The sequence below is a fragment of the Acinetobacter sp. 24-47-62 genome (assembly GCF_056779765.1).
The window spans coordinates 1-110,118 of the sequence record NZ_JBWYIN010000014.1; the positions used below are offsets into that span (position 1 = coordinate 1).

Consider the following 110,118-nt stretch of genomic DNA (forward strand, 5'->3'; position numbering starts at 1 on the left):
TTCTTCATAATCTCTTAATGATCTTCTTAATGCTTCGTCAGCATCAAGCTAGGTCGGCTATATTACCCTTTCTTTTCAGAAAGTCAACTAGCAATGTTAATTTATTTTCTAACTCATTCTCAAAACTTAGACCTAACCTGTTTAGCTAAATCCTTGTTTTTCAACAAGCTTCAATCAACATCACCGCCGATGGATGTGCATTCTACAGCATTCCTCCCCCAATGCAACCATGTTTTTTAAATATTTAAAAAAAATATGATTAACTGGATATTTATCGTTCAATTTACGTGATTTTTATGCTTTTGGAGCTATTTTTTAAGCGTGCATGGCACAATACTTGCAAAATTATCCATTAATTTTTCATCTTTATTAATTTCTTGCCACTTTAAACTACGGCAATCTATATATTCACAATACCCAGATTGTCCTTCTTCTTGAATTCCATCAATCTGCACCTCATAACTAAAACTACCTACATAACCTGCGGCAAGACCGAATTTAAAATCTCCACGACTTTCACCTTTCACGATTATTTTTCTTTTTTTATTTTCAAATGACCATTCAAATACGCGCGCTAAATACATCTCATGTCCATTAGGGGTTTTTACTTTTGGGTATACACGATGGACTTTGAAATAAACATCATCAAACATTTCAGATGTCTGAGCTTTTAAATCTCTTAAATACATCCTTGATTGCACAATTTGATTTAAACCATTGCGTATATGAGCAAGAAGTAACTGCCTTTGGTCGATTAAGTTAATTATCTGATAGGTAAAAAAATGAAGCGGTAGATAAGGAATATTGATCGCTCTGGCAAATTCAAATGATCCTAACTGGTCAATTTTATATGTTTGTTCTTTATAGGTTACTGTTCCTTTGCATTGACACACTAATGACCAGTGATCAAATAAACCTAATTTTAGTTTGGTAAAGTGCGAAATAATTGGTTGAGTTTGAATACTCAGATCAACGGAAAGTTCATTGTCCTTTCTTATTAATTTGAAGTTTGGGATTGAGCCTTCTAGTTGCTCTCTTTGTCCAAATACAAATTTATTCTCTTTAATCTCGCAATCATTGATGATTGAATAACCATGAAAATGTCCAACCATATGTGGACTAATGCTCGTAATGAGTGAAACAGTATCCAAGGCTTTTGTTTTAATTGCATAATCATTACGCAGCATTGGAACATTCGGCTGTCCGATAATGGTTAAAAAATTAAAATAATGAAGTGGAGATGGTAATCCTGGAATCATCAATCCTTGATGGATAATTTTATAGATTCCTCGTGGACCGTGATAATCCAACCGAAGAGGAAAAGGAGCCTGATTCAGCTGTTTTGAATCGTCCGCTAAACTCATCAACAACTGCATATCAAACTCCTTTTTTATTTATCTTGTTTTTTCTCGAGCCAAAAATGTAGTGACGAAACCTGAAAGTGCATAAATAATCGAAAGCACTAAAATACCAACAGGAATATTGTACGTAATCGCAGCAAAGATAAACACAACAATAGGCAAGACTGCAAACGGCACACGTTTACGATCTACGGTTTTAAACGAATAGTATTTAATATTCGAAATCATCAGCAAGCCAACTGCAATAATAATGACTGCATTTATCGTCTGAATCATTGGATCAGATAGGAAAAAAATTTCAGGGAAATCACGCCCCACCCAAACCAAAGAAATGATCATTACTGCGGCTAGAGGACTAGCTACACCAATAAAATAGCGTTTATCAACCACACCTATTTGCACATTAAAACGTGCCAATCGGAATGCAGCACAAGCAGTATAGACAAAACATGCAGCCAAACCGATTCGACCTAGATCATGGAGGCTCCAGCTATACATCAAAATTGCAGGCGCAACACCAAATGCCAACATATCTGATAATGAATCAAACTGCTCACCAAAAGGGCTTTGCGCTCCAATTGCTCGTGCGACCCGACCATCTAAACCATCAAATAAAGCAGCGATAAAAATGGCATAAATGGCTTGTGTGAATTCGCCATTCATACTTGCAATAATTGAGTAAAACCCTGACAACAATGCCGCAGTAGTAATCAGATTTGGCCACAGATAAATCCCACGACGCTTAACCTTTTGCCCTTCTTGTGTATGTTCCTCTTCTTCAACTTCGAAAGTAATACCATCAAAGCCCGGAACATTTCTTGGAGAAGATTCAGTTTCAGGTTTATTTATATTTGTCATTGTCATTCGTCCTAACTGTAGCCTTATCTCTCAATATTCTTATTCGCCGACCAACCAACGAACGGCAGCATGACCACCATTTTCACTCATTCTTAAGTGCGGGAAAAGCCATTGCAATGCTTCATCTGCATCTTCAGAAAACTTCCAAGGTGGATTAATCACCAATAAACCACAACCGTTTAATCCTACAGGTGTATCGTCTGGCCATACACATACTTCACAAACCAATTGACGGCGAATACCAGTCTTAATCATTTTTTTCTCAAAACGATCAATCATTGCGCGGTCTTTAATTGGGTACCAAATTGCAAATATGCCTGTAGGCCATTTCTTATATGCCGTAGCGATGAGTTCAACTAACTGCGGAAAATCCTTTCGCTCCACCTCATATGGTGGATCAATCATGACCAATCCACGTTTTTCTTTAGGAGGAATCACACCGAGCAAACCTTCATAAGCATCACGCTCATGCAAACCTGCACGACGATCACGCACATTCATGTAAAGTTGCTGAAATACATCTCGTTGCATCTCAAAAATTGTTGCTTTATCTGTTTCGCGCATTCCTTCCAAAGCGAACCATGGCGAACCCGGATAAGCGCCTTTTCCGGCACCTGCACGCATATCTTCTACAACTTTAAGATATTGCTTAACACCTTCAGGGGCATTACGCTTAATTGAGTCATCGAGTTTAACTAAACGGTGAATACCATTTAAAAACTCTCCCGACTTCTGTGCTGCAGACGTTGATAAATCGTATTTACCTGCACCACCATGTGTATCAATGTAACGATACGGCTTATCTTTTTGATTAAGACGTGACAAAATCTGAAGCAACAATACATGCTTCATGACATCGGCAAAGTTTCCAGCATGGAAATGGTGACGGTAATTCATGTTTCAATTATTCCTAAGATCAACAATCATTTTAACATGAAAAAGTGTTTCATTCAGAATCGATTATTACTCTAAAATAGCTGACCTTTTTTTATACAGTAAATAGCGAGATAAATATGGAAGCAGTTGTCATCCCAGGGGATTGGAATGTTGATCAAATCCTTGATGATTTAGATCAACATGGCTTCAGTATCATCGATCATGCATACCCACCAAGCTATTTAAAAAACGTTGTAAATGAATGCCAAATCCATCTTGATGATTTTCGAAATGCAGCAATTCAAAATGGCATTGTCAGCACAATCCGCAGCGATCACATTTTGTGGTTAGATCCAAAACTATCAATTTCCCATCAACACATAAAAACCTTAGATTTACTCTCTCAGGAATTAAATCGTGCATTTTATTTAGGCATTCAAGAAGTCGAAGCCCACTTCGCTTGTTATAATCCTGGTGATTTCTATGCTTTACATCGAGACAACCCTCAAGGCAAAAATGGTCGTGTGATGTCGACAGTTTTTTATCTGCATGAGGAATGGCATCAGCATTGGGGTGGTCAACTAAAGCTACAAGATAAGAATAATCAGTGGCATATTATTGAACCCAAACCTAATCGCATCGCTCTATTTCAAAGCGATTTATTACATGAAGTTCTTGTTGCACACCACCAACGTCTTTCGATTACAGCTTGGTTAAGGACCGCACGAACTTTAATTTAGCGCTTTATTTTTTCGAAGTTGCCTCCATATAGGTTTTAAACCTGATGAGGACTCATCCATGCAATCAAATACCAAGCTAATTATTCAACGCATTGGTGAAACAGACCAACTTTACTTACAAAAAAATACGCCTGAGCTTGCCTTTGAACGTGCCGAATTGCGTTTAGAGCTGGTCAGTATGAGTAAGCTTCGTCAGGAACAAATTCATTTTCTTCAAGAAGCGATTGTTCTTCTTGAACAAGGTCGAGTAGATTTCGAAGAAATGCCAATGCGTTTGTATATTAATCTTACCCTGATGTTAGCTAGAGCCTACATGATGTATTTTGAGATTACTCAAGATGAAAAATTTGCGATCATCACTCAGCAAATTTTAAAATCATTAACATCGACCAATCATAGTGATGTTTATTTTAATCTGGCTTATGCTTGCGCTTCTCGTAAAGAGTCAGCACTTACACGCCATTGGCTAAATAAATATTTTAAAACTATTGATCATGATTTAGAGGTGATAAGAACTCACCCTGCTTTCAAACAATTTCATGACCAAGAGTGGTTTATCCAGTTAACCAAACCTAAGATGCATTAAAAAAAGCCCCATGAAAGGGGCTTTTTTAGGCCATTTTTAATTTATATGCATCCATATGTAACTGTTGATTAAGTTCATCTATCCATATTGCCCAATCATCATCTTGTACTAAATGACTAATTAAGAAGTCGCGCTGACCTTTATTCCAAAATGGTGCATCATGTAAATTTTGTTGAGCGGAAAGCTGATGTGTACGGATATAGAGTTCAATTGCCGCTGGACTATTTGCCAACCCCAATTGAGAAAACAATAACGCTAAGGAAGGTTTATGTTCCATCAAGAGACTCCCCTTATCAGATTTTAATAAAATTATTATTTAAATAACTTATAAGAAATCCATGAAAAAACCCAGCTTTTGGTCTGGGTTTATTGTTTCAATTTGTGATTATATTTTCATCACTTTGTATCGTTTGTGAGCTGCTCACTCAATTGGTCAATGACAATGGCCCATTCATTATCTTTTTTCCAATGACTAATAATAAAATCGCGTTGCGATGGGTTCCAAAAATCAGCTTCATGCATCGGCGTATTGGGATCAAGCCGATGTGTTTGTATAAATTGATCAATCCCTTCAGGTGAGCTATCTAAGCCCAATTGCTCAAAAAGTAATTCTTGATTTACTTCCATATCCAACATGGATTGCTCCTTGAATTTTCATGATTTTGTTCAAGATAACATGTCAATACACAGTTCTATGTAGAAGGATTTCTTAAGCATTGTTAAGTTTTGTGCATTAAAAAAGCACTCCATTCGGAGTGCTTTTTTAATTTAGTTGAAAACTAAATTATTTAACCATGTCAGCAATCGCTGCACGTTCTTCTTCTAACTCATTAAGCGTGAAGTTGATACGCTCACGGCTGAATTCGTCAATTTCAAGACCTTGAACGATTTTGTACTCGCCATTTTCACAAGTTACAGGGAAACCGAACATTACGCCTTCAGGGATACCGTAAGAACCATCAGAAGGAATACCCATAGTTACCCATTCGCCGTTTGTGCCAAGAGCCCAATCGCGCATATGGTCGATTGCAGCGTTTGCAGCAGAAGCAGCAGAAGAAAGACCACGCGCTTCGATGATCGCAGCACCACGCTTACCAACAGTTGGAAGGAATACGTCTTTATTCCATGCAGCATCGTTGATTTTGTCTTTTAAGCTTTCGCCGTTTACGTTAGCAAAACGGTAGTCAGCATACATTGTTGGAGAGTGGTTACCCCAAACTGTCATGTTTTTGATGTCAGAAACTGCAACACCTGCTTTTTGAGCAAGTTGAGTTAACGCACGGTTGTGGTCAAGACGTAACATTGCTGTGAAGTTTTTCGCTGGAAGATCTGGAGCAGATTTCATTGCGATATAAGCATTCGTGTTAGCAGGGTTACCTACAACAAGAACTTTAACGTCACGGCTAGCAACTTCGTTAAGCGCTTGACCTTGACCGATGAAGATTTCACCGTTGACTTTAAGAAGGTCAGCACGTTCCATACCAGGACCACGTGGACGTGAACCAACAAGAAGCGCGTAGTCAGCATCTTTGAATGCAACTTTAGGATCATCAGTACCGATCATGCCAGCCAACAATGGGAAAGCACAGTCGTCAAGTTCCATCATCACGCCTTTAAGCGCTTGTTGAGCTTTCTCAACAGGAATTTCTAATAATTGAAGAATAACTGGTTGGTCTTTACCCAACATTTCACCGCTAGCGATACGGAATAAAAGGCTGTAACCAATTTGACCAGCAGCGCCAGTAACGGCAACGCGAACAGGTTGCTTCATGTAATTATCTCCAGTTGAGAGGATAGTCAATGCGATTAAATAGCTGTTCTATCTAATCTTAATAATCATAAACGGCGAAGATTGTACTCCAATACTTTGACAGATGCATTGAAAAGAGAATGAATTTCAACAAAAGTCTGATAGGAAATATAAATTAACTTCGCGGAAATAAATTAGTAGGCGCCCTCTATGTCAAATGTATTTGGGCAGGTCGAGACAATATCAGACGCACATGACTTGAATTGACCATTCGTGCGATAACAGATTTCAACCCCCGTTAACACCGGGCGACCATTTAAACTTTGGCATTGAAATTCAATACCTTGGCTGGGTAATTTTGGGTTAAGTTTGATGAATTGCGATCGTAATGTCGCGATAGAGACTGTTTTACGATCCACTCCTGTTAAGTAATCAGGAACTTTTAATTGGTCTGCATGATTAATAATGGTACGAAAATACTGACTGGCATTCATTGGAACGCAACCACCATAGTTGGCCCACAGCCTAATTCTAGCCTGCTCATCAGGCATCACCCTAGCAACAACCTTCTTCTGTAGCGGTGCCAAGGTGGCAGATGAACTCGTTTGGCAATCATGACGACTGGTTTCTGGGATAAGACCCTTTATCGTCAGTGAATATCCTTCTAGGCATTTACGGTGTTTCGCTTTTGTTCGATCTAATGCACAAATGGCAGGTGTCATCTGTACTTGAAGCACATATCCTTGTAAACCTTTCCCTGATGCCATCACATCTGCTGAACACAACAAAGCCCCTACGCTCAAACTACTGAGGAGGTAAGTGTGTTGACGACTAAACAGCAGTTTTGTGTGATTCATCAAAGCTCACAAAAATAGTTGAAATGCTATTGCGTATTTCTTACTGGAATAGGCGGCATACGACTTTCGATCGCTTGCGGCCCCTGTCCAAGCAAAACACCATAATGAGCAGCATTGGTCATAACTTTCTTCACATAGTCACGTGTTTCATGAAGTGGTATTGACTCTGTGTATTGATCCGCCGCAATGCTTTTAAACTCTGGTTGCCAACGACGTGCTCTAGTCAGCCCTGCATTATAGCCAGCCGTAGCTAGAACTGGACTGTTACTCAGCATACCTTGAATCATTGACAGGTAATATGTCCCATAACGAATATTGGTATTCGGATCTGATAATGCAGCAGGATTATACGTTTCACCCATTTTTCGTGCCACATCTTTTGCTGTAGCAGGCATAATTTGCATCAATCCACCAGCACCTACATGTGAACGGGCCGTGGTTACAAAGCGACTTTCTTGACGCATTAAACCATAAGCCCACGAAGGATCAATCCCTGCATTTTTACTATGCGTCACCACTAGATTTTGATGTGGTGTCGCATAACGATATGCATAGTTATGACGTTTAAGTGTTCGTTCCGCCGCATAAATAGCACGGTCATACCACCCCATTTCTGTGGCACGTTTTGCCGCAGCCAGTAATAGACCATCATCTTGCTTAAGATAAGCTTGGCGGACAGCCCAATTCCATTCACGATTTGTGTAAGTTGCTGAAGCATTGATATTGCGTAATGCAAAAGCACGTCTAAAGTGAATATCTTGATCTAAACGTTGAATATCCTGTGCGCTTGGTTGAGCACGATCATGTGCTTCATTATAACGAATACCTAAATGGTCTTTTGCCAACAGATTGTGATAATCATCGCCAGCGGCAGCTAATCGTTGATAAATACTTTTTGCAGCTTGCTTGGAAGTTTGGTCTTTACGATTTTCATATGCTCTCGCCATCCAATATTGCCAGCGATCTTCTTGTTTTTGCGTAACGGTCATACTATCTATGGCTCGCAACACACTTTCCCACTCACCAAAACGAATCGCTTGACGCGCGTAAATTTCAGCCTCTTCTGGTGTAAAAGGCACGCCATAACTATAATCAAAGTTCTTCAGCACTTCAGGATTAAAATTATTTTTCATCACTGTCGTGCCTCCAATATACGCCACCGTGCGGTACATATACTTTTGAACATCTGCAGGAACACCTTGCACGACACGAGGAAGATTTTGAAGCGCCGTGTTCAAGTCAGCATCTGCAGCACGACCTAAAGCAAACACCAAATAAGCATAATCTACTGTTGTTCCTTTGGTCGCAGACCATAAATAATTCAAAGGATCTGCCAGAATTTGATTTAATTGTGCTAATGACAAGTTTAAACCCAGAGTTTGTGCTGTTGCGATCGCTTGACCAGACTGTCCCGCTCTAAGTTGCGCATACAGGCGCTGTTGACGATCTGTGGTGGTGAGTAAGGGACTACTTAGCATTAAGCGACCTAAACCATTACACGATTCTGGCTGCGATTCTGTTGTAAACCAGACATCTTTGTATTCAGCGTATACCAATGTATCGCCATTTTTTGCTCTTACTTGCGCAACCGCACAGCTTTCAGCTTGATCAGGATTGGTGACATAAGGTAAAACAAGTTGAGCTGTCTTGAAATCTGCTTGTTTTACCTTTTCTTCGACATAATCAGCAGCTAATTTTTCAGCCATTGCAGATTGAGGATAGCGCTGTGCAAAGCTGATAATATTCGTTGCGGGTTGGAAGCCTAAATTATTATTCAACATCCAATATTCTGGATAATATCCAAGCGCATCATTTTGCATTGCAGAACGATAATATTCGAGCTGAGCTGTATTACCCGAGTTCGCAAATTTAATCGCCTCATTAAATTGCTCTTCAGCCGCATGAGCAACGGGCAAACAACCTAGTGTTATCAGCCCCATTAAATATTGTTTTAACTGTTTTTGCATCACTGCTTTTTTTAACACGCTTCTCTTCTCAACTTTAACTCGTCGCTACATTTGGACATGCTTTTTTGCATGATCAACTCTTTTGCAGCGCTTGGCAATTTTAAAATGTATTTTAAATACTCTAATGATCAAGTACTGTTCTGTTATGTAAAGCGCTGATTAACCACTATTATTTTAAAGTATTTTTACTGTAAATCCATAAACTTGATCTGATTTATATATTTGTTCAACCCGTAGTACAAATACTGTAAAATAGCTCGCTTTTATCGAGTGTGGGATTCCCCCATACTTCACCGGAACATATTTATCCCTTTTTATAGGATAGGAGCCTTCATGACGGTTCAAACCTTCATTCCGAATAGTGCCCCAGCTGCCTCAGAAAACACTGTTACCCAGCCACAGCACACCCCAGCCATCGATGGTGCAGTCAAAAAACTGTATATCGAAACGCAAGGGTGTCAGATGAATGAGTATGACAGTCATCGTATGGCCGACTTGCTAGGTGATTCACACGGTTATGTATTAACGACAGACCCTGCTGATGCAGATATTCTTTTAATGAATACCTGTTCAATTCGTGAAAAAGCGCAAGAAAAAGTATTTTCAGAATTAGGTCGCTGGCGCAAGCTGAAAGAAAAAAATCCTGATTTGGTGATTGGTGTAGGTGGATGTGTTGCATCTCAAGAAGGTGACAATATCCAAAAACGTGCACCTTATGTCGACATGGTATTTGGTCCACAAACACTTCACCGTTTGCCACAAATGCTTGATCAACATACGGATCAAATTGAAAAGCCGAAAAAAGAGAAAATCAAACTGGTAGACATCTCATTTCCAGATATCGAAAAGTTCGACTTCTTACCTGAACCTCGCGTTGAAGGTTATAAGGCGTTCGTATCGATTATGGAAGGCTGTTCAAAATACTGTTCATTCTGCGTGGTGCCATACACTCGTGGTGAGGAAGTATCTCGTCCCCTAGATGATGTACTTGCTGAAATTGCTGGTCTTGCTGAAAAAGGTGTACGTGAGGTTTCTTTACTCGGTCAAAACGTAAATGGTTACCGCGGAGAAACATTCGAAGGTGAAATCTGTACATTTGCTGATCTTCTTCGTCTAGTGGCGGAAATTCCAGGCATTGGTCGTATTCGTTATACAACATCTCATCCATTAGAATTCAATGATGACCTTATCCAATGCTATCGTGACCTACCACAGATGGTTTCTCACCTTCATTTACCAGTTCAAAGTGGTTCAAATGATGTATTGAAGGCGATGAAGCGTAACCACACGATTGACGTTTATATCGATAAGATTGCTAAATTACGCCAGGTACGCCCTGATATGCATTTGTCTTCAGACTTTATTATTGGCTTCCCTGGTGAAACTGATGCTAACTTTGAAGAGACATATCAATTTATTCAAGACTTAGATTTTGATCATTCTTATAGTTTCATCTACTCGAAACGTCCTGGTACACCAGCATCAGAGCTGGAAGATTTAACACCTGAAGATGTTAAAAAAGAGCGCTTGGCTAAAGTTCAACAATGGATTAAGCAGTCAAGTATCCAAAAAACTGATGCTATGCTTGGTACTGTCCAACGTGTGCTCATTGAGAGCGTTTCAAAGCACGATCCAAACTTATTGGTAGGAACCGCAGACAATACACGTTTAGTAACATTTATTGGTGATGCCTCTTGGCTTGGACGCTTTGCAGAGATTGAGATTACAGAGATTAAAACCTTGAATTTAGTTTACGGTGAACTCTTGAATCTTGAACCTGACGTGGCGTAATGTAGAGGTATAGATTAATAGACTCTAAAGGAAATCTCTTGACTGCAGCGATTCGACGTACAGTGGCTTTTCCCGGTGTTTCAATGGACCGTTTACAAACCATGCTTGGCGCGTACAACGGTCATATGAAACAAATTGAACAACGTTTAGATGTAAAAATCAGTCAGCGTGGTGATAGTTTTTTTATTGACGGTGGAATTGATGAAGTCGAGAGAGTTGAAAGCTTACTTCAGCGCTTATACGCCGAAGCTGAAGTTTCTCAACAAATCAGCTCTGATTTGATTCATTTAATGATTCAAGGCAGCCAGACTGATCATGAATTACAATTGGATCCTAATCAAGAACACACAGGACTTGACGAGGTCTGGCTCCAAACTCGCAAGGGCCGTATTAATCCGCGGGGGGCCAACCAAAAACGCTATGTACAACGTATTCTTCAAAGTGATATTTCTTTCGGGATTGGTCCAGCGGGTACAGGTAAGACGTATTTGGCTGTAGCTGCTGCCGTTGATATGCTTGAACGCAATGAAATTCAACGTATTCTTTTAGTTCGCCCTGCTGTGGAAGCTGGTGAAAAACTTGGCTTCTTGCCAGGTGACTTATCACAGAAAATTGATCCTTATTTACGCCCACTCTATGATGCCCTGTATGAAATGCTTGGCTTTGAAAAAGTGGCAAAATTAATTGAGCGTCAAATTATTGAAGTAGCGCCACTTGCATATATGCGTGGTCGTACACTCAATCACTCCTTTGTCATTTTAGATGAAGCTCAAAATACAACGCCAGAACAGATGAAAATGTTCTTAACTCGTCTTGGTTTTGGTTCGCGTGCAGTCATTACAGGTGACATTACCCAAGTAGATTTACCACGTGGACAACAGTCTGGTTTGGCACATTCATTACGTGTGCTTGAAAAGATTAAAGAAATCCATATCACACGTTTTCACTCACGTGATGTTGTAAGACATCAGCTTGTACAAAAAATTGTAGAAGCATACGAAGGTTGGGACAGTGAACAACATCGTTTAACCGCTGAAGCACGTGCGGAACGTAAAGCGCGTCAAGAAGCACTCATATCAGAAAATGATTCTGCTGCTGATGCTCAGCATCAAGATGCAGAGTAATTTAAATCTAATCACGCTCAAGGCAAGATTTTGAAACTCAGTCTCTCATTACAACAATCGTTTGAAGCATCAAGCTTGGTGCTCAAACGTGCGTATGTTAAAAAAATTATTGAAACCACACTTCGTCATATTGATACACAAAGCGATTGTGAAATTGGTATAGCTTGCGTAGATGTCGAAGAAAGTCACAAACTTAACCTTGAATATCGTGGTAAAGATAAGCCAACCAATGTTTTATCTTTTCCAAGCGACTTACCAGATGAAATGGCTGAAATTCTAGACAGTTTCCCTATCGGAGATCTGGTGATTTGTATTCCCGTTGTGCTTCGTGAAGCAGAAGAACAATCTAAAGCACCATTAACACATTTCACTCATATGTTGGTTCACGGTACTTTACATCTGATGGGCTATGATCATGAAACTTCTGAACAAGATGCTGAGGAAATGGAAGCTATTGAGATTGAGATTTTACAAAAACTAGGTTTTGAAAATCCTTACCTGCTTTTGGATGACGAATAACATTCCTCAATGACTTCGGTCTATGCTTCCCGTTATTCGGGAAGCAAATTAAAATAATAAATGAGTATTCAAAAATGAACTTCGTTGTCATCTTCAAAGCTAAAATAAAAAATATTGATGATGAATATGTAATATTGGCTAGCCAAATGCGGCATAAAGCGATGCATGATTATCATTGTACAAAGTTTGAAAGCTATCAAGAGAAAGATAATGATGTCAGTCTTTCTTATTGGAGTCGGTTAGAAGATATTCAAGCTTGGCGTCAGGACACTGAGCATCTTTATGCGCAACAAAAAGGTCGCCTATCATGGTATGACACGTATTCGATTGAGGTCTGTCAGATTCAGCGCGCTTATCAATCTGAATAAATCGAGTTGATCTTTATATTGATGACATATTTTAGACAAATGAGTTAAATATTGAGCAAGTTCTTCAGATAAAATAAGATAAAGTCATGCGAAACCAATAGATTAAACTTAAATAACGCCTGACCATCAAAACCATAATAAACGTCTTTGTAAACATTACATCGCAATTGGATAAGCTGTTATCCTTCGGCAGTAATCACCTACAAGATATATACTAGCTGACATCTCACAAGATTTAGAGGTAATGGAACTTCACTTATGCCAACGATTATTTCAAATATCGCGAACAAATTTCGTAAAGTCTATCAAAAGGCTGAAGGGTTTATTGAAGAAGAACGTGAATTTCCTGTCTCTCAAGTTTTTTTAAATGCGACTTTCAAGCGCTTTGTGACCGACAATGTCAGCATCCTTGAAGACTTACATGCAGATTTACATGATGATTGGCTTCGACTCTATGCCACTTTGAATGTGAAAGGGCTTTATACCATTCTCTCTGTAGATTTAAAGCTGATTCAAATGGAATTGAATAAAGATGTACAACTGATTGTATTTGAACAAATTAGTGAAACCGAAGTCATTGAAGCAAAATTTCAAACCTTTTGGATGAAAATTGCATTCCGCTCTGCCCTATTTTTCTATCAAAAAATTCTTCGTAAAGATCCACTTGGCATGATTTTAGAGCGGTTTAATGTCATTAAAGTCAAAGACGATCTCTTACATCTCGATTTAAATCAGTGGCTCGGAAAAAATCGCTCGATCATTGAAACATTGGGCAAAGTACACGTCAACCATGCAGAACTTCGTGAAACAGAATTGGTGGTGATTGGTAATGTAAATTTGATGGCTTTATTCAGCAAAATGAATACTGATCGATTCAAATCGAAATCTGATGAAGTGGAAAGTGATCACATTACACCAATTAAACAAAAGGACGACTAGAGCGCAGCGTTTTGATGTCGTCATAAAGCTTAAGCTACAGAAAAATACATTTTCACTGTGATTATTGATTATTTCTCCTTATTTATCAGAGATAATAAAACTTCAAGTGATCCTTCGATACGAAGGTAAAGGAAAATATTTATGGCATTTAAATCGTTTAAAACTTTGAGTGTGATTGCAAGTGTAGGTACAGCCGTGCTTTTCACAGGCTATTCAAGTCAAGCGCTTGCCATGACGCCCTTCCAAGCCTCTTATCAGTTTGCATACAATGGTAAAAACTTGGGGTCAGCAACACGAACCTTGAAAAAATCAGGTAACACATGGAATTACGTTTTTGCAGCTAAAGCAGGTGGTATTGCTTCAGCGACTGAAACCAGTAACTTCACATTCAACAATAATCAGATTCAATCATCCAATTTCAGTCGCACCAGTAAAATTTTGGTTCATAACAATACAATGAGCATTAAATTTAATCCAAGTGCCAAAACCATTAACACCACCAAAGATAAAGAGCAACGTTCATTTGCTTGGAAATCTGGTGTACTGGATGAGTTAAATGCAGAATTGCAAATTCGTGAAGACTTAAAAAATAACGGTTTAAAATCGCAATATTGGATTGCAGATGCTAAAGAAGTTGAATCACGTCGTTTCGTCAAACAAGGCACTGAAAAAGTAGAAACCAAGTACGGTACGTTTGATACCATCAAAGTAGTGATGAAGCATGATAAACCAGGTCGTGAAACGATTTTTTGGCTGTCTCCGAAATTGGACTATTTACCAGTGAAAGTCACACACCAAGATAAGAAATCTTCATACGGGCTCTTACTGACAGGGTATAACGGTCCACAAAATTAAGGCATTTTTTACTTGCTTTTTTGCAGATGCTTTTTAAAATACGTCTTTGCTTAAAAAGGCACCTGCCCTAGAGGATTCTCCCGTGTACGCACTAGAACAGAAAATCTTAAACGAAGGTATCGTTCTATCTGATCAGGTTTTAAAAGTTGATTCTTTTCTAAACCACCAAATCGACCCAGTGATGATGCAACAAATTGGTCAAGAATTTGCTCGTCTATTCAAAGATGCAGGCATCACCAAAATCATCACAATTGAAGCTTCAGGTATCGCACCTGCTGTGATGGCTGGCTTGGAACTTGGTGTACCGGTAATTTTTGCACGTAAGTATCAATCTTTAACTTTAAAAGATGATTTATATCGTTCAAAAGTATTCTCTTTTACAAAGCAAGTAGAAAGCACAATTGCTATTTCTAAGAAGCACATTGCAGCAACAGATAAGGTTCTTGTGATCGATGACTTTCTTGCGAATGGACAAGCAGCTTTAGGTTTAGCTGATTTGATTCACCAAGCTGAAGCTGAGGTTGTCGGGATTGGTATCGTGATTGAAAAGTCGTTCCAACCTGGCCGTGATCTTTTACTTGAAAAAGGTTACCGAGTTGAGTCACTTGCTCGTGTTGAATCACTTGCAAATGGGACAGTGACTTTTGTTCAAGAATAATTTTGAACATTAAAAAAAGCGCCTAACGGCGCTTTTTTTATTTTAATGTGGCAGGATCTAGTTGAATGCCCAATTTTGTACCACCAAAATGCTTTTGAATATAATCCTCAACGTAAGGCTGATGGTAAAGATTTGAAAGTTTTTGAAATTTTGGATCATTCAATCGGTCTTTACGCACTGCAAGTATATTGACATTTTCTAAAGCTTTATCAGTGACCTCTTCTTTAAATATCGCATTTGTTATTACATTTAGTCCACTTTCCAGAGCAATAGTATTTCCAATTGCGGCTAAATCCACCTCAGACAAGACACGTGGGAGTTGTGCACCTTTGACCAATTTAAATTGGAGTGATTTCGGATTTGACTGGATACTTTCAAGAGTTCCAGAAATCGTATTAAAATCTGGCTTAAGTTGAATCAACTGAGCACGTTCTAATAGTCTTAATGCACGTGCTGTATTCGCTACATCATTAGGAATTGCTATCACGGCTCGATCAGGCAAAGTAGTTAGTGACTTGTGGTTCTGAGAATATAAGCCCATAGGCTCTAAATAAGTCGTCGCCAAGACAGCAAGCTTATGATGATTCAAGTCATTAAATTCTTTGAAATACGCCCAAGATTGAAATGCATTTACATCAATTTCACCATCGAGCAAAGCTTGATTCAAAGCCACACCGTCATTAATTTCTTTCACCTCAATGTCAACATTTGCTGTTTTCGCCTGATCAGAATCCGCGATATATCTCCAAATATCAACATCCGATCCATGTGATCCGATCACGATTGTTTGTTGTGTTTGCTTTGTTTTTTGAGGTTCAGGTTGAGCACTACATGCACTGATAATGAGAATTGCAAAAATAATAAATAAAAATTGGGCGTATTTTGACTTCATGATTTACTCGATATTGTTGTTGATTGTTTGAGTTGTTTAAATTGTGCTGGATAATATTTTTCTGTAACGTCTAGATGAGATCTAAGTCGTCCTTTGATACAGTTTTCTCCTACATTTCTCAGTAAAGGATTCAGCGGATCTGTCTCTGGTCCTTGTGCAAGCGCTTTTAAATTATCTGCAAGATTTAAAAGTGGAATTTCACCAGCAAATAAATTTGGAGAAAGAAAATAAGCAACCGAATACCGATCTGCATTCGTTGGAGATATGACTCGATGTTGATTTGCAATCAAATAACCATTCGTAGCAAGCTCTAAAACCTCACCGATATTGACGACAAATGCGTGTTCAACAAATGGTACTTCAATCCATTTGCCTTGACTTAAGACCTGAAGTTCTCCGATCTGGTCTTGTAAAAGTAAAGTTAAAATATTGGAGTCTTTATGAGGGCCTACACCCTGATGATTCATTTGATCAATTGGAGGATAATGAATCAGCTTGAGTAGTTCATGTGGACTACCTGTAATCAATTGATCAAGTGCTGTGGCCTGCTGCCCCAATGAAAGCAACAAGGCTTTTAATAATTTAATTGCAACTTGTCTGAGATCTCGTTGCCATGCGGTGACTACGCGTTGAAACTCAGGCCAATTCGAAGGCCACTGATTTGGTCCCTGTAAACGTCTCCATGTCGGTCCAGTTTCAGGTTCTAATGCTGCCAGTTCAAAACCAATGTCTATTTGTTCTCTAAAATCAGGGTGCAGACGTGTAACTTCGGCATTTACTCGACTATACCCTCGAAAATGCGGGGAATGAATCATAGCGATTTCATCTTTTTGTTCTTGTGGCAGCGAAAAAAACTGCCGAGTAATACGCTGAATCTCTGAAATTTTTTCAGTTGGAATGCCATGACCCGTCAAATAAAAAAACCAATATCCTTGGCGATATGTGCAAGTCGTTGCAGAAAATCTGCTTGAGTTGATGATTGATCAAATTGACTTAAATTCAGAATAGGAAATGCGTTTAAGCTTTGTTTTAATGGTTGAGTCATGATGCACTCATCTTTCTAATACTTCATTGTATTAATGACTGAAAGATGAATGCTTTTGAAATCATTTAAATTGGATACTTATGCGTCTATAAAAATATGATTCACGTTCAATCACTTAGTCTTGCCCAGTCCACACATGATCTTTTAAAGACACGGCATTCGGAATGAGTTTAAGTTGATAAAACAAATCTGCAATTTTTTGTTGCGCCGTGACTGTATCTGTATCGACCAGTTTGGCATAAGCAGGAATATTTCTTTTTTCTAAAACCAGTTTGGTAATATTTTCGTCCAAGCTTGTACTTTGCGCCAAAATTTTTGCGGCTTGATCTGGGTGTTGATTGATCCAATCATCTACTTGATTTAATGTTTGCACAAATTTTTGGGCTTCAACCGCATGTTGTTTTAAAAATTTTGGTGAAGACAAATAGAAGCTATATGCCAATGGCAAAGCTTTTGAATCAATAAGAACACGTGTATCACCTTTAAGCGAAGCAGCACTTGCATAAGGATCCCAAATCGCCCAAGCATCGAGTGATTTTTTATCAATAGCAGCTCGTGCATCTGCAGGCGTTAACCAGACGGGTTGAATATCAGACCAACTCAATTGAGCTTGATCTAATATTTGTGAGAGAAAGTAATGCGCACTTGAACCTTGTGTAACACCAATACGCTTACCTTTTAGATCCTTTAAGCTTTGAATCGTGCTGTCTTTGGGTAACAGCAAGCTGTGTGCATTTTTAGATCCATTTTCATACGCTAAATATTGAATTGGTTTACCTGCAGAAAGTGCGAAAATTACAGGTGTATCTCCTGTATACCCCACATCTATAGCACAGACATTTAATGCTTCTAGTGTTTGAGGACCTGCCGGGAATTCTTTCCATTGAATTTTCACACCAGGAAATGCCTGCTCAAAAGTTTTATTTTGTTTTGCAACGATGAATTTAAGCGCCGCTTTTTGATAGCCAATATTCAAGGTTGTTAATTTTTCATTTGATTCATCTTGCCCCTTAAGATCAGTAGGCTTTTCTTTTGAGCATGCAATGAGGCTAAAACTCAATGTCACAATAGTACTTAGTACAAATAATTTTTTCATTGTCTTGGTAATTTTTTGATTGGAATAAAAAAATAAGCCAAACTTCGAAAAAAATTAAATCACTATTTGCGCTTAGTTATTCAGTTCAAGATCTAAGCCATCCTGCTCATAAAATACGGTTTTATCCTTAAAAATTAAATTAATCTATTTTGAAATCAATTTTTTATTTTATCTGGCATTACAGTTTTTCTACATTCGGCCATGTTGCAACTTTAAGTGCAATGCTAGAATCTTTGAAATAAATGGATGTATAGATTAGAGCAATCCTAAATGACTGAAAACTTAGAAATACACTGTCCAAAATGCGGTTCAACTGATATTGAAAAACGCAACCATGAACAATTACTGCAAAAAACAGGTGGTGTTCTTCTTTCCGCAGCGGGTACGACTGCGGGTACTGTGGGTGGTGCTGCATCAGGTGCTTCTATTGGTGCTTCCATTGGTGCTGTTGCGGGCCCTTTAGGTGTAATCATGGGTGGCACAATAGGCACTTTTGTTGGTGCAATCAGTGTGGGTGTGACTGGTGGCTTTTTAGGTCATCGTTTTGGAAAAAAAGCGGGTGAAATCGTCGATAAGAATGTTTTCCTCGATTACCAATGCAAAAAGTGCAAACACCGGTTTGAACAAAAACATATTTCAAAATAAAAGTGAGCGAGAAGCTCACTTTTTTATGCCTGATAAAATAATCTTTAAAATTATTTCTTTAACATTTGCAACGCCACTTCACCTAATCGTTTCCCTTGCTCGATACATAGTGATTTTTCATCTTGGCTTAGAGATTGATCGTGTCTAGGACCACTGACATGTGTAGCACCATAAGGTGTCCCACCTGATTTTGTATTTGATAAAGCTGGATTGGCATTGGTTAAACCCAAAATCAGCATTCCATGATGAAACAAAGGTGGCAACATGGTCAGTAATGTACTTTCCTGCCCGCCGTGCATAGACCCCGATGAACCAAACACACAAGCAGGTTTATTATGCAATGCACCATTGAGCCATAAGCTCGTTGTTTGGTCCCAAAAATATTTCATTTCTGATGCCATATTGCCAAATCGAGTTGGTGATCCTAATGCAAGTCCCGAACAATGTTGAAGATCATCCAAAGTCGCATAAATATCGCCCTCCTCTGGAATACTCGGTGCTGCTTCGGTCACCACTGTTGCCAACTGTGGGACTGTTCTAATTTTCGCAAGCATTCCAGTAGATTCAATTCCTTGAGCAATTAAATGTGCCATTTCCTTGGTTGAACCATATTTGCTGTAATACAGAACCAGAACATATGCTTGCATAAAAAGATCATCCAATGAAAAAAGAAAACTATACGGTATTTTTTTTAAAATTTGGTTAAGCTGTGCAACGAACGTACAGAATTTTAACTAAAAAATACTCGAGACTCATTATTTATGGCGGAAATCTTAAAAAAGTTACCTTTCTACAATAAAACATGGTTTCAGTTTATTTTGTTTGTACTACGACGCTTTGAAGCTAACAATTGTCGTGAGCAAGCAGGCTCTTTAACTTACACCACACTTTTCGCTGTCGTGCCGATGTTGACCGTATTCTTGGTTATCATTTCATCGATTAAAGCATTAGAACCTGCTCGGCAACAATTACAACAATTGATCTACAGTAATTTTCTGCCTAAAACCAGTATCGCGTTTGACAAAGCATTGAATGCATTTACTGACAATTCGAGCAACTTAACCATTATTGGTGTGCTGTTTTTATTCTTTACCACAGTAATGATGCTCACTAGCATTGAGACAGCATTCAATCGTATTTGGCGTGTGACAGAAACGCGTAATGGCATTATTGGTTTTATGCGCTATTGGACCATCATTTCACTGGGACCAATCCTGCTGGGTTCGGCTTTTGTGATTTCATCGACTTTAGCGTCTATGAACATCCTAAGCAATAATTTTGCAGGTTATGAATTGAATGGCACGTTTATTTTATGGGTCATCTCATTTGCACTCACCGCATTTGGTTTTTTCGCCTTGTATTGGACGATTCCAAACCGCTCTGTTCCAATAAAAGCAGCCATGATTGCTGCGATTTTTAGTGCTGTTACCTTCGAGTTACTGAAAAATTTATTCGGCTTCGTGATGACTAACTTTACCAGTTATCAGTTGGTTTACGGTGCTTTTGCAGCAGTTCCAATTTTCCTGTTGTGGATTTATCTCTCTTGGAACATCGTACTGCTTGGTGTTGAGATAAGTTATGCCCTCACAGCATTTCATACAGGTAAGACCGAAACGCGCCATCCAATTCTCATGCTTCTAGATATGCTTGAGTTATTCTATAAAAAACAAAAACAAGGTAAAACCGTAACCGATCTGGAGGCACTTGATATTTTAGGACGCGGTGAAATTGGCCGCTGGCCTAAATATGTCAATCTATTGGAACAGCAGAATATTATTAAACGTACAGATAATAATGAATATGTTTTGGTTAGAAATTTAGATCATCTTGATTTTTGGTCATTTTATAAATCATTGCCTTATACGCTACCTGATAAAAATGATATCGGACAAATCCATGAAGATGACGTATGGATGAACCGTATTGGCCCTGCACTGATTGAAGCTGATGATTATCTTGCTGCGAAGCTCTCCGTTCCGCTATCGACCATACTTGAAGAAAAGTAAGCTCTTGCAATAAGAAAAGACCTCTATAGGTCTTTTCTTATTTCGTAGACGGATTATATGGACGTGTAGATTGCCAACAAATAAGTGCGCCTAAGGTCACTAAGACACAACCGATCCAAAAGCTCATTAGAGGTTGCACATCTAGAATCAGCATCGACATCAGACTTGAAAAAATGGGCATAAAATACGTTGCCAAAATTAAAATTTTGAGATGTCCATATTGCATGCTTTGGTTCCAATTGCTATAAGCCAAGCCAATTAAGCTGCCAATGACTACAACCATCAGCCATGTCATCAAATTCAGCTCAACAAAGGGTTCTCGCATCACAAAATGTACAGCCCACAACCCAACTGCAGTCATTAGAAAAAGAAACGGAACAGCATTATGACCTTCTGCATATTTCTTGGTAAATATACTGTACAAAGGCCATAGCACGGCGCCAATAAAAGCAAATGAGTACGCGAATGGATTTTCAAGCACAGCCACCAATATGCGTTTCGGCTCGAGAATATTTGGATTAACAACCATCATTAACCCAAGAATGGCACATGCAAAGCCAGCAATCACCCAAATATTCGCGCTCAATTGCCGTGCAAGAATCGAAAATACAATCAGCAAAGGAGGCCAAAGATAATTAATCATTGCAATGATTAATACCTGTTCTCGATGCGTTGAAAGTGCAATCGAAATTAAAAACAGGATCTCATAGCCCACAAAAAGAGCACCACAGCCCCATAAGTATTTTTTAGGCATGAGTGAAAGCTTGGGAAAACCATTTTTCCATAACATGAACAATGCACTAAAACTATAGATCAGTGCCACCGCCTGTACCGGGCTTAATGATTCAGTTACAAGTTTCACCACCGCAACCAACGAGGCCCAAATTAAAATCGAGCTTAATCCCAGCCATGTATACTGATTCAATGGAATGCTCCAATTCTTGCGCTGATTCGATCAAAATAAATTCTCAAATAGCGGTGCAAAGATACAATCATAATCCCTGCAAGAACCATACAAGAACCGACCAAGAAACTCGTTTCGATCTCCTCATCTAACAGCCATACACCAAACAACATGCCGAACATGGGGGTCAAAAATGAAAACACACCTAAGCCATTTGCTAAATAAGTTCGTAACAACCAAAACCATAGCAGCAAACTTAAAAAAGACATTACCACCGCATGAAATGTTAAGCTCAGAAACGTCAGTTGTGACCAGCGCACATCTGCTTGTCCAGTCCAAAAAGCTAAGGGTAATAAAAAAATAAAGCCCCCAAGCAATTGATAAAATAATGTTTGAGTAGGCGGTGCCTCTGAAAGCGTTGAAAATTTTAAAGAAATCGTAGTCAATGCCCACATCATCCCCGCCATTAGAGCAAGAAAATCTCCCCATAAAATAAGGCTGAGTTGGCTCTGAGCTTGATCACGCACTAAAAAAGTATAAGCGATGCCAAGAAATGCGAAACAAATACCAAACCACTGCAGATTATTCAATTTTTCAGCTTTGACTTTCCAATGTAAGCCTAAAGCCACAAAAATAGGCGCGGTATAGAGCAGAACAACAGTGTGCGCAGCACTGGTGTACCTGAGTGCCTCAGCAACCAAATAAAATTCTGCAGAAAATAAAAAGGCTAACCAAATTCCAGGAACAACATAACGGTAATTGAACAGTTGTTGCACTCGTTGTCGATACAATAATGGAACGACAAGCAAGGTTGCCAAACCACAGCGCAATGCGATTTGCATCAGAGGACTAATATCAGTAGCTGCAAGTTTCAAGACAATTTGCTGTAAACCCCAGACTAAACACAATACGATCATTAAGCTTGACGCCTGAAGGTCAAGACCTCTTCGCTCACCCATGAGTGGCACTCTTCACACAAACAAGTCGTCACTATACTGCTGACTGAATTAGAATATATAATTCAAAATAGACAACAAATACATTTATTCAGGCAATTTAATATGCCAAAACGCCATCCACATGAATCATTCGTTCAGTTAGATAATTATGATCATATCCAAGAGAATCTTTGGCTAACATTCCGTAATGATCCAGCCCATTCGGAATATCCTAAACACGGTCATGCATGGGGCGAATTTATCTATGCATTTGATGGTGTAATGGAAGTTCATATTGATCAAAATCAATATTTAACACCTCCGCCCTACGGAATTTGGCTACCACCGCATCTGCATCACAGCAGTATTAATCTCACAGCTGTTTCTCATGCCACCTTATACGTGCATGAAAGCCTGTGTGATGCACTGCCCAAACAATCAGGTATTTTACTAAGCTCCCCCTTAGTGACGGCGCTACTCAATGAACTCAGAAAAACTTATTTCAAATATGATCAACCCGAATATCAACGACTCTTAATGGTTTTGCTGGATCAATTAAAAAGTTCACCACTGCTCAAAAGCTACTTACCCCATTCTGATCATCCTGCATTACAAACGATATTTACCTACATGCATGAGCATCTCAGTGATCAGCGTCCACTGAGAGATTATGCTCAAATGGTGAATATGAGTGAGCGCACTTTATCGCGCCTATGTGAAGCTGAAATTTCGATGTCGCTCAATGAATGGCGTCAACGCTTTAAAATTACACGAGCATTAAGCTTATTGTCTGAAAATAAAACCGTTGAACATATTGCTCTAGATTTGGGCTATGCCAACGCCTCAGCCTTTATCAATATGTTTAAACGCTGGATGCACATCACGCCCCAACAGTTTCGTAAAAACATCAATTCAGACAATCTCTAACCATAAAAAAAGGATGAACCATCATCCTTTTTAATTGAGCTTGATGCATCATTAATGCACTTGCGTAGTCCACACAAAATCTTGTTTTAAGCCAGTCAAAGTCATTTTGAGCTGATCACCCGATTCTAATGGTCCCACACCTGCAGGCGTACCCGTCATGACAACATCACCAGACATTAAGCTAAAGTTTTGACTGATTTCTGCCAAAAGCGCTCCTAATTTAAAAATCAGTAACCCCGTATCACCATGTTGCCTAAGTTGATCATTAATTTCGAGCTTAAACTGGACTTGATCTAATGCTGGGACCTGATCAAGCGAAATCCAACCTGCCAAAATACAAGATCCATCAAATGCTTTCGCACGTTCCCAAGGTTGTCCTTTCTTTTTAAGCTGATCTTGTTGATCTCTTAAAGTCAAATCCAAACCAAGGGTGACTGCACCTACTGCTGCTAATGCCTCTTGAGGATCCGTAACGTTTTTGAGCGGTCGATCTATTCGCAATGAAAGTTCACATTCATGATGACACTGTCCCAATGCACGATTCCAATCAATCCCTTCTGCTAAGGACACCAAGCTACTCGGCGGCTTGATAAATAAGACAGGTTGATCAGGAATCGCATTACCTAATTCTTGAGCATGCGCAGCATAACTGCGACCGACACATACAATTTTTGATGGAACTGCACTCATGAAAATCTCTCTTATTTATAGTTTGAGTAATGAACTCATCAAAACTTAACGTTTTTGGAATGTATTTTCAAACAGTGTTCTGTCTACATCAGACTCAAATGCACGTTTTGGAATAATGACCACTGTATGATTTTTGAGTTCAAGCATATAGGTCAATTTACCCACTACAAATTTTTGTACTTCACTGTAGGCAAATGCTTGTTTAGGACGACCACTTGAAAAAAGCTCGGCAGAGTTTTGAAACAAATCAATACCTTGTTCAGTCTTACCAAATTGATATTTTTCAAACTGACGCTTGAACATCATAGGTAAGAACCAGTAACGCATAACGATTTGTAAAAAGATAAAGAACGTGCCTAAAGCCATGTAATAGCGCCCTACTCCCTCTAATCCAAGATAAAGCCCCCAAATCACGATCGCAATACTGACAAGTGGCGTTAAAAAACGCGTAAATTGTTTTTTGCCAAAAGTAGCTAATGCAAAACCATCCTGAGACTCTTGTAAATTTAAGAAGTAACGGACAGATAAAACTGGTTGAGTATCAGACATAGGGGATTCAACAATCGATTTTCTTAAGCAAAGATATTACACCACTTTACCTGAAATCGAATTGTCGTTTTAATGAATACTGTTGATTACATCATCGCACTATTGATGAAAGCATCACACGATTTACAATGACACAAAATAAAAAGTCTAAATTCATAGTTCAGGATGAAAATGAAATACTTTAACTATCGAGCATTGTGCTTAAGCCTTATTTTTATACCCAGCTTGTCGTACAGCGCGATTATTGAATGGAAAGAAAATATACCCAGTGCGTTAAAACCATTTCAAAATAATAGTACCGAACTCGCCAGCATCGCCAAAGATCAGATTCTCATCTATGCGCACACAAATACCCAAACATCTATTCCGACACGCAAAAAACAACCCAATCCAAATGTGAAGTTCACATCATCTGCCATCGTATTGCCTGTTAATGAAGAAAAGGTCGCCAAAACGCTTTCACAGTTTGAAAATTTTGTTGGATTATTCCCGACATTGAAATCAGCTAAAATATTAAATCAAGAAAAAAATATCACTCAGGTTCAATATAAAATTTCCATTCCAACACCAATACCAGTGCTCAACTTTAATGAGACCATAGTGTTTCAGCATCATATTGAAGCCAATAGTATTTCGAGTTTGATTGTGGATGCACCTGTTCCTTATGGTCTAGGCAAATTTGAATGGTTCAAATTGGATCAAAATCATACTCTTCTGACCCTAACGCAATGGGGAGATTTGAACCAACCTAAAGGTTTTCTATTTAGCAAAGTTCTGAATGCAGTGCCTGAAGCAAAAATGGGAATTCCAAGTGGTACACATGCATTTTTACTTGAATCAATTCGAAAAAAATTAACAGCGCCTTCTTCGAGTGCGCTCAAACCAGAACAATTTCCATCCGACCAATTAACGACAAATCAAATAGCCAAAATCGCACAAATCAGTCGTATCACCGAACACCCTGTAAGTTTTGTCCATACACCGACAACCGTGCCTTATCAACACGGTGCAGAATCAATGCGTTTTGTGACGACGTATCAGTATTATTCCCAACCAGTGCAACAATTACAAAAATGGACACAGCCTGTACATTATAAAAAGTTGTTTCCCCGCCAACTCAAATCTATTGATATCGAAACCCTAAAAGACCAAACACAATTGGCAGATTTTAAAGTTGAACTCGGGTTAGGAGTTATTCAAATTCCATTCCGATTTAAACTAAATTTTAGCTTTCCTCAGTCGAATCAGAATAGTTTTTATGCTCAAGGCGGTGATCTGAAATACATTAAAGGAAAAATGCAATTTGATAAGTTTCAACAAGGTACTTTATTGAAAATGACGAATGCTGGAAAAATAGATGAAAAAGCACCGTTCCTGATTCGTGCAGCACGGAGCTTGCCTTATCATGATGTGCTCCCTACAGTTGGGGCGAATGTCGTCTTTGCATTGAAAGTCAAAAACGAAGAGCAGAAGAAATAAGATAAAAAAATAGACACAAAAAAACCGCAATTAAGCGGTTTCTTCTCTTTTTTACATCTTATAGATGATCAAGTTGGTGCGCTCAGAGAGATTCGAACTCCCGACCCCTTAGTTCGTAGCCAAGTGCTCTATCCAGCTGAGCTATGAGCGCGACGTCTTGATGGAGTGCATTATATATGAATATTATTATTTGTTAAGTACTTTTTAATAAAATTTAAATCAAGCGAACAGTATTTATACGTAAATGTAAATTATGGCTAGATAATCAACAACTTAAGAGATGATCAACAAGATCAATCCAAATTCCAAACAATCCTGAGTTGGATTGATGATGTTTTTATAAGAGCTAATATCTATTAATTAAAAATAATATGTGTAGAAATTTTAAAATTTATTTCTTTCTTAAGTAGCTAATAAAATATGATGATTTATAGCATCACTTCATTCTAGAAACAAAAAAACCGCAATTAAGCGGTTTCTTCTCTTTTTTACATCTTTATAGATGATCAAGTTGGTGCGCTCAGAGAGATTCGAACTCCCGACCCCTTAGTTCGTAGCCAAGTGCTCTATCCAGCTGAGCTATGAGCGCGTACTTGAGTGTCTTACGACTTCGTTACATCGATTAACTTGATTGGTGCGCTCAGAGAGATTCGAACTCCCGACCCCTTAGTTCGTAGCCAAGTGCTCTATCCAGCTGAGCTATGAGCGCATTTCAAGTTTATCGTTGGCGGTGAGAGAGGGATTCGAACCCTCGATACCAGTAATAGGTATGCTTCCTTAGCAGGGAAGTGATTTCAGCCACTCATCCACCTCACCGTAACGAGACGCCATAATACAAACTTCGTCCCTACTCTTCAAGTGAGAATTTAAAAAATTCTATGTTTTTTGTTCAATCATATATTTTTTAAACAATTTTCAGGTTTTTTACCTTTAATCTGCATTAATTTCACTTTAATACTGTCTATTCTGCATCTCTTTTATAATTTATGAACTAAAAACACTTTATTGCAATCATTTACGTGCAGTATTTCTTATCATGTCTTATGCTAAACTTATCTTCTGATATGAAGCCAAAGACATTATGAAAAATTGGGTCGACCCTGAAGCCAAAGCGGAAGCTGAACGTTACGATAATCCTATTCCAAGCCGTGTTCTGATTCTAGAAACGATTGAGAATAAGAAAAAAGCATTGTCTCATGCAGACCTTGTGGAACACTTCGAAATTGCGGATCAAAAAAGTATTGAAGCACTTAGTCACCGTTTAAGTGCGATGGTTCGTGATGGTCAATTGACGAAAGAAGGTTATAAGTTCCAGCTTATGGCAGATCAACCTGTTCATGATGCGACCATCTATATCAATAGCAAAGGTTTAGGGGTTGCGAGTATAGATGGTAAGAAAGAAGAATATTTGTTACCTGAGCGTGAATTACGTCAAGTCTTCCATGGTGACCGAGTTAAAGTTCAACAGACCTCTGTTGACCGTAAAGGTAAACCATGGGGTTTCATTACTGAAATTACCCAACGACGCGTCAAACAAATCATTGGGAAACTCGCAGAATATGAAGGTGAATACTTCATTCAACCAGCAAATCCAAATGCGCATCAACCGATTACCTTAGAAAAAGAACTCATTGCGCATGCGAAAGCTAAAGTTGGTGATTCTCTTCGAGTTGAAATTGATGATTTTCCAAATCGTGAAGAGTTTGCTACAGGCCATATTATTCAATCTATGGCCGACAAATCTGATACTGAAATTATTATTCCTCAAACCATTTTAGAATATGGTTTACCTTACGAATTTCCAGAAGCAGTAGTTCAAGAAGCTGAAAGTTTTAAAGAACCGACAGCACGAGATCGTCAAGGACGCATTGATTTAAGAGATTTACCCTTAGTCACAATTGACGGTGAAGATGCTCGTGACTTCGACGATGCTGTCTATGCAGAAAAACGTCCTGGTGGCGGCTATCGTGTCGTGGTTGCGATTGCAGATGTCAGTCATTATGTTCGTATTGGTAAACCTTTAGATGATGAAGCACAAGAACGCGGTACGTCTGTGTACTTCCCTCACTTTGTCTTACCGATGTTGCCTGAAGCACTTTCAAATGGCTTATGCTCACTCAATCCAAATGTCGATCGTCTATGTATGGTCTGTGATTTGAATTTAAGTCGCGCAGGTAAAGTCACAAAATTTGAATTCTATCCGTCGGTGATGCACTCTAAAGCACGACTCACCTATGACCAAGTTGCAAAATATTTTGAAGGTGATAGTCAAGCTGTACCTGAAGATCGTACAGTGCGTAAATCACTGAATACATTATTCCAACTTTACCAAGTATTAAAAGGTTTACGTGCAGAACGCCATGCAATGGAATTTGAAACCGTTGAAACGTACATGACCTTTGATGAACTTGGTGGAATTAAAGAAATTCTACCAAGATCACGTAACGATGCTCATAAACTCATTGAAGAATGTATGTTGTTAGCCAATGTCGCTGCTGCTGAATTTGCTTTAAAACACGAAATTCCAATGTTGTATCGTGTGCATGAGCCACCTGAATTCTCACGCATTCAAAAAGTTCGCGACTTTGTTAAGTTATTAGGTTTGAAATTCCCTGATCAACCTACGCAAGCGGACTACCAAGCGGTCATTGAAGCCACTAAAGACCGTATTGATGCGCCAAGTATTCATGCTGTGCTTCTTCGCTCCATGATGCAAGCTTATTATGGGCCAAATAACGCTGGTCACTATGGTTTGGCGTATGAGGCATACACTCATTTCACCTCTCCAATTCGTCGTTATCCAGATTTATTATTACATCGTGCTATCAAAGCACACCTCAAAAATAAACCTGCACCAGTCTCAGGTGGCGCACTAGAAGAAGCCGGTAATCATTTCTCGGCAACAGAACGTCGAGCTGATGAAGCTTCTCGCTCAGTGACCACTTGGTTAAAATGCCATTATATGCAACAGCATCTTGGTGAAGAGTTTGTTGGCGTCATTAGTGCTACGGCTGAGTTTGGTCTATTTGTCACTTTAAAAGATTTATATGTCGATGGTATGGTCCATGTAAGCCAGCTTGGCGATGACTTCTTTGTCTTCGATCAAGCGAGTCAAAGTTTAGTTGGGCAAAATCGTGGTCAGACCTTCGGTTTGGGTGATGAAGTACGCATCAAGGTTGCAGGTGTCAATTTAGAAGAACGTAAGATTGATTTTGAATTGATTCAACAACTCAGCCATGCAGGTCGCGCTATTCGTAGTCGAGCACCACGTGTCGTGAAGGAAAACCCGGTCACCAAGCAAGAAGCGTTAAATCGCATGTTGAATGAGCCTGTCGAACTCCTAAAAGATAAAGATGAAAGCGGTGAACGCCCTGTTCGTAAGAAAAAGTCCAAGGCAAAACCAAGCTCTTATACTAAAAAATCAGACAAAAAATCTGATGGAAAAGTAAAAGACAAAGCGAAAAAGAAAGCTAAAGTAAAAAAGAAAAAGTCGAATGCGAAAGCTAAATTAGACTAAATCTTTAAAGAGCGCTACGGCGCTCTTTTTTTTAAGCTTTATTTTTTTAATTTATAATCAAGTGCACCGATTCTTTATTTAGCACTTACGTAAATAATTGAATGTATCACTTGATTTAAAGTCCATAAACCCCTACATCTAAATGAAGTAAATGAATCAATTAGGTCCTTGAATGACTTTAGAAAAGGCAACTTTGCCTGTACCCGATTTTTCTCAAATTACACTTGATCAACTTAAAGCACAGATTGAACAAGCGATTCAAAATGGTCAACACTTTATAAACCAACTCGAGAAAGTCCCAGACACGGTACAATTACAATTAAATGTGCTCGATCAAATCGATCAATTAGAAAACCAAATGAGCGAATCTTGGGGTATTTTGTCTCACTTAAATGCTGTGATGAACAATCCTGAAACCCGCGAGATTTATCAGTCTCTTTTACCTAGCTTAAGTGAATACTACACACAATTAGGGCAACATACTGCGCTCTATCAAACCTACCAATATGTGCATGATGCACCTATTTTTTCGGATTTACCAGAAGCTCAACAGAGTGCGATTAAACTTGCACTTAGAGACTTTAAACTCTCAGGCGTGGCTCTAGAAGGCGAAGCAAAAAAACGCTACGCAGAAATATCAGCTCGTTTATCGCAGCTTTCTTCAGATTTTTCTAACCACGTTCTTGATGCCACACAATCATATTTCAAACCATTAACTGAAGATGAACTTGCTGGTTTACCTGCGAGCAGTATCGAACTGCTAAAGCAATACGGTCAACAACGTGAACTCGATCAAGCCGTGGCGACATTGGATTTCCCTTCTTATCTTGCGATCATGACTTACGCAGATAATCGAGAGCTTCGCGAAGCCTTATATAAAGCATATACCACGCGAGCGTCGGATCAGTCAGATCACCCTGAATATGACAATACTGCGGTGATGGAAGAAATTCTCAAATTGCGCCAAGAAATGGCTCAACTTTTAGGTTTTGATCATTATGCAGCATATTCACTGGCAAGTAAGATGGCTCCAAGTGTTGAAGCTGTAGATCAATTCCTGATTGAGTTGGCAGAACATGCTCGTAAACCTGCCCTACAAGAAATTGAGGCATTAAAAGCAATTGCTCAATCTCATGGTGTAGATGAACTACAACCTTGGGACACGACGTATTTCTCGGAAAAACTCAAAGTTCAACAGTTTAATCTGTCTCAGGAAGCACTTAAGCCATACTTCCCTACCCCTGTCGTCGTTCAAGGTTTATTTAAAATTGTGGAGCGTTTATATGGTATTCAAGTCATTGAACGTGAAGCACCTGTATGGCATCCAGATGCACGATATTATGAGCTTGAAGATCAAGGCAGTGTCATAGGTGGATTCTATTTTGACTTGTACGCTAGAAGTGGGAAACGTGGTGGAGCATGGATGAGCGGATTCCGCTCACGTATGCAAACCAACAATGGCATGCAGAAACCGATTTGTTACATGGTCGGTAATTTTACACCACCAATTGGTCAACAGCCTGCGCTTTTAACACATGATGAAGTCGTTACTCTTTTCCATGAGTTTGGACATGGTCTGCATCATATGCTCACAGAAGTAGATCATATCTCTGTAGCAGGCACACATGGTGTCGCTTGGGATGCCGTCGAGCTGCCAAGTCAGTTTATGGAATTCTGGACTTGGGATAATGAAAGCTTGGCTTTAATCAGCCAACACATTGAGACCAAAACACCCTTACCTGAAGAACTCCTTAAGTCGCTTTTGGATGCGAGATTTTTCCAATCAGGCATGCAAACCCTTCGTCAACTAGAGTTTGCCATGTTTGATTTGAATATACATAAACAATCTCCTGCTTTAGATGCAATAGCTATTCAACACACTCTAAACGAAATTCGTGAACAATATGCTGTTCTCCCTACAGCACCTTACAACCGATTCCAAAATAGTTTTAGCCATATTTTCGCAGGGGGTTATGCCGCAGGCTACTACTCTTACAAATGGGCTGAAGTTTTGGCAAGTGATGCATTCGATCGCTTTGAACAAGAAGGCATCTTCAACCAAGAGACTGGACTTGCTTTCCGCAAAGCAGTGCTTGCTGTAGGCGGTAAAGATACAGCGCTTGATGCCTTTGTTAAATTTAGAGGTCGTGAGCCTAAAATTGATGCATTATTACGCCATCAAGGTTGGACGAATGACACTAAAACTGCTTAAACTACGCTACTAATTTTTGAAGGTGAGTGTCATTATGTCGATCAAACGTCGTTTCATTGCAGGTGCAAAATGTCCGAAATGTGAAGCTATGGATCGTATTGTCATGCTCACTTCAGGTGATTCAGAATGGATCGAATGTATTGAATGTAACTATTCTGAAAATCGTCCGACACATATAGATGAACCTCAAATGCCTGAGGTTGCAGACGAAATTGGTGTTATTCAATTTAAGCCGCGCCCAAGAAATTAAGATGTTTTAAAAATCAACAAAAAATAAGCACCCGAAGGTGCTTATTTTATTTAATTATTGATACCAACCGAATAACTTAAAGATATAAGGTACATAGGCGATAATTAACATAGCTGGAATCATCACAATCAGAGGAAGAATCCAACGTTCGTATTTGTAGTAGAACGTTTTATCTTTCACTTCTGCATCGGCAGCAGCCACCTCTTCATCACCAATCGACTGCCTTGCGAGCAAGTGATTGAGTGCAACTGGAGGTGATACATAACCCAATTCGAAACCAATTAAAGCAATCATCCAGAAGTGAACAGGATCTATACCATAAGCGTAGGCGACAGGCGCAACTGTTGCTGAAATTAAGATGACAGCACCAAACGGATCCATAATCATCCCGACGAATACCATGAGACATACGATCAAGGTAATCACGATATAGATATTTTCAATATCCGTTGGGAAGTGTTCCATCAACTCGATACGCTCTAAGTATCCACCAACGCTGACAGACAATGCCATTAAGATCACAAGCGCCCCGATATGTCCGACTGTTTCACTTGCAGATACATGAATTGACTTCCAGAAACTCACTTTACGTGCAGGATTGTCTGGACTATCCTGTGCTGCAATTTCAGATGCTGACACTCGCGCCTTAGCTGCTTCTTGTTCAACCGAAGTATGGCTTAATGTCGTATCCCAATGTCCTACTGGTGCGAGCGGTGCTGGTTCATGACGTAATTTTTCATAAAGCACCATGACAAGTAAGATGATTGGCATCATGACTGGTGCAGTAAACTCATTCAAGTTGGTATTTAACGCATACTTGTAGAATGCCCACACAATCAGGAATACGATCACATAAGGAACTACTGCCACTAATGCCTTAGCGGAATTCGGGAATGCAACTGATGGCGCTGCAATACGGAATTTTTGCTCAGCAAAGAACAGTGAAATTAATAAGAACAAAGTTGAAGTGATGAGGAAAACACCAATACCATATTGGTATAACAAGTCAGTCGTCACTTCTTTGTTCAGCGATGCAACAACAACAATCAATAGACATGGACGGAGTACCACACCAAGCGAACCTGACATTGCAGCCGTAGCCAAAGCGAATTGACGGCGTCCGCCCGCATTCCAAACTTCTTTATAAATGATCGCACCTGCAGCGATTACAAAAATACCTGATGCACCTGTATAAGCTGTAGGTAATGCAGCAGCAAGTAAGATTAACCAGGTAAGCGTTTCAGGCGCTAGATTCCATGGACGTAAAATGTTTAGGAATTTATCAACAATTAATGTCTGCTTTAACAGCATACCTGCCCAAATGAACAGTGATAAATTAAGGAAAATAGTAGAGAACTCAACCAGCTGCCCTAAATAAATCCCTTGACCCATTGGATAGTCCATCACAAAGGTAAAGTTAAATCCTGTTGTGATCGCCATATAGGCATAAAGTGGGACTGACAATAATGCCATGCCAATCGTACCACCTGGCTTCGCATTTTCTGGTACACGGAACAATTGGTACAAACTAATTAATGTCAGTGTACTGAACAAGATTATCCATAACCAGTAGATGATTGTCATCTCACTGGTTGGCGGAACACCAGAGTTCAATACAGATCTATACTGACTGATCGCTGAACTGGTTAAGAAACTGTTCGCAAGTATCATTGCGACAGCGTAAACCCTATAATCTAAAACAGAACTTGGACCGCGTAGACCAATGTGGTGGATTTTAAGTGTTGCAGTGATCGCTGCAAGTACCACCATGATAATCAATAGAACTGCCTTATTTTCCGTACCAAATTGGAAAATACCAAAGAAAGTTGTTTCCATGGTTCGGTAAGTTCGTATTGAAGGGTTATCTTCTAAATACTGAATTGACTTATCGTAGAAGGCATATTTTTCTTCACATAACTGTTGACCAGCCAACACAGAGGCACGAACATCTTCTTCAGATGTTGTGCCAAAAATATCTGCAAATTCATCCTTTGCATTGGCTTGCATTTGGTTTTGAACCAGAAGGTCAATATTTGGATTTCGATCACAGACTGGCTTTTCAGGTTCAGCACGCAAGAATGAATACTGCATACCAATTTTTTCGTCACCGTATAGACTTTCACCTAAACGTAACATCTGCCCGTGAATCATTTCTCCTGTCCCGATGATGAGCGTCAGTAACAGTAGAAGCAAAATCGTAAACGCAGATATCCACTCAGTCCATATATAACTAAGTAGACCTAACCCAGATCTCTTTTTAGAAGGCTCTTGCATTGTTATTCCATTATTTAATACTGCTATACATTGCCTGTACAGCTCATCTTTTCTAATTCGGGCTTAGGCAAAATCCTTTACCTAATTTCCTTACCTCTTTTATCACATGAATCTGACTGATTTTTTTTTAAAAAAGAATGACTGACTTTTCCATTTTTTTTAAATTTATGCCAATTTTCATCAATTCACCTCTTAAGAGCGAGATAAAAACCAACTAAATCAGTAGGCTATACCATACTGTATTTCTTTTTTTAAACAAATATGACCTTAAAAAAATAAATGCAAAAGATTCGAATCTGATCACACATTAAAATAAGTGATAATTAAGTATCAGAGTAATTAAGAGATGTGTGTGTCCTTCACGGAGATGTGCTGATAAATTAAAAAGAGCATGCTGAGTAATGCCCCCCATATTGCACCTGTTAAATGTGCTTCAACCAATACTGGGCTACCAATCATTTGCGCAGTATCGAGAGAACCAAAGATATTTTCCCACAAAATTTTGCCCGTGATTAAAGCTAATACAAGCAGCGAGAATTTACGTTCTTTTTCAAATTTAAAAAAATAAACTGCCAAAGCCATATACATACCATGTAGTACCCCTGATAGACCTGCATAAGCTTCAACGTGAGGATAAACATAATAAAAACTTAAACTAACTAATGGCGGGAGTGCGATCAACAAGTACAACATGTACCTAATTTTGACATATGGGAAGATGAAAGGCAGACAGGCTAAACCCACCATATTCAATGCATAGTGTATCCATCCCACATGTACATAGTGAGCTGTCCATACTCGCCAAATTTCTTCATCCAATACAGGACGCCAATAGAAAAAATACTCCTGAAAAATCTGCAGACTAGCGGAAATACTGATACAGCATGCAATAAACAGTATTTTTCGAATCAGGATAGTATCTTTCATCTTTCGTATTCCTAAAAGAAAAAGAGCTTAAAAGCTCTTTTTCTTGAATAACTCCATTTTTTAATTTTGAACAAAATTAAAAAAATCTTATTCGCCTAATGTGTTCTCGAAAAGATCATCGGCTTCATTGGTCGCTTGATCATCCCAGAAGCTCGACATTCCATCAGCTTCAGTTCGTACACCTGTATTCTCCGTCCAATAACGGTCTGAGATCGCTTGTATCATTTGTCCTGCCATATTATCCAATAACTTAAACTCTGGATTTACAGGAACTTCTTCAGCACGTGAAGCGGCATAAGAACGTAATGCATCACGTATTTTTGCATCGTCACCACTGGCTTGTGCTGCAACAGCATACAAGGCATGCGATAAGCGTACTCCTTTTTGCTCACCAATTTGCATAGATTGTTTAAGCGTTTGGTATGGATCTGGTTTGCCTGCATCAGCTCCAGGTAATAATGTCCAAATCACTGCTCGAGTAGCATTCGGTACACCCCAAAACTTGTTGTTATCAAGACAGACCATGCCACGTTCAACAATTGCTGCGATATCTTTAGGAACATGCACTTGACCACCAGAAGCAATATCATTGGTCATCGCTTGTAAGCCACTTAACATCCCTAACAGATATACTGTTTGGTCAAGATTACGACGCATAGTTGGACATGAGTCACCTAAATTATATTTATATTTAGACTGCCAACGCTCCGCAAACAATTGATAACCCGTATATTGACGTTCGGCAGCAACAGCAGCCCAGCGCTTTTGTTCAATACGCGCATCTTGTGCTTCTGTCACTTGACCTGCTTTTGATGCTCTTAGGTATCTTAATTCTGCATCTAAGGCACGATTTTCTGCGCACATCCCTGAAGCTGAATATAAAAGAACTGCCATACGGGTCGGATCAGCACCCATATCTTTAGTCGCCATAATCACAGGAGTCAAAGCTGTGCCCTGATTACACACCATATCCACATCACCCATTGAGAGTACTGGCGGTAAGATGTGTTTTTCACTAAACGCAAGTGATGCATTCGCACCAGTTTTGATTACGTATGAACATCCAGATAAAGTTGTAGCTGCTACAACCGCAATTGCCGTGAAAAGACCTTGAGTCTTTAATTTAGACATACTTCCTGTCCTCAATTTTATAATTTTGTCATCCTTGCGATTTAAAATATCAGATGCAATCGCTGAATAAAAGTGCAGCAATGCACTTCATTAACAATTAGTCTGTCATTGATCTGAATTGAAATGATTGACTTATTTTTTGAATTGTTAAAATTTTGGGCAAAAAAAAGTAGCATTGCGACGGTTCGGCACATGCTACTTATTAAATGGTAAACTCAAGAGAGTTTATTTTGTTCGTTGTTGTGGTGTTCAATTCGTTCCTTCAGCACAGTTCCTAGTCTTCCAATTATAATTGCCATAACAGCAGCAACCACTAGAAACAACCACATATGAATTTCGCTCATTTTGAAATTCCTCATTAGCTGTTGGTATGTTTAATGTACTTTATAAATTAAGATTTCATCGTGTTTTTGTCTAACAATTTGATTTTCTTTCATTTTCGTCAAACAATTCATTTTTTATTCATATAATATATTTTTAAATAATTGTTTTTTATCATGTTTTAAATTTAAAAATAAAAGACTTATTGTCTAACAATTAGCCAAAACTTGCATGAGTAATCAAGCTTTTCCATTGTTTTTCATCTATTTGATCTCTCCAAATCACCAAAGAATCGAATTTATTTTCGTTAAAACTGAGTACTACGAAGTAATGAAAATGAAAAACTCGATTCAGTTTTGCTTGGTATATTTTTGGATTTGAAGTCATTTGAATCGACCATAAATCTTTGTCTATTTTTTGTAATTCTTTTAATTGTGGTTTTTTTCTAAAATTCCACCAGATAATCAGTATAAATATAATACTGCCCAAAGCATAAATGAGCTTAATACTGATTAATAAAGTAATACTCATGATGAAAATAGAGAAAACATGAAACACAGCCGAATAAGAGCTGTGTTTCAGTGAATAACGCTCATGGATTATGGACATAATCTTTTAATTTTTGAATAAATTGGCGCAATTCAGGTCGAGGTGGTTCAGAAACCTCCATAAACCAATCCAATAAATCAGGATCTTCTTGTTCAACCAGTTCAGCAAACATTGCTTTCTCTTCTGGTTCAGCTTGCAAATAGTATTGCTTTACATAAGGATCAAAATACACGTCAATTTCTTTTAAACCACGACGTGCGCGATAGATAACTTTACGCTCTTCAAGCGTTAATTCATCGTACATTTTTATCCCCTAATCTGTGTTCATTCCATTTTAACTGAAGCCATGAGCTTTGTGTTTTAAAAATATCAATTGACCAAATTCATCAGCAATTCTTGCGATTTGAGCATTCAACACATTGCACCAATGTTCAGGCTCTCTTATGTTGTGGCTAATCTAATAAAACTTATGGAAATATAAATATGCAATCAGGCGCAATTCGACCAATTCCTAATATGTTACCTCGAAAATTATTCAATGCAGAGCATGAAGCGTTTCGTGATACTGTCCGAAAATTCTATGAAAAAGAAGTCGTTCCAAATATTGCAAAATATGAAGAACAACAACATGTAGATCGTGACTTATGGAATAAAGCGGGTGAAATGGGTCTATTGTGCACCACAATGCCTGAAGAATATGGTGGATATGGTGTAGATCGACTCTACAGTATGATCCTCATTGAAGAACAAGCTTATGCAATGGATTCATCAACTGGTTTTTCATTGCATTCGGATATTGTTGCGAATTACCTGAATAATTTTGCCAACGAAGAGCAAAAGAAAAAATGGCTCCCTAAAATGGCTTCTGGCGAAGTTGTCACTGCCATTGCGATGACTGAGCCTGGTACAGGTTCAGACTTACAAGCTGTACGAACTTCTGCAGTTTTAGATGGCGATGAATATGTCATCAATGGTTCTAAAATTTTTATTACCAACGGTTATCTATGTGATATGGCAATTGTTGTGTGCAAAACAGGTAATAGTGATAAAGGTTCAGCCAACTTATCTCTCATTATTGTCGAAGCTGATCGAGCTGGATTCACCAAAGGTAAACCACTCAATAAAATTGGTATGAAAGGACAAGATACTTGCGAATTGTTCTTTGATAATGTTCGTGTACCAAAGGAAAATTTGATTGGTATGGAAGGCATGGGCTTCATCATGCTTATGAAAGAACTCGCTTGGGAACGTATGCTTGTTGCGATTATCTGCCAAGCAGGTGCAGAAGCTGCCTTTGCACACACAGTACAATATACAAAAGATCGTAAAGCATTCGGCAAGCCAATTGGCACATTTCAAAATACACGTTTTAAGCTAGCAGAACTTCGAACTGAAATAGACTTCTGTCGTTCTTATTTAGATCGTTGTATGGAATTACAACTTGAGGGTACGTTAGGTGTAGATGCGGCCGCAGCTGCAAAATATAAAATTTCTGATATGTTCTCTAAAGTCGTTGATGAGTGCTTACAGTTACATGGTGGCTATGGCTTCATGCTTGAATACCCTATTGCACGCGCATATATCGATAACCGTGCAAATCGTATATATGCCGGCACCAATGAAATCATGAAAGAACTCATATCACGTTCTTTATAAATAGAAAAAGGAAGCTTTCGCTTCCTTTTTATTTTAATAGCTATTCATTAAGATACTAATTTAGGCTTTTTTACTGACTGTGCAGGAGCCTTCGCAAATTTTAAAATACCATCATTAAAAGTCGCATTTTTGAGATCTTTACGATCAGCTAAATAGTTATGCGTTGCCATCCAAGGTGCCTTAGTACCTTGTTTTGGAAGTTGATCAGCCGCACGCGCAATATAACCTGATGACATTTCACCCATAACTGTTTCATCGAGCATTGCAGAATGGTCAGTTGGTGCGACAACTTCATCATAACCGTTCTGATCCATAAATTTGAATAGACGGCAAATATAATCAGCAATGACATCTACTTTTAATGTCCATGATGCGTTCACATAACCAATGACCATCGCCATATTTGGTACATCACTTACCATCACACCATTATAAAGCATATGTTCGCTAGTCTTGATCGGCTGACCATCAACAGTCGCTTTGATACCGCCCATAATTTGAATTTCTAGACCAGTCGCAGAAACAATGATATCTGCATCTAAGTGTTTACCAGATTTCAATTGAATACCATTTTCAGTGAATGATTCAATATGATCTGTTTCAACACTTGCTTTACCACTACGTAAAATTTTGAATAAATCACCGTCTGGCACTACACATAAACGTTGATCCCAAGGATTGTAACTTGGGGTAAAGTGTTTCATATCCACTTTACCTTTCAACTGCATTTCAATAGATTTAAGAAGTAACTTGCGAACCAGTTGAGGTTGTTTTTTTGACAAAGCAAAAATTGCACGTTGCATTCCGATATTACGAGCACGCGTGAACTTATATGCCATGTCCTCTGTCATAAATTTACGTGTTTTGTCATAAACAAAATCAATCGAAGGAATTGAAGCAATATAAGTTGGTGAACGTTGTAACATTGTTACATGCCCAGCCCCACCTTTTACCATTGCTGGTACTAAAGTGATTGCAGTTGCTCCACTACCAATGATAACTACTTTCTTGCCGGTATAATCTAAATTTTCAGGCCAAAATTGTGGATGAATCAATTGACCTTTAAATTTATCTTGATTTGGAAAATCAGGTTGGAAACCTTGGTCATAGTTATAATAACCTGTGCAGCCTAAGACGAAATTAGCTTGCCAAGTTTGTTTCTTTTGATTTTGATCTTCGATTTCTACAATCCATTTTTTTATTGAAGTATCGTAATTCGCAGAAAGTACACGATGCTCAAAATGAATTTTTTCTTTAATATTGTACTCACTAACAACTTCACCCAAGTAACCTTTAATCGAAGCGCCATCTGCAAGCACATTCGCTTTACGCCATGGCTTAAAATTGTAGCCAAAAGTAGACATATCTGAGTCGGAGCGAATACCTGGGTATTTAAACAAATCCCACGTTCCACCGAAACTTTTACGACGTTCGAGTATTTCAAATTTACGGTTCGGATTATTTTTAATTAAATGTGCTGCAATTCCAATTCCAGAGATACCAGCACCAACAATAAGAATATCGACTTGCTTATCCATTTCTTTTATTAACCTTTTTATAAGAACATTTTTATTAAAACATATTTTTGACAATACACAATGTCAAGTTTGACTAAAAGTTGCAAAAAACATGTCAATTCAGGTCAAGTAATGCCAATTGTTAGACAAAAAAAGGCCGGTTTATTCAACCGACCTTTTTTGAACAACTTGCGATGTTCTACACGAAATTATTTAACTTCGCGATCTACTAGCTCAACGTAAGCCATCGGTGCAGCATCACCTGCACGGAAGCCCGCTTTAAGAACACGTAGATAACCGCCGTTACGTTCTTTGTAACGAGGGCCAAGAACGGTAAATAATTTACCAACAGTTGCTGCTGAACGAGTACGAGCAAACGCTAAACGACGGTTTGCTACTGTATCGACTTTAGCTAAAGTGATTAAAGGCTCAGCTACACGACGTAACTCTTTTGCTTTAGGCACAGTTGTTTTGATCAACTCGTGTTCAAACAAAGAATTAGCCATGTTTTGGAACATCGCTTTACGATGACTGCTTGTACGGCCTAATTTCACACCACTATTACGATGACGCATGGTGATAGTCCTACTTAATTAACGACTACGATAGGCAAAACGATCGTCCATACGTAAACTAGCTGGTGGCCAGTTTTCTAAACGCATGCCGAGTTGTAAGCCTTTTGAAGCCAGAACATCTTTGATCTCAGTCAACGATTTTTTACCTAAGTTAGGAGTTTTTAACAACTCAACTTCAGTACGTTGAACAAGATCACCAATGTAGTAAATATTTTCTGCTTTCAAACAGTTAGCAGAACGAACAGTAAGCTCTAGATCATCTACTGGACGAAGCAAGATTGGGTCAACTTCTTCACGAGGTTCTTGAGCAACTGGAGCTTGATCTTTCTGAAGATCAACAAAGATTGCAATTTGTTGTTGCAAGATTGTTGCCGCTTTGCGGATCGCTTCTTCAGGGTCAACAGTCCCGTTTGTTTCAAGATCAATGACCAACTTGTCAAGGTCTGTACGTTGTTCTACACGAGCATTTTCAACTGTGTAAGAAACACGTTTAATCGGGCTATAAGACGCATCTAATTGTAAACGTCCCACTGGGCGAGTTTCACCTTCTGGGAAGCGAGAATCAGAAGTCTCATAACCACGACCTTGAACAACTTTCAAGCGCATTTTCAATGAGCCTGAAGCACTTAACGTGCCGATCAAATGTTCAGGGTTAACCACTTCAACATTGTGAGGTAAACGAAGATCAGCGGCAGTTACATCGCCAGGACCTTGTTTCTCTAATGTCAAATATGCTTCATTTTGATCGAACAGCTTAATAGACAATCCTTTAAGGTTCAGCAAGAGCTCGACGATGTCCTGCTGCAAGCCTTCTAAAGTACTGTACTCGTGCTCGACGCCTTCAATCTCAACTTCAACCACAGCAGCGCCAGGTAAAGATGATAAAAGAATGCGACGTAAAGCATTACCTAGAGTATGACCAAAGCCACGCTCTAAAGGTTCTAGAATCACTTTTGCCGAGGTCCCGCTTGCCGCTTCGACCTTGATCGCTTGCGGAGTTAGAAACTCGTTTGCAGTACGCGTCATTATTGCTACCTCAAGGATTATTTAGAATACAATTCAACAATCAAGCTTTCGTTGATTTCAGCAGGTAAATCAGAACGATCAGGTGCAGATTTGAATGTACCTTCTAATTTAGAATGGTCAACTTCCATCCAAGAAGGAGTTCCACGTTGAGCAGCCAATTCAATTGCGTTTTTAATACGTAATTGTTGTTTAGCGCCTTCGTGTACTGCAATCACGTCACCAGCTTTAACTTGGATTGACGCGATGTTAACACGACGACCATTTAAAGTGATTGAACGGTGAGATACAAGCTGACGAGCTTCTGCACGTGTAGAACCAAAGCCCATACGATAAACAACGTTATCTAAACGGCTTTCAAGCAATTTCAACAAGTTTTCACCTGTTGCGCCTTTAACACGAGCAGCTTCTTTATAGTAGTTACTAAATTGACGTTCTAAAACACCGTACATACGACGTACTTTTTGTTTTTCACGTAATTGTAGTGAGTACTCTGATTGTTTACCACCACGAGCTCCACCATGTTGGCCAGGAGCTTTAGCATGTTTTTTTGTCTTAACATCAAACGGTTTAACGCCTGATTTAAGTTGCAGGTCTGTCCCTTCGCGGCGAGAGAGTTTGCATTTTGGACCAATATAACGAGCCATGAATGTTTCTCCTTACACGCGACGTTTTTTAGGTGGACGGCAACCGTTGTGAGGAATTGGAGTCACATCGGTAATGCTATTAATTTTATAACCCACTGCACCTAAAGCACGAACCGCAGATTCACGACCTGGACCAGGACCTTTAACAAGGACGTCCAAGTTTTTCAAACCGTAATCTAAAGCAGCTTTACCAGCAACTTCAGCAGCTACCTGAGCAGCAAACGGAGTTGATTTACGTGATCCACGGAAGCCTTGTCCACCTGAAGTGGCCCAAGCCAGTGCATTACCTTGACGATCGGTAATAGTCACAATGGTGTTATTAAAAGAAGCGTGAATGTGTGCAACACCTTCAGAGACGGTACGAGTGACCTTCTTGCGTGTGCGAGTATCTTTAGCCATCTTTTAGCTTCCAGAAATCTTATTTCTTAATAGGTTTGCGCGGACCTTTACGGGTACGTGCGTTAGTTTTGGTGCGTTGTCCGCGGACAGGCAAGCTGCGACGATGACGAAGACCGCGGTAGCAGCCTAAATCCATTAAACGTTTAATGTTCATGGAAATTTCGCGACGTAAGTCACCTTCGGTCGGAACCTTAGCAACTTCTGCACGAATCGCATCAAGCTGAGCGTCATCTAATTCACGGATCTTAGTAGTTGGTGCAATACCAGTTGCAGCTAAGATTTGCTTAGCAGTATGGCGGCCAATACCAAAGATATACGTAAGAGAGATAACAGCATGCTTGTTATCCGGAATGTTTACACCGGCAATACGAGCCATTCACTTTCTCCAAAAAGGCAGTAGAGATAATCAACCGCCCCACAAAATCTTTGAGGGGCGGATAATAACCTAATTAGCCTACTGAAATCAACAGGTCTTGATCAGATTAACCTTGACGCTGCTTATGACGAGGTTCAGCGCTACAAATCACGCGGATTACCCCATTACGACGGATAACTTTACAGCTACCACAAATTTTCTTTACAGAAGCTTGAACTTTCATGATGAAACCTCTAAGTGCGCTTATCCCTTAGGATGAGCAGTCGTTTTACTCATTAGTGTTTGATTATCATATTGGCGCGATGTGAGGTGTGCCTGTAGCTGAGCCATAAAGTCCATAACTACAACAACCACGATCAACAGCGATGTACCACCCAAATGGAATGGAATACCAAAAGAACTTTGAAGCACCATCGGCATTAAACATACAACAGTGATATAAATCGAACCGATAAATGTTAAACGACTAAGAATATGATCTAAATAACGAGCAGTTTGCTCACCTGGGCGGATACCAGGTACATAAGCTCCACTACGCTTTAAGTTTTCTGATACTTCTTTAGGACTGAAAACTAGTGCCGTATAAAAATAACAGAAGAAAATAATAAGCGCACCGAATAGCACCAAATATAATGGTTGTCCAGGCGATAAAACTAATGCCAAATCTTGTAGTGTACGCTTAACGATCCCTGCATTAGGATCAGAACTACCTAACCATTGACCTAAACTTGCAGGAAACAGCAATAACGAACTTGCGAAAATTGCTGGAATTACACCCGCCATATTTATTTTTAATGGTAAGTGAGTCTGCTGTGCAGTAAATACTCGGCGACCTTGCTGCTTTTGAGCATAGTTAACAGGTATACGACGTTGTGCTTTTTCAATAAACACAATCGCAGCTAAAACAGCTAAAGACAATAAGCCAAATATAGCAATACCAATTAAGCTTGATTGACCATTTTCCACAAGGGTAAATGATTGCACAACCATACTTGGTAAACCAGCAACAATACCTGCAAAGATGATCATAGAGATCCCATTACCAACACCACGTTCGGTAATTTGCTCTCCCAACCACATTAAGAACATGGTACCTGCAACTAAAGACGTTAATGCAGGAATATAGAATGCTAAACCTGAAGTAAAGGTAATCCCTTGACTGATCAGACCCGCACACATACCAATACCTTGTACAATTGCAAGGAATAATGTGCCGTAACGCGTATATTGGTTAATCTTACGCTTGCCCTGCTCGCCTTCTTTTTTCAATGCTTCCAGCGAAGGAACAACCGTTGACATTAACTGCACGATAATCGATGCAGAAATATACGGCATGATCCCCAACGCAAGAATGGACATTCGTTCCAATGCCCCGCCTGAGAACATATTAAACAAACCAAGGAAAGTACCCTGGTTTGCATTAAAGAAACGTTCTAAAGCGACATTATCAATACCTGGCAGCGGAATATGCGCTCCTAGTCGAAAGACCACCAAAGCACCAATTAAAAACATTAATCGGCGAATAATTTCACGATATTTCACGTGAAATGGTTGACCTTTCATCATGTGAACATGACCTGTAGAACTAGGAGACATAGACACTCGCGATTACTCCTCGACTTTACCGCCAGCAGCTTCAACAGCAGCTTTAGCGCCTTTAGTCAATGCAACACCTTGAACAGTGAATGCACGAGTGATTTCACCAGAAAGAACGATACGAGCACGAATCATATCTTTACGTACAACGTTCGCTGCTTTTAAAGTTTCAAGAGTAACGATATCGCCTTCAACTTTGTTAAGTTCAGACAAACGTACTTCAGCAGTTTTCAAAGCCAATTGGCTAGTGAAACCGAACTTAGGTAGACGACGATATAACGCAGTTTGACCACCCTCGAAACCTGGACGAGTACCACCGCTCTTACGTGAGTTTTGACCTTTGACACCACGGCCACCAGTCTTACCAACGCCAGAACCAATACCACGGCCTAAACGAAGGTTTTCACGCTTAGCACCTTCTGCAGGTGCAATTGTATTTAAACGCAGAGTCATGGCTTATTCCTCTACACTAACCATATAGTAAACTTGATTGATCATACCACGGTTAGAAGGAGTATCTTGAACTTCTACAGTGTGACCAATACGACGCAGACCTAAACCTTTAAGGCTAAGCTTGTGATTTTTCAAGCGATGCGATGCAGATTTAGTCTGGGTAACTTTAATCGTTTTCATGATTGATTACCCTTGAATTTGTGCTACTGAAAGACCACGTTTCGCAGCAACTTTCTCAGGAGAAGTCATATCACGCAGACCATTAAAAGTCGCGTTTACTACGTTCGCAGCGTTAGTAGAACCATAACATTTAGTTAATACGTTACGTACACCAACAGCTTCTAAAACAGCACGCATAGCGCCACCAGCAATTACACCAGTACCTTCAGAAGCAGGTTGCATGTAAACACGGCTAGCACCGTGACGAGCGTTGATAGGGTGCTGAACAGTACCATCAACAAGTTCAACAGTAATCATGTTGCGACGAGCAGCTTCAAGTGCTTTAGAAATAGCAGCTGGAACTTCACGAGCTTTACCACGACCAAAACCTACGCGACCATTACCATCACCCACAACAGTTAATGCTGTGAAAGAGAAGATACGACCACCCTTAACAACTTTGGCTACACGATCAACGGCAACCAGCTTTTCAACAAGACCTTCGTTTTGTTCAACTTTAGCCATGATTAGAACTCCAAGCCGTTTTCACGAGCAGCATCAGCCAAGGCTTTGATACGACCATGATATTTGAAACCAGAACGGTCAAATGCAACTTTAGTTACGCCAGCTGCTTTAGCACGTTCAGCGATTAAAGCACCAACTTTAGTAGCTGCTTCAACGTTACCTGTAGTACCACTACGTAACGTAGCATCTAAAGTAGAAGCTTGCGCTAATACTTTGCCACCATCTGCTGAGATTACTTGAGCATAGATGTGACGCGGAGTGCGGTTTACACACAAACGAGTCGCACCCAATGCACGGATGTGCAAGCGTGTGCTTTTCGCACGACGCAAACGGGTTTGTTTCTTTTCGTTCATAAGAACCTCGCGCCTTATTTCTTCTTAGCTTCTTTACGAAGTACAACTTCATCAGAATAACGAACACCTTTACCTTTATATGGCTCTGGCGGACGGTAACCACGGATATCTGCAGCAACTTGACCTAAAGCTGCTTTATCAGCAGATTTAAGCACGATTTCAGTAGCTGTAGGTGTTTCAGCAGTTACACCTTCAGGAAGGTTGTAATCGATCGGGTGAGAGAAACCTAGGTTAAGGTGAACTGTGTTCCCTTTAACCGCAGCTTTATAACCAACACCGATAAGTTGTAACTTACGTTCGAAACCTTCGCTAACACCTTTAACAAGGTTGTTAAGCACAGCGCGAGCAGTACCAGCTTGCATCCAAGCATCTTTAGATTCAGCTTTAGGAGCAACAGCTAGAATACCGTCTTCCTGTTTTAGCTCGACCAGCGCATGCAGGTTGAAAGACAAAGTACCCTTGCTGCCTTTCACTTCGACCTGCCGGCCGTTCTGAGTAACTGTTACACCGTTAGGTACAGTTACTGGGGCTTTAGCCACACGAGACATGAGGAATCACCTATTAAGAAACAAAAGCAATAACTTCACCACCGATACCTGCAGCACGTGCAGCGCGATCAGTCATGATGCCTTTGCTTGTAGAAACAATTGCAATACCTAAACCTTGCTTAACGCTTGGAAGGTTATCTTTACCGCGATATTGACGTAAACCTGGACGGCTAACGCGCTTCACAGTCTCAATAACTGGTTTGCCTTCGAAATATTTTAAAGTCAAAGTAAGTGTTGGTTTGCCTTCAGCATCTGCAACAGCTACATCAGCGATATAACCTTCTTGTTGAAGAACGTTAGCAATCGCAACTTTTAACTTTGAGTTTGGCATAGAAACAGTTTGTTTCTTCGCCATTTGTGCGTTACGAACACGTGTTAACATGTCGGCAACGGTATCTTGCATACTCATTTATAGTGCTCCTTACCAGCTTGCCTTAACAACGCCCGGTACATCACCTTGCATTACTGTGTCACGTAATTTGTTACGGCTTAAACCGAACTTACGGAAGTAACCATGAGGACGACCAGTTAAACCACAACGGTTACGAAGACGTACTGGAGATGCATTACGTGGTAATGCTTGTAACTTCATCATCGCTTCGAAACGCTCTTCGTCGCTTGCATTTACGTTTGCAATAACAGCTTTTAATTCAGCACGTTTTGCAGCGTATTTAGCAACAGTAGCTTCGCGTTTCAATTCGCGATTAATCATACCTTTCTTAGCCATATCGACCTCTTATTTGAACGGGAAGCCGAATGCACGCATAAGCGCACGGCCTTCGTCATCGGTGCGAGCAGTCGTAGTGATGGTAATATCCATACCACGAATACGGTCAATCTTATCAAAATCGATCTCAGGGAACATAATCTGTTCTTTAAGACCCATAGAGTAGTTACCACGACCGTCAAATGATTTCGCAGAGAAACCACGGAAGTCACGGATACGAGGGATCGCGATAGAGATCAAACGGTCTAAGAATTCGTACATGCGTTCGCCGCGTAAAGTAACTTTACAACCAATCGGCCAACCATCACGGATTTTGAAACCAGCGATAGATTTACGAGCTAACGTAAGAACTGGTTTTTGACCAGCGATAGCTTGCATATCAGAAAGAGCACCATCAAGGAGTTTTTTGTCAGCAGCAGCTGCACCAACACCCATATTGATCGTGATTTTAGTGATGCGAGGGATCTCCATCACATTCTTAACGCCCAATTGTTCTTGTAATTGAGCTTTAAGTTCGTCGTTGTAACGCGCTTTAAGTCTGGCCATTGCCTATTTCAACCTATTACTTCGCTACCGCCACTGATTCACCATTTGATTTGTAAACGCGAGTTTTCACGCCGTCAATCACTTGGTAACCAACACGGTCAGCCTTTTGGGTTGTAGCATTAAAAATTGCCACGTTAGAGATATGAAGCAAAGCTTCTTGTGTAACGATAGCGCCTTCAGCACCTGTTGCACGGTTAGGCTTTTGATGCTTCTTAACTAAGTTAAGACCTTCAACCTTAACTCGGTCATTAGAAACAGACAAAACAGTACCTTGTTTGCCTTTTTCTTTACCTGCGATCACGATTACTTGATCGCCTTTTTTAATCTTAGCCATGATTGCCTCTATTATAGAACTTCAGGAGCCAATGAAATGATTTTCATGAACTGTTCAGTACGAAGTTCACGAGTCACTGGTCCGAAAATACGAGTAGCAATCGGAGCTTTGTTGTTGTTCAAAATAACAGCAGCGTTATCATCGAAACGAATAACAGAACCATCTGGACGACGGATACCGAATTTTGTACGTACAACTACTGCATTCATTACGTCGCCTTTTTTAACACGGCCACGTGGAATTGCTTCTTTTACAGTAACTTTAATAATGTCGCCAACTGAAGCATAACGACGATGTGAACCACCAAGTACTTTAATACATTGTACGCGGCGAGCACCACTGTTGTCTGCTACGTCGAGCATAGTTTCGGTCTGAATCATTGCCCTACTCCAAAACCGAGCATCACCGGTCACAATTTCGAAAGGCTCAAAGAGTACTCGAAATTGACCGATGATGCAACAAGAACGTTATTTACTCAGCAGCTGCTTCAACAACTTCAACTAAAGTCCAAGACTTAGTTTTAGAAATTGGGCGGCTTTCTTTGATAGTTACAACATCGCCAGTTTTAGCAGTGTTGTTCTCATCATGAGCGTGTAATTTTGTTGAACGGCGGATTGATTTGCCATACAACGGGTGTTGAACGCGGCGTTCGATAAGAACAACGATAGACTTGTCCATCTTGTCGCTTACTACTTTGCCTGTTAACGTGCGAACTGTTTGCTCACTCATTGTGCGTTCCCCTGTTTTTCGGTAAGGAGGGTCTTGATGCGAGCAATAGTTTTACGAGTTAATTGCACTTCGTGCGATTTACCCAATTGACCAGTTGCTTTAGCCATGCGAAGACGGAATTGGTTCAACTGTTGCTCATCAAGCAAAGCTGTCAATTCTTCTACCGACTTTTCACGTAGATCTTTAGTTTTCATTACATTACCGTCCGAGTCACGATAGTGGTTTTAAACGGAAGTTTAGCAGCAGCAAGCGTAAATGCTTCACGCGCTAATTCTTCGTTCACACCTTCCATTTCGTACAGGATCTTACCTGGTTTGATTTCACAAACCCAATATTCCACAGAACCTTTACCTTTACCCATACGAACTTCTAATGGTTTTTCAGTAATTGGTTTGTCCGGGAATACACGGATAAAGATCTTACCACCACGTTTTACACGACGGCTGATTGTACGACGCGCTGCTTCAATTTGACGCGCAGTCATGCGACCACGTTCAACTGATTTAAGTGCGATAGTACCAAAAGATACTGTGCTACCGCGATGTGCTAGACCAGTGTTACGGCCTTTTTGCACTTTACGGAATTTAGTACGTTTAGGTTGCAACATGGATTATTCTCCTTTTTCAGCAGAACGATCATTGCGACGACCACGACGCTCTTGACCTTCACCACGACCGCGACCACGTTTAGCTGGACGTTCTTCAGCTGGAGCTGGGTTCATGACTTGTTTCATGCCGCCCAAGATCTCACCACGGAAGATCCAAACTTTAACGCCGATCGTACCGTAAGTAGTTTCTGCGCGAACCGCTGAATAGTCGATGTCAGCACGAAGAGTATGTAGAGGTACACGACCCTCACGATACCATTCAGTACGTGCAATCTCTGCACCGCCTAAACGACCAGAAACTTCAACTTTGATACCTTTCGCACCAGCACGCATAGTGTTTTGAACCGCACGCTTCATAGCACGACGGAACATTACACGTTTTTCTAATTGAGAAGCAATTGCTTCACCAACTAGACGAGCGTCTAAATCTGGACGATCAATTTCGTTGATGCTTACTTGCGCTGGAACACCCATAATATTGGTAAGTTCGCGCTGTAATTTTTCAATGTCTTCGCCTTTTTTACCGATCACGATACCAGGACGAGCAGTGCTAATTGTTACTTTAGCAGCGCCTGTTGGACGTTCGATAAGAATATTGCTCACCATCGCATTCTTAAGTTTTTTGTTTAAAAACTCACGAACTTGAAGATCTTTAAGCAAGTATTCAGCGTATTGTTTCGGATTCGCATACCAGTTAGCGTTATGACGTTTCACAACACCTAGGCGGATACCGATTGGATGAACCTTCTGACCCATATCAAACCCCTACCTTAACGGTGATGTGACAAGTACGCTTAGTAATACGATCTGCACGACCTTTAGCACGTGGCAAAATACGTTTAAGGCTCATGCCTTCATCAACGTAGATCGTAGAAACTTTAAGATCGTCTACATCTAAACTGTTATTATGTTCAGCGTTTGCAATCGCAGATTCCAACGCTTTCTTAACTAAAACTGCAGCTTTTTTGTTGCTGAAGTTTAGTATGTTAAGAGCGTGCGCAACAGATTTGCCGCGAATCAAGTCTGCAACCAAACGAGCTTTTTGTGCCGAGATAGCGGCACCGCGTAATTTAGCAGTTACTTCCATCATAGCACCTATTAACGTTTAGATTTCTTGTCAACACCGTGACCACGGTAAGTACGAGTCGGTGCAAATTCACCAAGCTTGTGACCAACCATATGCTCAGATACGATTACCGGAACATGGTTACGACCATTGTGTACAGAAATTGTTAAACCAACAAAATCCGGGAGGATCATCGAACGACGCGACCAAGTTTTGATCGGCTTACGGTTATTAGCCGCGATAGCCGCTTCAACCTTAGCGAACAAGTGCGCATCGACGAATGGGCCTTTTTTCAGAGAACGAGGCATTGTCAGATTCCTTTACTTGTTACTTAACGCGACGGTCGCGAATGATCATCTTAGTCGTACGCTTATTGGTACGTGTCTTGTACCCTTTAGCTTTTTGACCCCATGGGCTTACAGGTTGAATACCTTTGTTACGCCCTTCACCACCACCATGTGGGTGATCTACCGGGTTCATCGCCATACCACGAACGGTAGGACGAACACCACGCCAGCGTGAAGCACCAGCTTTACCTAGTGAACGTAAGTTGCTTTCTTGGTTAGAAACTTCACCAAGAACTGCGCGACATTCAACGTGTACTTTACGCATTTCGCCAGAACGCAGACGAATAATTGCGTAAGAACCGTCACGACCCAATAACTGAGCAGAAGCACCAGCAGAACGCACTAATTGAGCGCCTTTACCGATTTTAAGCTCGATATTGTGAAGAGTAGAACCGATAGGCATGTTACGAAGTGGTAAGCAGTTACCTGGACGAATTGGAGCATCGTTACCAGATTGAACTTTATCACCAGCACGTAGACCTTTAGGCGCAATGATATAACGACGCTCACCGTCAGCATACAAAACTAATGCAATGTGTGCAGTACGGTTAGGATCGTATTCGATACGCTCTACAGTCGCAGGAATGCCATCTTTGTTACGTTTAAAGTCAACAATACGGTAATGTTGCTTGTGACCACCACCAACGTGACGTGTAGTAATGTGACCGTTGTTATTACGACCACCAGTACGTTTTTTAGCTTCTACCAACGGAGCATAAGGCGCACCTTTGTGAAGATGGTCGTGAACGACTTTCTCTACAAAGCGACGTCCTGGTGACGTTGGCTTACATTTTTGAATAGGCATAATTCTCGTCCTTATTCCGCTGTGCTTTCAGCGGTATCGCCCAAGTCAGCCATTTCTACATCTTGGCCAGCTTTCAGGGTGACGTATGCTTTTTTAACATCAGAACGACGTCCGATAGTTTTACCAAAGCGTTTAGTCTTACCTTTAGTGATAGTCGTGTTAACTTTAACAACTTCTACACCAAATAATTGTTCAACTGCTTTTTTGATTTCAAGTTTGTTTGCATCGATAGCAACTTTAAACACTTGAACACCAGCAGTTTCACCTAAAACTTGTGCTTTTTCTGAGAATACAGGTCCTTTTAGGACTTGATAGATACGTTCGTTGTTCATCCGAGTTCTACCTCAATTTTCTTAGCAGCAGCTACAGACATAACAACTTTATCGAACGCGATCAAGCTAACAGGATCGATAGCAGCAGCATCAACCACATCAACGTGTGGAAGGTTACGAGCAGCTAGATACAAGTTCTCATCAACAGCATCAGTAACGATTAATGCACGAGTAGCATTCAAGTCGTTAAGTTTTGCAAGCAATTCTTTAGTTTTTGGAGCAGCTACAGCAAACTCTTCAACTAAAACTAAGCGATCTTGACGAACAAGTTCAGCCAGGATGCATTGCATAGCACCGCGATACATTTTACGGTTTACTTTTTGAGACCAGTCTTGTGGACGAGCAGCAAAAGTTTTACCACCGCCAACCCAGATTGGGCTACGAATAGAACCAGCACGAGCGCGACCAGTACCTTTTTGACGGAATGGTTTTTTACCACCGCCAGAAACGTCTGCACGTGATTTCTGAGCTTTTGAACCTTGACGACCACCAGCTAAATAAGCTGTAACAACTTGGTGTACAAGAGCTTCATTGAATTCACGACCGAACGCAACTTCTGATAATTCAACAGCAGAGCCGGAAACAGTATTTAAATTCACGTTATTTCCCCTCAAGCCTTGATAGTAGGACGAACAGTTACGTCACCACCGGTAGCACCAGGAACCGCGCCTTTAACTACAAGAACTGAACGCTCTGTATCGATAGCAACGATTTCAAGACCCTGTGTAGTTACGCGTTCAGCACCTAAATGGCCAGCCATTTTTTTGCCTTTGAATACGCGACCAGGAGTCTGGTTTTGACCTGTAGAACCTAGAACACGGTGAGAAACAGAGTTACCGTGAGTAGCGTCTTGAGTACGGAAGTTCCAACGCTTAACACCACCTTGGAAACCTTTACCTTTAGACTGACCAGTTACGTCAACGATTTGACCCACTGTGAACAAATCTACACCGATAGTTCCGCCAACTTCACGACCTTCAAGATCAGCTTCTGTAACACGGAACTCTTGAACTAAACGACCAGCAGCAACACCCGCTTTAGCGAAGTGACCTTTCTGAGCATTAGTAACGCGAGATTCGCGACGTTCACCAGTAGTGATTTGAATCGCTTGATAACCATCAGTTTCAAGCGTTTTGATTTGAGTGATGCGGTTAGGATCAACCTCAATCACTGTAACAGGTACAGAAACACCAGCATCTGTAAAGATACGTGTCATACCGCACTTGCGACCGACTAAACCAATAGCCATGTGCATAAACCTCTAAAAAAGCGGCTTAATTAACTTAGAGTGTTAATTAACCGAAAGCCTTAACCCAATGCGATCTGAACGTCTACACCAGCTGCAAGATCTAATTTCATCAATGCATCTACAGTTTTGTCTGTAGGTTGAACGATGTCGATCAAACGCTTGTAAGTGCGGATTTCATACTGATCACGCGCGTCTTTGTTAACGTGCGGTGAAGTTAGAACGTTAAAACGCTCGATGCGAGTTGGCATCGGGATTGGACCACAAACTTGTGCACCAGTACGTTTTGCTGTTTCTACGATCTCTTGAGAAGATTGATCAATTAAACGGTGATCAAAAGACTTCAAACGGATACGGATTCTCTGGTTAGACATACCAGTAAACTCCAAGCCAAATATATAAAGAATCACCCATGACGCATCTCCCCCTGTCCGAAAACAAGGCAAGTGTCAGAGGCAGTGAAAATCACTAAGGTCGTGATCGATGCCACGACTGTAACGATCTAAACAACAATCAACGTTGTTTAGCCCTTAATATCAAAGGGTCGCCCATTATAACGATTGTTTAACTGTTAAGCAAACCTATTTATCATTTTTTCTCAATTTACGGTTAAGCGTTGGCGGCTTTCTTTTGTACACCCTGCCCGAACCCCAATACATAATTAATTGCATCGATCAGCAATTCATTCCCTTTTTGGAACTTAGTTTTTTTTGTTTGTTTTAAGGTATCTAAAGATTGTACATAAGCGCCAGAAAATACCTTCTCATGCTCTTCATTCTCAATATACATTTGTAAAACTTTCGGCGTTATTTCTGGATGAAACTGAAAACCCAGCACATTCTTTCCAATTTGGTACATTTGGTTTGCACACACATTATTTTCAGCCAGTCTGACGCCTCCTTTAGGAATCTCAAAAGTCTCACTGTGCCATTGCATTATTTCCAATTCTTTAGGTATTTCAAAGTAATCTGATAAACCATGTTGAGTTCTGAAGACTTTAGTCCAACCTAACTCTTGTTGCTCATTTAAACGTACACTTGCTCCCAAAGCATTGGCTATAAGCTGACCTCCGAGACACAAACCAATTGCAGGCTTGCCTAGTGATAAATATCGACGGATCCATCTTTTTTCTATTTTTAGCCATGGATAATTAGCCTCATCATTTACACTCATTGCTCCACCCATGATGATGAGTAAATCAATATCTTCAATTGCTGGTAACGCCTCGATTTCTAATGCCATCTCAACAGGTAAGGCAAAAAATTCCGTAGCACTAATTTGTGCTCCAATTGATTTTAAATATTCATAACAACTTCCGAACCCTTCACCAGCAATATGCTGAAAGTAATGCACTTTTAATGGCTTCATTTTCCAACCCGAACTTTTCTTATATTGCACTAGCAGTTGCAAAAATGAAGCCAACCTATAGGTTGTTAAATAATTTTAAACAAAGCACAGCTATGCAGTTTTTTAGTAGTATGTTTTGTTAGTTATAAAATGACGGTTTATACAGGTAAATTGTGAAAATAAATACGCAAACTCAACTCATACATAGCCCTAGAAAAGCACCTCAACTTTTAAATAGTATTCAACCCCCTATTTATCGCGCATCAACGATCATTTTTGAAAATACCGATGCTCTTTTCAATCGCCATTGGACCGATCCTTATGACTATAGTTACGGAACGCATGGCACCCCTACCACGTTTACGCTAGGCGACAATATTGCACAATTAGAAGGCGGAGAATACTGTCTACTTGCACCAAGCGGACTCTCTGCAATCAACTTGGTGAATTCTTGTTTTTTAGCACATGGTGATGAAGTTTGGGTCGCGGACAATATTTACGGTCCAAATATGGAGCATTTGCGAAACCTAGAATCACGTTATGGTATTGTCGTTAAGGTCTATAATCCGATTGATATTGAGAGCTTTAAACCCAGTGATAAAGCTAAGTTAATTTGGTTAGAAGCTGCAGGATCTGTAACACTTGAATTTCCAGATTTAACGAATCTGGTGAAAAAAGCTCAAGCTCATAAGATGCTTACCGCACTTGATAATACTTGGGGAGCGGGTCTAGCTTTTAATGCTTTTGATTTTGGTACAGAACACTTAGCAGTCGATATTACCATCCATGCACTCACCAAATATCCAAGCGGTGGTGGTGACATTCTCATGGGAAGTGTCGTAACAAAAAACAAGGATTTATACCACAAGCTATTTCGCATGCATGCAATTCAAGGAATTTCTATATCAGGCGATGACACCGCACAGATTCAGCGCAGCCTATCTTCAATGGAACTCCGTTATACGCACCAATCTAAATCAGCGCTAACTTTATTAAACTGGCTTCTACAGCAAAATGAGTTTGCACAAGTATTGCACCCTGCCAATCCAAAATCTGCAGGTCATACTTTTTGGAAAGAAGTTTGCCTAACAGAATTGAGCGCAGGTTTGATCAGTGTAATTTTTGATAAAAAATATAATCTTCAAGATATACGCAATTTTTGTGATGCGCTTAACCTGTTTAAATTAGGTTTTAGCTGGGGTGGCCCAGTGAGTTTAGTAATGCTCTATCAAATTGATCAAATGCGTGAGCTTGCACATACACATTTACAAGAAGGAATATTGGTTCGTTTTTGTATAGGACTGGAACATCCGCAAGATTTGATAGAAGATATTCAACAAGCACTCAAAATAATGCAACAACAAAAGATCGAATAAAAAGGAATAATTATGGGCACACCAATTGTCATCGCAAAAAAAACCTCAGATACATCCCAAGAGATTGTTTTACATTCGCAACTGGCAAACCGACATGGCTTGATTGCCGGCGCAACAGGAACAGGAAAAACAGTCACTTTAAAGGTCTTGGCAGAGAGCTTTTCTCGTATTGGTGTGCCGGTATTTTTAGCCGATGCAAAAGGTGATGTCTCTAGCCTTGCCAAAGCAGGTGAAAATAATTCAAAATTTGATGAACGCATCAAGAGCCTCAATATTGAATCAATCCCATTTAGCGCATCACCTGTGGTTTTTTGGGATTTATTTGGCGAACAAGGTCATCCGATTCGGACTACAGTATCAGAAATTGGTCCATTGCTTTTAGCCCGAATGCTGAATTTGAATGACACCCAAGAAGGTGTGCTTTCTGCGATTTTCCGCATCGCGGATGATCAAGGTTTATTACTGATCGACTTTAAAGACCTCAAGGCGATGATCACTTATGTGACTGAGCATGCAGCTGACTTTAAAGCAGAATACGGCAATCTTTCTCCTGCCAGCTTGGGTGCAATCCAACGTAATTTGCTAGCACTGGCCGATCAAGGCGGTGATCAATTTTTTGGTGAGCCTGCATTAGACCTCATGGATTTTATCCAAACCGATACACAAGGACACGGCAATATTAATTTGCTCGCTGCCGACAAATTAATGAACACACCAAAGCTTTATGCGACTTTCTTACTGTGGATGCTTTCCGAACTGTTTGAACAATTACCTGAAGTCGGTGATATGGATAAACCGAAATTGGTATTTTTCTTCGATGAAGCTCATTTACTGTTTGACAATGCCAGCCCTGCTTTGCAAGAAAAGATCGAACAAGTGGTACGCTTAATCCGCTCTAAGGGAGTAGGTATTTATTTTGTCACCCAAAATCCTCTGGATTTACCTGAAAGTGTTTTAGGACAACTGGGCAACCGTGTTCAACATGCACTTCGTGCCTTCACACCAAAAGATCAAAAAGCAGTAAAAACTGCAGCTGATACTTTTAGACCCAATCCTGCATTCAAAGTACAGGACGCCATTACGGAGTTGGCAGTTGGTGAAGCGCTAATTAGCTGTCTAGATGAGAAAGGCACGCCACAAATGGTTGAACGCGGTTGGGTTATGCCCCCATATTCATCTTTTACACCTATCACGCTTGAAGAGCGTAAGACGCTCATGACAAACAGTGTGGTTGCGGGTGTTTATGAGCAAGTACTTGATAGAGAAAGTGCTTTTGAAATACTGCAAAACAAAGTAGTTCAGCGTCAACAACAAGCCAAACAAGAAGCGTTAGCAAAACAACAAGCTAAGGAACAAGAGGCCTACGCGAAGCAAATTGCTAAAGAACAAGAACGCCTTGCCCGTGAACAACAAAAAGAAGCAGAACGTGCAGCCAAACAACGCGAAAAACTCACCCAAGATATTGTCGGCACGTTTGCTAAAAGTGCTGCACGAAGCCTCGGCGGAAGCACTGGGCAAAAAATCGTACGCGGTCTACTGGGCTCATTATTTGGAAAAAAATAGCCCTCCCTTTACCCATCATTTTTAACTTCATTATGGGATATTTCAATATCCCATAATTATTTTAAGGTTTTCTATGCAAGTCATATTGCAGCTCGATCATAAAAGATGTATTTTAAATATATCTTTTAATAAAACCAAAGTTAAAGCTCATGACGCCACAACATATTGAACTTGTAAAAGCGACTGTTCCCGTCCTGCGTGAGAATGGTGTTGCCCTTACAACCTATTTCTATAATCGCATGCTAAACAACAACCCCGAGTTAAAAAATACATTTAACATGGATCATCAAAGTACTGGTCGTCAGCCACGTGCTTTAGCCGCTGCCGTTTTGGCATATGCTGAAAATATTGAAAATCCTACAGTTTTGGCAAAAGCCATTGAGCGAATTACCACTAAACACGTAAGTTTAGACATTCAAGCGGATCAATACTCGATTGTGGGTGAAAACCTTCTGCATTCAATAAGCGAAGTATTAGATGTGCCAATGGACTCTGATCTGATTGCTGCTTGGAAAGCCGCGTATATGCAATTGGCAGACATTTTAATTGGTGTCGAAAAATCAAAATATGAAGCTTTGACTGCACAAAATGGCGGTTGGGCTGGCTGGCGTGAATTTAAAATTACAGCGATTGAAGCTGAAGCTAACACCAAAACCTTAACTTTAGCTGCCAAGGACGGTCACACCATTGCGACGGCTGAAGCAGGTGAATATATTTCAGTACGAGTCCAAGTACCGGGGCAAGAGATGCGCCAACCACAACAATTTAGCTTTGATGCTGCACAAGCTGACCAGTATCAAATCACAGTAAAAGCGGTAGATGAAGCAACTGAATATTCTGTGGCAAATATCTTATTAAACCACTATCAAGTAGGTGATGTGGTTGAGGTATCTGCACCACTAAAAAATTAATTCATCTAAATCTTTAACCGAAATAAGATTTTAAGAGATCATTAAAAGCTCCGTTCGCGGGGCTTTCAATGTTAAGATAGAAATAAGCTATCTTTTATGATGATCTATGCAACTGAATAAATTTACCGACTATGCGCTGCGTATATTGATGTATGTCGCACACCCTCGCGACTTGCCTTATACCATTGCAGAGCTGGCAAACCAATTGCAGGTCTCAGAAAACCACGCCATGAAAATCGTTCACTTTATGGCAAAACAAAATTGGCTAATGACCACTCGAGGCAAAGGTGGCGGTATACGTCTAGCCCCTCAAACTCTGAATATCTCATTAGGGACTTTAGTGAGAACACTTCAAGGCGATCAGCAAATTGTAGAGTGTCATAACCCACCATGCGTATTAAGAAGTGACTGTGGCTTAAAAGGCATTTTAGATCATGCAGTCAAACAGTTTTATCAGCATTTAGATCAATTTAAACTGAAGGATGTTATACCCACCTTAGGTATAAAATTCAATTCAGATTCACCCATTCCGTTCATTCAAGTTACACCATAGATTTACTCAATTCGATTGAGTATTCGCTTGCATGCGCGACTTCCTTTATAATAGCTGATTGTAAATTGAGTTATTGAAGTTGAGCTATGCATCACAGCAGAGGAAAGTCGAAAAACAGTAAGGCGTCAAATGCCCCAAAGCAAAAGATCAGCTATGAGAAAAAAGCCGATCCAGCGATTACTGAATATTCGGTTCAAGCGCTCAACTGGTTGCGCAAAGCCGAATTCTTAATGAGTGCACCAAAACTGAATTTATGTGTCGATGACACAGGTTATGAGATTGCTTTTGCAGGTCGTTCGAATGCTGGTAAATCGAGTGCGATTAATGCATTAACTAATCAAAAACAACTTGCACGTGCGTCTAAAAAACCTGGTCGCACACAAATGATTAACTTTTTTAGCATGGGCAATGCCGAACAAAGATTAGTTGACCTTCCTGGATATGGCTATGCTGCTGTACCTGAAAGCATGAAAATCGTTTGGCAAAAAGAGCTTGAAAACTACCTCATTCATCGTGAAAGTTTACAAGGGCTTGTATTGTTAATGGACATACGACACCCTTTACAACATTTCGATGTCATGATGTTAGAATGGGCTTATTCACGTAAATTATTTGTCCATGTTTTATTAACAAAATCAGATAAGTTAAATCGTGGTCCAGCTTCCAAAGCATTGCAAGAAGTCAAAGCTCAATTAAAGAAAATGAAGCTTAACTTCTCTATCCAATTGTTCTCATCCCTCAATAAGCAAGGTCTTGAAGAACTCGCAAGCGTTATTGCTGGTCGTTTAAATTTTACGCTTGAGCAGCCTAACGGATTTGATCTAAGTGCAATTCCTGAAGTAAGTGAATCAGACATCGATGAAGATTTTGAACATGTTATTCAAGAAGATGATGAATCACCAAGCGAAACAACCGAACTAAAATCCAACAAAGCCGAATAGTATCTACCCTACCGAATGGTTAAATCATTACATTCACTAATTGATATATCAATGTCCTCAAATGCTAAGGTTATTTGAGGGCATTTTTTTATACTGAAAAATGATAATCACAACAAAAATTCAGGAAAGTGTGATGAAATTATTGTCTCGATTAAGAAATAGTAAGATTGGATCTTCTATTGAGTATCACATCAAACCTCGTAAAGTTAAATTTGAGTGGGCGGATACACCAGTAGATTGGGTTCCAAATCAGCCTTTCGTTAGTTATTTTATCAATGAAATCAATAACATCTTACCAGCAGGCGAATTTTGGTTTTGTCGTCTGTACAACAAAGTTTTGCCCAAAATTACTGATGAAAAACTTGCAGAAGATGTGAAAGCTTTTATTCGCCAAGAAGCGATGCACGCTCAAGCACATAATTCAGCAAATAAAGAATATCTCAGCGCACGTCATATCGATATTCAACGTAACCTCGATATCATGGACTTTCTTTTTGGAAAACTTTTAGCGGATAAACCTTTAGGTCTAAACATCCCAAAAGCCTTAGATCATCAGTGGGATTTATTCAGATTAGGTATTATTGCTACTGTTGAACATATGACTTGTGTCCTCGGCAAATATGCCTTGTACAACAAAAAATGGGGTGAATTGGGCGCTGATGCCAATATGCTCGATCTCGTAAAATGGCATGGTGCTGAGGAAATTGAACACCGTACCGTTGCATTTGACTTATATCGTCATCTCGGCGGTGGTTATATTTCTCGTTATTATCAAAGTGTAGTTGTGATTGCTGCTGTATTAGGTTTATGGGTTGATGGTGCTGCTCATATTATGGGTCAAGACCCTCGCTTTAAATCAATTAAACCAGCTGTTTACAAACCTTGGATTTGGCGTGAATGGGCACGAATTGCCCAAAAAGACAATGGTTTACTCCCACACCCATTCTGGCTTGTTTCTCAACAACTCGGCTATTTAATGCCTTGGTACGACCCTGTTCATGAAGCAAAAACTGAAGATGCGATCAACTATCTAAATCAATCACCAGCAGCGGAACGCGCAGCACTGAAAGTTGCATAATGTATTCAATAAAAAAGCAGGGTGATCCCTGCTTTTTTTATATCTGATCTAATCTTTTAAGCTGTATTTTTTTCAATAGGTTCATGATCAGGATTCGTGTAACGATCTACAACAACACTAATCATCATATCCCCCTGCACATTCACCACTGTTCTAACGGTATCTAACAAACGGTCAATCGGCAATAATATCGCGATTGCTTCTGCCGGGAGTCCAACTGATTGTAAAACCATAATCATGGTAACCATACCTGCGCTAGGTATACCTGGTGCCCCTAAAGATGCAATCATTGCTGTCGCACACACAATCAATTGTTGTCCTAACGTTAAGTCAAGCCCCATTAAATTCGCAATAAACAGCGCCGCCGCAGCCTCATACAATGCCGTCCCATCCATATTCAACTGTGTCCCGAGAGGGATCACAAATCCTGCAGTCTGGGGTCTTACTCCTAAATTTTCCTGAGCACACTTCATTGATAGCGGCATGGTTACGGAACTTGAGCTAGTAGCAAACGCCGTAATCAAGGCTGCTCGTGTTCCCTTAAAAAATGTAATTGGATTCATTCTCCCGAAAATCCAGAGCAACAAAGGCAAAACAACTAGGCCATGAAAGATGGTCGTTCCCGTGACTACTGCTGCAAATTCTGCTAATCGACTCAGAACAGATAGGTCCTCCGTCGCGATTAACTTTGCCAGTAACGCAAAAATCCCTATTGGTGCGAGCTTCATCACCCAACCAATCATCAACATCATGATTTCAAAAAATTGCTGACTCAACGCTTTCACTGTTTTAAATTTTTCACCACCTTTAACGAGAGCCACCCCAATTAAAAGTGCAAAAACGACAACGGCTAACACATTACCTTCAGCAAATGCTTTAAACGGGTTTATTAGTGTATTTTGGATAAAGTTGGTAAAAAAACTCGAGGGCGTCAAAGTATCAGGCGTCTGATGCTGATTCATGGTCTCTTGAAAAATAGTGATGTCTACACCTTTCCCGACCTCAAAAAGATGCGCACACGCAAGCCCCAAAATCAGCGCCAACGTTGTGGTTGTGACACAACAAGCAAGGGTAATTTTCCAAGTTCTACCAAGTTGGCCACCAGTCTGCAGATTGGAAACTCCGACAACAATAGAACTAAAAATTAGAGGAATCAGTAATAGTTTAAGTAGACCAATAAAAATACTACTGGCAATCCCTAAGCCATATAAACTTCCGTTAAAAAATACTGTATCAGGGAATACATTTAACAAGATGCCAAAAGCCACACCTAAAATTGCAGCAATTAAAATTTGCGTATTTAGACTCATGTCCTGTGCTTTTCATTTTGATTTATTAGTCGCACTATGCCATGAGCGACTTCAAGAATCGATCATTTTTTCTTGTTAGCTTTGCAACCGAAACGAATAATTTATAAATACAAATATGAAGTAAAAAAGCCAAATCTGAAGATTTGGCTTGAAGCATAGATCAATTATCTTATTGCGTTTCGATTTCACGAATTCTAATTAGACCTTCTTGTACTGTACTACAGACCAATTGTCCATTTTGCCACATTCGTCCAAAGTTCAATCCTCTAGAACTTGCACTAATCGTTGCCTCCATATCATAGAGCATCCAATCATCTACACGAAATGGTTTATGAAAGTACATGGTATGGTCAATGCTGGCACACTGTAAACTCGGTGAAATATAACTGAGTCCATGTGGTCGTAGCGCGGTTGTCATCAAAGTAAAGTCTGAATAAAAAGCAGCGATCGCCTGATGTAATGCATTTTCATCTACATCATCAGCCAAACGATCGTGTGTACGAATATAGTGCGCGTAAGACGGCGCTTCAGGTTGTGGTTGGAATGGATTGACTGGCATTACAGGCTTAATTTCAACATGACGATCACGCATAAAGCTGGCACGCACATTCTCTGGTACGAAATCGACAATCATTTTCTTGAGTTCAGCTTCAGATTTTAACCCATCTACTAGCGGGTATTCGGGTTCAGCAACTTGATAATTGAGACCCTCTTCTTGGTCTGCAAAAGATACCATACACATGAATATCGTCTTGCCATGTTGAATCGCACGAACTTGGCGACTCACAAAACTACGCCCATCTCGGATTCGATCTACCTCATAAATAATGGGTGCATTAACATCTCCACCAAATAAGAAATATGCATGCAATGAGTGTGCAGGGCGATCAGTTGTATATGAAGCAGCACGTAACGCTTGACCTAGAACTTGCCCACCAAAGACACGTTTGCCAACCAAATTTTGGCTTTTGCCTCTAAAAATGTTTTCTTCAAGTCTTTCTAGCGTGAGTAAATCTACGAGTTCTTGCGTGAGCTGATTCATATCGGACCTATATATTTCATTGCTACGACATTAAATTGGGCCTGTTGAATTTAAACAGATTTTCCAATTTAATGACTCAATCTCTATATTGCCATAATTTCCGAGTAAACAACTAAACTTTGCTTGACTATATTGTCATAAAACAAATTTGATATTTTGGCTAAAAATACGATTATTAACGAAAATTCATCCAAATTCTGTGCATTTTGTTAGAAAATGACATATTGTTTTGATCACAGATTTAAGAAAATAATTGCCTTCATTCGCGTCATGCGAAATTCGTCTTTGGCTAGGAGTATGTATGTCCAAGAATGGCTTTGGTCAAATGTATCGTCGACTTTCCAGTAAGTTGCTTGACCTCGTAGTAACACCGCATGTTCTTGGAGAGGTTCCTACTGAAACCCAACCTTCAACACCACCCACTGAAAATAACACGACTCACAAAAAAGTGGTGTGCTATGTATTACAAAATTACTCGCGTAGTAATGCGTTAGTGGTTGACGGCGAAACTCGTCGATTAAATCTCGCGCCAGCACTTGACCCACTCATGATCGGGGACCATAAAGAGAAAGCTGCTGTATTATTTTTACAACACCAAGATGAAACAAACTTACTTAATCCGCCACCCCATGCATTTCCACCTCGTCTCCTCAGATTGATCGAGATATTGGATAAGCATCCAGATACTGACATTGAACTTATACCTGTGACTGTATTGTGGGGCCGCTCACCGGACAAAGAAGATTCATTATTTAAATTGCTATTTACGGACACTTGGGCAACGCCAAGTACTGTTAAACAACTGATGAATATTGGTTTACATGGTCGCCAATCTTTTCTTGAATTTCATGAACCAAAATCACTGCGCGAATTGGTAGATTACGCACGTGTAACACATCCAAACTTGTCTCCTGCAACATATATCGTCAATCAACTCAATGATTATCTAGATCGTCAGCGTGAAGTTGTATTAGGTCCAGATTTGTCAGATCGTCGAAACGTGATGCAATCATTGATTAAATCTCAAGATGTTCAGGACGGAATTCGCAAAGAAAGTATTCGCTCTAAAATCAGTTTGATTGAAGCTGAGCGCCGTGCGATCGGCTACGTGAATGAAATTGCATCAGACTATTCTCATGCAACCGTACGTTTTGCAGAACAAGCCCTGACGCGTCTTTGGACTCAACTCTATGACGGCGTAGAAGTACATAATTTCAATACAGTTCGTGAATTAGCGAAAGACTACGAAATTATTTATACACCTTGTCATCGTAGCCATATTGACTACCTATTACTCTCTTATGTGATTTATAAGCGTGGGATGATGGTACCGTACATTGCTGCAGGTGATAACCTGAATATGCCATTCGTTGGTCAGCTTTTACGTGGTGGCGGTGCATTTTTTATACGTCGAACCTTCCGTGGAAATGCGTTATACACCACTGTATTCAAAGAATATCTATACAGTATCCTATCGCGCAACACGCCATTAGAATACTTTATTGAAGGTGGACGTTCACGTACTGGACGTTTATTACCGCCGAAAACAGGTATGTTGGCAATGACTGTGCATAGTCATTTGCGTGGTCGTGCTAAACCTATTGTATTTGTCCCGACCTATTTTGGTTATGAACGCCTGATGGAAGGTGCAACTTACGTCGGTGAAATGAATGGTAAGCCTAAAGAGGCCGAATCTATCTTTGGTATTTTACAAACCTTAAGAAAGATCGAACGCATCTTCGGTAAAGTACACGTAAACTTTGGTGAACCCGTCTTCCTTGATGAGATTTTGAAACAGCATGGTGCTGAACATATCAAAATTGAGAAGAATGATGACCCGATTCCTCAAGAAGTTTCTGATGCAGTCAACACCTCAGCAAATGCAATTCTTGAAAATATTAACCGTGCTGCTGTTATCAACCCAGTTTCGTTATTGTCACTTATTCTTCTATCGACTTCCAAGCACACGCTTGATGAAGAGATTTGTATTAAACAGTTAGATACCTATCGCAATCTTCTAACAGCTTTACCTTATGATCATCGAGTTCAAATCACACCACTGTCTGGTAAAGAAATCATTGCTTATGGTTTAAAACTCAAGTTGATTAAGCGTGTAAAACATGTCCTTGGCGACATCATTGCGATTGAAGATGGTCAAGCAGTATTACTGACATATTTCCGCAATAATATTTTGCATGCTTATGTCTTGCCATCACTGATTGCTGCGATGGTCGAGCACAATGGTAAAATTTCACAGGGCGATTTGATTAATGTCATTCGTACACTTTATCCATTCTTGAAAGCTGAACTTTTCCTTAAGTGGAATACGGATGAGCTTAAAGAACAGATCTGTAACTATGTTCAAGGTCTGGTAGAAGCACAGTTGATTACGATTGATGAACATGGAAATTTATGTAGCCCTGCACCTAACTCTGAACAACACAATCAGTTAGTCGTGCTTGCTGCTCCAGTGAAGCAAAGTATTGAACGCTACTACATGACACTTGCCCTAATTACTCAACGTGGCTCTGGAAATATTACGACCAAGCAGGTCGAAGATTTAAGCCATCTATTAGGTCAGCGTTTATCTGTACTTTATGAGTTCAACTCACCTGAATTCTTTGATAAAGCGCTCTTCCAAAGTTTTATCAAAGTTCTGACTCAACAAGGCTATATCAGTAATAACGAAGAAGGCGCAATAGTCTTTGATGCACAATTCAAAGAGGTCGCTCAATATGCCAACTTGGTACTAGATGATGTAACCTTACAAATGTTGCAACATATCACTTCATTTAACGATGAAGAGCTCAAAGAAGCTTTGGATGCAGTTGCTGATCAACAAGCCAAAAAACGCTTAAAACGCAAGAAAAAATAGTATCTAAAACCCTCCCCAGCGAGGGTTTTTTTATGTCTAAATGAGATCTCGATAATCCTTAAAAAATTGATCATATCTCAATTTAAAACCAGTGCTTAACATTCGAGAGGCATAAATTTTCTTTCCACGCTGTGCCTCACTCAATAATTTTAATGAAGGGATGTTTAACTGCTTTTGGAACCACAGAATAATTTCATGTAATGGAATAGGTTGATTATTACTACAAATATAAGTTTTTTCTGGATGTTCCACGTGAAGTAAATGGACAAGAAAACCCGCTAAATCTTCGATATGAATTCGATTCGACCAATGCACATTGGGATAGGTCATTGTATTTTGAGCAAGCTGCATCATTCTCTTCACGGATACGCCATAAATACCAGTGGGTCTCACAATGATACATTGCAGTGGGAAGGCTTCTTGCCAAAGTTTCTCCATTGTGGCTAACACTAATGCTTTCTCATCTTTCGGATTGATCTCTGTTTGGTCATCAATCTCCTCCCCTTGATCTTGTCCGTAAACGCGTGTTGATGAGACAACAATAATCTTTTGGATGGGATGCAATGCCAGCTGATTTCTCATATGTGGAATCGCATCTATGAAAGCAGCTTTATACCCGTCTAGTGATGGGTCTTTGGGTGCAATCAACACGTATACTGCATCAATAGGCGACAATGTCGATAAATCAAGTTGGTGTATATCTTGTTGAAGATGCATAGCACCTGTTTGATCTTTCCTGCTTAAACTGACTGTAGTAATTTGATGTCTTTGTTGAAATAATTGTTTAGCAACATGTTGGGATGTTTTACCATAACCGATAAATAGAATATGCATGTAAGACCTATTCTCTAGTGTTATAAATTCAATTTAAGCAAAGTTGAGGGGACATGACTGCAGTCCATCAGTTGCAAGGTGTAGGAAACGCCGCTGCCGCTTTACTCGAAAAATTAAATATCTGGAATACGGATGATCTTTTGTTTCATCTGCCTCGAGATTATGAAGATCGCAGTACTATTGTGCCCATGAATCAACTTCAAGTAGGTCGAAGCTATTTACTTGAAGGCACTGTCGCATCAATGGATATGCCGCCTGGTAAACGCAAATCCATGGCAATATTAATACAAGATGATTTTGGAAAAGTCACCTTACGTTTTTATCATATTTATAAAGCATTGATGGATCGCGCAAAGCCTGGAAATCGTTTAAGAGTGTTTGGTGAAGTACGAGTAGGCGCTCGTGGCCTAGAAATGTATCATCCAGAAATTCAATTGATTACGGATCATACACCACTTCCAAAAACGCAGCTAACCGCAATTTACCCATCAACGGAAGGACTCACTCAACCTAAACTGCGTGAATATATTAAACAAGCTTTAGCACAACATGCCCATGATTTACCAGAACTGATTCCTGCAAAATTTACCAATGGGTATGCTTTAAAAGAAGCACTAGAATATATTCATCACCCTCCCACCGATGCCAATATGTTGCAACTGGCTGAAGGACAGCATCCTGCGCAGCAACGTCTCATCTTTGAAGAATTAGTCAGTCATCAAATTAGTTTGTTGACTCGTCGTGCATACATTCAACAGATCTCCGCACCTGCATTTTCAGCCAGTCGAACATTTGCCAAACAACTTCTCTCCACACTTCCCTTTGAAATGACAAATGCTCAAAAACGTGTTTCAAATGAAATTGTGAAAGATCTTAAACAAAACAAACCGATGCTCAGACTGGTGCAAGGTGATGTAGGCGCAGGCAAAACCCTAGTAGCAGGCATTGCGGCATGTCATCCACTCGAAGAGGGATGGCAAGTTGCTCTTATGGCACCGACTGAAATCCTCGCAGAACAACATTATTTAAATTTTAAAAAATGGTTCGAACCACTCAGCATCCAAGTTTCTTGGTTATCAGGCAAACAAAAAGGGAAAGCACGCGCTGCTGCAGAACAGCAGATTAGAGAAGGCTCTGCCCAATTGGTCGTCGGCACTCATGCACTATTTCAGGATAACGTCCAGTTTCATAAATTGGGTCTTGTCATCATTGATGAACAGCATCGGTTTGGAGTTGACCAGCGTCTAGCATTACGAAATAAAGGGGCACAGGATACGACACCACATCAGTTAGTAATGACCGCCACCCCTATCCCACGTACGTTAGCAATGTCAGCGTACGGAGATTTAGATACTTCTGTGATTGATGAGTTACCCCCAGGGCGTACCCCAATCCAAACAGTCACTATTCCACTCGATCGTCGTGAAGAGGTCCTGCAGCGTATTGCGACAAACTGCGCTGAAGGTAAGCAGGCTTATTGGGTCTGTACATTAGTGGAACAATCAGAGACGTTAGATGCCCAAGCTGCTGAAGCGACTTATCAGGAGATTAAAGAACGCTTTCCGCACCTCAATATTGGTTTGGTTCATGGCAAAATGAAAGCTGATGAAAAACAAGCTGTCATGCAACAGTTCAAAGACAATCAATTACAACTGCTGATCGCAACAACTGTGATCGAAGTTGGAGTGGATGTACCAAATGCATCCATCATGGTCATTGAAAATGCGGAGCGACTGGGTCTATCTCAACTACATCAATTAAGGGGGCGTGTGGGTCGAGGTGCTAAAGCAAGTTTTTGCGCATTATTGTATAAAAGTCCTTTATCGCAGAATGGACAAGAGCGTTTACGCATTATGCGTGAAACTAATGATGGCTTTTTAATAGCAGAAAAAGATTTGGAAATCCGTGGCCCAGGCGAACTGTTAGGAACGAAACAAACTGGAGACATGGGCTTTCGCGTGGCTAAATTGGAACGTGATGACCATCTGTTAACTCAAGCACACTATGTCGCGACTCAAATTTTAAAAGATTACCCACATCAAGCGGATGCTCTTCTTAAACGATGGTTACCAGAAGCACCTAGATATGCGTATGTTTAATATGTTCCTTAATCAACGAACTCAGTTATAATCATAGGTACTCACAATAAAAATAACTTGAGCCATGATGCTGAGCCCTATTCATAACCTCTATCACACATTATTATCACGACGCGCTTGCCAATTATGCGGATTCTCTCCAACTCAAACCCACAGATTATGTGATGACTGTTGGACAATGCTCCCATGGAAAAGCCCTTCACTCATTCATCGACATGAAAGAAATATTTATGCTTGTTTCGACTATAGCTTTCCTATAGATCGCATTATTCACTTATTCAAATATGAACAACAACTTCATTATCAAACTTTTCTAGCACACACATTGCTAGAACTTAAACTGAAACGTTTTCAAGCGATTGTACCTATGCCTATTTCAAACGAGCGCTTGAAGGAGCGTGGTTATAATCAAATGATGGTCATCGGAAAAATTCTTTCCAAAAAACTGCAAGTACCCATTTGGCAGCCAATTGAACGTTCAGCACAACACTCACAGAAAGGCTTAACACGTGTAGAAAGAATCGAGGATATTCAATCTCAATTCAAACCTATACGTTCAGAAAAAGGAAAGTTTAGAAATATCCTGATTATTGACGATGTCGTGACCACAGGGAGTTCAGTCAATGCGTTGGCCAATGCACTAGAAAAGCTCGGCTGTCAGAACATTCAGATCGCATGCATTGCAGCCGCAGAATATTGACACAGTCACTTTAAGTTTTAATCGGCATTAAAATGCTGCCTACACCAAGGAATCACGATTTCTCGAGTTAACGGTGCTAAAGGCGTAGCATCATCATCTAAATCGATCCATTTCATTTCAGCAATTTCTGCATGAATGTGAGGCTCTTGTTTAAGCTGAACTCGATATAGATAACTAATCAACTGATGATCCGCTTCATTTGCAGCTTTGGTTTCAAAACGACCTATATATTGATCTATTACTGCCTCAGCGCCAATTTCTTCTTTAATTTCTCGCAGAATCGTGTCTTCAGAAGGCTCATTCTCCTCTAACTTCCCACCAACCTGCATGAAAAACTGGGTATTCTTTTTTCGAACCAACAACAACTGCTGATCCTCATTGGAAATAATCGCTGCTGCGACAGTAATGACTTTGCTCATGTATCTAGTTTCACCAAATCTTCTCGATCTTGGACACCCCATTTCGGTTGTGGTGCCTGATAAGACTCGAATTTTGACACAATATCCTCGATTGAAGTTGAATTGATTAATGCATTGGTAAAGCGAGCTCGAGTAAACTCTTGATCTGTCGTATGTTGAATGAATTGTAATAGACCATCATAAAACCCGTTAATGTTTAAAAATGCGCAGGGTTTAAGATGAATACCGAGTTGCGCCCATGTCCATTGTTCAAAAATTTCTTCAATTGTTCCTGCACCACCCGGTAAGGCAATAAAACCATCCGACAAATCTGCCATCAGCGTTTTACGCTCATGCATACTGGTAACAACGTGAAGTTCAGTCAAATTTGGATGTGCTAATTCACGATCCACCAATCCTTGTGGAATCACGCCAATGACCTTTCCACCAGCCTCTAATGCACTATCCGCAACAATCCCCATTAATCCTGAACGACCGCCACCATACACCAAGGTCTTGCCTTGTTGCGCTAAATATTTCCCTGTTTTCTTTGCTGCATCAGCATAAACAGGATCGGAACCTAATGTTGAACCACAAAATATTGCAATAGAATTCATTTAAAATTAGCCTTAAGTTTTTATAACAACAATTAAAATGATATGTTCTGTGTTTTTTAACCTAATTAATGATGGAATCAGTTTTTTTTCATGGCATCCTTGTCTAAAATACACCCATCGTTCACACACAAACTGCGCAAGGGAGAAAAGATAAAATGCTTGAAGCCTTTTATGCCACAGAGCGCGGTAGTCTAGAAGATGCAACGATCAATGGTGGGTTTGATTTACACCCTGAATTGGTTTGGATCGATTTAATTGCACCCTCTCAAGATGAGCAAGAATGGGTTTTAGATGCCTATAAACAAAATCTTCCAACACTAAAATCATTAGAAGATATTTCTTCATCTGCACGATTCTACCGTGATGATGATGGCATTTTACATATCAGTACGTATTTTTTAACGAAAAATAAAAACTACCAAGTCGATGGTGACCCTGAAGAGTCATCCAATATGCTAGGAACGGTTCAAACCGTTGCATTTATTTTACATAAAGATCGACTATTTACTTTACGTGGTGAAAAGCTCGTTGCTTTCCGTGCCTTTCGAGCACGTGCTCGCCGTAATGATTACGACATTGACTATAAAGATCCGACTTGGATACTTTTGGGTTTACTCGAAGCTAAACTCGATGAGCTTGCGGATATCTTAGAAGATATCCACAAGGATCTAGAACTCTACTCTACAGAAGTATTGAATGTTCGCCACCGTGAACAAATTCTTGATCTCGATGATATGATTACCCGTCTTGCTCAAAAAGAAGATATGTTGGGTAAAGCGCAACTCTGTTTAATTGACTTACGCCGCGTTCTGACCTTCTTAGCAAGACCCCGTGCCTTAGGCAGTCATATTTATGATGCTGATATTCGAGAACTCAGTGAGGATGTTCGCTCATTAATAGAACATGATGCATTCTTGTTCCAGAAGGTTCGATTCCTATTGGATACCACTTCGGGTTTCATTAATACTGAACAGAATGATACGATTCGTCGATTCTCGATTTTACCTAGCATGCTTGCTCCCCCGATGTTGGTGGCCAGTATTTATGGTATGAACACTGATGTACTGCCCTTTGCTCAAGGAACGACGAGCTTTGTTGTTGTCAGTTTGATTATCCTAGTGTTCTTATTTGGACCACTGATTTATTTTAGATGGAAAAAATGGATTTGAGTACGCTTTGATGTCGCGTTTTTTTAACAACGTATGAAGTACCTTCTGTTGAGTAAATTACTATTTTAAAGCGATAAAAAAGCACCCTAAGGTGCTTTTTTATTTTTCAATCAAATCAATTTTAAATCATTTTCTAAATGGCAAGATTGAATGATTTTCATCATTTTTTCTGGCACAGATTTAAACTGTAAACTCGATGTTCCAGGTGCTTGACGCAATAAACGCACTAAAACAGCTAGCGCCAGAGTACTACCATGTTCAAGACCTGATAAATTTACAGTAAGTGGAAACTGCTTTGCTTGTTGAATCAACATTAAACCTTGTTGATAATACTGTTCAGCATTGTCGAAGCTAATTTTTCCAGAAACCATAATTTCTTGATCTTTGAGTGAAATCACAATTGTTCTCTGTTATTTTTTCTCAACTGCAGCTTCAGCATCAGGCTTGAAGTTTGCAATTGCTTTATTGATATCGCCACCATTACGCTTCACAGTAGCAGCAAACTGATTACGGAATTGCAAACCTAAGTCAATTCCAGAAACGTTGATATTGCGAATCTTCCACTGATCACCTTTATCAGCCAATTGGAACGATACAGGGATCTTCTCACCCTTGTTAATAAAATCAATCGTTACAACAGGGTTTTTAGTGTTAGATGCTTTATACGGACGAATTGTATATGTCTGATTAGAAAACTTAGAGAAAGCACTACCATAGTTTTCAATCAATGTTTCACGGAAGTTCTTCTCAAACTGTGCGCGTTGAGCAGCATTACTATATTGATTCGTTGCATAAGTTCCCATCACGATACGAGTAAATGATTGCGAATCAATATATGGATCTAAATTTTGACGAACAATTGCGCGTACCGCAGCAGGGTTATTTTGTAACTTAGCTTGGTCTGCTTTTAAACGTGAAATTAAGCCATCAGCTACTTTTTTGATAAATGCAGGAGGAGTCTCCGTAGGTGCAGCAAATGCTGTACTCGCAATCATCGTCGATAAAACGCTAACAGTCAGTGTTTGCTTTACGAACGTATTCATTTATTTTTCCTCTATTTAATCATTCAACAAAAGAAGCAGTTTCATCTGTGAATTCCACAGTTTCTGCATCTGATGAACCATTTGAATCTTTTTTCGCAGCTGAATCACCAGCACCACCTGTCACAAATTTAGACACTAAGTCTTCAATTTCCATTGTGCTTTGTGTGTTGCCAATTTGATCACCACGTTTTAAATAATTTAAACCACCACCTGGAACAATTTTGAGATACTTCTCGCCCAGTAAGCCATTTGTCGCTACCATAATGTAAGCATCTTCATCAATATTGGTGATGGAGTTCATGTTAGCGATCAGTTGCTTTTCCATTTCTTTTTGTTGCGATGGCGTAGCAGCTTCATAGTCACTGCTATAACGCAACTCTTCTAAAGCACCTTCTTGCACAGTTTTAAGTTGTTCATCATTGAAAGATGTCAGCTCACCATCTAAATTAATTTTCACTGTTGCAAGACGTGTTAACGGATCTAATCTGATCGACTCAACTTCACCAACTTTTACACCGCTCAGTGCAACTTTAGCACGTGGTTTAATACCATTCACATTATCAAAAGTTGCGGTCATGCTATAACTGTCTTTTAAATTTGTCCCAGCTAAGCCACTTACTTTCATTGCCAAGAAAAATAATGCACAACCAAATAGAATCACGAATATTCCAACTGCGAGCTCACTCGTACGTGATTTCATTACACACCTCCAAACATGACCGCAGTCAAAACAAAATCAAATCCTAAAACACATAGTGATGAATACACTACCGTTCTTGTTGTTGCTGTCGCAATGCCTTCTGATGTAGGCTCGCATGAATATCCCTGATATACGGCAATCCACGTACAGATTAAAGCAAATACAAAGCTTTTGATGATCGTGCCATTAAAGACATCTTTATAAAATTGAACGGCACTTTCCATACCACTCCAATACGAACCTTCATCAGCACCTAAAAAATCCACACCGACCATTTTTCCGCCCATGATCCCCACAGCAGCAAAAATTACGGCAAGCATAGGCAAACTAAATATACCCGCCCATAAACGTGGTGAAATAATGCGTTTAAGTGGATCAACACCGATCATTTCCATACTAGACAATTGCTCAGTCGCTTTCATCAAACCAATTTCGGCGGTTAAAGCAGATCCTGCACGCCCCGCAAAAAGAAGTGCAGCAACCACTGGCGCAAGTTCACGCAACAAGGTCAACGAAACTGCTGCACCAAGCATCGCTTCACTGCCGAAAGTGACCAAAATGCTATACATCTGTAAACCCAAGACTGCACCTATAAACAGTCCTGACACCACAATGATAAGCAATGATAATACGCCAACACGGTACATTTGATAGATAAAGAGTTTGACTCCAATCCATGTCGGCATCGAAAATAAAATTTGAACTAGCATAATGGCTGCTACGCCAATACCTTGAACACGCTCTATAACGCGTCTACCTAGTGAGGCTATCGCATTCATGTACGCACCTCATCACTTAAATACGCTTGATGACTAAATTGATAATCCACAGGACCTTCGACCGAACCTGTTAAGAATTGACGAACGAAAGGCGAACTATGACTCTTTAACTGATCAGGTGTACCCTCGCCTTGTACTTTACCTTCCGCAACCACATAAATGTAATCTGCAATCGATAATGTTTCAGCAACATCGTGAGACACAATAATGGTCGTTAGGTCTAACGCTTCTCGTAAAGAACGAATCAATCGGGTTAAAACCCCCATTACGATGGGATCCTGACCAGCAAATGGTTCATCGTACATAATCAAATCTGGATCTAGTGCAATTGCACGAGCTAACGCCACACGGCGATTCATCCCCCCTGAAAGCTCAGAAGGCATCATTTGCTCAGCGCCACGTAATCCCACAGATTCGAGTTTTAAAGCGACCAGTTCTGCAATCAAATGTTCAGGCAATTGAGTATGGGCGCGGATAGGGAAAGCTACATTTTCATAGACAGTCATATCAGTGAAAAGGGCACCACTTTGAAAGAGCATCCCCATACGAGCACGTGCTTTAAACAATTCCTGACGACTCATTTGGCTAATATTTTTGCCATCCAACAAGACCTCGCCTGCATCAGGTACAAGTTGCCCCCCAATGAGTCTAAGAAGCGTGGTTTTCCCCGTCCCTGAAGGACCCATAATGGCAGTAATTTGACCCTTACGAATCTTTAAATTGACTTGGTCGTAAATAACACGATCACCACGATTAAAGCTTAAATTTTTTACTTCGATCAACGCTTGCTCATCGATTTGTATTTGATTATTCATAGCTGAGCGTGTTCCTACAATTTTTCAGCTTGCATACTATACTCTGAAATAACTGAATTTAAATGTTATTTATAAAATACAAGGTTAAGCGGACATTGTAGCATTATTGATCATTTTTATTAATTTTGCTTATAGAAAGATGTGTTTTATTTATGAAACAATGATTTGAAATTATTCTTTTTTAAAAATTTATAATGTGATACTAAAAAAATAATAGGCAAGATTAAGTAATACCAATAAAAAGAACACGTACATCATGATTGCACCAACATTCATTTGCTTCGTCTCAATCATTATAATCTTATTATTCATATTTTACATTTACCATAAATAATGTGAACTTATTCACTTTTATTCTAACAGATTTTTTTATATGAGCAATAAAAAACCAGCCCGAAGGCTGGTTTATTTAGCTATACCGATTAGTCGTTAAATTTACGACGTGGGCGATCGCTATTGAATTCACGCTTTGGACGGTCATCACCAAATGTACGTTTTGGACGATCAAAACCACCTTCACGACGTGCTGGACGGTCACCGAAATCACGTTTTGGACGGTCACCAAAACTGTTTTCACGAGGTTTATAATCTACACGGTTACCACGATTGTCATCGTTAGAACGAGGGCGATCACCGAAATCACGCTTTGGACGATCATCAAATGAACGTTGCGGACGATCACCGAAATCGCGACGTGGACGATCTTCGCCATTAAACTCACGACGTGGACGGTCATTGTTAAACTCGCGACGTGGACGATCTTCACCGTTGAATTCACGACGTGGACGATCGTTGTTGAACTCGCGACGTGGACGATCTTCGCCATTAAACTCACGACGTGGACGGTCGTTGTTAAACTCGCGACGTGGACGATCTTCACCAAACGAACGGCGTTCGCCATCACGGTTACCTTCGCGACGTTTGAAGTTTGATTCACCTTCAAAACGACGACCACCACCGAAACCACCACGGCCACGGCCTTCACCACCACGGCCACGACCGCGACCAGCGCCATCACGACTACCGCGTGCTGGAGGTGGAGATGGCTCAAGACCTTCAATTTCAGAAACTTCTAGACGTGCATCTAAGTAGTCTTCTAAAGCACGAATTTTACCACGTTCACGGTAAGTCGCTAATGTGATTGCTTTACCAGTACGACCTGCACGACCTGTACGACCAATACGGTGTACATAATCTTCGTTCTTCATTGGAAGACCAAAGTTAATCACGTGTGAAATTGTTGGTACATCTAGACCACGTGCTGCAACGTCAGTTGCAACTAAAATTTTTGCGCGACCTTCACGAATGCTGCGCAAACGACGGTTACGTACAGTCTGTGGCATTGCACCATGAAGTGCTACAACTGAAAGACCAGCTTCAGACAGTTCTTCTGCAAGCATATCTGTATCTTCTTGCGTAGAAGCAAATACAACGGCTTGATCAAGATCTTCTTCATTTAACCAATGTGTTAAAAGCTTTTTCTTGTGCTCAAAACCATCAGTCCAATGTAGAGTCTGAGTGATGTCAGTATTCGTCGTGTGACCAGTTTCAATCGCAATACGTTCTGGCTCATTCATCATACGTTCTGCCAACGTAATAATACGTGGTGCGAAAGTCGCAGAGAACATTAATGTTTGATCACGGTTACCCGCTAAATCACTGATCGCCTCTAAATCTTCAGAGAAACCAAGATCAAGCATACGGTCTGCTTCATCTACGATTAATGATTTAACTTTGTCCAATTTGATTTGACGACGGTTTACAAGATCAAGTAAACGACCTGGAGTCGCTACAACAACTTGTGCACCTTTTAATTGTTGGATTTGTTTACCAAAAGGCATACCACCCATAATCGCAGCAATACGAACACCTTTCATGTGACGTACAAATGCAATCGCATCTTGGCTGACCTGTTGAGCCAATTCACGTGTTGGGCAAAGTACTAAAATTGTAGGTGCAGTTACAGCACGCATACGCTCTTTGAAAGAAAGCAACGTATCTTCACTACCCGCTAAAGCGTGAAGTGTAGGTAATAAGAATGCAGCAGTTTTACCAGAACCTGTTTGGCTTGATACTAAAAGATCTTTACCATCTAAAGCAGCAGGAATTGATTGTTCCTGAACAGGAGTAGGCGATGTAAAACCTAATGCTTGTAATGCTTGTTGAAGTGATTCGTGTAGTGGAAAATCAGCAAAAGTTTTGCTCATAGAGTTTTTCACCCGAAAATTGGGTGCTCCATTAAATAAAGTCTGATGGACATCGGCAAAAAGCGGTACAGCAATAATCGCTGAAAATATAGAATCAGCGGCGATCCGAGAACGACGATGCGTATAACGCACACATGATTACAGCCTGAACCTGAAGGAATCGCTTTTAGCGATTGGGTGGGGCGCGAAATAATGTCCTCTCTTTGGACCGGACGCGCATACACAATATAGAAGAGAAATGTTCAGGTAATGAACGAAATTTAGTGCGTGCGCGGAGTATAACAGATTTTTTTATAATGTCATTAAGTTTAATTGCTTTTTTGGTGCATTCAAGTACAAATATTCAAATTTATCATGTTTTGGACATAAAAAAGCTCCCAGTTAGGGAGCTTTCATAAATTTGATCTGCTTATTTAGCAGCAGCACCCCAGGCTGGGACAACTGCTTGCATCAATGGTTTCAATAATTTCATAGAACAAGCCAAGACTTGACCATTTTCCATTGAATTTGAACCACCGCGCGCATCAACTACTGTACCACCAGCTTCTTTAACAATTAGCTCACCCGCTGCGATATCCCATGGTTTCAAACCAAGTTCGAAATAACCATCGTAACGACCAGCAGCAACATAAGCTAAGTCGAGTGCTGCTGAACCTAAACGGCGGAATTGAGCACCTTGCTCAGATACTGCCAACAAAGAATCGAAGTGATTTTTTGCATAAGAAACTACTTCGCCATCGCGTTTAGCACGATATGCATGACCAACAGCCAAGAATGTACGATCTAAACTATCTTTTACATTCACACGAATACGACGTTGGTTCATCATTGCACCGCGACCGCGACTCGCAGAGAACAATTCATCTTTGATTGGGTCATACACAACACCGTGTTGAGTCACGCCTTTGTGTTGAACTGCAATAGAAATACAGAAGTGTGGGACACCATTAATGAAGTTTAAAGTACCATCTAAAGGATCGATCACCCAACACCAATCAGCATCGTGACCTTTACCTTCTTGCATACCAAACTCTTCACCAAGGAAGCTGTGATTTTTATAGCTTTTGCGCAAGATATCGATCGTCAACTCTTCAACATAGCGATCAACGCGAGTTACAGGACCTTCGATACCCTTTTCTTCAACTTGCAGATCAAGTTTATGACGATTCTGATGCGCTTTTAAAAGCTCTTGACCAACTGTTTGAGCCGCACGCGCAGCCATCACCACCATAGGTTCCATTGAACACCCACTACAAATTTGAAGATACTGATAAAGAATAATGCATAAAAGCGCCGACATTTTATCAAATATCGGCGCTTTTAGGTAAAAAATGTTTCTAAAATTTTATGACTTGTATTTAAACCACCTGTACAAGCTTTAACCAAGCTTGTTGAATTGAAGCTTGGATACCTTCTGCATCCAATCCACAATCTTTAAGCATCTCAGCATGACTGGCTTGCGCTAAGAATTGATCAGGTAAGCCTATGTTCAAAACTGGCTTAAGAATGTGTTCGGCCATTATAAATTCATTCACAGCACTTCCAGCACCACCCATGACTGCATGCTCTTCAACCGTTACAAAAAGTTGGGTTTGATCTGCATATTGTCGAATGATTTGACCATCTAGGGGTTTAACAAACCGCATATTCACAACGCGTACCGCAACATCCAATTGATCAACTAAAAGCTGAGCAGCATGTTCTGCAACAATCACGCGGCTACCGAAAGCTAAAATAGTAATCACTTCTTCGGCTTTTACATTCAGCTCCAAAGTTAACTCAGCTTTACCAATTTCAAGCGCTGTCAGTTCTTTTTGAATTTCAACACCTAAACCATTTCCGCGTGGATAACGTACTGCAGCAGGACCCGGGTGCAAATAAGCGGTATGTAGCATTTGACGGCATTCATTTTCATCTTTTGGTGCCATAATCACGATATTCGGAACTGTACGCATAAATGCGTAATCATATGCACCAGCATGAGTTGGTCCATCCTCACCTACTAAACCTGCACGATCGATACCAAATGTGACATCAAGGTTTTGTAATGCCACATCATGAATGAGCTGATCATAACCACGCTGTAAGAAGGTTGAATAAATTGCCACTACTGGTTTTAAACCTTCACATGCCATACCAGCAGCTAAGGTCACTGCATGTTGTTCTGCAATTGCCACATCAAAGTAACGATCAGGATATTGTTTGGCGAATTGCACCATACCTGAACCTTCACACATGGCAGGTGTAATGGCTAACAACTTATCATCCAACTGGGCTTCATCACACAACCATTGCCCAAAAACATCAGAATATTTGGGTGCTTTTGTTGAAGCTGATGCAGCATTTAATTTAGCAATTGCGTGATATTTTATTTGATCTGCTTCAGCAGGTGCGAAGCCCTTACCTTTCTTGGTATAGATATGAATTAAGCGCGGCCCCTTACGTTTTTTTAAGGCACTAAATACATTAACAAGTTCATCGACATTATGACCATCGAATGGACCAAAATAGTCAAATCCAATCGCTTTAAATAAGTTATCTGCAGCCTCTGTAGCAGCACAATGTAAGCGTGAAGTGTAGTCCCACTCAGGATAATCCCGAATAAATGGATTACCCTGCTCATCAATGTGTACAGATTGCCCTTTTTCCCAAATCGCAGCCAAATGTTTTGCAAAACCACCCGTGCTACATGAAATCGACATATCATTATCGTTCAGTACCACCATGAGATCAGCATTATGTGCAACAGCATCATTCATGGCTTCGAATGCCATCCCTGCTGTCATTGCACCATCACCGATAATTGCAACCACTTCACAAGGATCTTTTTGATAACGACGAGCTAAAGCCATTCCCAAACCCGCTGAAATAGCAGTTGATGAGTGGCCCACACCAAAAGTATCAAACTCAGACTCTTCACGAGCGGGGAACGCCGCTAAGCCATTTTTTGCACGAATTGTTGTTAGTTGCTCACGACGTCCAGTCAAAGCTTTATGTGGATATGCTTGATGTCCCACATCCCAGATAAGACGATCATGCGGTGTATTGAAACAATAATGCAAGGCAACAGTTAATTCGATTACACCTAGATTGGCACCGAAATGCCCACCACTTTGTCCAGCAGCATACAAAATAAATTGACGTAGCTCGTCCGACACTTGACTCAATTGTTCTTTGGCTAGTTGACGCAATTGCATTGGATGATTAATCGCATCCAACAAAGGCGTAACAGGACGTTGACTAGGTATTTCGGTATACAACATATGTGGCAATGCCTTCTAAAGCCTGGCAAATCCTAAGCTAGGTAAATGGGTTAGCTCGATTCTTCTTATTGATCGAGAAATCGAAAAAAAACACCTTAAATCAACCACATTTATATTGGTCCAGTGTTGAGCTTTCGCTAAACGGGCGTTGTTAGGTAGCTAGATTATCCTGAATATCGATGCTACTTATCAACTATTATCTTGTGCTTTGCAAAAAAAAGGAAATCTTCTGTGTAAATTTGCACAATGATACTCAACTATGGTCTGATCATTCAGCTATACTTTAGCCAAATTATGAACATGTAATGGAAGTCGCTGTGCCTATAGAGTTTGTTGCCACATCTAAATTACCCACTGCCTTTGGTGATTTTAAAATCACTGTTTTTCAAGATCCTAAAACAGGTGAAGAACACGTAGCATTGTCAAAAGGATTAGATAAAGCACCCACCTCTCCTGTCTTGGTACGAATCCATTCCGAATGTTTAACAGGTGATGCTTTTGCTTCATTAAAATGTGATTGTGGCCCACAACTTCAAGCAACTCAAAAATTGATTAACGAAGCTGGACAAGGCGTAATTTTATATTTACGTCAAGAAGGTCGTGGTATTGGTTTAACCAATAAAATTCGTGCTTATGCCTTGCAAGATCAAGGACATGACACAGTAGATGCTAACCTGATGCTCAACTTACCCGCTGATGCGCGTAAATACGATATGTGCAGCATCATGCTGGATCACTTACAAGTGAAACAAGTCAAACTTGTCACAAACAATCCTCTCAAAATTAAAGCTTTAACTGATTTAGGAATTGATGTAGTTGATCGTGTCCCGTTAACGGTCGGTTTGAATAAATTCAATGAAGAATACTTAAAAACCAAACATGAGCGCATGTCACATATGTATCAAAAGGATGATTTTTAACTACAGCATAATTTAATCGCTGTAAAAAAATACCCCGATGCTTAGGGGTATTTTTTCACTTAGACTCAGCCCAATTTGTGAAGATGACTATATCGTCATAGAAAATATCCGATTTTCAGGTTTGTTTCTTTTTAACCTTAAATCGAACGCCATACAGATATTTCGTACAAATGGTTTTCCAGCTTCCGTTACCTTCAATCCATATTCACTCATCTTCACAAGTTGGTCATTTTGCATTTCAGCTAAATCTTCTAAAACTTGTGGTCGCTGTGCAAAATCCATGTCACCTTGCCAATTCGTCTCAAAGTGGCACATGAGATTTAAAATGTGTTTTCTGATTTTCAAATCTTCTTCTGTTAAAAGATGACCTTTAAAAACTGGAATTTCGTTTTGTTCTAATCGAGCATAGTAATCTTCAAGCGTCTTTTCATTTTGAGCAAAACCTTGCCAACAATCGCCAATAGCCGACATCCCTAAGCCAATCATCACTTCTGTTTTTGAAACGGTATATCCCATAAAATTACGATGTAACTGTTGGGCTTGAAATACCTGATACATATCATCATGCTCAAGCGCAAAATGATCCATCCCTATTTCATGATATCCAGCAGACAATAATTTTTGTTTTCCTTGCTCATAACACTGTCTTTTCTCTTCATCGCGCGGAACATCATGGTCTTTAAAACCACGTTGCCCATTGCCTTTGATCCATGGTACATGCGCATAACTGTAAAAGGCTAAACGATCTGGCTTAATTTGAATGGTTTGATCAATTGTGTTTAAAACATCATCTAAATATTGAAAGGGCAGCCCGTAGACCAAATCATGCGAAATAGACGTATAACCAATTTCACGCGCCCATTCTGTAACCTGCTTTACGTGTTCAAAAGGTTGAATTCGGTGGATCGCTTTCTGCACGGTTTCATTATAATCCTGCACGCCAAAGCTAACGCGTCTAAAACCCAATTCAAACAGCGTCTTTAAATGATCGTAAGAAGTATTATTAGGATGTCCTTCAAAACTAAATTGATGATCTTCAGCTACTTCTGATAGTGCTAAAAGCCCATCAATCAACTGTTTAAGATGCTGAGGAGAAAAAAATGTAGGTGTCCGTCCCCCTAGATGTATCTCTTTAATCCAAGGACGCTCTACAAATAACTCACAATACAATTTCCATTCTTTTAACAAAGCCAAAATATAAGGCTGTTCCATTTCATGTTTTTTAGTGATTTTTTTATGACATCCACAAAAAGTACATAAGGACTCGCAAAAAGGTAAGTGAACGTAAAGGCTAATACCATGTTGGCTATTCGATTTATCAAAACGTATTTTTAGTTTTTGCTGCCATAGTACTTGATCAAAAGTCGACTGCTCCCAATACGGAACTGTGGGATAGCTCGTATATCGAGGACCTGGAACATTATATTTTTGCACCAGTGAAATAACGTTTTCGAACATATCCCCACCTTTAAAATCACCACATATTAAAAGCTTAACTGCTTTCAGTCGTTCTATTTTGAGGAGCTTATTGTTTTAATTCAACCTAGTATCTTGGTCAGGATTCATAAGCAAATTCAAATCACAAAGTACGTTTACCCTGACTAAACTTAAATCTCGATCCGCTATATCGATAAAATCACCTTAATCTTTCATACAATTTATGTTTTGATGTAGCTAGTTTTTCATTGCCCAAGAGGCTTGGTATGTCACACCCGACTTCTGCAGATATTCAACGTGTCCGTGAATTTTTACTCGACTTACAAACTCGAATTTGTGCTGCGCTTGAACAACAAGAACAACAAGGTGGCGGTAATGCCCAATTTGAGATTGATGATTGGGAACGTCCCGAAGGTGGTGGTGGCAGATCACGCGTATTGCAAGATGGTACAGTGATCGAAAAAGGTGGTGTGATGTTCTCGCACATCAATATTTCAAAGTTACCAGCATCTGCTACTGAACGGCACCCACATATAGCTGGTGCACGAGCACAAGCCATGGGGGTTTCTTTGGTGATCCATCCTAGAAATCCAAATGTACCGACCTCACATGCCAACGTAAGACTATTTGTCGCAGAAAAAGAAGGACAAGATCCTATTTGGTGGTTTGGCGGCGGTTTTGACTTAACGCCATTTTATCCGAATGATGAAGATGTTAAATCATGGCATCAAACTGCGCACGATCTTTGTGCACCTTTTGGCGATCATGTCTACCAAGATCATAAAAAATGGTGTGATGATTATTTTTATTTGAAGCATCGTGATGAACAACGTGGTGTCGGTGGGTTATTTTTTGATGACTTAAATCAGTGGAATTTCGAAACTTGTTTTAAATACATGCAAGCTGTAGGCAATGGATATCTCGAGGCGATTCTACCAATCTTCCAACGTAATCAAGACAAACCCTATAGTGAAGCTCAACGCGATTTCCAATTGTATCGTCGTGGACGCTATGTGGAATATAACTTAGTTTACGATCGAGGGACTTTATTTGGATTACAAACTGGCGGTCGAATTGAGTCTATTTTAGTAAGTCTTCCGCCATTAACGGGTTGGAAATACAGACCTGAATGGGATGAAGGCTCTGCTGAAAAGAAATTAACCGACTACTATTTAAAACCGAGAGATTGGCTCGCTGAACTGCATTAAATGTAAATCACTCGCCCTGTTAAAACAGGGCTTTTTTTGTTGAGCAATATATTCACTCCATTGTCTAACGAAATTGAATAATTCCATTACATTCTCTTAGAAAAAAAGGCACAATAGATAAAATTGATTAAATTTTGTCACACTTCTGACACAGCTCTTAAGTTTAATTTAAGCAAAGTACTGTACAATCATTATTTACTTGTATTACCCATGGAAGTTTTTACTTCTGCATAAGGAATCGATATGCAACACAACTCTATTCGCGCACGTGTTGTCGTATTTTGGACACTGGTTATTGCTCTTTTGAGTGCAATCAGTACCACTATATTTTCAGAAACACTACTCAATGATAGCTTTGGTTTTAGCTTGATGGTGTTTGCAGCTGTTGGTCTACTGCTCAACATTGCGCATATTTTACTTCATACCCTATTTGAAATTTGTAACCCAAGTCATTAATACACTTCATTGAATATGTTCATATTGGGAACTTTCTGCATTTGACGTATATTGTTTGCCACTTCTTCATCAGGAATTAGAGCAATGCGCAAACAATTTGCCGTAATTGGAAATCCCATTGAACAATCTCGATCTCCAGAGCTTCATCATGCGTTCGCACAAAAGACTGGGGTGATCCTTGAATATAGCAAACGCCTTGCTCCTCTCGATGGTTTTACACAGAGTATCAATGAGTTTTTTAAGGCTGGTGGTATTGGTCTAAATGTCACGGTGCCGTTTAAAGAACAAGCTTTTGCACAATGTGATGTACTCACTGAACGTGCCAAAATTGCAAAAGCAGTGAATACACTATGGATGAAAGATGGTGTATTGCATGGCGACAATACCGATGGCCAAGGACTTGTTGCAGCCATTCAACATCTAAATTGGCCTCTTGAACAAGCAAGTGTACTTATTTTAGGCGCAGGCGGTGCAACACGTGGCGTGATTTATCCACTGCATCAAGCTGGTGTAAATAAAATCATGATTGCTAATCGAACGGTTGCACGCGCAGAGCAATTGATTCAGGACTTACAACCTGCTGTCCCAGATCTAGAGCTAAACGCTTGTGGTCTTGATCACTTAGCAGGTGAATTTGATATTGTTATCAATGCCACCTCTGCGAGCTTGTCTGGTGATGCACTCAATCTACCTCAACAGTTAAAATTCAAATATGCCTATGAAATGGCCTATGGCAAACCTTCCACTTTCCTTGATCAAGCGAAACAGCGTGGAATTCCGACTGCAGAAGGATTTGGAATGCTCGTTGGACAAGCGATTGAATCTTTCGCGATTTGGAATGGTGTGCGTCCAGAATTAAAAGATTTTATTTAGTTTTTGCACACGTTTAGTGCCTTGTGAAAAGTGCAATTTTTTAAATTGCACTTTTTTCTCTCTAGAATATCGATTAAATATCTTCGAATTGATTTTAGTGACATATTTTTAGTGCATATTCAAATTGAATAAATTCAAATTAAACATATGGTCATCCACACAAAAAAATCAACCTAAGCTTATGTATTAATAATATTATTTTTTCTAATAAACTCCTACTACAACAAATGAATTCAGTTTATATTCATTCAAGAGCCTAAACACTAATTCGCAATTCTGACATTTATTTCCGTGACTTACATCAATGTTTTTTTAGTGTTGTAGGTCAATAATCGGATCATCTAACAAGTATTTTCTCTATTCAAATTAGGAAAAGTTTAATGCCTGCATATAAAGCGCCCGTACGTGATATTCGTTTCTTAATGAACGAAGTTTTTGATTATCCTGCGCACTATAAAACTCTAAGCAACGGCGAAGCTGCTGACTCTGATACTGTCGATATGATTATCGAAGGTGCTGCAGATTTCTGTGAAAATGTATTATCTCCACTTAATCAGTCTGGAGATGAAGAAGGCTGTCATTTTAAAGATGGAGAAGTCAAAACGCCTAAAGGTTTCAAAGAAGCTTACGAGCAGTTTGTACAAGGTGGCTGGCAAGGTCTTTCTTATCCTGAAGAGTTTGGTGGTCAAGCACTGCCTATGTCGCTGAACCTGATCAAATCAGAAATGATGGGTACAGCAAACTGGTCTTTCACGATGTATCCGGGCTTAAGTATGGGTTGTATGAATACCATCATGCAATTTGGTACTGAAGAACAGAAAAACACCTACATGCCTCACCTCACTGCGGGTACGTGGTCAGGCACAATGTGTTTAACTGAACCACAATGTGGTACAGACTTGGGGCAAGTTAAAACTAAAGCTGAGCCTAAAGGTGACGGTACTTATGCTATCACAGGTACTAAAATCTTTATTTCTGCGGGTGAACACGATTTAACTGAAAATATCATTCATATTGTGTTGGCACGTCTTCCAGACTCTCCAGCTGGTACGCGTGGTATTTCATTATTCATCGTTCCAAAATTTATCCCAACTGCTGATGGTGGTGTAGGCGAACGCAATCCTGTGACTTGCGGTTCTATTGAACACAAAATGGGGATCAGAGCATCTGCTACTGCCGTACTGAACTTTGATGCTGCAACGGGTTATCTGATTGGTGAAGTCAACAAAGGCTTACACGCAATGTTTACCTTCATGAATACGGCGCGTATCGGAACTGCTGTTCAAGGTTTAGCACATGCAGAACTTGCATTCCAAGGTGCATTACCTTATGCAAAAGAACGTATGTCAATGCGCGCACTCTCAGGTAAAAAAGAGCCTGAAAAAGTAGCTGACTCAATTATCCATCATGCTGATGTTCGCCGTATGCTTTTGAATCAAAAAGCCATTGCAGAAGGTGGCCGTGCAATGATCTATCATGCTGCACAGCTAGCTGACAAAATGACTGATGCTTTAGCTCAAGGTGATCAAGCGAAGTTTGATGATTACGATGATAAATTAGGTTTCTATACTCCAATTTTGAAAGGCTTCTTAACAGAGTTAGGTTTAGAAGCAGCAAACCACGGTATGCAAGTCTTTGGTGGCCATGGTTATATCAAAGAACATGGTATGGAGCAGATCGTTCGTGATGCGCGTATTTCAACGCTTTACGAAGGTACAACTGGTGTTCAAGCACTAGACTTAATCGGTCGTAAAGTACTGTTATCTTCTAAAGGTAAAGTCGTTCGTGACTATACAGCTGAAATCTTAAAATTCTGTGGCCAGCACGCACGCAATAAATACATGCGCCGTTTTGCTTGGGACTTAACTAAGATTTGTGCACAATGGAACGCATTAACTGTACGTATTATGCTTGCTGCACGCAAAGATCGCGACATCGTTTCAAGTGCTTCTGTGGATTACTTAATGTTCTCTGGTTATGCAATGATGGCATATTACTGGGCTCAACAAGCGGCAGTGGCATCAGCGAAGTTGGCATCAGGTGATGGTCAAGAAACTCCAGAATTCTACAAAGCGAAAATCAAAGTTGCAGATTTCTACTTTGAGCGTTTACTTCCTCGTGCTCAAGGTCATGCTGAATCTATGGTTAACCCTTCGAAAACTTTAATGTCTTTAGAAGCTGAACACTTCAGTTTTGATTACTAAGCTTTCATAGAAAAAAGACCGCCAAGGCGGTCTTTTTTTATTGATCGAATAAACTATCTTACTTTAAGAATACGAAATTACATTTAGAGCAAGAATACAACAGTGGTATCTTGATCAAGCGATATAAATATTCCAAACGAGCTTTTATCAAAATACAAAAAGGAAAATAATATGCATAAGACCTTGATCTCCCTCTCTTTACTCATTGCAGTCTTTTTCGCTACAAATAGCTTCGCTGAATCAGATATTAAACATCACCAAAAAACCACGACGTATTCAACAAAGAATTTGAATTACTCGACGAGTGGATCTGCTGAGGTCATTATTCATCGCCCTGTGAGTGAAGTCTTCAATATTTTAACCAATTTAAATCTCTGGCCAAAAATTAATTTGGGTGCAACTCAAGCCATCGAGCCTAAGAATATTCGCGTTCAAAAAGGTACGACTTTTAAAGAGTTTATTAGCAGCCCGATTCCAGGCATAAAAGATTGGAGTAATGAATGGCATGTGATTGAGTTTGAGAAAGATAAGAAGTTTGTTATCGCAACCATAGAGCAATTTGCTCAAGTCCCAATCCATTCAAAAATTACCTATGAATTTGATCGTATCAACGCTAATAACACAGAATTTGAACGAACTATTGAAGTAACTTTAGACGATAAATTTATTCAAGGCGCGACAAAACAAGAAGTTGAAGCCCTATATCGTTTTATTGGTTCTCAGTGGGAAATGGCCAATCATTTAAAAAAGTATGTTGAAGATCAAAGCTCAAATTAAGGAATAAAAAAGCACCTGATTGAATATCCAATCAGGTGTTGTAAATTAATGCATATATTTTAATGCTCACGGTACTCTTTAATCTCTATTGGCTTATCTTTCACGAGTTCAACTGTTCCCTCATTCAAACCATTGAAATTTTTAAAATGAATTGAAACTCCATCTTCATTTGCAAGTTTCACACCACTTGCAGCAACCGTGCTCTTCAAGTGATAAACCGCATCCGAGTTATCCCTGAGTTCTGCCGTTTGAAAATTGTCGTTTGTTTTTAGCTCTAATGTTAAATCCATTGGTCCACTAAAATGGATCACCTGTTCACCTTCAGCACGAACAACTTGATCAACAGGCGCAGAAGCTTCAGCATTTAAATACGCTGGTCTCTCTTGTTCTGACATTTGCTCACTATTTTTGTTTTTATCAGCACAACCAACGAATGCCAATCCCAAGATTGAAGCCACTAGAACTAATTTCATTTTTATTACCTATCTTGATGAGAACCATTAAAAAACTCATCATTATTTTCACAGTAAAGGAGCGAAATAAGTGTGGATTTAACAGTTTCGCTGTTAAAAATTACATTGGAGTTTAACTATAGAACTTACAGAAACTCCTCAAGCAATGAGTTCAAATATAAATGTCCTTGAGCAGTGCATGACAAACGGTTTGGATCATCTACCATTAATTTTCTGTCAATCAAGGATTGAACTTGATCTTGGATTGATTGCAAAGATAAACCTGTACGAGCTTCATAATATGAGGTTGGTACACCTTGATTAAGTCGAAGTGCATTCATCATAAATTCGAATGGCATTTCATCAGCTTCAATTTTCTTAAACTGCAAATGCTCTGCAGGGACTTTCGCTAGATAATCTTTCGGTAATCGTGTTTTTTGGTAACGATATACACCATCACTTAGCGTCACTTTAGCATGCGCACCAGCACCAATCGCTAAGTAATCGCCAAATTGCCAATAATTTAAATTATGTGCTGAGGGTTTTTCTTTACGCCAAGCCGATACTTCATAGTTGGTAAAACCATTTTCGATTAAATAGGCCTCACCCTGTACCTGAATTTCTTCTAATACATCATCGACAGGCAATATAGGTTGAGTTCGAAAAAATACGGTATTGGGCTCAATGGTTAACTGATACCACGAGATATGTGTAGCACCGTGCTCCACGGCAAGTTTTAAGTCAAGTAATGCTTGTTCAAGCGTTTGTTCAGGTAAGCCGTGCATTAAATCGACATTAATTCGCTTAAAGCCTGCATCTTTCGCCAAACCAATTGCTGAAATTGCATCTTGGTTGGAATGAATACGCCCCAGTTTTTGAAGATGATTAGAGTTAAAGCTTTGGACACCTAAAGACAAGCGATTGATCCCCGCCTTTAAATAATCTGCGAATGGATCATGTTCTACCGTTCCCGGGTTGGCTTCTAAGGTAATTTCGCAATCATCCTCAAACGGAATCAAAGCGCTTAGCTGAGCAAAAAGCCACTGATACCCTTGAGCAGAAATGAGTGAAGGTGTACCACCACCAATGAATACGCTATGGATTTGACGACCCTGAGCAAAATTTATCTGTGTTTTGAAATCCTCAACCAATGCTTGTAAATATTCTTTCTCCAACGCCATGGACAATGCCCCATTGGGTACAGCATGCGAATTAAAGTCGCAATATGGACATTTACGCACACACCACGGCATATGAATATAAAGTGACAATGGAATATCTTGTGGATTCAAAGTAGCCAAACGTACAGCTCAAAAACTTAAAAAACTTATTTTAACATGACTACACCATAACGCTCAGAACTGATTCAGTTTTTACTTTACACTCAATATAAAACAAGGACGTGGGTGCATTTATGTTTAAAGTCGCGAGCCAATTTTTATTCTTTATCCCTTTAGCACTAGGGATCGGAATCGCAATGACCTTTCAAACTGCGATTAACACACAATTACGTGAATATTTATATTCTCCATTACAGGCTGCACTTTTATCATTTTTGATTGGTACAATAGTTCTCGCAATACTGGTTTTTTTTCAACAGACTGAAAAACCACAACTGAGCGAAATTGTACAAATTCCTTGGCATCTTTGGCTTGGCGGTTTTTTAGGTGTTTATGCCATCAGTATTAGTATTTATTCCGCACCTAAATTAGGTTTCTTAACCTTATCGGCATTAATTATTTTTGGACAGATTGTTATGTCCATGATAGTCGACCATTTTGGAATTTTAGGTACAGAAAAAATTGCCATTAATTGGCAGCGCATTTTGGGTGGCGTGGTGATTTTTATAGGTGTGCTTCTCACTTTACAACGCTAAACCTTCATTCTAAGCACATAAAAACGATGAGTAATTTTTGTGTCTAATGTGACTGCAACTTCCAACATCAGTTATGAATTAAAAAAACTATTTCATCTCATGATCCCAATCTTGATTACGCAATTTTCGCAAGCAGGATTAGGACTGATTGATACCATTATGGCAGGACATTTATCTGCATTAGACTTAGCGGCAATTGCTGTCGGGGTAGGTCTTTGGATTCCTGTCATGTTGCTATTTAGCGGTATTATGATTGCAACAACGCCGTTGGTTGCTGAAGCAAACGGTGCGAGGACTCCAGAGAAAATTGCCACTATTACACGACAAGCATTATGGGTTGCTTTAGTTCTCGGGATTATTGCTGGTCTAGTCTTACAGATTCTCCCCTATACGCTTCCTCTTCTTGGCGTTCCAGAGTCACTTCACCCTAAAGCTGGCCTATTCTTACATGCGATTGGATTCGGTATGCCAGCAGTCACCATGTTTGCTGCACTACGAGGATACTCTGAGGCGATTGGTAATCCACGCCCAGTGACTGTGATCAGTTTAATGGCCTTAGTCGTACTTATTCCGCTTAATTTTGTGTTTATGTATGGTTTAGGTCCAATTCCTGCATTAGGAAGTGCTGGATGTGGATTTGCAACGGCAATTCTACAGTGGCTGATGCTGATCACGTTGGCATTGTATATCTTGAATAATCAGGCATATCAAAAAACCCAACCCTTTAGTCATTTTGAAAAAATTGATCGCTACTGGTTAAAACGCATCCTTGCTTTAGGTTTCCCAATTGGCTTGGCTATCTTCTTTGAGGTCAGTATTTTCAGTACCGCTGCAATTGTATTGAGTCCATTGGGTGAAATTACGGTTGCAGCGCATCAAATTGCCATCTCCATTACGTCACAATTATTTATGATCCCGATGTCTCTGGCGATCGCACTTACCATCCGAGTGGGAACGTATTATGGCGAAAAGGATTACCAATCTATGCGTAAAGTCCAATGGTTGGGTTTAGCAACAGGTACTGTACTTGCAGTAATGACCATGGTTTTATTGTGGGTCTTCCGCCATCAAATTGTCGCGTTGTACACCTCTGATGTATTGGTGACTCAAATTGCGGTTTACTTGGTGCTATTCGCTGTTGCTTACCAACTGATGGACGCTTGGCAAATCAGTGCTGCAGGATGTCTAAGAGGCATGCAAGATACGAAGGGTCCTATGTGGATTACTATGCTTGCCTATTGGGTGATTGCGTTTCCTGTAGGCGTATATCTCTCTAGATTTACCAATATTGGTCCCGCGGGTGTATGGATTGGATTGATCGTGGGGTTAAGTATTGCCTGTGTACTCTTACTCGGACGTTTATATATGAATAATCAGCGACTTGAGCGTAGTCAATCATCATGAACAATAAATCCCGGATGCTCGGGATTTATTTTTTTAGCCAATCATTTACTTACAACTCATTAACAATTTCAAATATGCATCTTTTAATTTGTCGCCTATGATCAAATCAGAAGATGAAAATAATGAATCGAGGTTCTTAACTCATGGCAAACAAAGCGAGCTCTCCCGGCCGTCGTTTCATGAAACTCGCAGGTATGACTGCAAGTATTGCTACTAAAACCGTGTCCAACTCTATTCGCACCTTTAATGCAGATGATGATAAAAAAAACGAAGCACGCAGTAAGCTATTTCAAGACATTGGTGTTCAAATTGCAGATACCCTTGGGGAAATGAAAGGTGCTGTAATGAAAGTTGGTCAAATTGCATCACAATACAAAGATATTTTCCCGCCTGAAGTCGCGAAGGCTATTGCTAAATTACAACGTCAAGCCCCTGCGATGCCCTTCCAACAAATCAAGCAACAAGTAGAAAAAGAACTTGGTCAGCCACTGTTAGATGTTTTTAAAACATTTGATGAACAACCTTTTGCAGCAGCTTCGATTGGGCAAGTTCATAAAGCCACCTTAAAAAATGGCCAAGAAGTCGTTGTAAAAGTACAGTACCCAGGCGTAGATGAAGCATGCGAAAGCGATCTAAAACAAGTTCGCTTGGCCTTACGTTTGATGGGTGTACTAAAAGTCGATAAAAAATTACAAGATCGATTATTTGCAGAAATTCAAGACAGCTTACACGAAGAGCTCAACTATGAAATTGAAGCGCAGAATTTAGAGGTATTTAGAACCTTCCATCAAGCATTGGATTCTAAAATTATTATCCCACAAGTGTTCAAAGATTATTCCAGCAGACGAGTTCTAACATTGAGCTTAGAAGCAGGTGACAATATTGAAACCGCAAGCACTTGGCCGCTTGATACACGCAACGAAATTGGTCGTCGACTAATTCAAGCTCTTGGTCATCAGATTTTCTATCTAAAACGTTTTCATTGTGATCCGCATCCTGGCAATTTTGCTTTCCGCTCAGATGGTAGTGTCATCATCTATGATTTTGGTGGTGTTAAAACCTTATCTGCTGAACTGGTGGATCGATTTAAAAAATTAGTTCGCGCTGGTCGTGCTGAAAATATCCAAGAGATTGAACAACATCTATTCGCGTTGGATGCTCTTGCTGAAACAGGAAAATTCCCTGAGGAACTTTATAAACAATGGTTAGAAGTGTTGCTCAGACCCCTTACCACTCAATACAATTTTGCTGAAAACTCATCTCATCATGATGGCGTCATTTTAGTGAAAAAATCACTTAAGTATTGGGATACATTTAAGCCCTCTCCAGACACATTAATGGTCAATCGTACGATTTCTGGACACTATTGGAATCTGATTAACTTAAAGGTCGATGACAATCTCAATGATTTGTTTGAAACGCTCGTTCCGATTTGAAAAAACTAACAAGACCTTACAATCCTTATTATTATGTTATATTATAACATTATATAAATAATTCGGAGTGTTTCCATGCGTCCCAATATTCATCCTGAATACCATGAAGTACTATTTCATGATACCAATGCAGATCAGTATTTCATCATCGGTAGTACGATTCAATCAAAGCAAACCAAAGAATATCAAGGGAAAACTTATCCCTATGTCACGCTAGATATTTCAAGTGCTTCGCACCCTTTCTATACTGGTGAGGTCCGTCAGGCCAATAATGAAGGACGTGTGGCAAGTTTCAATAAGCGTTTCGGTCGCTTTAAACGTAAATAATAAAATTTTCGACTCTCACAATTTTTAAGCCTAAATTTACTCCTCCAATTTAGGCTTTTTTTTATTCTTATCGTTATTTATTGGTTAAATAAAATTGAGTAAAGGTAAAACTCAAGATCAATCCCAAGAGTCCAATCAAGATACTACTCAAAACATAAATCAGCGCCAGATTGTATTGTCCAGATTTTATCAATTGAAAAGTTTCCAAGCCAAAACTTGAGAATGTTGTAAAACCACCTAATATCCCAACCATAAAAAATAGGCGAGCTTCTTGTTGTAATACAGGATATTGTAAACTGAATGCAAAAAATCCCCCTGCTAGAACACAGCCCAAAATATTCACAATCCAAGTTGCCCATGGAAATTGATATGCATTTTGCATGAACCACATACTGGTCACATATCGAAGTGTTGCACCAATCGCTCCACCACAGGCTACCCATAACCAACTCATATTATGTCCGTTCTCGTGTATTGATCATATTTCCCCCTTAAAAAGTAACGAATTATTGTCTTTGATTCACTCATTTTTTCGTTAAGATGTAGCAAATTTAAACGTGTAAGGACTCAACTATGGCTCAAGCATTATTAGAACAATTAAAAAATGGCGAAGCAAAATTTGCCGACGTAATTTCATTTATTGAAGCAGGTTATACACATACGCCAACCGCATTTAGTAATGGTCAACAATATAATGCCAGTAATGAAAATCAAGGGAGTGCTAAAGTTTTTTCCTTTGCCAAATTAAATGGTCTTTCTCAAGAACAAACATTACAGCTTTTTGCAGAACACTACGCTTCTGTTCTGGCGACACCTGAAGCATCAGATCATCAAAATATCCGTCAATTCATGATTCATGGATGGGATGGCATTAAATTTGAAGGAAATGCACTCACTGCGAAATAATCATAAATAAAGACTAGCGCTTGGCTAGTCTTTTTCAACAGTTTTATTTAGGTATTCAATTACACCTAATCCTGCTGCTCGACCTGTTGCAAAACACGCTGTAAGTAAATAACCACCTGTCGGGGCATCCCAATCCAACATCTCTCCACAGCAGAAAACAATTGGATTACTTTTCAACTGTAACTGTTTAGTCAAGGCAATTTCCCGTACACCACCTGCGCAGCTAATGGCTTCTTCAATGGGTCTAAAACCGTCTAGTTTGATAGATAAATGTTTAATATGCTGAGCCATTTTCTCTGCAAACGCCCAATCATGCTTTGGGGTCAATTCACGTAATAAATTTGACTTTGCAGTGTCTAATCCCAATTTTCGCCAAACATTATTTATGCTTTGTTTCTTAGCATTCTTAAGTTTAGAGATGATTTCATGCTCAGATAATTCTGGCAGTAAATCTAAATTTAAAACCATGGAATCTTGATATTGCAATTGTGTTCGAAGTGCCCGACCATGCTTATAGACCAACCCACTCTCCAAACCATAATGGGTGATCACGATATCCCCCTTAGCTTTGGGCTGATGATCCACCCAAGCTTCAACTCGTTTGAGTGGCGAGCCAAATATAGGTTCCATATACGAAGACCAAGCTCTGACTACACCAGCATTACTCGGGGAAAACGCTTTTAACTCTTCTTTAGCCAACCATGACTGCCAAGCCCCATCACTACCCAACTGCGCCCATGACACAGCGCCACACGCCAATACAATCGCATCAAATTGCTCAGTTCGTATTGAATTGGATTGAGTATCAAAAACTGTCAGTTCATTTTGATTAAGCGCGGTAATTTGATGCCGATAATGAAAATTGACCTTGGTATCTACTAAACTTTTTAACCAAGCACGCAGTAATGGAGCTGCTTTCATTTCATTGGGAAATATACGACCAGAGCTTCCAACATAGGATTCAATCCCTAGGTTTTTCATCCAATTTCGAATCCAACGCGCATCCCACTTTCTCACCCAAGGTGCAAGCCATTCGGCATGATCATAACGACCAATAAATTGATCGATAGGTTCGGCATGAGAAATATTTAAACCTGTTTTACCTGCCATCAAAAATTTACGTGCAGCTGAAGGCTTTTGTTCAAAAATATGAACTTCAAATGCAGGATGAGCAGATAAAACTTCAGCAGCCATTAAACCTGCCGGACCTGCGCCTACGATTGCGATTCGCTTTGAATATTCCAAATTCATAGATCATTCGTTTGTTGATTTTCAGAAGAGATCGGTATTTGCCCCTGCAGAGGCATAAAGTGATCGAAGCGAGTTTGGTACGCTTCAGGTTTTTGAATAATCAACTGCTGGCATAACTCACCACGTTCTAGATACTTCACTTCAAAATGCGTTCTTGCCGAAGTTGAAGGGATTCTTTCTTTAACATAAGAAAGGTTCCAAACATTAAGCAGTTGTTGCTCTGCCTCTTCGATATATTCAGGAATATTGCTGGCCAAAGTGATCGTACCATTCGATTGCAATCGAGACAGTAAAAATTCAAAAAAAGGCATATTCAACCAACGTTGCGCTGGATTATGAGGTTCGGGATTCGGATATAAAATAAAAAAATCTTCAACTTGCTGTGGAAATAGCGCATGTACGATCCAAGGGATTGCATCTGCATGTACAGGTCGCAAATTGGTTTGACCCTCTAGTTGATGCTGTTTTTGCATCGCTAGAAATTTTTCTCTGGTTCGTTCAATCGCGATTAGTTGTCTTTGCGGATTTTGTTGCGTAAACAATAAAGCATGTTTACCTTTACCCGCCCCAATCTCAACACATAGTGGTTCAGCTAGAATCGGTTGAAAATCGCGTGGCGCATACATACGCTGTGCTTGAAATTGACGAATCGGCATAATCAGATCAAACTTATGAAAACGCGACAAGTCTAGCAACTCTAAATGCTTTTGCCTATTTTAGCTGTTTTATTTTACTAGGATTGATTTATGCCAAAAACATTTCCGTGCCCACGCTGTGGACAGCCTAGTCAATGGACTGGCAATGAATTTCGTCCATTTTGTTCTGAACGATGCAAACTTATCGATTTAGGAGCTTGGGCAAATGATGAATATCGCCTTCCAACACAGGATTCTCCTCAAGCTGATCAAGGGGAATATCATGAATAATGCCAACATTGCTCAATATTAAAAGAATAATTCAATTATATTTACACAAACAAAAAAAATTAGCTTTTTTAAGAAAACTCAATAAATGTGATTTTATTTAAGTTTGTGTTGTGATATTGTGATGATAATCACATTAAAACAACAATTCTACTTTCATAAATACATGAGACTTTATAAATTCACATTCATACTCAGTATAATTTTAACTTGCCTAGGCCTCCTTTTTGCAGGTCTAGGCATTTATCAACATGATTTCGTCTTGATTTTAATCTCTGCATTATTTGTGTTAGCTGCTGCCCTTCTATTTTTGGAATTGAATGACATCAATCGAGATCACTTTTTTCGTTTTTAATTAACCAGCTTTACCTGCCACAAAAGGGTTAAACTTTTTCTCATATCCAATAGTGCTGATTGGACCATGCCCTGAGATAAACTGTGTTTCATCTGGCAAACTAAAACATTCTCTCTCAATCGAATCTAACAACTGTTGATGATTTCCCTTTGGAAAATCTGTTCGTCCAATTGAACCCTTGAAAAGAACGTCGCCAGTCCATAACAAGCCATAATTAGCATTATAGAACATGACATGACCAGGCGTATGACCAGGAGCGAATCGAACCTCAAAGGACTCTTCTCCTAATTTTAAAGTTTCACCACCTTCAAGCCACTGATCAACCACAACAGGCTCTGGAATCGGAAAACCATATCGTGCTGAAACTTCCTGAATCATATCTAACCAAAATGCATCTTCTTTATGAGGACCAATTACTGGAATACCCCACTCTCGCGCCAATGCTCCAACCGCGCCAGCATGATCAAGGTGACCATGAGTTAGCCATAACTCCTTCACTGTTAAGCCTAACTCTTGCACAACTTGCATAATTTTTTCAGGCTCGCCACCTGCATCAATTAACACAGCTTCTTTGGTCTCTTGATCCCAAACCAATGAACAATTTTGCTGAAATGCTGTCACAGGAATAATTTTAACTTGAAGCATAGGAACCTTTAAATTTATGCAGAATGTTGAAGGGTAATCTTGAGTGCATCCAGTTGAGCTTCTACTAAATCGACCAACAAATCAATATGTGCTGCATCAGTGTTTAACGCTGGAATATAGGCATAATCTTTCCCGCCAGCCGTTTTAAAGGTTTCGGCATTTTCCACAGCCAACTCTTCTAAAGTCTCTAAGCAATCTGCTGAAAAAGCAGGGCTGAGAACATGGACAGATTGAACTCCTTGTTGTCCCCATTCAGTCAGCAACGCATCTGTATATGGCTTGACCCACTCTTGTTTACCGAATCGTGATTGGAAACTGATAGCCCATTCATCGTCACGTAATCCCAGAGCCTCTGCGACTTTTTTCGCTGTAACTCTACAACGGTCGGCATATGGATCACCTTTATCTGCATAAGGCTGAGGAATCCCATGGAAAGACATTAATAATTTTTCCGCTTTACCGTGTTGAGCCTGAAAAACCTGAACACTCTTTGCCAAAGCCTGAATAAATTTTGGATGTTGATAATAATCGCGTATTAAACTTAAGCCAGGTAAATTTCTCTGCGTTAAAACCCATTTCGCCAATGCATCATACAAAGGTGCTGTAGATGTCGCTGAATATTGAGGAAAAAGTGGAAATAAAATGACGTGATCTTGCGGTGTCTGAGAGAGTTTTTTTAGAACCTCATGAATACTAGGATGACCATAAGTCATTGCAGGAACGACCTGAACATCAAAATCTGGATAATCTTGAATAACTTTTTGACGGATTAAATCTGTTTGCTTCAACAGAATTTCACGCATAGGTGAATCTTCATTCCACACCTGCGCATATGCTTCAGAAACATGCTTTGGTCGAAATGGTAAAACAAAACAATGTAAGATAATTTTCCACAAAAACGATGGAATCTCAATCACACGCTGATCAGATAAAAACTGTTTTAAAAAAGTTCGTACCGCAGGCACTGTCGGGGCATCTGGTGTTCCCAAATTGGCGATAATTACGGTGATTTTCGGCTTTAACTCAGACATCTGATCCACATCAATTCACTGTTTAATTGAGAAATACTTTATCAGAGTCTAAGTAAATTCGGCGTGATTTTATGATTGCTTTTTAAAATGTGAATGACAGAGAAAAACTATCATATGAACTTGATCTATTTATTCATGCATTTCCATAACATCCGCTGACGATCATCTCGTCCTACAGGAACGATCCATTCATTATTACGCATTTGTTGCTTGATGGTATGCAATGCACGTACATTAATCTGTGCTCTAGATACCATATGTGCCTTAGGAAGTTGTAATTGAGCATCGACCAGCCCCGTATCAGTCAAATACTGATTCAACACTTTAGAATAAAAATCTTCTGGTGTTGCTTGGGAAAATTGAGACTCAAGAACAGCATAAATTTCATGCCATCGCATGGAACGTATACAAATAATTTCTTTAAAATGACTATCAACATAGGCATGCATACGATAATCAAAACTGAATTGATCATCCCACTCTATTCTAGGCAAAGATAGAAAAGGATCGACTTCAGATTTGGCTTGTTCCATTTTTGCTTGTGCCAGTTGAGCTCTTAATCGATCAATCTCATCTTGTTTTGCTTGAATGCTTTGTGGTCTTACCCAACCCAAAACAGGGTAACGCTCAAGCATTTGAGGCATATGAGACCTGAGTGCAAGCTCTAATTCACGAGCACTTTTAAAACATACGACCTGATCAACTTCTTTAATGATCTGTTGACGGAAATTTTGAAAGCGCTGTTGAAGATCCACTTCATGCTCTCGTAAATGCGCCTCACGCAATTCTGGCTGTTCATGCATAAATACAATAATGGGCTTTTGCTTAGTCACTGCATAGATATATTCTAAGTGCATGTAACTAATACCAGAGACAGATTGCTCACCATACTGGCTTCCTAAAAGCAGAAGTACATAATCACAATCATCAATTTGACGGCGCGCAAAAGCGGTTGTTACAGGTGTTCTTTGTTCTAAACCCCAGGAAAAAAAACCCATACCGATCAGCGTTTGAGACACAACCATACGCTCTGGCTGCATCTCTTTACCAGAAGTTGTAATAAACACTTGGTAACGCTTATCTAGCATGCCTTAATCCAATCCTGCATCTAGGTAAAAATGCCCTATTCATAAGGCTTAAAATGTATAGCTTGATATTGATCATTCTTCTTCGAATGTATCAGTTAAATTTTCAATTGACCATAGTATTTGATGCCCGATCATATTTTGAAGTACAGGCTGAAGTTCAAGCGCATTTCCGCCACTGACGACACAACGCAACTGCACTGATTTGTCATATGGTTGAGTAGCATTGAATTTATTTTTGATAAGGACTCTTGCAGTTTGTCGTGCAACAGCAAATCCAGAATCAACCAAAGTCAGTCGCTCTGTATAAAGATGCTCAATTGCAGATTTTAAAAATGGATAATGCGTACAACCCAACACCAAAAAATCGGCTTGATCTTGCATGACGGGATCAAGTACTCGTTGTAATGTTGCTATACAGGCTTGCGAATTTTGTTGCCCAGCTTCCACAAAAGGAACCAAATCCAAACTGGTGACTTGATGAACTTTAACACCTAAAGGATCTGCAAAATTCTGCATTACATCCTTGATTAACTGACCTCTAAAAGTCGCTGGAGTCGCCAATACAGCCACCACTTTAGACTGTGTCTGTAAAACTGCAGGTTTTAACGCAGGAACCAATCCAATAATTGGAAATCGCTCACCATAATGCGCCCTTAAGTAATCCAGACTAAAAGCTGAGGCCGTATTACACGCAACAACCGCAACTTTACATCCTTGACGATACAACCACTCAATTGCATGTGCTGTGAGCTGACGAATATCTTGATCTTCACGCGGACCATAAGGGACATGAGCTGTATCTGCATAGTAAAGGATATGCTCATTGGGTAAATATTTTGCTATTTCCAATGCAACTGATAAACCACCAATACCCGAGTCGAAAATACCAATAGGGGCATGTTCAAGTGCATGAGGCATAGGCTCATTAGAGCTCGGTTGGGGTAAAATTGCAGACATCTCAACGACTACTTTTATAATGCTTAAATGAATGGGCTAAGCTTAAACCTCAAGTCCCTAATTGCAATAGCAGATTACCACTTTTTAAATTCAAAACTGATTCACCTTGCTCATTTTCGCTCAACTCCCCCATTTCAACTAAATGAAAAAAAGCTGAACGTTGTATCAATGCGTTGATGCCAAAGCGCACATGCACATAAGGACGCATCTCTCCTTGAAAATCACGCATAAAGATCGGATGATCTTGATCCACAATAATGAGATCTTGAGTGGTCGTTGTTAACTGTAGATAAGAAAGCCCTTGAATCTCGACTTGATCTACCTGATTGACCAATAAAGGTTCATCTTCGACTTCAATTTCGATTTGCTCAACGGGTGTTTTTAAGTAAAATTTGTTGTCTTCTTTCCACAGTACTGTCGAGAATAGGTCAATGAGGCTTTGTCTTTTAATCAATTGACCTTCGTGCCACCATTCACCATTCGCTTTTACTTTCAAATCCATTGAGCCACAACGCTTTGGGTTCCATTGTTCAAGAGGTGGGACTGACCTTTTGTGACTTGACTGTGCATCTTTTAGATATTGTACGATATTGATTAAGTTTTTATCATCAGGTACAAGTGAATCAGGCTGTGCTGTTATAGAATCATTTTGTTTTACCATGGTTTATGCCCTGCTGACGGAAAATAAAGCGACTCAGCCAATTGGCTTGATCAAGGTTTGAACCTATACTAGCGCAAAATATATAAAAGGTACGAGAGCAAAATTGTACCTGCAACTAAGAACACTCATGGCAGCACCGTCGGAATTATCGGTTGCCACCCTTTACTTTATGAGGAGTCCTTTATGGAACACATCGAACGTGAATCGATGGAGTTTGACGTTGTAATCGTTGGAGCGGGCCCTGCGGGTCTTTCAGCTGCGATCAAAATCCGTCAACTTGCAATTGAAAACAACCTCAACGATTTATCTGTATGTGTCGTTGAAAAAGGCTCTGAAGTAGGTGCGCATATTCTTTCTGGTGCAGTGCTTGAACCACGCGCTATTAATGAATTGTTCCCAAATTGGAAAGAAGAAGGTGCACCTTTAAACGTACCTGTTACAGAAGATGAAACGTACTTCCTTCTTTCAGATCAAAAATCTCAAAAAATGCCTCATGCTTTTGTACCTAAAACAATGCACAACGACGGCAACTATGTCATCTCTCTGGGTAACGTTGTACGCTGGTTAGGACAAAAAGCTGAAGAACTTGAAGTATCCATTTTCCCGGGCTTCGCAGCAGCGGAAATTCTGTATCATGCTGATGGCACTGTAAAAGGTATCCAAACAGGTGATATGGGTATTGGTAAAGATGGTGAGCCAACACATAACTTTACCCCAGGCTATGAGCTCCATGCGAAATACACGTTATTCGCTGAAGGCTGCCGTGGTCATTTAGGTAAACGCCTAATTGCTCAATTCGGCTTAGATAAAGATGCTGATCCTCAACATTACGGTATCGGTATTAAAGAACTTTGGGAAATTGATCCAGCGAAGCACAAACCAGGTAAAGTCATGCACGGTGCAGGTTGGCCTTTAACTGAAACTGGTTCATCTGGTGGTTGGTGGCTATATCACGCTGAAAATAACCAAGTATCATTGGGTATGATTGTCGACTTATCTTACCAAAACCCTCATATGTATCCATTCATGGAGATGCAACGTTGGAAAACACATCCATTAATTAAAGATGTATTGGAAGGCGGTAAACGTATTTCTTATGGTGCACGTGCAGTAGTTAAAGGTGGTTTTAACTCTCTTCCTAAATTCACCTTCCCAGGCGGAAGCTTAATTGGTGATGATGCTGGCTTCTTGAACTTTGCAAAAATTAAAGGTTCACACACTGCTATGAAATCAGGCATGTTATGTGGTGAAGCTGTATTTGAAGCAATTAAAGCTGGTGTAGAAAAAGGCGGCGACCTTGCAATTGCTCGTGTGACAGAAGGCGAAGATTTCTTTGCTAAAGAGTTAACGTCATATACAGAGAAATTTAACAACAGTTGGTTAAAAGAAGAGTTATATAATGCTCGTAACTTTGGCCCTGCAATGCATAAGTTTGGTACATTCTTCGGTGGTGCATTCAACTTTATCGATCAAAATGTATTTAAAGTTCCGTTCACTTTACGTGATTTGACACCTGACTACACTGCTTTAAAAACTGTTGATGTTGTGAACTTCAAACCAAATTATCCAAAACCAGATGGTAAGCTTACATTTGACCGTTTATCTTCAGTGTTTGTTTCAAATACAGTACACGAAGAAAACCAGCCAGCACATTTAAAATTAACTGATCCATCAATTCCAGTAAACGTTAACCTTCCTCAATGGGATGAGCCTGCTCAGCGCTACTGCCCTGCTGGTGTATACGAAATCATGGAAAATGATGATGGTTCTAAGCGTTTCCAAATTAATGCTGCGAACTGTGTTCACTGTAAGACTTGTGATATTAAAGATCCGTCACAAAATATTACTTGGGTTGTACCTGAGGGTGCGGGTGGTCCGAACTATCCGAATATGTAATCTCGTTTGAGATCAAAAAACCCGCGAAAGCGGGTTTTTTATTAAACTTCGATAAATACGAAAGTTTCCCCTTGAGCGATATAGTTTTATTCTTCACCATCAAAATACCAATATACTTGACCCCAGTCTTTTTCTAAAAACGTTGGTAAAATCTCACCTTTATTAAATTGCAGACGTTGATTTGGATGAGCAGGTGTCGTCCAATAACCTGTTTTTGGACATTTACCCCCACCTTTGATTTTAATTTTTTCTACCGAATCTTATGCTTATACTTTTTCTGATTGTGCTTTAGCAAAATCGACTAAATCTTTCGGATAAAATTGATGCTCTCGATAAGTTATATCATCAATATCTAACAACCATGTAACAGCTGCCGCTTCCCATGACCAATAACCAAAATAACTGATACCTGATCTAATATCAGGTTGTGGATGTTGATCATGATAAGGTTCACGACGACTGGCTTCATACCAATCTTCTAAGTATTGCAACATCATCGCTGGACGTTTTTCAGGTGCAGCATCAAAAACTTTAATGAGCTTGCGATAAGGCAAATGTCGACGTGCATCATTCGATGGTATGCCTCGATCTGTTACAAATGGAGCAACCAATCGCTCGATTAAGCCATCTTTTTCTTGTCCTTCAGGTGTTGCTTCTGTGTAGTCGATAATCGTCATAATTCGACTCATTTGATCTGCATACCCTGTCAGTAAACCAAAGCATATCAATCGTAAAGCAATATACCAATAATCTTCAGTTCCCAAGGAAATATGCCAGACATAACGTCCACCTGCATCAGAGCTTAAATTATAAAGATGACTCGTTTCAGCATATTCTTCTGCCCAATGAAGAAGATATGGATAAAGTTCTTTTATAGAATTTAAATCCCCGCCTGCTGAATATTGTAAAGATATCAAGTTCAGAGCATCTTTTAATCTTTGATGACCAGATGCTATATATCCACCAAATTTAGAATCATTTTTATAATCGCTAAATCCATCAACAACTGTATATATACCATTAACAAACGTATCAAATCTCTTGTGATACATTTCTTGCTCAAGCAGCTTATCTCTAAATAAACTTGTATCTTTTACTTCTAAACTCAACCATTTTTGCCAATCTATTTCTTGATCATCTACTTGTGTTGACATTCTTTCATCTCTCCAACATCTCGTTTGGTAAAACAAATTCTAATTTAATACCGTGTGCAGTTACTGTCCGTGTACAATTAGGTTTATTTAAGCCTTTACATTTTTCATGATGATCGAATTTATCACCAGTAATAGTAACCAAACTTTGATCATATGGGCATCGAATTGCGATGGTTTTACCTAGTTTTCTTTCTGTGGATGGTTTGAATTTAACTCGTCGCCAATCTTCTATTTGTAAAATCAATTTTTCTTCATGTAACTCAATAATTTTGAGCTTTTTATCTTATTAGCAATCCATAAATGTGACATTTGCACCCCATCACTCACCGTTGTACCGACTGAACGCTTAACCTTATCATCTTGGTCTGATGCCATATAAACATCTAACCCTTTCTTAATACCACCATGGCTGCTTTAGGTATCATCAGTGTTCGCTGGCTCAGTGCATTTTGTCAGCTTATCTATATTTGATGCGATGTATCTTGGTTTCTACCAAAGCGACGATGATAAACCAACCATTATTTTCATAGGTTTCTGCCTAAACCTAAACAGTGAATTATTCGAAGTAACTCATTACGTTCTAGGAACTCAGTTTTATCTTTCCAAGGTTTGCATTTTTCTTAGCGAAACTACTGCAGTAATTTTGTGCACCATTGAGTCTGAAGATCGAAACAAATCGAAATATTTCCACGATTAATTAAAACTTTTTATTGTAATTAGGCCAGTTGGATGTCGAATAGATTTTAGGTGTGGGCTTACTCGTCTCACAATTATATTGCTAAATTAAACCTAACAAACAACTTTGTGAAACAAAGCCCACCAAATATCCTATCTCATATATTGCCAAACATCAGGGTCTACATAGCTGCCATCAATATGATAGCCTTCCAGTTTAATTTTTTGTTCCTTAAATTTACGATCTTTTTCATTTTCCCTCCTTTCATCTAAAAAGGCTTGTTTTAACTGTTCTGCTGTCATTTCATCTGAGTTAGAAATAGCATTAAAACCAGTATATCTAAAATGCTCAAAACTGTATCTCAGCATATACTGTTCTTTTTTATCATCTTTGTATGTTTTAGAAAGAGATATCCCCAAATTAATATTACTATTATATAAATTAAAATACATATGGCCATTAGTCAGATCCATCATTTCTTGCCACTCTTTAAAACTTAAAATATAGCTAGGGTCAATAACCTCTCCCATGTTTTGACTCATATATTTTAAATTATCTTTTTTATCTATACGTTCCGAATAAGGTAAAAAATACTGCTTCCAGTTTTTCTCACTCATTTGCTTCATAAGTTTTACATAAGCCTGATATGCATCTTCTCTAGTCGTATATTCATTAGCATGTAAACTAGCGGTTACATCCATAATCAAAACACCATCATTGCCCATTCGTGCAATTTGCGTCCCCATTACACTAATAACATTATCAATTTCAAAGTTACTTTGTTCAGTTACAATTTTAACCTGTCCCAGTTTGGGCGGTCTCCAATCTAGTGACAAAAAATTCATCCCCGCAGGTTGGCGGTCTATTGGCGCGTTACTATATTGAATAAAATCTTTTAATCCTTGCTGTCCAAAATGTAAAATAGCACTTTGTGGTGGCATGATTTCATTTCCTTTACTTTTCGTATTTGGAGTACAAGCCAATAATAGGCAACATATCGAAAATCCAAAAATTAAACTCAGATAATTTTTCATATTGAAACTTTTGTTAAAAAAATCGTTATTTTTTCCCTTCATTACTACTTGGATGTATTCCAAAGAGAAAGTTTGCTTTGCTCTGACTCCACCCCGTTATTGTTTTTAATTCCTGATGTAAAAAGGCACGCCTTTATCATCCAACATTAAACGGTGATATTTTTCCGCAGCCAAATTAATCTTAACTAAAGATCCGTTATAAAAAATTACTTAGGTTCCACCTGAGGGTGCAGGTAGTGTGAGCTATTCGAATATGTAATGTCTTTTTAAAAAAACCGCTAAAGAGCTCTTTCTCGTTAATTTATCAATCAATTTTTAAAGTTAATCGGTTAAAACTCAGATCATTGCCTTTGAATTCTATGTTTGAGAAAAATCTCATCACTACTTTCTTAGTATTTAGATTGATTGAAAATACATGTACATATATGTAATCTTGATTATTTTTTAGCTCTGTATTGATATATCTGATATTAAGATTATTAATGCAATTTGCATTTAAAATTAAGTCATTTTTGAAGTGATGCCTTGCATTAGGTGATAGAATCATCTCACTTGCAACTCCACCATCTAGATACACAACAATTTTACCAGGAGTACCCAATATACTCTTTGATAATCTATACATACCCCAACTAGAAGGACGACCATCTTTGAAAACATGCAATTGAAATGGTCCTAAATTTTTAGCACTATTTAAATTCTGACTTTCAGATACTTTAAATATCTCATTCAAAACAGTGCAGAAATTTTGATTATCTATCACAATAGCCTCACGATTTGATTCTTTAATTATATTTGATGCTGTAACATTTGAGTAAAAACAAAGTAGAGTTAGAAACATATATGTGAGAAATTTATTCATTTATATAGCCCCAATCTACTAACGGATCAACATCACCCACTCCCAAAACCCAATACTCTTCTTTTGTGGCATCATCACCTTCTCTCCAGATGATATCTTCTGAATTATAATAATGAGTCAAATTTCTTCCATAAAGTCTATGGACATAGTTTGGTTCATTATCTTTCATTATTTTTCCAAGCATTGATTTAGCAATACCAAGCTCGGGATATTGTGGATATTTAAATTTATTTAACGATGACTTTTGTAATTTTTCCCACCAAGAATATGGATTGACTGCAGGAATTGATATAGGACCGTACTTTACGAAACCTTTCCCATCTGGAATTATATCACCTAAGTTTTTTTTTAGAATTTTCTCAGCTTCTTTTGCACAAGTTGAATTCGTTAAAGCCCTATACTTTTTTTCAGAGGAATTATTTTCAATGTATTCTTGTTTTTCCTCATCAAAAATCATACTCAAGCTTTTTTTTCTAATCTGATTTACATCAAACATAATTTTTCTTGCACTATCTTCATTTATTTTAGCACGATATAAATAGCTAACTTCGGTTATAGGATAATCACAGGTTGATAAGTTGCCTATAATATTATTTCCATTAGCTGCAGGCCCAAAACTAAAAAATGTTAATACCTCTTGATTTTTCGTGATATAAAAAAATGCATGACCCCATTCGCCACTATTATTATTTTCTGGGAACTCTGATTTCAAATCGTGATGATTTTTACTTTTCAAAGCAAAGGTTCTTTTAGGTAAATAAGCCAATTCTGGCAAATTAGTCTCTGTTCCAATAACCACATAATATTCATCTAAGGCTACTTCAGATATGGGATTATCTAAATCAGTTTGATATTGTTTATTATTCATTTTAAATATCTACGTCCAAATTGAAATTTTCTTTTTCAGAAGTATAAATTCTCTTTGTTTTTCCTTCTCTGTCCGTAATACCTCTGATCAATTTACCATTTTTACCTGTTAGTACATATTTAGTATTCGTTAGAACCAACCCAAATTTGTTTTTTAAAATGAATTGATGCGAATAAATATCTGTAATAGGTAGTAACGGAATTTCATAACTTATAGAACTGGCCCCCACAAACTGATGCTGCCCTGCCTTAACCTCAAACTTACTTGCAGTCGTAGGAAATACCCCTGAAGCATTTATTTTTAGCTGTGAACCGCCTGCGGTCAGTACGATTTCTTTCGCACTCGTGATGTCGACATTTGCCTCCGTGGAAATAATCTGCACACCCTTTCTAGCAATCAGGTCAGCACCATCTCCTTGTGCTTGAATCTCGATCTTACCTTTCCCTGCATACAGTCGTGCCCCTTCTTGCGCGGCAAATAAACTGATCTTTTTGCTGGCATGTCCGATGATGCTGTCTTGGGTGCTGGTGTTGATGCTTCCTTGTGCAATTTGGTTGATCTGTCCATCTGCACTGAGGTGGATGTCTTCGTTACTTTCTACGGCAATTGAACTTGGTGAAGCCAAGAGCATGATCGCTTGTTTAAAAGCCGCGG

At 39.6% G+C, this 110,118-nt stretch carries 119 protein-coding genes, 4 tRNA genes and 3 pseudogenes; 40 read left to right on the top strand and 86 right to left on the bottom strand.

What is annotated here, in order from left to right; all coding sequences use genetic code 11:
* Positions 1-308: 308 nt before the first annotated feature.
* Genes AC1M87_RS11570 through AC1M87_RS11580 form a run of 3 tightly spaced genes read right to left on the bottom strand, consistent with a single transcriptional unit; the run spans position 309 to position 3,116 of the window.
* Positions 309-1,376 (bottom strand): DUF6670 family protein, encoded by a 1,068-nt coding sequence (locus AC1M87_RS11570; protein WP_481586810.1) that lies wholly within the window; start codon positions 1,374-1,376, stop codon positions 309-311.
* An 18-nt stretch (positions 1,377-1,394) separates the two neighbouring features.
* On the bottom strand, positions 1,395-2,219 hold the full coding sequence (gene pssA / locus AC1M87_RS11575; protein WP_481593783.1) for a CDP-diacylglycerol--serine O-phosphatidyltransferase: 825 nt from the start codon (positions 2,217-2,219) through the stop codon (positions 1,395-1,397).
* 39 nt (positions 2,220-2,258) lie between these two features.
* A complete protein-coding gene (locus tag AC1M87_RS11580) occupies positions 2,259-3,116 on the bottom strand; it encodes a 23S rRNA (adenine(2030)-N(6))-methyltransferase RlmJ (protein ID WP_035269897.1) in 858 nt (285 codons plus the stop codon).
* Between the two features lie 116 nt (positions 3,117-3,232).
* Between AC1M87_RS11580 and AC1M87_RS11585 the strand changes: the two genes are divergently transcribed.
* Both AC1M87_RS11585 and AC1M87_RS11590 read left to right on the top strand, forming a co-directional pair.
* Positions 3,233-3,835: a 2OG-Fe(II) oxygenase gene (locus AC1M87_RS11585; protein ID WP_092768036.1), complete on the top strand. Its 603-nt coding sequence runs from the start codon at positions 3,233-3,235 to the stop codon at positions 3,833-3,835.
* 58 nt (positions 3,836-3,893) lie between these two features.
* Positions 3,894-4,421 carry a hypothetical protein gene (locus tag AC1M87_RS11590; protein WP_035269895.1) on the top strand — a complete coding sequence of 176 codons (528 nt, stop codon included), beginning with the start codon at positions 3,894-3,896 and terminating at the stop codon, positions 4,419-4,421.
* Between the two features lie 25 nt (positions 4,422-4,446).
* Here AC1M87_RS11590 and AC1M87_RS11595 read toward each other — a convergent pair whose 3' ends face one another.
* The 5 genes from AC1M87_RS11595 to AC1M87_RS11615 form a co-directional block, all read right to left on the bottom strand.
* Positions 4,447-4,698 (bottom strand): DUF2789 family protein, encoded by a 252-nt coding sequence (locus tag AC1M87_RS11595; RefSeq protein WP_035269894.1) that lies wholly within the window; start codon positions 4,696-4,698, stop codon positions 4,447-4,449.
* Positions 4,699-4,817: 119 nt separating this feature from the next.
* Entirely contained in the window at positions 4,818-5,057 is a 240-nt protein-coding gene (locus AC1M87_RS11600) for a DUF2789 family protein (protein WP_179999322.1), read from the bottom strand.
* A 148-nt stretch (positions 5,058-5,205) separates the two neighbouring features.
* Complete coding sequence (locus tag AC1M87_RS11605; RefSeq protein WP_035269892.1) at positions 5,206-6,192, bottom strand: malate dehydrogenase; 987 nt, start codon at positions 6,190-6,192, stop codon at positions 5,206-5,208.
* 173 nt (positions 6,193-6,365) lie between these two features.
* Positions 6,366-7,028 carry a ribonuclease T2 family protein gene (locus tag AC1M87_RS11610; protein ID WP_481593784.1) on the bottom strand — a complete coding sequence of 221 codons (663 nt, stop codon included), beginning with the start codon at positions 7,026-7,028 and terminating at the stop codon, positions 6,366-6,368.
* A 26-nt stretch (positions 7,029-7,054) separates the two neighbouring features.
* A complete protein-coding gene (locus AC1M87_RS11615; protein ID WP_481593822.1) occupies positions 7,055-8,968 on the bottom strand; it encodes a lytic transglycosylase domain-containing protein in 1,914 nt (637 codons plus the stop codon).
* Between the two features lie 360 nt (positions 8,969-9,328).
* Between AC1M87_RS11615 and miaB the strand changes: the two genes are divergently transcribed.
* The 7 genes from miaB to AC1M87_RS11650 all read left to right on the top strand — a co-directional run bounded on the left by miaB (position 9,329) and on the right by AC1M87_RS11650 (position 15,249).
* Positions 9,329-10,786, top strand: a complete 1,458-nt coding sequence (miaB, locus tag AC1M87_RS11620) for a tRNA (N6-isopentenyl adenosine(37)-C2)-methylthiotransferase MiaB (protein ID WP_179999317.1) — start codon at positions 9,329-9,331, stop codon at positions 10,784-10,786.
* Positions 10,787-10,824: 38 nt separating this feature from the next.
* Positions 10,825-11,910 (top strand): PhoH family protein, encoded by a 1,086-nt coding sequence (locus AC1M87_RS11625; RefSeq protein ID WP_092768044.1) that lies wholly within the window; start codon positions 10,825-10,827, stop codon positions 11,908-11,910.
* Between the two features lie 30 nt (positions 11,911-11,940).
* Entirely contained in the window at positions 11,941-12,429 is a 489-nt protein-coding gene (gene ybeY, locus AC1M87_RS11630) for an rRNA maturation RNase YbeY (RefSeq protein WP_179999313.1), read from the top strand.
* Between the two features lie 74 nt (positions 12,430-12,503).
* Positions 12,504-12,797 carry an antibiotic biosynthesis monooxygenase family protein gene (locus AC1M87_RS11635; RefSeq protein ID WP_481593785.1) on the top strand — a complete coding sequence of 98 codons (294 nt, stop codon included), beginning with the start codon at positions 12,504-12,506 and terminating at the stop codon, positions 12,795-12,797.
* 258 nt (positions 12,798-13,055) lie between these two features.
* Complete coding sequence (locus AC1M87_RS11640) at positions 13,056-13,736, top strand: hypothetical protein (protein ID WP_179999309.1); 681 nt, start codon at positions 13,056-13,058, stop codon at positions 13,734-13,736.
* Positions 13,737-13,877: 141 nt separating this feature from the next.
* Positions 13,878-14,591 carry a DUF3108 domain-containing protein gene (locus AC1M87_RS11645; RefSeq protein WP_035265223.1) on the top strand — a complete coding sequence of 238 codons (714 nt, stop codon included), beginning with the start codon at positions 13,878-13,880 and terminating at the stop codon, positions 14,589-14,591.
* Between the two features lie 82 nt (positions 14,592-14,673).
* Positions 14,674-15,249: a xanthine phosphoribosyltransferase gene (locus AC1M87_RS11650; RefSeq protein WP_035265221.1), complete on the top strand. Its 576-nt coding sequence runs from the start codon at positions 14,674-14,676 to the stop codon at positions 15,247-15,249.
* Between the two features lie 37 nt (positions 15,250-15,286).
* Here AC1M87_RS11650 and AC1M87_RS11655 read toward each other — a convergent pair whose 3' ends face one another.
* The 4 genes from AC1M87_RS11655 to AC1M87_RS11670 all read right to left on the bottom strand — a co-directional run bounded on the left by AC1M87_RS11655 (position 15,287) and on the right by AC1M87_RS11670 (position 18,282).
* Entirely contained in the window at positions 15,287-16,141 is an 855-nt protein-coding gene (locus AC1M87_RS11655) for a MetQ/NlpA family ABC transporter substrate-binding protein (RefSeq protein ID WP_481593786.1), read from the bottom strand.
* Positions 16,138-17,055, bottom strand: coding sequence for an isopenicillin N synthase family dioxygenase (locus tag AC1M87_RS11660; protein ID WP_481593787.1), 918 nt, complete (start codon positions 17,053-17,055; stop codon positions 16,138-16,140). Before AC1M87_RS11660 ends, AC1M87_RS11655 begins: the two co-directional genes overlap by 4 nt.
* Entirely contained in the window at positions 17,052-17,186 is a 135-nt protein-coding gene (locus tag AC1M87_RS11665; RefSeq protein WP_481593788.1) for a hypothetical protein, read from the bottom strand. The genes AC1M87_RS11660 and AC1M87_RS11665 overlap by 4 nt, the downstream gene beginning before the upstream one ends.
* A gap of 115 nt (positions 17,187-17,301) precedes the next feature.
* Positions 17,302-18,282, bottom strand: a complete 981-nt coding sequence (locus AC1M87_RS11670; RefSeq protein WP_481593789.1) for an aliphatic sulfonate ABC transporter substrate-binding protein — start codon at positions 18,280-18,282, stop codon at positions 17,302-17,304.
* Between the two features lie 270 nt (positions 18,283-18,552).
* Here AC1M87_RS11670 and AC1M87_RS11675 point away from each other — a divergent pair, with 270 nt between their 5' ends.
* Positions 18,553-18,927, top strand: coding sequence for a hypothetical protein (locus AC1M87_RS11675; RefSeq protein ID WP_035265212.1), 375 nt, complete (start codon positions 18,553-18,555; stop codon positions 18,925-18,927).
* A gap of 50 nt (positions 18,928-18,977) precedes the next feature.
* Here AC1M87_RS11675 and wrbA read toward each other — a convergent pair whose 3' ends face one another.
* Positions 18,978-19,574 carry an NAD(P)H:quinone oxidoreductase gene (gene wrbA, locus AC1M87_RS11680; RefSeq protein WP_035265209.1) on the bottom strand — a complete coding sequence of 199 codons (597 nt, stop codon included), beginning with the start codon at positions 19,572-19,574 and terminating at the stop codon, positions 18,978-18,980.
* Positions 19,575-19,688: 114 nt separating this feature from the next.
* Here wrbA and AC1M87_RS11685 point away from each other — a divergent pair, with 114 nt between their 5' ends.
* Positions 19,689-20,933, top strand: a complete 1,245-nt coding sequence (locus tag AC1M87_RS11685) for a YihY family inner membrane protein (protein ID WP_481586800.1) — start codon at positions 19,689-19,691, stop codon at positions 20,931-20,933.
* A 37-nt stretch (positions 20,934-20,970) separates the two neighbouring features.
* Here AC1M87_RS11685 and yddG read toward each other — a convergent pair whose 3' ends face one another.
* Positions 20,971-21,858, bottom strand: a complete 888-nt coding sequence (gene yddG / locus AC1M87_RS11690; RefSeq protein WP_481593790.1) for an aromatic amino acid DMT transporter YddG — start codon at positions 21,856-21,858, stop codon at positions 20,971-20,973.
* On the bottom strand, positions 21,855-22,796 hold the full coding sequence (locus tag AC1M87_RS11695; RefSeq protein WP_481593791.1) for a DMT family transporter: 942 nt from the start codon (positions 22,794-22,796) through the stop codon (positions 21,855-21,857). Before AC1M87_RS11695 ends, yddG begins: the two co-directional genes overlap by 4 nt.
* A gap of 102 nt (positions 22,797-22,898) precedes the next feature.
* On the opposite strand from AC1M87_RS11695, the gene AC1M87_RS11700 reads away from it, so the two are divergent.
* Complete coding sequence (locus tag AC1M87_RS11700) at positions 22,899-23,702, top strand: AraC family transcriptional regulator (RefSeq protein WP_092768062.1); 804 nt, start codon at positions 22,899-22,901, stop codon at positions 23,700-23,702.
* 51 nt (positions 23,703-23,753) lie between these two features.
* Here AC1M87_RS11700 and AC1M87_RS11705 read toward each other — a convergent pair whose 3' ends face one another.
* Both AC1M87_RS11705 and AC1M87_RS11710 read right to left on the bottom strand, forming a co-directional pair.
* On the bottom strand, positions 23,754-24,392 hold the full coding sequence (locus tag AC1M87_RS11705) for a fumarylacetoacetate hydrolase family protein (RefSeq protein WP_092768064.1): 639 nt from the start codon (positions 24,390-24,392) through the stop codon (positions 23,754-23,756).
* Between the two features lie 45 nt (positions 24,393-24,437).
* On the bottom strand, positions 24,438-24,941 hold the full coding sequence (locus AC1M87_RS11710; protein WP_481593792.1) for a YcxB family protein: 504 nt from the start codon (positions 24,939-24,941) through the stop codon (positions 24,438-24,440).
* A 171-nt stretch (positions 24,942-25,112) separates the two neighbouring features.
* Here AC1M87_RS11710 and AC1M87_RS11715 point away from each other — a divergent pair, with 171 nt between their 5' ends.
* On the top strand, positions 25,113-26,420 hold the full coding sequence (locus tag AC1M87_RS11715) for an SRPBCC family protein (RefSeq protein WP_481593793.1): 1,308 nt from the start codon (positions 25,113-25,115) through the stop codon (positions 26,418-26,420).
* A gap of 74 nt (positions 26,421-26,494) precedes the next feature.
* Here AC1M87_RS11715 and AC1M87_RS11720 read toward each other — a convergent pair.
* The 4 genes from AC1M87_RS11720 to AC1M87_RS11735 all read right to left on the bottom strand — a co-directional run bounded on the left by AC1M87_RS11720 (position 26,495) and on the right by AC1M87_RS11735 (position 27,236).
* Positions 26,495-26,571: transfer RNA gene (locus tag AC1M87_RS11720), tRNA-Arg, on the bottom strand.
* 361 nt (positions 26,572-26,932) lie between these two features.
* Positions 26,933-27,009: transfer RNA gene (locus AC1M87_RS11725), tRNA-Arg, on the bottom strand.
* Between the two features lie 43 nt (positions 27,010-27,052).
* Positions 27,053-27,129: transfer RNA gene (locus tag AC1M87_RS11730), tRNA-Arg, on the bottom strand.
* Between the two features lie 16 nt (positions 27,130-27,145).
* Positions 27,146-27,236 (bottom strand) — tRNA-Ser (locus tag AC1M87_RS11735).
* 262 nt (positions 27,237-27,498) lie between these two features.
* On the opposite strand from AC1M87_RS11735, the gene rnr reads away from it, so the two are divergent.
* The 3 genes from rnr to AC1M87_RS11750 all read left to right on the top strand — a co-directional run bounded on the left by rnr (position 27,499) and on the right by AC1M87_RS11750 (position 32,399).
* A complete protein-coding gene (gene rnr, locus AC1M87_RS11740) occupies positions 27,499-29,937 on the top strand; it encodes a ribonuclease R (protein WP_180028268.1) in 2,439 nt (812 codons plus the stop codon).
* Between the two features lie 172 nt (positions 29,938-30,109).
* Positions 30,110-32,149: a M3 family metallopeptidase gene (locus AC1M87_RS11745; protein ID WP_035265188.1), complete on the top strand. Its 2,040-nt coding sequence runs from the start codon at positions 30,110-30,112 to the stop codon at positions 32,147-32,149.
* Between the two features lie 40 nt (positions 32,150-32,189).
* Positions 32,190-32,399, top strand: coding sequence for a YheV family putative zinc ribbon protein (locus AC1M87_RS11750; protein ID WP_171076743.1), 210 nt, complete (start codon positions 32,190-32,192; stop codon positions 32,397-32,399).
* A 54-nt stretch (positions 32,400-32,453) separates the two neighbouring features.
* On the opposite strand, the gene AC1M87_RS11755 is transcribed toward AC1M87_RS11750, so the two are convergent.
* The 5 genes from AC1M87_RS11755 to AC1M87_RS11775 all read right to left on the bottom strand — a co-directional run bounded on the left by AC1M87_RS11755 (position 32,454) and on the right by AC1M87_RS11775 (position 37,905).
* Complete coding sequence (locus AC1M87_RS11755) at positions 32,454-34,673, bottom strand: TRAP transporter large permease subunit (protein ID WP_481593794.1); 2,220 nt, start codon at positions 34,671-34,673, stop codon at positions 32,454-32,456.
* A 339-nt stretch (positions 34,674-35,012) separates the two neighbouring features.
* Positions 35,013-35,600: a rhombosortase gene (gene rrtA, locus AC1M87_RS11760; protein ID WP_481593795.1), complete on the bottom strand. Its 588-nt coding sequence runs from the start codon at positions 35,598-35,600 to the stop codon at positions 35,013-35,015.
* An 87-nt stretch (positions 35,601-35,687) separates the two neighbouring features.
* Positions 35,688-36,731, bottom strand: a complete 1,044-nt coding sequence (locus tag AC1M87_RS11765; protein WP_035265182.1) for a hypothetical protein — start codon at positions 36,729-36,731, stop codon at positions 35,688-35,690.
* A gap of 537 nt (positions 36,732-37,268) precedes the next feature.
* Positions 37,269-37,439: a hypothetical protein gene (locus tag AC1M87_RS11770; protein ID WP_180028258.1), complete on the bottom strand. Its 171-nt coding sequence runs from the start codon at positions 37,437-37,439 to the stop codon at positions 37,269-37,271.
* A gap of 205 nt (positions 37,440-37,644) precedes the next feature.
* The gene (locus AC1M87_RS11775; protein WP_035265169.1) at positions 37,645-37,905 is read right to left on the bottom strand and encodes an FAD assembly factor SdhE; all 261 of its coding nucleotides are present in this window, start codon (positions 37,903-37,905) and stop codon (positions 37,645-37,647) included.
* 179 nt (positions 37,906-38,084) lie between these two features.
* Here AC1M87_RS11775 and AC1M87_RS11780 point away from each other — a divergent pair, with 179 nt between their 5' ends.
* Positions 38,085-39,257 (top strand): acyl-CoA dehydrogenase family protein, encoded by a 1,173-nt coding sequence (locus tag AC1M87_RS11780; RefSeq protein WP_481593796.1) that lies wholly within the window; start codon positions 38,085-38,087, stop codon positions 39,255-39,257.
* A gap of 47 nt (positions 39,258-39,304) precedes the next feature.
* Here the strand turns inward: AC1M87_RS11780 and AC1M87_RS11785 are convergent, their stop codons facing one another.
* The 30 genes and pseudogenes from AC1M87_RS11785 to AC1M87_RS11930 form a co-directional block, all read right to left on the bottom strand.
* Positions 39,305-40,804 (bottom strand): flavin-containing monooxygenase, encoded by a 1,500-nt coding sequence (locus tag AC1M87_RS11785; protein WP_481593823.1) that lies wholly within the window; start codon positions 40,802-40,804, stop codon positions 39,305-39,307.
* A 179-nt stretch (positions 40,805-40,983) separates the two neighbouring features.
* Positions 40,984-41,349: a 50S ribosomal protein L17 gene (gene rplQ, locus AC1M87_RS11790; RefSeq protein WP_034587447.1), complete on the bottom strand. Its 366-nt coding sequence runs from the start codon at positions 41,347-41,349 to the stop codon at positions 40,984-40,986.
* A gap of 18 nt (positions 41,350-41,367) precedes the next feature.
* A complete protein-coding gene (locus AC1M87_RS11795; RefSeq protein WP_035265161.1) occupies positions 41,368-42,375 on the bottom strand; it encodes a DNA-directed RNA polymerase subunit alpha in 1,008 nt (335 codons plus the stop codon).
* Positions 42,376-42,392: 17 nt separating this feature from the next.
* Entirely contained in the window at positions 42,393-43,019 is a 627-nt protein-coding gene (gene rpsD, locus AC1M87_RS11800; RefSeq protein ID WP_035265160.1) for a 30S ribosomal protein S4, read from the bottom strand.
* A 12-nt stretch (positions 43,020-43,031) separates the two neighbouring features.
* Entirely contained in the window at positions 43,032-43,418 is a 387-nt protein-coding gene (rpsK, locus tag AC1M87_RS11805; RefSeq protein WP_001040166.1) for a 30S ribosomal protein S11, read from the bottom strand.
* 19 nt (positions 43,419-43,437) lie between these two features.
* Positions 43,438-43,794: a 30S ribosomal protein S13 gene (gene rpsM, locus AC1M87_RS11810; protein WP_035265156.1), complete on the bottom strand. Its 357-nt coding sequence runs from the start codon at positions 43,792-43,794 to the stop codon at positions 43,438-43,440.
* Between the two features lie 106 nt (positions 43,795-43,900).
* Positions 43,901-44,017: a 50S ribosomal protein L36 gene (rpmJ, locus tag AC1M87_RS11815; protein WP_000867907.1), complete on the bottom strand. Its 117-nt coding sequence runs from the start codon at positions 44,015-44,017 to the stop codon at positions 43,901-43,903.
* Positions 44,018-44,037: 20 nt separating this feature from the next.
* Positions 44,038-45,357 (bottom strand): preprotein translocase subunit SecY, encoded by a 1,320-nt coding sequence (gene secY, locus AC1M87_RS11820; protein ID WP_171076742.1) that lies wholly within the window; start codon positions 45,355-45,357, stop codon positions 44,038-44,040.
* A gap of 45 nt (positions 45,358-45,402) precedes the next feature.
* Positions 45,403-45,843, bottom strand: coding sequence for a 50S ribosomal protein L15 (gene rplO / locus AC1M87_RS11825; RefSeq protein ID WP_035265144.1), 441 nt, complete (start codon positions 45,841-45,843; stop codon positions 45,403-45,405).
* A gap of 3 nt (positions 45,844-45,846) precedes the next feature.
* On the bottom strand, positions 45,847-46,023 hold the full coding sequence (gene rpmD / locus AC1M87_RS11830; protein WP_004786899.1) for a 50S ribosomal protein L30: 177 nt from the start codon (positions 46,021-46,023) through the stop codon (positions 45,847-45,849).
* A gap of 6 nt (positions 46,024-46,029) precedes the next feature.
* Positions 46,030-46,527, bottom strand: coding sequence for a 30S ribosomal protein S5 (gene rpsE / locus AC1M87_RS11835; RefSeq protein ID WP_035265141.1), 498 nt, complete (start codon positions 46,525-46,527; stop codon positions 46,030-46,032).
* A 2-nt stretch (positions 46,528-46,529) separates the two neighbouring features.
* A complete protein-coding gene (gene rplR / locus AC1M87_RS11840; protein WP_035265138.1) occupies positions 46,530-46,880 on the bottom strand; it encodes a 50S ribosomal protein L18 in 351 nt (116 codons plus the stop codon).
* Between the two features lie 14 nt (positions 46,881-46,894).
* Positions 46,895-47,428, bottom strand: a complete 534-nt coding sequence (rplF, locus tag AC1M87_RS11845; protein WP_035265135.1) for a 50S ribosomal protein L6 — start codon at positions 47,426-47,428, stop codon at positions 46,895-46,897.
* A gap of 13 nt (positions 47,429-47,441) precedes the next feature.
* Entirely contained in the window at positions 47,442-47,837 is a 396-nt protein-coding gene (gene rpsH, locus AC1M87_RS11850) for a 30S ribosomal protein S8 (RefSeq protein WP_035265132.1), read from the bottom strand.
* 12 nt (positions 47,838-47,849) lie between these two features.
* Positions 47,850-48,155 (bottom strand): 30S ribosomal protein S14, encoded by a 306-nt coding sequence (rpsN, locus tag AC1M87_RS11855; RefSeq protein ID WP_067731180.1) that lies wholly within the window; start codon positions 48,153-48,155, stop codon positions 47,850-47,852.
* Between the two features lie 9 nt (positions 48,156-48,164).
* On the bottom strand, positions 48,165-48,701 hold the full coding sequence (gene rplE, locus AC1M87_RS11860) for a 50S ribosomal protein L5 (protein WP_004809796.1): 537 nt from the start codon (positions 48,699-48,701) through the stop codon (positions 48,165-48,167).
* Between the two features lie 16 nt (positions 48,702-48,717).
* A complete protein-coding gene (gene rplX, locus AC1M87_RS11865) occupies positions 48,718-49,035 on the bottom strand; it encodes a 50S ribosomal protein L24 (protein ID WP_035265122.1) in 318 nt (105 codons plus the stop codon).
* 11 nt (positions 49,036-49,046) lie between these two features.
* Positions 49,047-49,415 carry a 50S ribosomal protein L14 gene (rplN, locus tag AC1M87_RS11870; protein ID WP_035265119.1) on the bottom strand — a complete coding sequence of 123 codons (369 nt, stop codon included), beginning with the start codon at positions 49,413-49,415 and terminating at the stop codon, positions 49,047-49,049.
* Positions 49,416-49,506: 91 nt separating this feature from the next.
* A complete protein-coding gene (gene rpsQ / locus AC1M87_RS11875; protein ID WP_004691314.1) occupies positions 49,507-49,764 on the bottom strand; it encodes a 30S ribosomal protein S17 in 258 nt (85 codons plus the stop codon).
* On the bottom strand, positions 49,761-49,958 hold the full coding sequence (rpmC, locus tag AC1M87_RS11880) for a 50S ribosomal protein L29 (protein ID WP_035265113.1): 198 nt from the start codon (positions 49,956-49,958) through the stop codon (positions 49,761-49,763). The genes rpsQ and rpmC overlap by 4 nt, the downstream gene beginning before the upstream one ends.
* Positions 49,958-50,371 (bottom strand): 50S ribosomal protein L16, encoded by a 414-nt coding sequence (gene rplP / locus AC1M87_RS11885; protein WP_035265110.1) that lies wholly within the window; start codon positions 50,369-50,371, stop codon positions 49,958-49,960. The genes rpmC and rplP overlap by 1 nt, the downstream gene beginning before the upstream one ends.
* A pseudogene (gene rpsC / locus AC1M87_RS11890) lies at positions 50,311-51,127 on the bottom strand (30S ribosomal protein S3). The gene rplP and the pseudogene rpsC overlap by 61 nt, the downstream one beginning before the upstream one ends.
* Before the next feature lies 1 nt (position 51,128).
* Positions 51,129-51,458 carry a 50S ribosomal protein L22 gene (rplV, locus tag AC1M87_RS11895; protein WP_035265103.1) on the bottom strand — a complete coding sequence of 110 codons (330 nt, stop codon included), beginning with the start codon at positions 51,456-51,458 and terminating at the stop codon, positions 51,129-51,131.
* A gap of 11 nt (positions 51,459-51,469) precedes the next feature.
* On the bottom strand, positions 51,470-51,745 hold the full coding sequence (gene rpsS / locus AC1M87_RS11900) for a 30S ribosomal protein S19 (protein WP_004281508.1): 276 nt from the start codon (positions 51,743-51,745) through the stop codon (positions 51,470-51,472).
* A 19-nt stretch (positions 51,746-51,764) separates the two neighbouring features.
* Positions 51,765-52,589 carry a 50S ribosomal protein L2 gene (gene rplB / locus AC1M87_RS11905; protein WP_035265099.1) on the bottom strand — a complete coding sequence of 275 codons (825 nt, stop codon included), beginning with the start codon at positions 52,587-52,589 and terminating at the stop codon, positions 51,765-51,767.
* Between the two features lie 11 nt (positions 52,590-52,600).
* Positions 52,601-52,921 (bottom strand): 50S ribosomal protein L23, encoded by a 321-nt coding sequence (gene rplW / locus AC1M87_RS11910; RefSeq protein ID WP_035265097.1) that lies wholly within the window; start codon positions 52,919-52,921, stop codon positions 52,601-52,603.
* Positions 52,918-53,520, bottom strand: coding sequence for a 50S ribosomal protein L4 (gene rplD / locus AC1M87_RS11915; RefSeq protein ID WP_035265093.1), 603 nt, complete (start codon positions 53,518-53,520; stop codon positions 52,918-52,920). Before rplD ends, rplW begins: the two co-directional genes overlap by 4 nt.
* 11 nt (positions 53,521-53,531) lie before the next feature.
* Complete coding sequence (rplC, locus tag AC1M87_RS11920; protein WP_035265091.1) at positions 53,532-54,170, bottom strand: 50S ribosomal protein L3; 639 nt, start codon at positions 54,168-54,170, stop codon at positions 53,532-53,534.
* A 59-nt stretch (positions 54,171-54,229) separates the two neighbouring features.
* Positions 54,230-54,541 (bottom strand): 30S ribosomal protein S10, encoded by a 312-nt coding sequence (gene rpsJ, locus AC1M87_RS11925; RefSeq protein WP_004725677.1) that lies wholly within the window; start codon positions 54,539-54,541, stop codon positions 54,230-54,232.
* Between the two features lie 235 nt (positions 54,542-54,776).
* Entirely contained in the window at positions 54,777-55,535 is a 759-nt protein-coding gene (locus AC1M87_RS11930; RefSeq protein ID WP_481593797.1) for a type 1 glutamine amidotransferase, read from the bottom strand.
* A 152-nt stretch (positions 55,536-55,687) separates the two neighbouring features.
* Here AC1M87_RS11930 and AC1M87_RS11935 point away from each other — a divergent pair, with 152 nt between their 5' ends.
* The 6 genes from AC1M87_RS11935 (at position 55,688) to AC1M87_RS11960 (ending at position 61,936) form a co-directional block, all read left to right on the top strand.
* Complete coding sequence (locus AC1M87_RS11935; RefSeq protein ID WP_481593798.1) at positions 55,688-56,890, top strand: PLP-dependent transferase; 1,203 nt, start codon at positions 55,688-55,690, stop codon at positions 56,888-56,890.
* 12 nt (positions 56,891-56,902) lie between these two features.
* Positions 56,903-58,453 carry a helicase HerA-like domain-containing protein gene (locus AC1M87_RS11940; RefSeq protein ID WP_481593799.1) on the top strand — a complete coding sequence of 517 codons (1,551 nt, stop codon included), beginning with the start codon at positions 56,903-56,905 and terminating at the stop codon, positions 58,451-58,453.
* A 149-nt stretch (positions 58,454-58,602) separates the two neighbouring features.
* Positions 58,603-59,364: a globin domain-containing protein gene (locus AC1M87_RS11945; protein WP_481593800.1), complete on the top strand. Its 762-nt coding sequence runs from the start codon at positions 58,603-58,605 to the stop codon at positions 59,362-59,364.
* A 106-nt stretch (positions 59,365-59,470) separates the two neighbouring features.
* Complete coding sequence (locus AC1M87_RS11950; protein WP_481593801.1) at positions 59,471-59,917, top strand: RrF2 family transcriptional regulator; 447 nt, start codon at positions 59,471-59,473, stop codon at positions 59,915-59,917.
* Between the two features lie 86 nt (positions 59,918-60,003).
* Complete coding sequence (yihA, locus tag AC1M87_RS11955) at positions 60,004-60,858, top strand: ribosome biogenesis GTP-binding protein YihA/YsxC (RefSeq protein ID WP_092768094.1); 855 nt, start codon at positions 60,004-60,006, stop codon at positions 60,856-60,858.
* 133 nt (positions 60,859-60,991) lie between these two features.
* Entirely contained in the window at positions 60,992-61,936 is a 945-nt protein-coding gene (locus AC1M87_RS11960) for a metal-dependent hydrolase (RefSeq protein WP_481592044.1), read from the top strand.
* Between the two features lie 56 nt (positions 61,937-61,992).
* Here the strand turns inward: AC1M87_RS11960 and AC1M87_RS11965 are convergent, their stop codons facing one another.
* Both AC1M87_RS11965 and AC1M87_RS11970 read right to left on the bottom strand, forming a co-directional pair.
* Positions 61,993-63,246: a dicarboxylate/amino acid:cation symporter gene (locus AC1M87_RS11965; RefSeq protein ID WP_035265062.1), complete on the bottom strand. Its 1,254-nt coding sequence runs from the start codon at positions 63,244-63,246 to the stop codon at positions 61,993-61,995.
* 169 nt (positions 63,247-63,415) lie between these two features.
* Positions 63,416-64,288: an acyl-CoA thioesterase gene (locus AC1M87_RS11970; protein WP_481593802.1), complete on the bottom strand. Its 873-nt coding sequence runs from the start codon at positions 64,286-64,288 to the stop codon at positions 63,416-63,418.
* Positions 64,289-64,589: 301 nt separating this feature from the next.
* Between AC1M87_RS11970 and plsB the strand changes: the two genes are divergently transcribed.
* Positions 64,590-67,163, top strand: coding sequence for a glycerol-3-phosphate 1-O-acyltransferase PlsB (gene plsB, locus AC1M87_RS11975; protein ID WP_035265057.1), 2,574 nt, complete (start codon positions 64,590-64,592; stop codon positions 67,161-67,163).
* Positions 67,164-67,199: 36 nt separating this feature from the next.
* On the opposite strand, the gene AC1M87_RS11980 is transcribed toward plsB, so the two are convergent.
* Positions 67,200-67,997, bottom strand: a complete 798-nt coding sequence (locus AC1M87_RS11980; RefSeq protein WP_481593803.1) for a Rossmann-fold NAD(P)-binding domain-containing protein — start codon at positions 67,995-67,997, stop codon at positions 67,200-67,202.
* A gap of 53 nt (positions 67,998-68,050) precedes the next feature.
* Between AC1M87_RS11980 and recG the strand changes: the two genes are divergently transcribed.
* The gene (gene recG, locus AC1M87_RS11985) at positions 68,051-70,096 is read left to right on the top strand and encodes an ATP-dependent DNA helicase RecG (protein ID WP_481593804.1); all 2,046 of its coding nucleotides are present in this window, start codon (positions 68,051-68,053) and stop codon (positions 70,094-70,096) included.
* Between the two features lie 67 nt (positions 70,097-70,163).
* Positions 70,164-70,796, top strand: a complete 633-nt coding sequence (locus AC1M87_RS11990) for a ComF family protein (protein WP_481593805.1) — start codon at positions 70,164-70,166, stop codon at positions 70,794-70,796.
* A gap of 17 nt (positions 70,797-70,813) precedes the next feature.
* Here AC1M87_RS11990 and AC1M87_RS11995 read toward each other — a convergent pair whose 3' ends face one another.
* Together AC1M87_RS11995 and AC1M87_RS12000 are read right to left on the bottom strand one after the other, a co-directional pair.
* The gene (locus AC1M87_RS11995) at positions 70,814-71,215 is read right to left on the bottom strand and encodes an NUDIX hydrolase (RefSeq protein ID WP_092768106.1); all 402 of its coding nucleotides are present in this window, start codon (positions 71,213-71,215) and stop codon (positions 70,814-70,816) included.
* Positions 71,212-71,811, bottom strand: coding sequence for an LOG family protein (locus AC1M87_RS12000; protein ID WP_092768108.1), 600 nt, complete (start codon positions 71,809-71,811; stop codon positions 71,212-71,214). Before AC1M87_RS12000 ends, AC1M87_RS11995 begins: the two co-directional genes overlap by 4 nt.
* 155 nt (positions 71,812-71,966) lie before the next feature.
* Here AC1M87_RS12000 and AC1M87_RS12005 point away from each other — a divergent pair, with 155 nt between their 5' ends.
* Entirely contained in the window at positions 71,967-72,980 is a 1,014-nt protein-coding gene (locus AC1M87_RS12005; protein ID WP_481593806.1) for a CorA family divalent cation transporter, read from the top strand.
* Between the two features lie 110 nt (positions 72,981-73,090).
* On the opposite strand, the gene AC1M87_RS12010 is transcribed toward AC1M87_RS12005, so the two are convergent.
* From AC1M87_RS12010 to dxs, 8 genes are all read right to left on the bottom strand, one after another.
* The gene (locus AC1M87_RS12010; RefSeq protein WP_218945337.1) at positions 73,091-73,351 is read right to left on the bottom strand and encodes an STAS domain-containing protein; all 261 of its coding nucleotides are present in this window, start codon (positions 73,349-73,351) and stop codon (positions 73,091-73,093) included.
* Positions 73,352-73,390: 39 nt separating this feature from the next.
* The gene (locus tag AC1M87_RS12015; RefSeq protein ID WP_035265038.1) at positions 73,391-74,023 is read right to left on the bottom strand and encodes an MlaC/ttg2D family ABC transporter substrate-binding protein; all 633 of its coding nucleotides are present in this window, start codon (positions 74,021-74,023) and stop codon (positions 73,391-73,393) included.
* 19 nt (positions 74,024-74,042) lie between these two features.
* A complete protein-coding gene (mlaD, locus tag AC1M87_RS12020) occupies positions 74,043-74,723 on the bottom strand; it encodes an outer membrane lipid asymmetry maintenance protein MlaD (protein ID WP_035265035.1) in 681 nt (226 codons plus the stop codon).
* Entirely contained in the window at positions 74,723-75,502 is a 780-nt protein-coding gene (gene mlaE / locus AC1M87_RS12025; RefSeq protein WP_035265034.1) for a lipid asymmetry maintenance ABC transporter permease subunit MlaE, read from the bottom strand. The genes mlaD and mlaE overlap by 1 nt, the downstream gene beginning before the upstream one ends.
* The gene (locus tag AC1M87_RS12030) at positions 75,499-76,317 is read right to left on the bottom strand and encodes an ABC transporter ATP-binding protein (RefSeq protein WP_481586775.1); all 819 of its coding nucleotides are present in this window, start codon (positions 76,315-76,317) and stop codon (positions 75,499-75,501) included. Before AC1M87_RS12030 ends, mlaE begins: the two co-directional genes overlap by 4 nt.
* 422 nt (positions 76,318-76,739) lie before the next feature.
* Positions 76,740-78,524 carry a DEAD/DEAH box helicase gene (locus AC1M87_RS12035; RefSeq protein WP_481589462.1) on the bottom strand — a complete coding sequence of 595 codons (1,785 nt, stop codon included), beginning with the start codon at positions 78,522-78,524 and terminating at the stop codon, positions 76,740-76,742.
* A gap of 409 nt (positions 78,525-78,933) precedes the next feature.
* Positions 78,934-79,764 carry an inositol monophosphatase family protein gene (locus AC1M87_RS12040; RefSeq protein WP_035265030.1) on the bottom strand — a complete coding sequence of 277 codons (831 nt, stop codon included), beginning with the start codon at positions 79,762-79,764 and terminating at the stop codon, positions 78,934-78,936.
* Between the two features lie 118 nt (positions 79,765-79,882).
* Positions 79,883-81,787 (bottom strand): 1-deoxy-D-xylulose-5-phosphate synthase, encoded by a 1,905-nt coding sequence (dxs, locus tag AC1M87_RS12045; protein WP_481593807.1) that lies wholly within the window; start codon positions 81,785-81,787, stop codon positions 79,883-79,885.
* Positions 81,788-82,104: 317 nt separating this feature from the next.
* Here dxs and ribA point away from each other — a divergent pair, with 317 nt between their 5' ends.
* Positions 82,105-82,707: a GTP cyclohydrolase II gene (gene ribA, locus AC1M87_RS12050; protein ID WP_035265235.1), complete on the top strand. Its 603-nt coding sequence runs from the start codon at positions 82,105-82,107 to the stop codon at positions 82,705-82,707.
* A gap of 87 nt (positions 82,708-82,794) precedes the next feature.
* Here ribA and hemN read toward each other — a convergent pair whose 3' ends face one another.
* Complete coding sequence (hemN, locus tag AC1M87_RS12055) at positions 82,795-84,165, bottom strand: oxygen-independent coproporphyrinogen III oxidase (protein WP_481593808.1); 1,371 nt, start codon at positions 84,163-84,165, stop codon at positions 82,795-82,797.
* Between the two features lie 245 nt (positions 84,166-84,410).
* Here hemN and hemF point away from each other — a divergent pair, with 245 nt between their 5' ends.
* From hemF to AC1M87_RS12080, 5 genes are all read left to right on the top strand, one after another.
* The gene (gene hemF, locus AC1M87_RS12060; protein ID WP_481593809.1) at positions 84,411-85,352 is read left to right on the top strand and encodes an oxygen-dependent coproporphyrinogen oxidase; all 942 of its coding nucleotides are present in this window, start codon (positions 84,411-84,413) and stop codon (positions 85,350-85,352) included.
* Positions 85,353-85,595: 243 nt separating this feature from the next.
* Entirely contained in the window at positions 85,596-85,808 is a 213-nt protein-coding gene (locus AC1M87_RS12065; RefSeq protein WP_035265018.1) for a hypothetical protein, read from the top strand.
* 84 nt (positions 85,809-85,892) lie between these two features.
* Positions 85,893-86,681 carry a shikimate dehydrogenase gene (aroE, locus tag AC1M87_RS12070; protein ID WP_481593810.1) on the top strand — a complete coding sequence of 263 codons (789 nt, stop codon included), beginning with the start codon at positions 85,893-85,895 and terminating at the stop codon, positions 86,679-86,681.
* Between the two features lie 380 nt (positions 86,682-87,061).
* Positions 87,062-88,885, top strand: coding sequence for an acyl-CoA dehydrogenase C-terminal domain-containing protein (locus tag AC1M87_RS12075; protein ID WP_481593811.1), 1,824 nt, complete (start codon positions 87,062-87,064; stop codon positions 88,883-88,885).
* 171 nt (positions 88,886-89,056) lie between these two features.
* Entirely contained in the window at positions 89,057-89,662 is a 606-nt protein-coding gene (locus tag AC1M87_RS12080) for an SRPBCC family protein (protein ID WP_481593812.1), read from the top strand.
* A gap of 59 nt (positions 89,663-89,721) precedes the next feature.
* On the opposite strand, the gene AC1M87_RS12085 is transcribed toward AC1M87_RS12080, so the two are convergent.
* A complete protein-coding gene (locus AC1M87_RS12085) occupies positions 89,722-90,135 on the bottom strand; it encodes a hypothetical protein (protein WP_481593813.1) in 414 nt (137 codons plus the stop codon).
* A gap of 125 nt (positions 90,136-90,260) precedes the next feature.
* Positions 90,261-91,415, bottom strand: coding sequence for a radical SAM family heme chaperone HemW (gene hemW, locus AC1M87_RS12090; RefSeq protein ID WP_481593814.1), 1,155 nt, complete (start codon positions 91,413-91,415; stop codon positions 90,261-90,263).
* 113 nt (positions 91,416-91,528) lie between these two features.
* On the opposite strand from hemW, the gene AC1M87_RS12095 reads away from it, so the two are divergent.
* The 4 genes from AC1M87_RS12095 (at position 91,529) to AC1M87_RS12110 (ending at position 95,157) form a co-directional block, all read left to right on the top strand.
* Complete coding sequence (locus tag AC1M87_RS12095; protein ID WP_035264998.1) at positions 91,529-91,990, top strand: DMT family transporter; 462 nt, start codon at positions 91,529-91,531, stop codon at positions 91,988-91,990.
* A 99-nt stretch (positions 91,991-92,089) separates the two neighbouring features.
* Positions 92,090-93,394, top strand: a complete 1,305-nt coding sequence (locus AC1M87_RS12100) for an MATE family efflux transporter (protein ID WP_092768159.1) — start codon at positions 92,090-92,092, stop codon at positions 93,392-93,394.
* 143 nt (positions 93,395-93,537) lie between these two features.
* A complete protein-coding gene (locus AC1M87_RS12105; RefSeq protein WP_481590817.1) occupies positions 93,538-94,830 on the top strand; it encodes an ABC1 kinase family protein in 1,293 nt (430 codons plus the stop codon).
* Between the two features lie 75 nt (positions 94,831-94,905).
* Entirely contained in the window at positions 94,906-95,157 is a 252-nt protein-coding gene (locus AC1M87_RS12110; RefSeq protein WP_035264993.1) for a type B 50S ribosomal protein L31, read from the top strand.
* Positions 95,158-95,230: 73 nt separating this feature from the next.
* Here AC1M87_RS12110 and crcB read toward each other — a convergent pair whose 3' ends face one another.
* The gene (gene crcB / locus AC1M87_RS12115) at positions 95,231-95,611 is read right to left on the bottom strand and encodes a fluoride efflux transporter CrcB (protein ID WP_481593815.1); all 381 of its coding nucleotides are present in this window, start codon (positions 95,609-95,611) and stop codon (positions 95,231-95,233) included.
* A gap of 119 nt (positions 95,612-95,730) precedes the next feature.
* On the opposite strand from crcB, the gene AC1M87_RS12120 reads away from it, so the two are divergent.
* A complete protein-coding gene (locus tag AC1M87_RS12120) occupies positions 95,731-96,063 on the top strand; it encodes a HopJ type III effector protein (protein WP_035264987.1) in 333 nt (110 codons plus the stop codon).
* A gap of 24 nt (positions 96,064-96,087) precedes the next feature.
* Here AC1M87_RS12120 and AC1M87_RS12125 read toward each other — a convergent pair whose 3' ends face one another.
* Together AC1M87_RS12125 and AC1M87_RS12130 are read right to left on the bottom strand one after the other, a co-directional pair.
* On the bottom strand, positions 96,088-97,314 hold the full coding sequence (locus AC1M87_RS12125; RefSeq protein WP_481593816.1) for a TIGR03862 family flavoprotein: 1,227 nt from the start codon (positions 97,312-97,314) through the stop codon (positions 96,088-96,090).
* Complete coding sequence (locus AC1M87_RS12130; RefSeq protein ID WP_481593824.1) at positions 97,311-97,976, bottom strand: class I SAM-dependent methyltransferase; 666 nt, start codon at positions 97,974-97,976, stop codon at positions 97,311-97,313. The genes AC1M87_RS12125 and AC1M87_RS12130 overlap by 4 nt, the downstream gene beginning before the upstream one ends.
* 84 nt (positions 97,977-98,060) lie before the next feature.
* Between AC1M87_RS12130 and AC1M87_RS12135 the strand changes: the two genes are divergently transcribed.
* Positions 98,061-98,240 carry a DNA gyrase inhibitor YacG gene (locus AC1M87_RS12135; RefSeq protein WP_035264978.1) on the top strand — a complete coding sequence of 60 codons (180 nt, stop codon included), beginning with the start codon at positions 98,061-98,063 and terminating at the stop codon, positions 98,238-98,240.
* A gap of 352 nt (positions 98,241-98,592) precedes the next feature.
* Here the strand turns inward: AC1M87_RS12135 and AC1M87_RS12140 are convergent, their stop codons facing one another.
* From AC1M87_RS12140 to AC1M87_RS12160, 5 genes are all read right to left on the bottom strand, one after another.
* Complete coding sequence (locus tag AC1M87_RS12140; protein ID WP_481586765.1) at positions 98,593-99,237, bottom strand: MBL fold metallo-hydrolase; 645 nt, start codon at positions 99,235-99,237, stop codon at positions 98,593-98,595.
* A gap of 14 nt (positions 99,238-99,251) precedes the next feature.
* Positions 99,252-100,268, bottom strand: a complete 1,017-nt coding sequence (hemH, locus tag AC1M87_RS12145; protein ID WP_179999216.1) for a ferrochelatase — start codon at positions 100,266-100,268, stop codon at positions 99,252-99,254.
* A 125-nt stretch (positions 100,269-100,393) separates the two neighbouring features.
* Entirely contained in the window at positions 100,394-101,356 is a 963-nt protein-coding gene (locus tag AC1M87_RS12150) for a DUF4062 domain-containing protein (protein ID WP_481593817.1), read from the bottom strand.
* A 72-nt stretch (positions 101,357-101,428) separates the two neighbouring features.
* Positions 101,429-102,313 (bottom strand): glutamate racemase, encoded by an 885-nt coding sequence (gene murI / locus AC1M87_RS12155; protein ID WP_481593818.1) that lies wholly within the window; start codon positions 102,311-102,313, stop codon positions 101,429-101,431.
* Positions 102,314-102,362: 49 nt separating this feature from the next.
* The gene (locus AC1M87_RS12160) at positions 102,363-102,974 is read right to left on the bottom strand and encodes a DUF1285 domain-containing protein (protein ID WP_481593819.1); all 612 of its coding nucleotides are present in this window, start codon (positions 102,972-102,974) and stop codon (positions 102,363-102,365) included.
* Positions 102,975-103,157: 183 nt separating this feature from the next.
* On the opposite strand from AC1M87_RS12160, the gene AC1M87_RS12165 reads away from it, so the two are divergent.
* Positions 103,158-104,870, top strand: coding sequence for an electron transfer flavoprotein-ubiquinone oxidoreductase (locus tag AC1M87_RS12165; RefSeq protein WP_481593820.1), 1,713 nt, complete (start codon positions 103,158-103,160; stop codon positions 104,868-104,870).
* An 86-nt stretch (positions 104,871-104,956) separates the two neighbouring features.
* Here the strand turns inward: AC1M87_RS12165 and AC1M87_RS12170 are convergent.
* From AC1M87_RS12170 to AC1M87_RS12195, 6 genes and pseudogenes are all read right to left on the bottom strand, one after another.
* Positions 104,957-106,024 (bottom strand): annotated as a pseudogene (locus AC1M87_RS12170) (PoNe immunity protein domain-containing protein).
* A gap of 4 nt (positions 106,025-106,028) precedes the next feature.
* Positions 106,029-106,473, bottom strand: a pseudogene (locus tag AC1M87_RS12175) (hypothetical protein); the annotation flags it as partial.
* A 379-nt stretch (positions 106,474-106,852) separates the two neighbouring features.
* Positions 106,853-107,641, bottom strand: coding sequence for a hypothetical protein (locus tag AC1M87_RS12180; RefSeq protein ID WP_227554596.1), 789 nt, complete (start codon positions 107,639-107,641; stop codon positions 106,853-106,855).
* Between the two features lie 397 nt (positions 107,642-108,038).
* Positions 108,039-108,596, bottom strand: a complete 558-nt coding sequence (locus AC1M87_RS12185) for a hypothetical protein (RefSeq protein ID WP_481589456.1) — start codon at positions 108,594-108,596, stop codon at positions 108,039-108,041.
* Positions 108,589-109,464, bottom strand: a complete 876-nt coding sequence (locus AC1M87_RS12190; RefSeq protein ID WP_481589457.1) for a hypothetical protein — start codon at positions 109,462-109,464, stop codon at positions 108,589-108,591. Before AC1M87_RS12190 ends, AC1M87_RS12185 begins: the two co-directional genes overlap by 8 nt.
* Position 109,465: 1 nt before the next feature.
* Positions 109,466-110,118, bottom strand: a 653-nt coding sequence (locus AC1M87_RS12195; protein WP_481593821.1) for a DUF2345 domain-containing protein, incomplete at its 5' end; no start/stop codon positions are given.

Bases quoted from the DNA above. Each gene is read 5' to 3' on its own strand.
- AC1M87_RS11570 (WP_481586810.1), bottom strand. From the start codon at position 1,376: ATGCAGTTGTTGATGAGTTTAGCGGACGATTCAAAACAGCTGAATCAG.
- pssA (WP_481593783.1), bottom strand. From the start codon at position 2,219: ATGACAAATATAAATAAACCTGAAACTGAATCTTCTCCAAGAAATGTT.
- AC1M87_RS11580 (WP_035269897.1), bottom strand. From the start codon at position 3,116: ATGAATTACCGTCACCATTTCCATGCTGGAAACTTTGCCGATGTCATG.
- AC1M87_RS11585 (WP_092768036.1), top strand. From the start codon at position 3,233: ATGGAAGCAGTTGTCATCCCAGGGGATTGGAATGTTGATCAAATCCTT.
- AC1M87_RS11590 (WP_035269895.1), top strand. From the start codon at position 3,894: ATGCAATCAAATACCAAGCTAATTATTCAACGCATTGGTGAAACAGAC.
- AC1M87_RS11595 (WP_035269894.1), bottom strand. From the start codon at position 4,698: ATGGAACATAAACCTTCCTTAGCGTTATTGTTTTCTCAATTGGGGTTG.
- AC1M87_RS11600 (WP_179999322.1), bottom strand. From the start codon at position 5,057: ATGTTGGATATGGAAGTAAATCAAGAATTACTTTTTGAGCAATTGGGC.
- AC1M87_RS11605 (WP_035269892.1), bottom strand. From the start codon at position 6,192: ATGAAGCAACCTGTTCGCGTTGCCGTTACTGGCGCTGCTGGTCAAATT.
- AC1M87_RS11610 (WP_481593784.1), bottom strand. From the start codon at position 7,028: ATGAATCACACAAAACTGCTGTTTAGTCGTCAACACACTTACCTCCTC.
- AC1M87_RS11615 (WP_481593822.1), bottom strand. From the start codon at position 8,968: ATGGGGCTGATAACACTAGGTTGTTTGCCCGTTGCTCATGCGGCTGAA.
- miaB (WP_179999317.1), top strand. From the start codon at position 9,329: ATGACGGTTCAAACCTTCATTCCGAATAGTGCCCCAGCTGCCTCAGAA.
- AC1M87_RS11635 (WP_481593785.1), top strand. From the start codon at position 12,504: ATGAACTTCGTTGTCATCTTCAAAGCTAAAATAAAAAATATTGATGAT.
- AC1M87_RS11640 (WP_179999309.1), top strand. From the start codon at position 13,056: ATGCCAACGATTATTTCAAATATCGCGAACAAATTTCGTAAAGTCTAT.
- AC1M87_RS11645 (WP_035265223.1), top strand. From the start codon at position 13,878: ATGGCATTTAAATCGTTTAAAACTTTGAGTGTGATTGCAAGTGTAGGT.
- AC1M87_RS11655 (WP_481593786.1), bottom strand. From the start codon at position 16,141: ATGAAGTCAAAATACGCCCAATTTTTATTTATTATTTTTGCAATTCTC.
- AC1M87_RS11665 (WP_481593788.1), bottom strand. From the start codon at position 17,186: ATGACTCAACCATTAAAACAAAGCTTAAACGCATTTCCTATTCTGAAT.
- AC1M87_RS11670 (WP_481593789.1), bottom strand. From the start codon at position 18,282: ATGAAAAAATTATTTGTACTAAGTACTATTGTGACATTGAGTTTTAGC.
- AC1M87_RS11675 (WP_035265212.1), top strand. From the start codon at position 18,553: ATGACTGAAAACTTAGAAATACACTGTCCAAAATGCGGTTCAACTGAT.
- wrbA (WP_035265209.1), bottom strand. From the start codon at position 19,574: ATGCAAGCATATGTTCTGGTTCTGTATTACAGCAAATATGGTTCAACC.
- AC1M87_RS11685 (WP_481586800.1), top strand. From the start codon at position 19,689: ATGGCGGAAATCTTAAAAAAGTTACCTTTCTACAATAAAACATGGTTT.
- AC1M87_RS11695 (WP_481593791.1), bottom strand. From the start codon at position 22,796: ATGGGTGAGCGAAGAGGTCTTGACCTTCAGGCGTCAAGCTTAATGATC.
- AC1M87_RS11700 (WP_092768062.1), top strand. From the start codon at position 22,899: ATGCCAAAACGCCATCCACATGAATCATTCGTTCAGTTAGATAATTAT.
- AC1M87_RS11705 (WP_092768064.1), bottom strand. From the start codon at position 24,392: ATGAGTGCAGTTCCATCAAAAATTGTATGTGTCGGTCGCAGTTATGCT.
- AC1M87_RS11710 (WP_481593792.1), bottom strand. From the start codon at position 24,941: ATGTCTGATACTCAACCAGTTTTATCTGTCCGTTACTTCTTAAATTTA.
- AC1M87_RS11715 (WP_481593793.1), top strand. From the start codon at position 25,113: ATGAAATACTTTAACTATCGAGCATTGTGCTTAAGCCTTATTTTTATA.
- AC1M87_RS11745 (WP_035265188.1), top strand. From the start codon at position 30,110: ATGACTTTAGAAAAGGCAACTTTGCCTGTACCCGATTTTTCTCAAATT.
- AC1M87_RS11755 (WP_481593794.1), bottom strand. From the start codon at position 34,673: ATGCAAGAGCCTTCTAAAAAGAGATCTGGGTTAGGTCTACTTAGTTAT.
- rrtA (WP_481593795.1), bottom strand. From the start codon at position 35,600: ATGAAAGATACTATCCTGATTCGAAAAATACTGTTTATTGCATGCTGT.
- AC1M87_RS11765 (WP_035265182.1), bottom strand. From the start codon at position 36,731: ATGTCTAAATTAAAGACTCAAGGTCTTTTCACGGCAATTGCGGTTGTA.
- AC1M87_RS11770 (WP_180028258.1), bottom strand. From the start codon at position 37,439: ATGACTTCAAATCCAAAAATATACCAAGCAAAACTGAATCGAGTTTTT.
- AC1M87_RS11775 (WP_035265169.1), bottom strand. From the start codon at position 37,905: ATGTACGATGAATTAACGCTTGAAGAGCGTAAAGTTATCTATCGCGCA.
- AC1M87_RS11780 (WP_481593796.1), top strand. From the start codon at position 38,085: ATGCAATCAGGCGCAATTCGACCAATTCCTAATATGTTACCTCGAAAA.
- rplQ (WP_034587447.1), bottom strand. From the start codon at position 41,349: ATGCGTCATCGTAATAGTGGTGTGAAATTAGGCCGTACAAGCAGTCAT.
- AC1M87_RS11795 (WP_035265161.1), bottom strand. From the start codon at position 42,375: ATGACGCGTACTGCAAACGAGTTTCTAACTCCGCAAGCGATCAAGGTC.
- rpsD (WP_035265160.1), bottom strand. From the start codon at position 43,019: ATGGCTCGTTATATTGGTCCAAAATGCAAACTCTCTCGCCGCGAAGGG.
- rpsK (WP_001040166.1), bottom strand. From the start codon at position 43,418: ATGGCTAAAGATACTCGCACACGCAAGAAGGTCACTCGTACCGTCTCT.
- rpsM (WP_035265156.1), bottom strand. From the start codon at position 43,794: ATGGCTCGTATTGCCGGTGTAAACATTCCGGATAACAAGCATGCTGTT.
- rpmJ (WP_000867907.1), bottom strand. From the start codon at position 44,017: ATGAAAGTTCAAGCTTCTGTAAAGAAAATTTGTGGTAGCTGTAAAGTT.
- secY (WP_171076742.1), bottom strand. From the start codon at position 45,357: ATGAAAGGTCAACCATTTCACGTGAAATATCGTGAAATTATTCGCCGA.
- rplO (WP_035265144.1), bottom strand. From the start codon at position 45,843: ATGACTCTGCGTTTAAATACAATTGCACCTGCAGAAGGTGCTAAGCGT.
- rpmD (WP_004786899.1), bottom strand. From the start codon at position 46,023: ATGAAAACGATTAAAGTTACCCAGACTAAATCTGCATCGCATCGCTTG.
- rpsE (WP_035265141.1), bottom strand. From the start codon at position 46,527: ATGGCTAAAGTTGAACAAAACGAAGGTCTTGTTGAAAAGCTGGTTGCC.
- rplR (WP_035265138.1), bottom strand. From the start codon at position 46,880: ATGAACGAAAAGAAACAAACCCGTTTGCGTCGTGCGAAAAGCACACGC.
- rplF (WP_035265135.1), bottom strand. From the start codon at position 47,428: ATGTCTCGTGTGGCTAAAGCCCCAGTAACTGTACCTAACGGTGTAACA.
- rpsH (WP_035265132.1), bottom strand. From the start codon at position 47,837: ATGAGTATGCAAGATACCGTTGCCGACATGTTAACACGTGTTCGTAAC.
- rpsN (WP_067731180.1), bottom strand. From the start codon at position 48,155: ATGGCTAAGAAAGGTATGATTAATCGCGAATTGAAACGCGAAGCTACT.
- rplE (WP_004809796.1), bottom strand. From the start codon at position 48,701: ATGGCCAGACTTAAAGCGCGTTACAACGACGAACTTAAAGCTCAATTA.
- rplX (WP_035265122.1), bottom strand. From the start codon at position 49,035: ATGGCTAAGATTAAAAAAGGCGATCAAGTAATCGTGATCGCAGGTAAA.
- rplN (WP_035265119.1), bottom strand. From the start codon at position 49,415: ATGATTCAGACCGAAACTATGCTCGACGTAGCAGACAACAGTGGTGCT.
- rpsQ (WP_004691314.1), bottom strand. From the start codon at position 49,764: ATGAGTGAGCAAACAGTTCGCACGTTAACAGGCAAAGTAGTAAGCGAC.
- rpmC (WP_035265113.1), bottom strand. From the start codon at position 49,958: ATGAAAACTAAAGATCTACGTGAAAAGTCGGTAGAAGAATTGACAGCT.
- rplP (WP_035265110.1), bottom strand. From the start codon at position 50,371: ATGTTGCAACCTAAACGTACTAAATTCCGTAAAGTGCAAAAAGGCCGT.
- rplV (WP_035265103.1), bottom strand. From the start codon at position 51,458: ATGGAAGTAACTGCTAAATTACGCGGTGCCGCTATCTCGGCACAAAAA.
- rpsS (WP_004281508.1), bottom strand. From the start codon at position 51,745: ATGCCTCGTTCTCTGAAAAAAGGCCCATTCGTCGATGCGCACTTGTTC.
- rplB (WP_035265099.1), bottom strand. From the start codon at position 52,589: ATGCCTATTCAAAAATGTAAGCCAACGTCACCAGGACGTCGCTTTGTA.
- rplW (WP_035265097.1), bottom strand. From the start codon at position 52,921: ATGAACAACGAACGTATCTATCAAGTCCTAAAAGGACCTGTATTCTCA.
- rplC (WP_035265091.1), bottom strand. From the start codon at position 54,170: ATGGCTATTGGTTTAGTCGGTCGCAAGTGCGGTATGACACGTATCTTT.
- rpsJ (WP_004725677.1), bottom strand. From the start codon at position 54,541: ATGTCTAACCAGAGAATCCGTATCCGTTTGAAGTCTTTTGATCACCGT.
- AC1M87_RS11930 (WP_481593797.1), bottom strand. From the start codon at position 55,535: ATGAAGCCATTAAAAGTGCATTACTTTCAGCATATTGCTGGTGAAGGG.
- AC1M87_RS11940 (WP_481593799.1), top strand. From the start codon at position 56,903: ATGGGCACACCAATTGTCATCGCAAAAAAAACCTCAGATACATCCCAA.
- AC1M87_RS11945 (WP_481593800.1), top strand. From the start codon at position 58,603: ATGACGCCACAACATATTGAACTTGTAAAAGCGACTGTTCCCGTCCTG.
- AC1M87_RS11950 (WP_481593801.1), top strand. From the start codon at position 59,471: ATGCAACTGAATAAATTTACCGACTATGCGCTGCGTATATTGATGTAT.
- yihA (WP_092768094.1), top strand. From the start codon at position 60,004: ATGCATCACAGCAGAGGAAAGTCGAAAAACAGTAAGGCGTCAAATGCC.
- AC1M87_RS11960 (WP_481592044.1), top strand. From the start codon at position 60,992: ATGAAATTATTGTCTCGATTAAGAAATAGTAAGATTGGATCTTCTATT.
- AC1M87_RS11965 (WP_035265062.1), bottom strand. From the start codon at position 63,246: ATGAGTCTAAATACGCAAATTTTAATTGCTGCAATTTTAGGTGTGGCT.
- AC1M87_RS11970 (WP_481593802.1), bottom strand. From the start codon at position 64,288: ATGAATCAGCTCACGCAAGAACTCGTAGATTTACTCACGCTAGAAAGA.
- plsB (WP_035265057.1), top strand. From the start codon at position 64,590: ATGTCCAAGAATGGCTTTGGTCAAATGTATCGTCGACTTTCCAGTAAG.
- AC1M87_RS11980 (WP_481593803.1), bottom strand. From the start codon at position 67,997: ATGCATATTCTATTTATCGGTTATGGTAAAACATCCCAACATGTTGCT.
- recG (WP_481593804.1), top strand. From the start codon at position 68,051: ATGACTGCAGTCCATCAGTTGCAAGGTGTAGGAAACGCCGCTGCCGCT.
- AC1M87_RS11990 (WP_481593805.1), top strand. From the start codon at position 70,164: ATGCTGAGCCCTATTCATAACCTCTATCACACATTATTATCACGACGC.
- AC1M87_RS11995 (WP_092768106.1), bottom strand. From the start codon at position 71,215: ATGAGCAAAGTCATTACTGTCGCAGCAGCGATTATTTCCAATGAGGAT.
- AC1M87_RS12000 (WP_092768108.1), bottom strand. From the start codon at position 71,811: ATGAATTCTATTGCAATATTTTGTGGTTCAACATTAGGTTCCGATCCT.
- AC1M87_RS12005 (WP_481593806.1), top strand. From the start codon at position 71,967: ATGCTTGAAGCCTTTTATGCCACAGAGCGCGGTAGTCTAGAAGATGCA.
- AC1M87_RS12010 (WP_218945337.1), bottom strand. From the start codon at position 73,351: ATGGTTTCTGGAAAAATTAGCTTCGACAATGCTGAACAGTATTATCAA.
- AC1M87_RS12015 (WP_035265038.1), bottom strand. From the start codon at position 74,023: ATGAATACGTTCGTAAAGCAAACACTGACTGTTAGCGTTTTATCGACG.
- mlaD (WP_035265035.1), bottom strand. From the start codon at position 74,723: ATGAAATCACGTACGAGTGAGCTCGCAGTTGGAATATTCGTGATTCTA.
- mlaE (WP_035265034.1), bottom strand. From the start codon at position 75,502: ATGAATGCGATAGCCTCACTAGGTAGACGCGTTATAGAGCGTGTTCAA.
- AC1M87_RS12030 (WP_481586775.1), bottom strand. From the start codon at position 76,317: ATGAATAATCAAATACAAATCGATGAGCAAGCGTTGATCGAAGTAAAA.
- AC1M87_RS12035 (WP_481589462.1), bottom strand. From the start codon at position 78,524: ATGAGCAAAACTTTTGCTGATTTTCCACTACACGAATCACTTCAACAA.
- AC1M87_RS12040 (WP_035265030.1), bottom strand. From the start codon at position 79,764: ATGGAACCTATGGTGGTGATGGCTGCGCGTGCGGCTCAAACAGTTGGT.
- dxs (WP_481593807.1), bottom strand. From the start codon at position 81,787: ATGTTGTATACCGAAATACCTAGTCAACGTCCTGTTACGCCTTTGTTG.
- hemN (WP_481593808.1), bottom strand. From the start codon at position 84,165: ATGTTCGAAAACGTTATTTCACTGGTGCAAAAATATAATGTTCCAGGT.
- hemF (WP_481593809.1), top strand. From the start codon at position 84,411: ATGTCACACCCGACTTCTGCAGATATTCAACGTGTCCGTGAATTTTTA.
- AC1M87_RS12065 (WP_035265018.1), top strand. From the start codon at position 85,596: ATGCAACACAACTCTATTCGCGCACGTGTTGTCGTATTTTGGACACTG.
- aroE (WP_481593810.1), top strand. From the start codon at position 85,893: ATGCGCAAACAATTTGCCGTAATTGGAAATCCCATTGAACAATCTCGA.
- AC1M87_RS12075 (WP_481593811.1), top strand. From the start codon at position 87,062: ATGCCTGCATATAAAGCGCCCGTACGTGATATTCGTTTCTTAATGAAC.
- AC1M87_RS12080 (WP_481593812.1), top strand. From the start codon at position 89,057: ATGCATAAGACCTTGATCTCCCTCTCTTTACTCATTGCAGTCTTTTTC.
- AC1M87_RS12085 (WP_481593813.1), bottom strand. From the start codon at position 90,135: ATGAAATTAGTTCTAGTGGCTTCAATCTTGGGATTGGCATTCGTTGGT.
- AC1M87_RS12095 (WP_035264998.1), top strand. From the start codon at position 91,529: ATGTTTAAAGTCGCGAGCCAATTTTTATTCTTTATCCCTTTAGCACTA.
- AC1M87_RS12100 (WP_092768159.1), top strand. From the start codon at position 92,090: ATGATCCCAATCTTGATTACGCAATTTTCGCAAGCAGGATTAGGACTG.
- AC1M87_RS12105 (WP_481590817.1), top strand. From the start codon at position 93,538: ATGGCAAACAAAGCGAGCTCTCCCGGCCGTCGTTTCATGAAACTCGCA.
- AC1M87_RS12110 (WP_035264993.1), top strand. From the start codon at position 94,906: ATGCGTCCCAATATTCATCCTGAATACCATGAAGTACTATTTCATGAT.
- crcB (WP_481593815.1), bottom strand. From the start codon at position 95,611: ATGAGTTGGTTATGGGTAGCCTGTGGTGGAGCGATTGGTGCAACACTT.
- AC1M87_RS12120 (WP_035264987.1), top strand. From the start codon at position 95,731: ATGGCTCAAGCATTATTAGAACAATTAAAAAATGGCGAAGCAAAATTT.
- AC1M87_RS12125 (WP_481593816.1), bottom strand. From the start codon at position 97,314: ATGAATTTGGAATATTCAAAGCGAATCGCAATCGTAGGCGCAGGTCCG.
- AC1M87_RS12135 (WP_035264978.1), top strand. From the start codon at position 98,061: ATGCCAAAAACATTTCCGTGCCCACGCTGTGGACAGCCTAGTCAATGG.
- AC1M87_RS12140 (WP_481586765.1), bottom strand. From the start codon at position 99,237: ATGCTTCAAGTTAAAATTATTCCTGTGACAGCATTTCAGCAAAATTGT.
- hemH (WP_179999216.1), bottom strand. From the start codon at position 100,268: ATGTCTGAGTTAAAGCCGAAAATCACCGTAATTATCGCCAATTTGGGA.
- AC1M87_RS12150 (WP_481593817.1), bottom strand. From the start codon at position 101,356: ATGCTAGATAAGCGTTACCAAGTGTTTATTACAACTTCTGGTAAAGAG.
- murI (WP_481593818.1), bottom strand. From the start codon at position 102,313: ATGTCTGCAATTTTACCCCAACCGAGCTCTAATGAGCCTATGCCTCAT.
- AC1M87_RS12160 (WP_481593819.1), bottom strand. From the start codon at position 102,974: ATGGTAAAACAAAATGATTCTATAACAGCACAGCCTGATTCACTTGTA.
- AC1M87_RS12165 (WP_481593820.1), top strand. From the start codon at position 103,158: ATGGAACACATCGAACGTGAATCGATGGAGTTTGACGTTGTAATCGTT.
- AC1M87_RS12180 (WP_227554596.1), bottom strand. From the start codon at position 107,641: ATGCCACCACAAAGTGCTATTTTACATTTTGGACAGCAAGGATTAAAA.
- AC1M87_RS12185 (WP_481589456.1), bottom strand. From the start codon at position 108,596: ATGAATAAATTTCTCACATATATGTTTCTAACTCTACTTTGTTTTTAC.
- AC1M87_RS12190 (WP_481589457.1), bottom strand. From the start codon at position 109,464: ATGAATAATAAACAATATCAAACTGATTTAGATAATCCCATATCTGAA.